Source organism: Variovorax sp. OK605 (assembly GCF_900115445.1).
Lineage (GTDB): Bacteria > Pseudomonadota > Gammaproteobacteria > Burkholderiales > Burkholderiaceae_C > Variovorax.
In genome coordinates this window covers 1-114,606 of record NZ_FOWL01000005.1, presented here as the reverse complement: position 1 = coordinate 114,606, position 114,606 = coordinate 1, and the positions used below count along the sequence as shown (strand labels likewise).

At 70.0% G+C, this 114,606-nt stretch carries 95 protein-coding genes (1 of these 95 only partly in view); 52 read left to right on the top strand and 43 right to left on the bottom strand.

What is annotated here, in order from left to right; translation table 11 throughout:
* From BM013_RS14800 to BM013_RS14750, 11 genes are all read left to right on the top strand, one after another.
* Positions 1–801, top strand: partial view of a LysR family transcriptional regulator gene (locus BM013_RS14800; RefSeq protein ID WP_093128285.1) — the 3' portion only. The gene continues 93 nt to the left of window position 1, outside the view; the window shows 801 of its 894 coding nt (coding positions 94–894); its start codon lies beyond the left edge, outside the window; the stop codon is at positions 799–801.
* Positions 802–900: 99 nt separating this feature from the next.
* Positions 901–1,881: a Bug family tripartite tricarboxylate transporter substrate binding protein gene (locus BM013_RS14795; protein WP_093128284.1), complete on the top strand. Its 981-nt coding sequence runs from the start codon at positions 901–903 to the stop codon at positions 1,879–1,881.
* A gap of 2 nt (positions 1,882–1,883) precedes the next feature.
* Entirely contained in the window at positions 1,884–2,855 is a 972-nt protein-coding gene (locus BM013_RS14790; RefSeq protein ID WP_371280113.1) for a M14 family metallopeptidase, read from the top strand.
* A gap of 164 nt (positions 2,856–3,019) precedes the next feature.
* Positions 3,020–3,562, top strand: a complete 543-nt coding sequence (locus tag BM013_RS14785; RefSeq protein WP_177206435.1) for a DUF1439 domain-containing protein — start codon at positions 3,020–3,022, stop codon at positions 3,560–3,562.
* Between the two features lie 53 nt (positions 3,563–3,615).
* Positions 3,616–4,575: a glycerophosphodiester phosphodiesterase gene (locus BM013_RS14780; protein ID WP_371269117.1), complete on the top strand. Its 960-nt coding sequence runs from the start codon at positions 3,616–3,618 to the stop codon at positions 4,573–4,575.
* The gene (locus BM013_RS14775; RefSeq protein WP_093128278.1) at positions 4,572–4,850 is read left to right on the top strand and encodes a hypothetical protein; all 279 of its coding nucleotides are present in this window, start codon (positions 4,572–4,574) and stop codon (positions 4,848–4,850) included. Before BM013_RS14780 ends, BM013_RS14775 begins: the two co-directional genes overlap by 4 nt.
* A gap of 24 nt (positions 4,851–4,874) precedes the next feature.
* Complete coding sequence (locus BM013_RS14770; RefSeq protein WP_093128276.1) at positions 4,875–5,288, top strand: hypothetical protein; 414 nt, start codon at positions 4,875–4,877, stop codon at positions 5,286–5,288.
* Positions 5,289–5,425: 137 nt separating this feature from the next.
* A complete protein-coding gene (locus BM013_RS14765) occupies positions 5,426–6,889 on the top strand; it encodes a TolC family protein (RefSeq protein ID WP_177225475.1) in 1,464 nt (487 codons plus the stop codon).
* Between the two features lies 1 nt (position 6,890).
* Positions 6,891–8,321 (top strand): multicopper oxidase family protein, encoded by a 1,431-nt coding sequence (locus BM013_RS14760; protein WP_093128275.1) that lies wholly within the window; start codon positions 6,891–6,893, stop codon positions 8,319–8,321.
* 13 nt (positions 8,322–8,334) lie between these two features.
* Entirely contained in the window at positions 8,335–8,790 is a 456-nt protein-coding gene (locus BM013_RS14755; RefSeq protein ID WP_093128273.1) for a DUF411 domain-containing protein, read from the top strand.
* 33 nt (positions 8,791–8,823) lie between these two features.
* Positions 8,824–9,114, top strand: a complete 291-nt coding sequence (locus tag BM013_RS14750; RefSeq protein ID WP_093128271.1) for a copper-binding protein — start codon at positions 8,824–8,826, stop codon at positions 9,112–9,114.
* Here BM013_RS14750 and BM013_RS14745 read toward each other — a convergent pair.
* A complete protein-coding gene (locus BM013_RS14745; RefSeq protein ID WP_093128270.1) occupies positions 9,107–10,411 on the bottom strand; it encodes an NAD(P)/FAD-dependent oxidoreductase in 1,305 nt (434 codons plus the stop codon). The genes BM013_RS14750 and BM013_RS14745 overlap by 8 nt on opposite strands.
* 40 nt (positions 10,412–10,451) lie before the next feature.
* Between BM013_RS14745 and BM013_RS14740 the strand changes: the two genes are divergently transcribed.
* The 5 genes from BM013_RS14740 to BM013_RS14720 are packed head-to-tail and all read left to right on the top strand — an operon-like array spanning position 10,452 to position 15,609.
* A complete protein-coding gene (locus tag BM013_RS14740) occupies positions 10,452–11,492 on the top strand; it encodes a P1 family peptidase (RefSeq protein WP_093128268.1) in 1,041 nt (346 codons plus the stop codon).
* 11 nt (positions 11,493–11,503) lie between these two features.
* Positions 11,504–12,895, top strand: a complete 1,392-nt coding sequence (locus tag BM013_RS14735; protein ID WP_093128266.1) for a TAXI family TRAP transporter solute-binding subunit — start codon at positions 11,504–11,506, stop codon at positions 12,893–12,895.
* Positions 12,885–14,681 (top strand): aminodeoxychorismate synthase component I, encoded by a 1,797-nt coding sequence (gene pabB, locus BM013_RS14730; protein WP_093128264.1) that lies wholly within the window; start codon positions 12,885–12,887, stop codon positions 14,679–14,681. The genes BM013_RS14735 and pabB overlap by 11 nt, the downstream gene beginning before the upstream one ends.
* 51 nt (positions 14,682–14,732) lie before the next feature.
* The gene (locus BM013_RS14725) at positions 14,733–15,230 is read left to right on the top strand and encodes a MerR family transcriptional regulator (RefSeq protein ID WP_093128262.1); all 498 of its coding nucleotides are present in this window, start codon (positions 14,733–14,735) and stop codon (positions 15,228–15,230) included.
* Positions 15,148–15,609 carry a carboxymuconolactone decarboxylase family protein gene (locus BM013_RS14720; protein ID WP_093128260.1) on the top strand — a complete coding sequence of 154 codons (462 nt, stop codon included), beginning with the start codon at positions 15,148–15,150 and terminating at the stop codon, positions 15,607–15,609. The genes BM013_RS14725 and BM013_RS14720 overlap by 83 nt, the downstream gene beginning before the upstream one ends.
* 4 nt (positions 15,610–15,613) lie before the next feature.
* Here BM013_RS14720 and ettA read toward each other — a convergent pair whose 3' ends face one another.
* Positions 15,614–17,275: an energy-dependent translational throttle protein EttA gene (gene ettA / locus BM013_RS14715; RefSeq protein ID WP_093128258.1), complete on the bottom strand. Its 1,662-nt coding sequence runs from the start codon at positions 17,273–17,275 to the stop codon at positions 15,614–15,616.
* Between the two features lie 298 nt (positions 17,276–17,573).
* Here ettA and BM013_RS14710 point away from each other — a divergent pair, with 298 nt between their 5' ends.
* Both BM013_RS14710 and BM013_RS14705 read left to right on the top strand, forming a co-directional pair.
* Entirely contained in the window at positions 17,574–19,403 is a 1,830-nt protein-coding gene (locus BM013_RS14710) for a DEAD/DEAH box helicase (protein WP_093128256.1), read from the top strand.
* 178 nt (positions 19,404–19,581) lie between these two features.
* The gene (locus BM013_RS14705; protein ID WP_093128254.1) at positions 19,582–20,622 is read left to right on the top strand and encodes an endonuclease/exonuclease/phosphatase family protein; all 1,041 of its coding nucleotides are present in this window, start codon (positions 19,582–19,584) and stop codon (positions 20,620–20,622) included.
* Between the two features lie 168 nt (positions 20,623–20,790).
* On the opposite strand, the gene BM013_RS14700 is transcribed toward BM013_RS14705, so the two are convergent.
* From BM013_RS14700 to BM013_RS14680, 5 genes are all read right to left on the bottom strand, one after another.
* On the bottom strand, positions 20,791–21,864 hold the full coding sequence (locus BM013_RS14700) for an ABC transporter ATP-binding protein (protein WP_093128252.1): 1,074 nt from the start codon (positions 21,862–21,864) through the stop codon (positions 20,791–20,793).
* 19 nt (positions 21,865–21,883) lie between these two features.
* Entirely contained in the window at positions 21,884–22,735 is an 852-nt protein-coding gene (locus BM013_RS14695) for a carbohydrate ABC transporter permease (protein WP_093128250.1), read from the bottom strand.
* Positions 22,736–22,817: 82 nt separating this feature from the next.
* The gene (locus BM013_RS14690; protein WP_093128248.1) at positions 22,818–23,705 is read right to left on the bottom strand and encodes a carbohydrate ABC transporter permease; all 888 of its coding nucleotides are present in this window, start codon (positions 23,703–23,705) and stop codon (positions 22,818–22,820) included.
* 37 nt (positions 23,706–23,742) lie between these two features.
* Positions 23,743–25,125 (bottom strand): ABC transporter substrate-binding protein, encoded by a 1,383-nt coding sequence (locus tag BM013_RS14685; protein ID WP_093128246.1) that lies wholly within the window; start codon positions 25,123–25,125, stop codon positions 23,743–23,745.
* 115 nt (positions 25,126–25,240) lie between these two features.
* Positions 25,241–25,984, bottom strand: a complete 744-nt coding sequence (locus BM013_RS14680) for a FadR/GntR family transcriptional regulator (protein ID WP_093128244.1) — start codon at positions 25,982–25,984, stop codon at positions 25,241–25,243.
* 150 nt (positions 25,985–26,134) lie between these two features.
* On the opposite strand from BM013_RS14680, the gene BM013_RS14675 reads away from it, so the two are divergent.
* The 5 genes from BM013_RS14675 to BM013_RS14655 all read left to right on the top strand — a co-directional run bounded on the left by BM013_RS14675 (position 26,135) and on the right by BM013_RS14655 (position 30,720).
* The gene (locus tag BM013_RS14675) at positions 26,135–27,871 is read left to right on the top strand and encodes an IlvD/Edd family dehydratase (RefSeq protein WP_093128243.1); all 1,737 of its coding nucleotides are present in this window, start codon (positions 26,135–26,137) and stop codon (positions 27,869–27,871) included.
* Between the two features lies 1 nt (position 27,872).
* Entirely contained in the window at positions 27,873–28,790 is a 918-nt protein-coding gene (locus BM013_RS14670) for a 2-dehydro-3-deoxygalactonokinase (RefSeq protein WP_093128241.1), read from the top strand.
* A gap of 29 nt (positions 28,791–28,819) precedes the next feature.
* Positions 28,820–29,461, top strand: coding sequence for a 2-dehydro-3-deoxy-6-phosphogalactonate aldolase (locus tag BM013_RS14665; RefSeq protein WP_093128240.1), 642 nt, complete (start codon positions 28,820–28,822; stop codon positions 29,459–29,461).
* Between the two features lie 28 nt (positions 29,462–29,489).
* A complete protein-coding gene (locus tag BM013_RS14660; RefSeq protein WP_093128238.1) occupies positions 29,490–30,227 on the top strand; it encodes an aldolase in 738 nt (245 codons plus the stop codon).
* Positions 30,228–30,405: 178 nt separating this feature from the next.
* A complete protein-coding gene (locus BM013_RS14655; protein WP_093128236.1) occupies positions 30,406–30,720 on the top strand; it encodes a hypothetical protein in 315 nt (104 codons plus the stop codon).
* An 89-nt stretch (positions 30,721–30,809) separates the two neighbouring features.
* Here the strand turns inward: BM013_RS14655 and BM013_RS14650 are convergent, their stop codons facing one another.
* The 4 genes from BM013_RS14650 to BM013_RS14635 form a co-directional block, all read right to left on the bottom strand.
* On the bottom strand, positions 30,810–31,523 hold the full coding sequence (locus tag BM013_RS14650; RefSeq protein ID WP_093128234.1) for an SDR family oxidoreductase: 714 nt from the start codon (positions 31,521–31,523) through the stop codon (positions 30,810–30,812).
* A 40-nt stretch (positions 31,524–31,563) separates the two neighbouring features.
* On the bottom strand, positions 31,564–32,991 hold the full coding sequence (locus tag BM013_RS14645; protein WP_093128232.1) for an MATE family efflux transporter: 1,428 nt from the start codon (positions 32,989–32,991) through the stop codon (positions 31,564–31,566).
* Between the two features lie 30 nt (positions 32,992–33,021).
* Positions 33,022–34,335 (bottom strand): MFS transporter, encoded by a 1,314-nt coding sequence (locus tag BM013_RS14640; protein WP_093128230.1) that lies wholly within the window; start codon positions 34,333–34,335, stop codon positions 33,022–33,024.
* Between the two features lie 123 nt (positions 34,336–34,458).
* Positions 34,459–34,914: a MarR family winged helix-turn-helix transcriptional regulator gene (locus BM013_RS14635; protein ID WP_093128228.1), complete on the bottom strand. Its 456-nt coding sequence runs from the start codon at positions 34,912–34,914 to the stop codon at positions 34,459–34,461.
* Positions 34,915–35,001: 87 nt separating this feature from the next.
* On the opposite strand from BM013_RS14635, the gene BM013_RS14630 reads away from it, so the two are divergent.
* The 7 genes from BM013_RS14630 (at position 35,002) to BM013_RS14600 (ending at position 41,083) form a co-directional block, all read left to right on the top strand.
* Positions 35,002–35,556 (top strand): PaaI family thioesterase, encoded by a 555-nt coding sequence (locus tag BM013_RS14630; RefSeq protein WP_093128226.1) that lies wholly within the window; start codon positions 35,002–35,004, stop codon positions 35,554–35,556.
* A 230-nt stretch (positions 35,557–35,786) separates the two neighbouring features.
* The gene (locus BM013_RS14625) at positions 35,787–36,857 is read left to right on the top strand and encodes a Fe(3+) ABC transporter substrate-binding protein (RefSeq protein ID WP_093128225.1); all 1,071 of its coding nucleotides are present in this window, start codon (positions 35,787–35,789) and stop codon (positions 36,855–36,857) included.
* Positions 36,858–36,891: 34 nt separating this feature from the next.
* Positions 36,892–38,580, top strand: coding sequence for an ABC transporter permease (locus BM013_RS14620; RefSeq protein ID WP_093128224.1), 1,689 nt, complete (start codon positions 36,892–36,894; stop codon positions 38,578–38,580).
* Positions 38,577–39,260 (top strand): ABC transporter ATP-binding protein, encoded by a 684-nt coding sequence (locus BM013_RS14615; RefSeq protein WP_093128223.1) that lies wholly within the window; start codon positions 38,577–38,579, stop codon positions 39,258–39,260. The genes BM013_RS14620 and BM013_RS14615 overlap by 4 nt, the downstream gene beginning before the upstream one ends.
* A 125-nt stretch (positions 39,261–39,385) precedes the next feature.
* On the top strand, positions 39,386–40,075 hold the full coding sequence (locus BM013_RS14610; RefSeq protein WP_093128221.1) for a glutathione S-transferase family protein: 690 nt from the start codon (positions 39,386–39,388) through the stop codon (positions 40,073–40,075).
* Positions 40,076–40,137: 62 nt separating this feature from the next.
* Positions 40,138–40,551, top strand: a complete 414-nt coding sequence (gloA, locus tag BM013_RS14605) for a lactoylglutathione lyase (protein ID WP_093128219.1) — start codon at positions 40,138–40,140, stop codon at positions 40,549–40,551.
* A gap of 1 nt (position 40,552) precedes the next feature.
* Positions 40,553–41,083, top strand: coding sequence for a DUF1697 domain-containing protein (locus tag BM013_RS14600; RefSeq protein WP_093128218.1), 531 nt, complete (start codon positions 40,553–40,555; stop codon positions 41,081–41,083).
* 21 nt (positions 41,084–41,104) lie between these two features.
* On the opposite strand, the gene BM013_RS14595 is transcribed toward BM013_RS14600, so the two are convergent.
* The 4 genes from BM013_RS14595 to BM013_RS14580 form a co-directional block, all read right to left on the bottom strand.
* Complete coding sequence (locus BM013_RS14595; RefSeq protein WP_093128216.1) at positions 41,105–41,833, bottom strand: haloacid dehalogenase type II; 729 nt, start codon at positions 41,831–41,833, stop codon at positions 41,105–41,107.
* A gap of 2 nt (positions 41,834–41,835) precedes the next feature.
* The gene (gene eda, locus BM013_RS14590) at positions 41,836–42,471 is read right to left on the bottom strand and encodes a bifunctional 4-hydroxy-2-oxoglutarate aldolase/2-dehydro-3-deoxy-phosphogluconate aldolase (RefSeq protein WP_093128215.1); all 636 of its coding nucleotides are present in this window, start codon (positions 42,469–42,471) and stop codon (positions 41,836–41,838) included.
* Between the two features lie 43 nt (positions 42,472–42,514).
* A complete protein-coding gene (gene edd, locus BM013_RS14585; protein ID WP_093128214.1) occupies positions 42,515–44,353 on the bottom strand; it encodes a phosphogluconate dehydratase in 1,839 nt (612 codons plus the stop codon).
* Positions 44,354–44,552: 199 nt separating this feature from the next.
* The gene (locus tag BM013_RS14580) at positions 44,553–45,116 is read right to left on the bottom strand and encodes an OmpA family protein (protein WP_093128213.1); all 564 of its coding nucleotides are present in this window, start codon (positions 45,114–45,116) and stop codon (positions 44,553–44,555) included.
* Between the two features lie 135 nt (positions 45,117–45,251).
* Between BM013_RS14580 and BM013_RS14575 the strand changes: the two genes are divergently transcribed.
* Together BM013_RS14575 and BM013_RS14570 are read left to right on the top strand one after the other, a co-directional pair.
* Complete coding sequence (locus tag BM013_RS14575; protein WP_093128211.1) at positions 45,252–46,004, top strand: gamma-glutamylcyclotransferase; 753 nt, start codon at positions 45,252–45,254, stop codon at positions 46,002–46,004.
* The gene (locus tag BM013_RS14570) at positions 46,001–46,540 is read left to right on the top strand and encodes a superoxide dismutase family protein (RefSeq protein ID WP_093128210.1); all 540 of its coding nucleotides are present in this window, start codon (positions 46,001–46,003) and stop codon (positions 46,538–46,540) included. The genes BM013_RS14575 and BM013_RS14570 overlap by 4 nt, the downstream gene beginning before the upstream one ends.
* A 17-nt stretch (positions 46,541–46,557) precedes the next feature.
* Here BM013_RS14570 and BM013_RS14565 read toward each other — a convergent pair whose 3' ends face one another.
* Positions 46,558–47,145 carry a nucleotidyltransferase family protein gene (locus BM013_RS14565; protein ID WP_093128208.1) on the bottom strand — a complete coding sequence of 196 codons (588 nt, stop codon included), beginning with the start codon at positions 47,143–47,145 and terminating at the stop codon, positions 46,558–46,560.
* A gap of 29 nt (positions 47,146–47,174) precedes the next feature.
* Here BM013_RS14565 and pdxH point away from each other — a divergent pair, with 29 nt between their 5' ends.
* Positions 47,175–47,840 carry a pyridoxamine 5'-phosphate oxidase gene (pdxH, locus tag BM013_RS14560; protein WP_093128714.1) on the top strand — a complete coding sequence of 222 codons (666 nt, stop codon included), beginning with the start codon at positions 47,175–47,177 and terminating at the stop codon, positions 47,838–47,840.
* Between the two features lie 24 nt (positions 47,841–47,864).
* Here the strand turns inward: pdxH and BM013_RS14555 are convergent, their stop codons facing one another.
* The 3 genes from BM013_RS14555 to BM013_RS14545 form a co-directional block, all read right to left on the bottom strand.
* Positions 47,865–48,815, bottom strand: a complete 951-nt coding sequence (locus BM013_RS14555; protein ID WP_093128207.1) for an AEC family transporter — start codon at positions 48,813–48,815, stop codon at positions 47,865–47,867.
* Between the two features lie 164 nt (positions 48,816–48,979).
* Positions 48,980–51,103, bottom strand: a complete 2,124-nt coding sequence (locus tag BM013_RS14550) for a TonB-dependent receptor (protein WP_093128205.1) — start codon at positions 51,101–51,103, stop codon at positions 48,980–48,982.
* Between the two features lie 78 nt (positions 51,104–51,181).
* Positions 51,182–51,562: a hypothetical protein gene (locus BM013_RS14545; RefSeq protein ID WP_093128713.1), complete on the bottom strand. Its 381-nt coding sequence runs from the start codon at positions 51,560–51,562 to the stop codon at positions 51,182–51,184.
* A 151-nt stretch (positions 51,563–51,713) separates the two neighbouring features.
* Here BM013_RS14545 and BM013_RS14540 point away from each other — a divergent pair, with 151 nt between their 5' ends.
* From BM013_RS14540 to BM013_RS14525, 4 genes are read left to right on the top strand one after another with little or no spacing between them, the layout of a single operon-like run.
* Positions 51,714–52,436, top strand: coding sequence for a TetR/AcrR family transcriptional regulator (locus BM013_RS14540; protein WP_093128203.1), 723 nt, complete (start codon positions 51,714–51,716; stop codon positions 52,434–52,436).
* Between the two features lie 21 nt (positions 52,437–52,457).
* A complete protein-coding gene (locus BM013_RS14535; RefSeq protein WP_093128201.1) occupies positions 52,458–53,135 on the top strand; it encodes a protein-L-isoaspartate O-methyltransferase family protein in 678 nt (225 codons plus the stop codon).
* 16 nt (positions 53,136–53,151) lie between these two features.
* Complete coding sequence (locus BM013_RS14530) at positions 53,152–53,487, top strand: rhodanese-like domain-containing protein (RefSeq protein ID WP_093128200.1); 336 nt, start codon at positions 53,152–53,154, stop codon at positions 53,485–53,487.
* 21 nt (positions 53,488–53,508) lie between these two features.
* Positions 53,509–55,053, top strand: a complete 1,545-nt coding sequence (locus tag BM013_RS14525; RefSeq protein WP_093128198.1) for a TolC family outer membrane protein — start codon at positions 53,509–53,511, stop codon at positions 55,051–55,053.
* Between the two features lie 138 nt (positions 55,054–55,191).
* Here the strand turns inward: BM013_RS14525 and BM013_RS14520 are convergent, their stop codons facing one another.
* Together BM013_RS14520 and BM013_RS14515 are read right to left on the bottom strand one after the other, a co-directional pair.
* The gene (locus BM013_RS14520) at positions 55,192–56,574 is read right to left on the bottom strand and encodes a 3-deoxy-D-manno-octulosonic acid transferase (protein WP_093128196.1); all 1,383 of its coding nucleotides are present in this window, start codon (positions 56,572–56,574) and stop codon (positions 55,192–55,194) included.
* 21 nt (positions 56,575–56,595) lie between these two features.
* Positions 56,596–57,978: a phosphomannomutase/phosphoglucomutase gene (locus BM013_RS14515; protein ID WP_093128195.1), complete on the bottom strand. Its 1,383-nt coding sequence runs from the start codon at positions 57,976–57,978 to the stop codon at positions 56,596–56,598.
* A 112-nt stretch (positions 57,979–58,090) separates the two neighbouring features.
* On the opposite strand from BM013_RS14515, the gene BM013_RS14510 reads away from it, so the two are divergent.
* The 3 genes from BM013_RS14510 to BM013_RS14500 are packed head-to-tail and all read left to right on the top strand — an operon-like array spanning position 58,091 to position 61,261.
* Positions 58,091–59,713 carry a DNA-3-methyladenine glycosylase 2 family protein gene (locus BM013_RS14510; protein WP_093128193.1) on the top strand — a complete coding sequence of 541 codons (1,623 nt, stop codon included), beginning with the start codon at positions 58,091–58,093 and terminating at the stop codon, positions 59,711–59,713.
* Positions 59,714–59,719: 6 nt separating this feature from the next.
* Positions 59,720–60,217 (top strand): methylated-DNA--[protein]-cysteine S-methyltransferase, encoded by a 498-nt coding sequence (locus tag BM013_RS14505; protein WP_093128191.1) that lies wholly within the window; start codon positions 59,720–59,722, stop codon positions 60,215–60,217.
* Positions 60,218–60,256: 39 nt separating this feature from the next.
* Entirely contained in the window at positions 60,257–61,261 is a 1,005-nt protein-coding gene (locus BM013_RS14500; protein ID WP_371280096.1) for a DMT family transporter, read from the top strand.
* A gap of 31 nt (positions 61,262–61,292) precedes the next feature.
* Here the strand turns inward: BM013_RS14500 and BM013_RS14495 are convergent, their stop codons facing one another.
* Positions 61,293–61,955 (bottom strand): DUF1345 domain-containing protein, encoded by a 663-nt coding sequence (locus tag BM013_RS14495; protein ID WP_093128189.1) that lies wholly within the window; start codon positions 61,953–61,955, stop codon positions 61,293–61,295.
* 260 nt (positions 61,956–62,215) lie between these two features.
* Between BM013_RS14495 and BM013_RS14490 the strand changes: the two genes are divergently transcribed.
* Positions 62,216–63,052, top strand: a complete 837-nt coding sequence (locus BM013_RS14490) for a hypothetical protein (protein WP_093128187.1) — start codon at positions 62,216–62,218, stop codon at positions 63,050–63,052.
* A 103-nt stretch (positions 63,053–63,155) separates the two neighbouring features.
* Positions 63,156–64,784: a class I adenylate-forming enzyme family protein gene (locus BM013_RS14485; RefSeq protein WP_093128185.1), complete on the top strand. Its 1,629-nt coding sequence runs from the start codon at positions 63,156–63,158 to the stop codon at positions 64,782–64,784.
* Positions 64,785–64,813: 29 nt separating this feature from the next.
* Here the strand turns inward: BM013_RS14485 and BM013_RS14480 are convergent, their stop codons facing one another.
* Genes BM013_RS14480 through BM013_RS14470 form a run of 3 tightly spaced genes read right to left on the bottom strand, consistent with a single transcriptional unit; the run spans position 64,814 to position 68,359 of the window.
* Positions 64,814–66,355 carry an AMP-binding protein gene (locus BM013_RS14480; protein ID WP_093128183.1) on the bottom strand — a complete coding sequence of 514 codons (1,542 nt, stop codon included), beginning with the start codon at positions 66,353–66,355 and terminating at the stop codon, positions 64,814–64,816.
* 14 nt (positions 66,356–66,369) lie between these two features.
* Positions 66,370–67,530, bottom strand: coding sequence for a DUF5938 domain-containing protein (locus BM013_RS14475; protein WP_093128182.1), 1,161 nt, complete (start codon positions 67,528–67,530; stop codon positions 66,370–66,372).
* A gap of 25 nt (positions 67,531–67,555) precedes the next feature.
* Positions 67,556–68,359 (bottom strand): SDR family NAD(P)-dependent oxidoreductase, encoded by an 804-nt coding sequence (locus BM013_RS14470; protein ID WP_093128180.1) that lies wholly within the window; start codon positions 68,357–68,359, stop codon positions 67,556–67,558.
* Positions 68,360–68,560: 201 nt separating this feature from the next.
* On the opposite strand from BM013_RS14470, the gene BM013_RS14465 reads away from it, so the two are divergent.
* Positions 68,561–69,277 carry a TetR/AcrR family transcriptional regulator gene (locus BM013_RS14465; protein ID WP_093128178.1) on the top strand — a complete coding sequence of 239 codons (717 nt, stop codon included), beginning with the start codon at positions 68,561–68,563 and terminating at the stop codon, positions 69,275–69,277.
* Positions 69,278–69,292: 15 nt separating this feature from the next.
* On the opposite strand, the gene BM013_RS14460 is transcribed toward BM013_RS14465, so the two are convergent.
* From BM013_RS14460 to BM013_RS14445, 4 genes are all read right to left on the bottom strand, one after another.
* The gene (locus BM013_RS14460) at positions 69,293–70,273 is read right to left on the bottom strand and encodes a LysR substrate-binding domain-containing protein (protein ID WP_093128176.1); all 981 of its coding nucleotides are present in this window, start codon (positions 70,271–70,273) and stop codon (positions 69,293–69,295) included.
* Between the two features lie 120 nt (positions 70,274–70,393).
* Positions 70,394–72,037 (bottom strand): tannase/feruloyl esterase family alpha/beta hydrolase, encoded by a 1,644-nt coding sequence (locus BM013_RS14455; RefSeq protein ID WP_256221507.1) that lies wholly within the window; start codon positions 72,035–72,037, stop codon positions 70,394–70,396.
* A gap of 90 nt (positions 72,038–72,127) precedes the next feature.
* Positions 72,128–73,567 carry an FAD-binding oxidoreductase gene (locus tag BM013_RS14450; protein WP_093128174.1) on the bottom strand — a complete coding sequence of 480 codons (1,440 nt, stop codon included), beginning with the start codon at positions 73,565–73,567 and terminating at the stop codon, positions 72,128–72,130.
* A gap of 73 nt (positions 73,568–73,640) precedes the next feature.
* Positions 73,641–74,981 (bottom strand): MFS transporter, encoded by a 1,341-nt coding sequence (locus BM013_RS14445; protein WP_093128172.1) that lies wholly within the window; start codon positions 74,979–74,981, stop codon positions 73,641–73,643.
* Positions 74,982–75,246: 265 nt separating this feature from the next.
* On the opposite strand from BM013_RS14445, the gene BM013_RS14440 reads away from it, so the two are divergent.
* Together BM013_RS14440 and BM013_RS14435 are read left to right on the top strand one after the other, a co-directional pair.
* Positions 75,247–76,086 carry a phosphate/phosphite/phosphonate ABC transporter substrate-binding protein gene (locus tag BM013_RS14440; protein ID WP_093128170.1) on the top strand — a complete coding sequence of 280 codons (840 nt, stop codon included), beginning with the start codon at positions 75,247–75,249 and terminating at the stop codon, positions 76,084–76,086.
* A gap of 93 nt (positions 76,087–76,179) precedes the next feature.
* On the top strand, positions 76,180–76,884 hold the full coding sequence (locus BM013_RS14435; RefSeq protein ID WP_093128168.1) for a glutathione S-transferase N-terminal domain-containing protein: 705 nt from the start codon (positions 76,180–76,182) through the stop codon (positions 76,882–76,884).
* 55 nt (positions 76,885–76,939) lie between these two features.
* Here the strand turns inward: BM013_RS14435 and BM013_RS14430 are convergent, their stop codons facing one another.
* A complete protein-coding gene (locus tag BM013_RS14430) occupies positions 76,940–78,226 on the bottom strand; it encodes a glutamate carboxypeptidase (protein ID WP_256219836.1) in 1,287 nt (428 codons plus the stop codon).
* A 163-nt stretch (positions 78,227–78,389) separates the two neighbouring features.
* On the opposite strand from BM013_RS14430, the gene BM013_RS14425 reads away from it, so the two are divergent.
* Positions 78,390–79,028 carry a TetR/AcrR family transcriptional regulator C-terminal domain-containing protein gene (locus tag BM013_RS14425; protein ID WP_093128166.1) on the top strand — a complete coding sequence of 213 codons (639 nt, stop codon included), beginning with the start codon at positions 78,390–78,392 and terminating at the stop codon, positions 79,026–79,028.
* Between the two features lie 22 nt (positions 79,029–79,050).
* Here BM013_RS14425 and BM013_RS14420 read toward each other — a convergent pair whose 3' ends face one another.
* Positions 79,051–79,812: a siderophore-interacting protein gene (locus tag BM013_RS14420; protein ID WP_093128164.1), complete on the bottom strand. Its 762-nt coding sequence runs from the start codon at positions 79,810–79,812 to the stop codon at positions 79,051–79,053.
* A 282-nt stretch (positions 79,813–80,094) separates the two neighbouring features.
* Here BM013_RS14420 and BM013_RS14415 point away from each other — a divergent pair, with 282 nt between their 5' ends.
* Positions 80,095–80,712, top strand: coding sequence for an RNA polymerase sigma factor (locus BM013_RS14415; RefSeq protein WP_093128162.1), 618 nt, complete (start codon positions 80,095–80,097; stop codon positions 80,710–80,712).
* Positions 80,709–81,830: a FecR family protein gene (locus BM013_RS14410; RefSeq protein ID WP_256221506.1), complete on the top strand. Its 1,122-nt coding sequence runs from the start codon at positions 80,709–80,711 to the stop codon at positions 81,828–81,830. Before BM013_RS14415 ends, BM013_RS14410 begins: the two co-directional genes overlap by 4 nt.
* Positions 81,831–81,872: 42 nt before the next feature.
* On the opposite strand, the gene BM013_RS14405 is transcribed toward BM013_RS14410, so the two are convergent.
* The 8 genes from BM013_RS14405 to BM013_RS14370 form a co-directional block, all read right to left on the bottom strand.
* Positions 81,873–82,079 carry a hypothetical protein gene (locus BM013_RS14405; RefSeq protein ID WP_093212726.1) on the bottom strand — a complete coding sequence of 69 codons (207 nt, stop codon included), beginning with the start codon at positions 82,077–82,079 and terminating at the stop codon, positions 81,873–81,875.
* Positions 82,080–82,180: 101 nt separating this feature from the next.
* Complete coding sequence (locus tag BM013_RS14400; RefSeq protein WP_256219838.1) at positions 82,181–82,420, bottom strand: hypothetical protein; 240 nt, start codon at positions 82,418–82,420, stop codon at positions 82,181–82,183.
* 120 nt (positions 82,421–82,540) lie between these two features.
* On the bottom strand, positions 82,541–83,857 hold the full coding sequence (locus BM013_RS14395) for a PepSY-associated TM helix domain-containing protein (RefSeq protein WP_093128158.1): 1,317 nt from the start codon (positions 83,855–83,857) through the stop codon (positions 82,541–82,543).
* Positions 83,848–85,332: an efflux transporter outer membrane subunit gene (locus tag BM013_RS14390; RefSeq protein WP_256221505.1), complete on the bottom strand. Its 1,485-nt coding sequence runs from the start codon at positions 85,330–85,332 to the stop codon at positions 83,848–83,850. The genes BM013_RS14395 and BM013_RS14390 overlap by 10 nt, the downstream gene beginning before the upstream one ends.
* Positions 85,329–87,335 (bottom strand): ABC transporter permease, encoded by a 2,007-nt coding sequence (locus tag BM013_RS14385; protein WP_093128157.1) that lies wholly within the window; start codon positions 87,333–87,335, stop codon positions 85,329–85,331. The genes BM013_RS14390 and BM013_RS14385 overlap by 4 nt, the downstream gene beginning before the upstream one ends.
* A complete protein-coding gene (locus tag BM013_RS14380) occupies positions 87,332–88,492 on the bottom strand; it encodes an efflux RND transporter periplasmic adaptor subunit (protein ID WP_371280228.1) in 1,161 nt (386 codons plus the stop codon). Before BM013_RS14380 ends, BM013_RS14385 begins: the two co-directional genes overlap by 4 nt.
* A 21-nt stretch (positions 88,493–88,513) precedes the next feature.
* Complete coding sequence (locus BM013_RS14375) at positions 88,514–89,137, bottom strand: Fur family transcriptional regulator (RefSeq protein ID WP_093128153.1); 624 nt, start codon at positions 89,135–89,137, stop codon at positions 88,514–88,516.
* Positions 89,134–90,825, bottom strand: a complete 1,692-nt coding sequence (locus tag BM013_RS14370; RefSeq protein WP_093128151.1) for a cyclic peptide export ABC transporter — start codon at positions 90,823–90,825, stop codon at positions 89,134–89,136. Before BM013_RS14370 ends, BM013_RS14375 begins: the two co-directional genes overlap by 4 nt.
* Before the next feature lie 264 nt (positions 90,826–91,089).
* Here BM013_RS14370 and fhuF point away from each other — a divergent pair, with 264 nt between their 5' ends.
* From fhuF to BM013_RS14350, 4 genes are all read left to right on the top strand, one after another.
* Positions 91,090–91,932 carry a siderophore-iron reductase FhuF gene (gene fhuF, locus BM013_RS14365; protein ID WP_256221501.1) on the top strand — a complete coding sequence of 281 codons (843 nt, stop codon included), beginning with the start codon at positions 91,090–91,092 and terminating at the stop codon, positions 91,930–91,932.
* Between the two features lie 52 nt (positions 91,933–91,984).
* A complete protein-coding gene (locus tag BM013_RS14360; protein ID WP_093128147.1) occupies positions 91,985–92,821 on the top strand; it encodes a N(5)-hydroxyornithine transformylase PvdF in 837 nt (278 codons plus the stop codon).
* Positions 92,822–92,912: 91 nt separating this feature from the next.
* Positions 92,913–94,214 carry a lysine N(6)-hydroxylase/L-ornithine N(5)-oxygenase family protein gene (locus BM013_RS14355; RefSeq protein WP_093128145.1) on the top strand — a complete coding sequence of 434 codons (1,302 nt, stop codon included), beginning with the start codon at positions 92,913–92,915 and terminating at the stop codon, positions 94,212–94,214.
* 166 nt (positions 94,215–94,380) lie between these two features.
* A complete protein-coding gene (locus BM013_RS14350; protein ID WP_093128143.1) occupies positions 94,381–96,759 on the top strand; it encodes a TonB-dependent siderophore receptor in 2,379 nt (792 codons plus the stop codon).
* A gap of 104 nt (positions 96,760–96,863) precedes the next feature.
* Here BM013_RS14350 and BM013_RS14345 read toward each other — a convergent pair whose 3' ends face one another.
* The 4 genes from BM013_RS14345 to BM013_RS14330 form a co-directional block, all read right to left on the bottom strand.
* A complete protein-coding gene (locus tag BM013_RS14345) occupies positions 96,864–104,255 on the bottom strand; it encodes a non-ribosomal peptide synthetase (RefSeq protein ID WP_177225474.1) in 7,392 nt (2,463 codons plus the stop codon).
* Between the two features lie 23 nt (positions 104,256–104,278).
* Positions 104,279–107,548 carry a non-ribosomal peptide synthetase gene (locus BM013_RS14340; RefSeq protein WP_093128140.1) on the bottom strand — a complete coding sequence of 1,090 codons (3,270 nt, stop codon included), beginning with the start codon at positions 107,546–107,548 and terminating at the stop codon, positions 104,279–104,281.
* Positions 107,549–107,551: 3 nt separating this feature from the next.
* Positions 107,552–113,392 (bottom strand): non-ribosomal peptide synthetase, encoded by a 5,841-nt coding sequence (locus BM013_RS14335; protein WP_093128138.1) that lies wholly within the window; start codon positions 113,390–113,392, stop codon positions 107,552–107,554.
* The coding region (locus tag BM013_RS14330; protein ID WP_143098276.1) for a non-ribosomal peptide synthetase at positions 113,392–114,606 on the bottom strand (1,215 nt) is incomplete at its 5' end. The genes BM013_RS14335 and BM013_RS14330, both read right to left, overlap by 1 nt.

The following is a 114,606-nucleotide window of genomic DNA, read 5'->3' as shown; positions in this document are numbered from 1 at the left end:
TTCGGCCGCCGCATCCGCGCGCTGGAGTCGTGGGCCGGCACGCCGCTCATCGAGCGCGGCAGCTCGCCGGTGGCACTCACGCCCGCCGGCGAGAGCTTCCTGGAAAGCGCCGGCCAGATGGTGCGCGGCGTGGAGAGTTCGCGCGAGGAAATGCAAAGCGTGGCCGGGCGCGAGGCGCGCACGGTGACGCTGGTGACGGGCCGCACGCTGGCGCGCACCGTGATGGCCGACTGGCTGGTGCGGCTGCAACCGGTGCTGCGCGGCGGCGAGGTGCGCGTGCTGACCGGCGCGCTGGCCGAAACGGTGCGCATGCTGGAGCACAACGAGGTCGACTTTTCGCTGATCTTTCATCACTCGGCGCTGACCTTCCGGCTCGACGGGCGGCAGTTCGCGCACGTCACGGTGGCCTCCGACAAGCTGGTGCCCGTGTCGCGCGCCGACGCGCAGGGCCGCGCGGCGCACAGCTTCGACGCGCCCGGCGAGGTGCCCTTTCTCTCGTACGTGCGCACGCTGGCCATGGGGCGGCTGGTCGAAGACCTGCTCGCCAACAACCCGAACGCGCCACGGCTGAAACGCCGCATCGAGTGCGACTCGGCCGACGCGCTCTATGAGTACGTGCTGCGCGGCCTGGGCGTGGCATGGCTGCCGTGGTCGATGGTGCAGGCCGACTGCAAGGCCGGCCGGCTGGTGCCCACGGGCGGGCGGCGCATGGAGGTGCGCTTCGAGGTGCGGCTGTACCGGCCCAAGCGCCGGCTCGGCACGCTGGCCGAAGACGTGTGGCGCGCCATGGCGGCCCGCTAGCCCGGGCCCAATCGGCACCAACTGGTGCCAGTACGGCACCACGAAGCGGGGAACGGCTTCGCAGAATTCGCGGGTTCACTTCAAAACCCCGAGGCCACGATGCGTTTCCCCCGTGCTTTTTCTTCCTGCCTTGCGCTGGCCCTGTGCGGCCTTGCCGCATCGGCCGCCGCCCCCGCCTTCGCCGACGGCTACCCCAGCAAGCCGATCACCCTGGTAGTCGGCTACCCGCCGGGCGGCTCGACCGACCTGACCGGGCGCGCGCTGGGCGTGGAGCTGTCGCACCGCCTCGGCGTGCCGGTGATCGTCGACAACATCGGCGGAGCCGGCGGCGCCATCGGCGCGCAGAAGGTGGCCAATGCGGCGCCCGACGGCTACACGCTGCTGGTTGGCGCCAACAACGAGATCGCCATCAGCAAGCTGGTGAACGCCAGCGTGCGCTACGAGCAGAAAGACTTCACGCCGATCGGCCTGATCGCCTCGCAGCCGCTGGTGCTGGTGGCGGTGCCCGCGGCGGGCGTGAAGAACGCGGGCGAATTCCTCGCGCTGCTGAAGAAGAACCCCGGCAAGTACAGCTACGGCAGCTCGGGCGTGGGCACTTCGCTGCACCTGGCCGGCGAAATGCTCAAGCAGCAGGGCGGCGTGTTCATGACGCACGTGCCCTACCGCGGCGTGGCGCCGCTCACCAACGACCTGCTGGGCGGCAACATCGACTTCGGCGTGTTCGTGCTGTCCAGTGCGCTGCCCTACATCCGCAGCGGCAAGATGGTGGCGCTGGGCACCACCGAGGCCAAGCGCTCGGCCATCACGCCCGACCTGCCCGCGCTCGGCGAAACCCCGGCGCTGCAGCGCATGGACATCGGCGTGTGGTTCGCGCTGATGGGGCCAGCGAAGCTGCCCGCGCCGGTGCTGGCACGGCTGAAGAAGGCACTCGAAGAAACGCTGCAATCGCCCGACTTCCGCAAGAAGATGGAAGCCACCAGCTCGGTCGTCCCACTGGCGCCGTTGGACATCGAGCGGTTCCTCGTCACCGAAACCGCCAAATACCGGAACATCGTGCAATTCGCCAACATCAAGGAATGAGCTTGTCCGCGTCCGATTTCGAACTCCCCCCGCCCGACATCTCGGCCTGGCGCGCCGGCAACACCGGCACCGAGGGCGTCTGGCATTTCGCCTCCGGGCAACCGGGGCGCCACGTGATGATCAGCGCGCTGGTGCACGGCAACGAGGTCTGCGGCGCCTGGGCGCTCAAGGGCCTGCTGGAGGCCGGCGTGCGCCCGCGGCGCGGCAGCCTCACGCTGGCGCTGTGCAACCTCGAGGCCTTCGACAGCTTCGACCCCGCCGACCACGACGCCTCGCGCTTCGTGGACGAAGACCTCAACCGCCAATGGTCCACCGACCGCCTGGAAGCCGGCGGCACGCGCGAACGCCGCCGCGCCGCTGCGCTGCGGCCGCACGTGGCGCAGGCCGACTGGCTGCTCGACCTGCATTCGATGCACGAGCCCTCCGCGCCGCTGACGCTCACCGGCATGCAGCCGCGCAACCTGGCGCTGGCGCGGCAGCTGCGCAGCCCCGAGCACATCGTGATCGACGCGGGCCACAAGGACGGCGTGCGCATGCGCGACTTCGGCCGCTTCGGCGCGCCCGACGCCGACCCGGCCACCGACGCGCTGGCGCTGCTGGTCGAATGCGGCTTCCACGGCGACACGGCCAGCCGAGCCGTGGCGCAGGACCAGTGCGCGCGCTTCCTGCGCGCGGCCGGCACGCTCGACGACGCGGCCATTGCCGACCAGCTGCCCGGTTGGCTGCAGCCCGATGCGCCGCGCCAATGGGCGCTCGACGTCACCGGCCCGGTGGTCGCGCGCAGCGAGGACTTCCGCTTCGCCAAGGCATTCACCGGCCTGGAGGTGATCGCGCAGGCCGGCACCGTGATCGGCTGGAACGACGGCGAACCCGTGGCCACGCCGTACGACGACTGCGTGCTGGTGATGCCCTCGACGCGCCAGGCCAAGCCGGGCGTGACGGTGGTGCGCTACGCGCGCCGCAGGCCGCTCTGAGCTACGCGCGCCGCCGGCCAGTCTGAGCTATGCGCGCCGCCGGCCGCTCAGAGCCCTGAGGCCGCGGCGTTTTTCCAACGCGCGGCAGGGAAACGCCCCGGCTGTGGCAAGCTCTGGGCGGTATGCACATCCGCCCTAGCTCCCCCTACTTTCCCCGCCGTCGGATGCTGCGCGCGCTGCTGGGCGCCGCGGCTCTGCAAGCCCCCTTCGCGGCGCTGGCCGGCTTCAATTTCTTCACCAGCGAATACACCGCCACGCGCGACGAGCTGCAGGCGCAGATCGCCAAGCGCTTTCCGGTGGCCGAGCGCTACGCCGAGATCTTCATGGTCGGCCTGCGCGACCCGCAGCTCGGCCTGAACGCCGCCACCAACCGCGCCGCCATCACGGCCACGCTGACCATCGCGAGCCCGCTGCTGGCGGCCTCGCCGGTGCAGGGCCTGGTGTCGGTCAGCAGCGCGCTGAAGTACGACGCCGCCACGCGCGCGCTGCGGCTGGACCAGCCCAAGGCCGAACGGCTCGAGCTGCAGGGCGTGGAGGGCCGCGACGCCGAACGCCTGCAGCGCGTGGGCGCGGTGGTGGCGCAGGAACTGCTGCAAGGCCAGGTGCTGCGCAGCTTCACGGCCGACGAGCTCACGGTCGGGCGCAAGACCTACGAGATCGGCGACATCACGGTGCAGGACAACGGGATCAAGGTCCAACTCAAATGAAAAGCGCGCTTCCCCGATTCGCTTCTTTGGCTCCTTTCGCTGTCGCCCTGCTCATGGCCGGTTGCGCCTCCATCGCGCCCGCCGCCAGGCAGCACTTCGACCTGGAAGCCCACCGCGGCGGGCGCGGGCTGGCGCCCGAGAACACGCTGGCGGCGTTCGACAACGCCATCGACCTGGGCGTGAACACGCTCGAACTCGACATCGGGCTCACGGCCGACGGCGTGGTGGTGGTCTCGCACGACACCTCGCTCAACCCCGACCACACGCGCGACGCGAACGGCCAATGGCTTGCGCCGAAGAGCGGCGCGGCGATCCGCTCGCTCACGCTGGCGCAGCTGCAGACCTACGACGTGGGCCGCCTGAACCCGTCGAGCGCCTACGGCAAGCAGTTCGCGCTGCAGCAGCCGCGCGACGGCCAGCGCATTCCCACGCTGGCCGCGCTGTTCGCGCGCGTGCAGGCGCGCGGCGCCGAGGCCGCCACGGTGCGCTTCAACATCGAGACCAAGATCGACCCGGCCAAACCCGCTGAAACAGCGGCGCCCGAGCCGATGGTGCGCGCGCTGCTCGCGGAAATCGACAAGGCGAACATGGCCGCCCGCGTGACCATCCAGAGCTTCGACTGGCGCACGCTGGCGCTGGTCGGCCAGCTCGCGCCGCAGATGCCGCGCGCCTACCTCACGACGCCGCGCACCCTGAAGGACAGCCGGTGGACGGCCGGGCTCGAGGCGGGCAGCTTCGCGTCGGTGCCGCAGATGGTGAGGGCCGCGTCGGCCAACGCGCCGGGCCCGGTGACCTGGTCGCCGGCCCATGCCGACCTGACGCCCGCCGTCATCAAGGAAGCGCAGAAGCTCGGCATGAAGGTGCTGCCCTGGACCGTGAACGAGCGCGCCGACATGCTGCGGCTGATGGACGCGGGCGCGGACGGGATCATCACGGACTACCCCGACGTGCTGCGCGACCTGATGCGCGAGCGCGAGCTGTCGCTGCCGCCACCCGGGAAGAACACGCCATGAGCGCAGCGCAGCAACTCGATGCCATCGCCGCGCGCCTCGCGGCGCTGCGCGCGGACGGCGGCGGCGCCGTTGCCACGCTGTCGAACGAAGCCCGCGCCAGCACCGAACTGCTGGGCGCGCTGCCGCCGCGCTACGGCGAGGTGCTTCTGGGCCTGCTCGACCGGCTGGAGTCGAGCGCGCTGTTCAGCGAGGAGAGCTGCTCGTTCAGCCAGAAGGACCTGCTCGACAACCTGCAGGTGTGGGTGGACAAGGCCCGCGCGCAGCGGGTGTCTTAGCACCCGCGTTTATCATCCGGCCCCATGCGCACCCTGCTGCTCGCCCTCATGATCGCCCTGCTGCCCATCCGCGGCTGGCTCGGCGATGCGATGGCGGTCGAGATGGTGCGGCATTCGATGCCCGCAGCCGCCGCCACTGCGGTCTCGATGGCCGGCGCGGCCACCGAAGCCCATTGCCACGATGCGATGGGCGAGATGGGTGCCGGCGACACCGCGGCCATGAACATGTCCGGCCATGACGGCAACCACGATGCCGGCGGCGCCGACCATCAAGGCTGCGGCACCTGCACCGCCTGCCAGGTCTGCCACACGGTGGCGCTCGGCGGCATGCCCCTTGTCGACACCGTGCACGGCGCGCCCCAGGCGCCGCCCGCTGCACGCACGGCCCGCTTCGCCAGCGCAGAGCCCGCCCAGGGCCTGAAGCCACCCATTTCCTGATCTCCCTGCCCGTAGTCCGTCCGCGGTGAGCCCGTTCCGGCTCGCGGCGCTGATCGTATTGCTCATGGAGATCGAGCGTGAACCCCTTTGTTGGCTGGCCATTGGCCGGCATCCGTCGCTATGAAAAACATAGCGACATGCGCACGCCTGACGTGCGCAACAGCCCTTTTTCATTCACAAGACCGGCCGCCGCGCTCGCCGCGGCGGCGGTGCTGGCCGGTTGCGCCAGCCTCTCGCCGGACGGCGGCAGCGCCGACGTGCAGGCGCTGGTCGGCGCCAACCCGCTGCTGGCGGGCGCCACGGCGCAGCGCGCGCTCGACGCGGCCTCGCAGCAGCGCGTCGACGAGCTGCTGGCCCGGCCGCTGGACGCCGAGGCGGCCGTGCGCATCGCGCTGCTCAACAGCCCGCGCGTGCAGGACGCCTTCGCCACGCTGCAACTGAGCGACGCCGACCGCGTGCAGGCCGCGAGCCTGCCGAACCCGGTGTTCGCCTTCGGCCGGCTCACCGAAGGCAGCGAGCGCGAGATCGACCGGCTGATCAGCTTCAACGTGGTGGGCCTGCTCACGCTGCCATGGCAGGCGCGCTGGGCCGGCCAGCGCCACGAGTCGGCCAAGCTGCAGGCCGCGCAAGGCGTGCTGGTGCTGGCCGCCGACACGCGCCGCGCCTGGGTGCGCGCCGTGGCCGCGCAGCAGAGCGCGGTGTACCTGCGCGACGCGAAGGAAGCGGCCGAAGCCGGCGCCGAGCTCGCGCACCGCATGGCCCAGGCCGGCAACTGGAGCGCGCTGCAGCGCACGCGCGAACAGCTGCTGCTGGCCGACGCCGCCGCGCAGCTTGCGCGCGCCGAGCAGGCCGCCGTGGCCTCGCGCGAACAGCTCACGCGGCTGCTGGGCCTGAGCGGCGAGCGCGCCGCCGGCTACACCCTGCCCGACCGCCTGCCGCCGCTGCCCAAGGCCGCGCCCGAGCTCGGCGACGTGCAGGCGCTGGCGCTGCGCGACCGGCTCGACGTGCGTTCCGCGCAGGCGCAGAACACCGCCGTGGCCGGCTCGCTCGGCCTCACGCACGCCACCAGCGTCATCAACGCGATGGAGCTGGGCGTGGCGCGCAACACCACCTTCGACAACGGCGCCGACCGCTCGCGCCGCACGCAGCGCGGCTTCGAGCTCGCGCTGCCGATTCCCATCTTCGACTGGGGCCAGGCGCGCAACGGCCGCGCCGAGGCGCTGTACCTGCAGTCGGCCGCGCGCGTGCGCGACGTGGGCGTGCTGGCCGCGAGCGAGGCGCACGAAGCCTGGCAGGGCTGGAACACCGCCTACGGCATTGCCCGGCGCTACCGTGACGAGGTGCTTCCGCTGCGCAAGAAGGTCAACGAGGAGATGGTGCTGCGCTACAACGGCATGCTCGCGAGCGTGTGGGAGCTGCTGGGCGAGGCGCGCGCCAGCATGCTCGCGGTGAACGCGGGCATCGAGGCGCAGCGCGATTTCTGGCTGGCCGACACCGACCTGCAACTGGTGCTCACGGGCAGCTCGCCCGGCGGCATGACGGCGCTGCAGACCGCGGCCGCGGCCGCTGCCGGCGACGCCCCCGCGGCGGGAGGCCATTGACATGAACCGCCGCAACTTCTTCGCGGGCGCAGCCACGGCCGTGGCCGCCACCACGGTGAGCCGCGTGTCGATGGCCGCGCTGCCCGAGCCCGTCTCGCAAGGCTCGGCCGCGACGGCCCCGCCGCTCGCACCGCCCAACGGCCGCCCCTACAACCCCGTGGTCACGCTCAACGGCTGGACGCTGCCCTGGCGCATGAACGCCGGCGTCAAGGAATTCCACCTTGTCGCCGAACCGGTGGTGCGCGAGATGGCGCCCGGCTTCAAGGTCAACATGTGGGGCTACAACGGCCAGTCGCCCGGCCCGACCATCGAGGTGGTCGAGGGCGACCGCGTGCGCATCTTCGTCACCAACCGGCTGCCCGAGCACACCACCGTGCACTGGCACGGCCAGCGCCTGCCCAACGGCATGGACGGCGTGGGCGGCATCACGCAGCCGCACATTCCGCCGGGCAAGACCTTCGTCTACGAGTTCAGCGCGCGGCGGCCCGGCACCTTCATGTACCACCCGCATGCCGACGAGATGGTGCAGATGGCCATGGGGATGATGGGCTTCTGGGTGACGCACCCGAAGGCGAGCCACCCGCTGATCGAGCCGGTGCAGCGCGACTTCTGCTTCCTGCTCGGCAGCTTCGACGTGGAGCCCGGCAGCGCCACGCCCAAGGTCAACACCATGACCGACTTCAACATCTGGAGCTTCAACAGCCGCGTGTTCCCGGCCATCGACACGCTCAACGTGCGCAAGGGCGACCGCGTGCGCATCCGCGTGGGCAACCTCACGATGACCAACCACCCCATTCACATCCACGGCCACGAGTTCGAGGTGACCGGCACCGACGGCGGCCCCGTGCCGCGCACCGCGCGCTGGCCCGAGGTGTCGGTGGACGTGGCGGTGGGCCAGATGCGGCAGATGGAGTTCATTGCCGACGAGGAAGGCGACTGGTCGCTGCACTGCCACAAGGCGCACCACACCATGGGCCCGATGGGCCACGAGGTGCCCACCATGATCGGCGTCGACCACAAGGGCGTGGCCGAGAAGATCAGGAAGCTCGTGCCCGACTACATGGTGATGGGCGACAAGGGCATGGCCGACATGGGCGGGATGGAGATGCCCATTCCCGACAACACGCTGCCCATGATGACCGGCACCGGCCCCTTCGGCTCGGCCGAGATGGGCGGCATGTTCACGCTGCTGAAGGTGCGGCGCGACCAGAAGCCCGGCGACTACCGCGACCCGGGCTGGTTCAAGCACCCGCCTGGCACGGTGGCGCGCGAGGTGCCGAACGCCAGCGCGGCGAATGTGCCGCCGGCCACGCGCAACGCGCCCGTGCCATCGGCGAACGACACCCGCGACATCCGCGACACCCGCAACCACCCTGGCACCACCGACGCCACCGTGCGCAAGCCCTCCGGGCACGGCGCCCACAACCACTGAGGAGAACCTCGACATGCAAAGAAGAACCCTGCTGGCGCTGGCCGCCGGCCTGCCCCTCGCCCCATTCACCACCGCGGCGATGGCCGCCGCGCCGATGGTCGAGATCTGGAAAGACCCGAACTGCGGCTGCTGCCAGGACTGGGTGAAGCACCTCGACAAGAACGGCTTCGCCACGCGCGTGCACGACGAGGGCAACGGCGCCGCGCGCACCCGGCTCGGCATGCCGGCCAAGCTGGGCTCGTGCCACACCGGCCTCGTCGGCGGCTATGCCATCGAGGGCCACGTGCCCGCGCGCGAGCTGCAGCGCCTGCTCAAGGAAAAGCCCAAGGCCGTGGGCCTCGCCGTGCCGGGCATGCCGGTCGGCTCACCCGGCATGGACGGCCCGGCCTACGGCGACCAGCGCGACCCGTACGACGTGCTGCTCGTGCTGACCGACGGCAGCACCCGCGTCTACCAGAGCTATCGCTGAATCAACCCGCAACCCGACCCAAGGAAATCACCCATGAAAAAGCTCGCCATCGCCCTCTCCACCGCCCTGCTCTCGGCCGCCGCGTTCGCGCAGGCCGCCTTGCCATCCGTCGAAGGAGAGGTCCGCAAGGTCGACACCGACGCCAAGAAGATCACGCTGAAGCACGGCGACATTCCCAACCTCGACATGAGCGGCATGACGATGGTCTTTCGCGTGAAGGACCCGGCGCTGCTCACGCAGGTGAAGCCGGGGGACAAGGTGCAGTTCACGGCGGACAAGGTCGATGGGGCGTTGACGGTGCTGTCGATCGCTCCCGTCAACTGAAGCGCCGCGGGTCGAACGGCGTCGTCGCTATTTCGGGCGTCGCACCGGCCAGCAACTGCGCGGCCACGCGCCCCGTGCGCGCCGAACCGCACAGGCCCACATGGCCATGCCCGAAAGCCAGCACGATGTCCGCGCTGGCGGCGGCCGGGCCGATGCAGGGCAAGCCATCGGGCATGCTCGGGCGGTGGCCCAGCCAATGCTTGACCGAAGGCGAAGGCACGCCAGGCGCCACTGTCGCAAGCCCCGGAAACATCGATTGCAGATGCCGGTGCAGGATCTCCGCGCGGCGCCAGTCGGGTGCCGCCTCGAGCCCGCCGATCTCGACCTGCCCGGCCGCGCGCAGGCCGCCGTCCATCCAGTGCGCGATGAGCTTGCCGTCGGCCACCATGGTCGGCGTGCGCGGGCCGGCGGTGGCGTCTTCGACGACCACGTGGTAGCCGCGCTCCGACTCCAGCGGCACCGGCGAACCGGCGGCCGCCGCCAGCAGGCCTGAACGCGCGCCGGCGCAGACGGCCGCGGCGTCGCAGGCGATCTCTGCGGCTTCGGTGCGCACGGCGCGCAGCCGGCCGCCTTCGATGCGAAAACCGGTCGCGCGGGCTGCGATGCGCTCGGCGCCGGCATCGCGCGCGTGCCGCGCCAGCGCGGCGACATAGGCGCCAGGGTTGCGGCAATGTCCGGCCTCGGGCACGAAGATGCCGAGCGTGTAGCGCGCGTGAAGGTCGGGCTCGCGGCGGCGCAGCTCGTCGTCGTTCCACTCCTCCCACCGGATGCCGACGCGCCCGCGCACGCGCCAGCCCAGCGCGTCGCCTTCGAACTCCTCGCGCGAGCGGTAGGCATGCAGCAGCCCGCGCTGCTCGATGAGCTGCGGCACGCCGGCCTCGGCCGCCAGCTGGGCATGCAACGCGGGCGCATCGGCCAGCAGCGCGCGCAGCGCATCGGCCGTGCGCTGCACGCGTGCCTCGGTCCAGCCGGAGGCCAGGTAGCGCAGCAGCCACGGCGTGGCGCGCGGCAGGTAGCGCCAGCGCAAGGCCAGCGGACCGAGCGGGTCGGCCAGCCAGCCGGGCACCTTGCGCCACGCGCCGGGCAACGCGGGCGGCACCACGGAATGCGACGACAACCAGCCCGCATTGCCGTAGCTCGTGGCCTGCGGGCCGCCCGGCTCGCCGGGCTCCACCACCGTCACGCGCAGGCCCGCGCGCAGCGCCTCGACGGCGGTGGCGCTGCCCACGGCACCCGCGCCGATGACGACCACGTGGCGGCGCGTGTCGCCGGCCGAGAAACTTCTTGCAACTGTCATGCCGCAGATCGTAGAGGGTGCGGTCCCATAATCGGCCGCCATGTCCGCCCCCTCTCATTCATCCCACCTTTCCCCTGGCGCCGGTTCCGGCTCCATCACCGACGTCGCCGGCATCGAGGTCGGCCACTTCTGCGACACCCGCCGCCCCACCGGCTGCACCGTGATCATGGCCCGCGACGGCGCCGTGGGCGGCGTGGACGTGCGCGGCGCGGCGCCCGGCACGCGCGAGACCGACCTGCTCGCGCCCGGCAACCTCGTGCAGCAGGTGCATGCCGTGATGCTCGCGGGCGGCAGCGCCTGGGGCCTGGCGGCGGCCGAAGGCGCGATGCGCTGGATGGAAGAGCGCGACATCGGCATGGACGTGCGCTTCGGCACCCTGCCCATCGTGCCGGCCGCCGTGCTGTTCGACCTGCCGATGGGCGACGCGCGCATCCGCCCCGACGCCGCCGCCGGCTATGCCGCCTGCGAGGCCGCGAGCACCGCGGCGCCCGCCGAAGGCAATGTGGGCGCGGGCGCCGGCGCGCTGGTGGGCAAGCTGTTCGGCGTGCACCGCGCGATGAAGGGCGGCATCGGCACCGCATCGGTCACGGTCGGCGGCGTGACGGTCGGCGCACTCATTGCCGTGAACTCGCTGGGCGACGTGATCGACCACAACACCGGCCAGCCCGTGGCCGGCGCGCGCACCGAAGACGGCAAGGCCCTGCTCGACACGCGCCGCGCGCTGCTGCGCGGCGAGCTGCCCAAGCCGCTGCTGGCGGGCACCAACACCACCATCGGCGTGATCGCCACCGACGCGGTGCTGACCAAGGTGCAGGCCAACCGGCTCGCCACCGTGGCGCACGACGGCCTGGCGCGCGCCATCAACCCGGTGCACACCATGAGCGACGGCGACACGCTGTTCGCGCTGGCCACCGGCCGCGTGCCGCTCGAAGGCAACGCGCCCGGCATGACGGTGCTCAGCACCATGGCGGCCGAGGCGGTGGCCATTGCCACGCTGCGCGCGGTGCATGCGGCGCGCACGGTGACGGTGGGCGAGCTGCACATTCCCTGCGTGGGCGACCTCGAAGCGCCGCGAGGCTGAAAGCACACACCATGGCCATGCCCAAGACGCTCAAGCTGATCCTGCTGTCGATCCGGGACCTGATTGCCTCGGCCGGGCCGATCGTGTTCATCGTCATCGGCCTGCTGATCGCGGCCTACTGGTACCTGCAGCCGCAGCCGCCCAAGCACGTGACGCTGGCCACCGGCCCCACGGGCAGCGCCTACGCGCAGTTCGGCAAGCGCTATGCGGAGGCGCTCAAGCACACCGGCATCGAGGTCGAGCTGAAGGCCACCTCCGGCTCGACCGAGAACCTGCAGCTGCTGCGCAGCGGCGGCGCCGACGTGGGCTTCGTGCGCGGCGGCAGCGCCGACCCCAAGGCCGACGAAGAGGCCGGCCTCAACTCGCTGGGCAGCCTGTTCTACGAGCCGATCTGGCTGTTCTACCGCGCCGATACCGCGCAGAAGATCGACCGCAAGACCGGCACGCTGGGCTCGCTCACGCAGCTGCGCGGCCTGCGCGTGAACGTCGACCTGCAGGGCAGCGGACTGCCCGAGATCATGGATCGGCTGTTCAAGGCCAACAAGCTCGGGCCCGACGACCTGCTGCTGTCGAACCTCGAGCAGGGCGCGGCGGTGGGGGCGCTGGAGGCCGGGCTGCTCGACGTGATCGTGCTGTCGTCGGCGCCGCAGTCGCCGCAGGTGCAGCGCCTGCTGCGCTCGGACGACATCAAGCTGATGGACTTCGGCCAGGCCGATGCCTACTCGCGGCGCTTTCCGTTCCTGTCGGCCGTGACGCTGCCGCGCGGCGTGGTCGACCTGTCGAAAGACCTGCCGCCGCACGACGTGACGCTGCTCGCGGCCACCACCTCGCTGCTGTCGCGCGACGAGACCCACCCTGCCTTGCGCCAGCTGTTCGCGGAAACGGCGCAGTCGGTGCACAGCGGCGCGGGCTGGTTCAACCGGGCGCGCGACTTTCCGAACACGCGCACCAGCGAGCTGCCCGTGAGCCCCGAGGGCGACCGCGCCATCAACGGCACACCGCCGGTGTGGAAGCGCTACATGCCGTTCTGGGCCAGCAACCTCATCGAGCGCATGTGGCTGGTGCTGGGCGGCCTGCTGGTGTTGATGCTGCCGCTGAGCCGCGTGGTGCCGCCGCTGTACCAGTTCCGCGTGCGCCGCCGCGTGTTCCGCTGGTATGCGCGGCTGCGCGACATCGAGACGAAGGTGGACGCCCGCACCGAGGTGAAGGAGAGCGAGCAGAAGGCCCTGCTCGACGACCTCGACCAGCTCGACCGCACGGTCAACAAGGTGGCGGTGCCGCTGTCGTACGCGGACGAGCTGTACGCGCTGCGCAACAACATCTATGCCGTGCGCAAGCGGGTGCTGGCGCGCAACGCGCCGGCGGGCAGCGAGCCGGCGAACGCAGCCAACGATGCGGCGTAACGGTGCGACGCCTGCCTTGCGTGCGCTGATCGATTTCGCCGAACCGCGAGCAAGGGATGCTGGCGTTGCGCAGCGGCTGAGGCTGGCTTTCGGTGCGCCTGCGCGCGTGCTGGTGGCACACACGGCGGCCGAGGTGAAGCCGGTGCTGGAGGCCGTGGAAGCGGCGTCGCGCGAAGGCCGCTGGTGCGTCGGCTACCTGCGCTACGAGGCCGCCGCGGCGTTCGACCCGGCGTTCACGGTGCACGCGAGCAACGACGGACCCCTGGCCTGGTTCGGCGTGCACGACGAGGCGCTGCCATGGCCGCCAATGCCGGCCGCTGCATCGCAGCCCCCTGCGCCCGACTGGCAAGCCACGCTCTCGCGCGCCGACTTCGGCCGGCACGTGCAAGCCATTCACCGCGCGATCGCGAACGGCGAGCTCTACCAGCTCAACTACACCGCCGCGTTGCATGCGCGCTTCCAGGGCGATGCGCAGGCCCTGTTCCTGGCACTGCAGCAGGCGCAACCCGACGGCTACACCGCCTTCATCGACACCGGCGGCGAGCAGGTGCTGTCGGTGTCGCCCGAGCTGTTCTTCGACTGGCAGGGCGAGCGCATCCTGACGCGGCCGATGAAGGGCACGGCGCCGCGCGGCGCGACACCGGCCGAAGACGAGGCGCAGGCGCAGCGGCTGCGCACGGTGCCGAAGGAGCGCGCGGAGAACGTCATGATCGTGGACCTGATCCGCAACGACCTCTCGCGCATCGCCCAGCCCTTCTCGGTGCGCGTGCCGCGCCTGTTCCACACCGAGGCGCTGCCGACCGTGTGGCAGATGACCTCGGATGTCGAGGCGCGCTTGCGCGACGGCACCACGCTGGCCGACGTGTTCGCGGCGCTGTTCCCGTGCGGCTCGATCACCGGCGCGCCGAAGGTCGGCGCGATGCGCATGATCCGCGAGCTGGAGCCCGAGGCGCGCGGCGTGTACTGCGGCGCGGTGGGCGTGGTGCGGCCCGGCGGGCATGCGACCTTCAACGTGCCGATTCGCACGGTGACGCTGCGCGGCGGCGAAGCGCGCTGCGGCATCGGCAGCGGCATCACGGCCGATGCGCAGGCCGATGCCGAGTGGGACGAATGGCGGCACAAGCGGGCCTTTCTGGGCCAAGCAACGCGGCCCGCGGAACCCGCGTTCGACCTGCTCGAAACGCTGGCGCTGGTGGACGGTGAATTGCGCGATGCACCTGCGCACCTCGCGCGCATGGCGAGCGCGGCGGCGCATTTCGGCCACATGTGGAACGAAGCGCCTGTCGTTGCGTGCCTCGACCGCTTGAAGGAACAGCACGCCACCGGCATGTGGCGCGTTCGCCTGCTGCTCGACATGCACGGCGAGCCCCGTGCCGAAGCCTTCACGATGGAAGCGCCGCCCACGCGCGTGAAGCTCCAATTGGCATCTCACGCATTCGATGAAGCCCACAGCGACTTCACCCGCTTCAAGACCACGCGACGCGCCCACTACGACGCCTTCGCGCCCACCGAGCCGGGCGTGTTCGACACGCTGCTGTGGAACCCCCGCGGCGAGCTCACCGAATGCACGCGCGGCAACATCGCGCTGCGGCTCGACGGCCGTTGGGTCACGCCGCCGTTGCGCTGCGGCCTGCTCGGCGGCATCGGCCGCGCCATGCGCCTGCACAGCGGCGAACTTGCAGAAGCCGTCGTGCGGGTGGACGATCTGCCCAGCGTGCAGGCCCTGGCCTTCGTGAACAGCCTGCGCGGCTGGATCGATGCCGACCTGCACCTGCCTTCCAAATAGTTCGACAAAGCGCTTGACTTGGAGCGCGCTCTAATTTCGAGAATCAACGCCATGGAAACCAGCCTGACCATCGCGGAAGTCGCCGAGCGCACGGGCCTCACGGCCTACACGCTGCGCTACTACGAGCGCATCGGGCTGATCGCCGCGGTGCCGCGTGCACCGGGCGGTCAGCGCCGCTATGCGGGCGCCGACATGGAATGGCTGGCTTTCCTGTTGCGCCTGCGCGAGACCGGCATGCCCATCCAGGGCATGCAGGCCTTCGCCAGGCTTCGAAGCCAGGGGGACGCCAGCGTCGGCGAACGGCGCGAGATGCTCGAACAGCATCTCGCCGATGTTCAGGCCCGGGTGGCGGCGCTGCAGCAATCGATGCAGGCGCTGTCGCTCAAGATCGATCACTACCGCAAGGTCGAGAAGACGAAACGGCGTCCTCCTTTGTCGGGCACAGCCCCGGAAGGAAAGACAAGCGATGACGAACACACAGAACCCCGGCCACACGGCCAACGAGCGCTACGCGCGCGGACTGGCCAAGCTGCAGGAAATCGACGGTGAAGGCGGCGTCAAGGTCGTCGAGAGCCTGGCCGACATCGCGCCCGACTTCGCGCGCCTGCTGATCGAGTTTCCGTTCGGCGACGTCTACTCGCGCCCGGGCCTGGACCTGCGCTCGCGCGAGATCGCGGTGGTGGCCGCGCTGACGGCCATGGGCAATGCGGCGCCGCAGCTGAAGGTGCACATCCAGGGCGCGCTGAACATCGGCGTGACGCGCACCGAGGTGATCGAGATCGTCATGCAGATGGCGGTGTACGCGGGCTTCCCGGCGGCGCTCAACGGCATTGCCGCGGCGCGCGAGGTGTTCGCGGCGGACGATGAAAAAAGCGCGCGGCCCCTTGCGGAACCGCGCGCCCTTGCCGAAGCCGCCGAAGCGGCTTGAAGCCTTACTTCAGGGCCTTGTAGCGCATGCGCTTGGGCTTGGCGCCTTCTTCGCCCAGGCGCTTCTTCTTGTCGGCTTCGTACTCCTGGTAGTTGCCGTCGAAGAAGGTCCACTGGCTGTCGCCTTCGGCGGCCAGGATGTGCGTGGCGATACGGTCGAGGAACCAGCGGTCATGGCTGATCACCATGACCGTGCCGGCGAACTCGAGCAGCGCGTCTTCCAGTGCGCGCAAGGTTTCCACGTCCAGGTCGTTCGACGGTTCATCGAGCATCAGCACGTTGCCGCCGGCGATCAGGGTCTTGGCCAGGTGCAGACGGCCGCGCTCGCCGCCCGACAGCGTGCCGACCTTCTTCTGCTGGTCAGCACCGTTGAAGTTGAAGCGGCCCGCGTACGCACGGCTGGCCATCTGGAACTTGCCGACGTTGATGATGTCCAGTCCGTTCGAGATGTCTTCCCACACGGTCTTCTGGTTGGCGAGCTCGTCGCGGTGCTGGTCGACGAAAGCCGCCTTGACGGTCGAGCCGATGACCACGCTGCCGGCGTCCGGCTGTTCCTTGCCCGCGAGCAGCTTGAACAGCGTCGACTTGCCGGCGCCGTTCGGGCCGATGATGCCGACGATCGCGCCCGGCGGCACCGTGAAGCTCAGGTTGTCGATCAGCATGCGGTCGCCGAAGGACTTGCTCACGCCGTGGAACTCGAACACCTGCTGGCCCAGCCGCTCGGCCACGGGAATGAAGATTTCCTGCGTTTCGTTGCGCTTCTGGTATTCCATGTCGCTCAGCTCTTCGAAGCGGGCCAGGCGCGACTTGCTCTTCGCCTGACGGGCCTTCGGGTTCTGGCGCGACCACTCGAGTTCCTTCTTCAGGGCCTTGGCATGGGCTTCTTCGCTCTTCTGCTCCTGCGCCAGGCGTTCGCCCTTCTGCTCGAGCCAGGTGCTGTAGTTGCCCTTCCATGGAATGCCGCGACCGCGGTCCATTTCCAGGATCCACTCGGCGGCGTTGTCCAGGAAGTAGCGATCGTGGGTGATGGCCACCACGGTGCCCGTGAAGCGCTGCAGGAACACTTCGAGCCATTCGACCGATTCGGCGTCCAAGTGGTTGGTCGGCTCGTCGAGCAGCAGCATGTCGGGCTTGGACAGCAGCAAGCGGCACAGGGCCACGCGCCGCTTCTCGCCGCCCGACAGCAGGCCGATCTTCGCGTCCCATGGCGGCAGGCGCAGCGCATCGGCGGCGATTTCGAGCTGGTGCTCGGAATCGGTGCCGGCGGTGGCGATGACGGCTTCGAGCTGGGCCTGCTCGGCGGCCAGCGCGTCGAAGTCGGCGTCTTCGGCGCCATAGGCGATGTACACCTCTTCAAGACGCGCCTTGGCGGCAAACACCGCGCCCATGGACTCTTCGACCGATTCGCGCACCGTGTGCTCGTTGTTAAGCTTGGGCTCCTGCTCGAGGTAGCCGATGGTCATGCCCGGCATGGGCAGCGCCTCGCCCTCGAACTCCTTGTCCACGCCGGCCATGATCTTCAGCAGGGTGGACTTGCCCGAGCCGTTGAGGCCGAGCACGCCAATCTTGGCGCCGGGGAAAAACGAAAGCGAAATGTCCTTCAAGAGCTGCCGCTTGGGCGGCACGGTCTTGCTGACACGGTTCATCGAATAGACGTATTGAGCCATGTGTGGAAAGTTACCTTGGGTACGGAGATCGGGGAAAAGCGCGGTCGCCAGAAAGAGGCTTTCGGGCGCGGCAAACCACCGATTATCGACTCATGCGACAATAGCGACCGTTGCCGGGTCCAGTTGCCCGCAGCACCGGCTCTCTGCCGGGGACGAAGAAAGGTCCGATTCACCCTGTTGCAAGGGCGGACTTTCCGGCTCCCACCCCTGACCTTCATCTGCCTTGACTGGCTCGGCGTCGCCAAAGACGCCTGGCGGGCCGATGCCACTGCGCCGTGTATGGCGCTTATTGTTTCCAATGAATTTTGATGAACTGAAGCTGGCTCCCGCCATCTTGAAGGCTGTGCACGAGCACGGCTACGACTCCCCCACCCCCATCCAGGCGCAAGCCATCCCCGCGGTGCTCGAAGGTCATGACCTGCTGGGCGGCGCACAGACCGGCACCGGCAAGACGGCCGCCTTCACGCTGCCGATGCTGCACAAGCTCACCATGAGCCGCAGCGCCACCAACAAGTTCGGCGGCGTCGGCATCCGCGCCCTCGTGCTGACCCCCACGCGCGAACTCGCCGCGCAGGTCGAGGAATCGGTCCGCACCTACGGCAAGTACCTGCAGCTCGACTCGACCGTGATCTTCGGCGGCGTCGGCATGAACCCGCAGATCAGCAAGCTCAAGAAGGGTGTCGACATCCTCGTGGCCACCCCCGGCCGCCTGCTCGACCTGCAACAGCAAGGCATGCTGGACCTGAGCCAGGTGCAGATGCTGATCCTGGACGAAGCCGACCGCATGCTGGACATGGGCTTCATCCACGACGTGAAGAAGATCCTGGCCCTGGTGCCCAAGGAAAAGCAGAGCCTGCTGTTCTCGGCCACCTTCAGCGACGAAATCCGCGACCTCGCCGCCACGCTGCTGAAGAACCCGCAAAGCATCCAGGTCACGCCGCGCAACACCACCGTGCAGCGCATCACCCAGGTGATCCACCCCGTGGGCCGCGGCAAGAAGAAGGCGCTGCTCGCGCACATCATCAACGAGAACAAGTGGAGCCAGGTGCTCGTGTTCACGCGCACCAAGTTCGGCGCCAACAGCGTGGCCGAGTTCCTCACCAAGAACGGCATCGAAGCCATGGCGTTGCATGGCAACAAGAGCCAGAGCGCCCGCACGCAGGCGCTGGCCGGCTTCAAGAGCGGCGACATCCGCGCCCTGGTGGCCACCGACATCGCCGCGCGCGGCATCGACATCGACGAGCTGCCGCACGTCGTGAACTACGAGATCCCGAACGTCAGCGAAGACTACGTCCACCGCATCGGCCGCACCGGCCGTGCCGGTTCGAGCGGCGAGGCCGTGAGCTTCGTGTGCCTGGACGAAGAAGGCTTCATGCAGGAAATCGAACGCTTCACCAAGCAGACGATTCCCGTGCAGATCGTCGAGGGCTTCGGTCCTGAAGACGGCGAACGCGCCGAGCCCATCGCCATGGGTCGCCAGACGATCTGGGGCGGCGCCGGCCGTCCGCCGAGCCGCGACGTGATGCAGGCGGCCGCCAAGGCCGCCCGCACCGAGATGCTGTCGCGCATCCGCGAGAACAAGGCCGGCCAGGGTGGCGGCAACGGCGGTGGTGGCGGCGGCGGCGGTGGCGGTCAACGCCGCGGCGGCGGCCAGGGCCAGGGCGGCGGTCAAGGCCGCAGCGCCAACGGTGGCGGCCAGGGCCAGGGTCAAGGCCCGCGCGGTCCGGGCGCCCGCGCCCCGCAAGGCCGCGGTCCGCAAGGTCCGGCACGCACGCCGCACCATGCACCGCACCAGCAACAGGCCCACCAGCCGCACGATGAGCGCCAACCGCGCCATCACGGCAACAGCCACAGCCCGACGCAGGCCAACCAGGTCGCACACCTGCGCGCCGAAGCGGTCGCGGGCGGCGCAGCAGGCCAGCCGGATCCGTTGCGCACGAGCGTCGACCACATGGGTGGCGGACGCGGTCGCGGCCGCCCGGGCGGCGGCGGCGGTGGTGGCGGCTACGGCGGCAACCGTTCGGGCGGCGGTGGCCGTTCGGGTGGCGGCGGCGGCTACGGCGGCGGTGGTGGCGGTGGCCGCTCGGGCGGCGGTGGTGGTGGTGGTGGCCGTTCGTTCGGTCGCTGACATCCACGGCAGGCTCACACCTGCTTGAAAGACAAAAGGGCACCTCGGTGCCCTTTTTCGTTGGCGGCTGTTGCTGCTGCCCTTGCCAGGCCGCCGCCAACCCTGCGGCACGCCTCGAGGAATCGCAAACGAAAGATCGCCACTCCCGCCCGGCGCGGCAAGACACAATTGTCAAGCCATGCAATACATCCCACCCAACTACGCGACCCTCTTCGTAGCCACCTGCAATCTCCTGAACCTCGCGAACCCCAACCGCGTGTACTACGAGAACCAGGACGCCTACACCGAGCGCGAGTACGAGCGAAAGATCGACTGGACCGGCGAGCGCTTCCACGCGCTCAACGCCGACGTGCTGGCGGTGCAGGAGGTGTGGGACGAGGCGGCGCTCAAGGACGCCATTGCGCGCAGCGGGCTGCGCTACGACTTCGTCTCGGTGCCGGGCGCCGAGAACAAGCCGCTGCCCGGCAGCCCGCCGGGCACGCCGGACAGGCCCGGCGCGCAAGGCACGCCACGCGTGGGCATCGCCACGCGGCTGAAGGTGGACGACGTGCGCTCCTTCGCTGAATTTCCGCCGGCCTTCGGCGTCGACGTGCCCGGGCTGGGCTCGCACACGCGCTTCGAACGGCCGCCGATGCTGGTCACCGTGCGCATGAAGCACGGCCAGCCGGTGCACGTGCTCACGGCGCACCTGAAGTCCAAGCGGCCGAAGTTCCTGCAGGACGCGCAGGGCAACCACCTGGAAGACCGCGACGACCGCAAGGTGGGCGTGATGGCGTCGCTGCGTTCGCTGCTCATGCGCGGCGCCGAGGCCGCCGCCCTGCGCTGCATCGTGATCGACCTGCTGCAGGGCACCAACGTGCCGCTGGTGGTGATGGGCGACTTCAACGACAACCCGCACAGCGTGACCACGCAGCTCGTGGCGGCCACCTCCGAGGTGGCCTACGACAAGGCCGCGCGCGACGTGGCGCTGTTCAACGCCTACGAGATGCAGGGCGAGTCGGCGCTCAAGAAGGACGTGGCTTACTCGCACATCCACCAGGGCTTTCCGGATGTGCTCGACCAGATCCTGGTGAGCGAGGAATTCGTCGCCGGCAGCCGCCACAGCCTGGGCGACGTGCGGCGCGTCGACTACTTCAACGACCACCTGCACGAAGGGCGCGACCGCTCGCGCTCCGACCACGGCTTCGTGCGCGCGCTGCTGCGGCTGCGCACGGACTGAGGCTCTGCATTTCTTCCTCCCCTTCCGGGGGGAGGATCGGGGTGGGGGCACGCGGCCGTCGATGAGACGCAGCGACATTGCAAGCGCCGTCAGCCCCCATCCCAACTTCCCCCGTGAGGGGAAGGCGCAAGACAAGAGCCGCGCGCCGTGCCCTGTGCCCGGCCCGCTTCAGCGGCCCATGCGCTTGCCGGTCTGCCGGTCGAACAGGTGCACGCTCTCGGCCTCGATGGCCAGCCGCACGGTCTCGTCGGGCCGCGCATCGACGCGGCCGTGCACCGCCAGCACCAGCTTGGCTTCGCCCACCTGCACCAGCAGTTCGGTCTCCGCGCCCGTGGGCTCGACCACGATCACCTTGGCATCCACGCCGTTCGAGCCGCCGCCGAGCGTCATGTCGCCCGGGCGAATGCCGTAGTGCACCGGCTGGCCGTCGGGCGCCGAAGTGGCCACCGGCACGGGCCAGCGCGCACCCTGCGATTCGACCCAGCACTCGCCGCCCGAGCGCCGCACGGTGCCTTCGATCACGTTCATCGACGGCGAGCCGATGAACTGCGCCACGAACAGGTTGTCGGGGCGGTCGTACAGGTCCAGCGGCGTGCCGATCTGCTCGACGATGCCGTCGTGCATCACGACGATGCGGTCGGCCATGGTCATGGCCTCGATCTGGTCGTGCGTCACGTACACGGTGGTGGTCTTCAGGCGCTGGTGCAGCGCCTTGATCTCGGCGCGCATGGCCACGCGCAGCTTGGCGTCGAGGTTGGACAGCGGCTCGTCGAACAGGAACACCTTCGGGTCGCGCACGATGGCGCGGCCCATGGCCACGCGCTGGCGCTGGCCGCCCGAGAGTTCGCGCGGGTAGCGGCCCAGCAGCGGGTCGAGGTTCAGGATCTTCGCGGCGCGCGACACGCGCTCGTCGGTCACCGACTTCTCGGCGTTGCGCAGGCGCAGGCTGAAGCCCATGTTCTCGCCCACCGTCATGTGCGGGTAGAGCGCGTAGCTCTGGAACACCATGGCGATGTCGCGGTCCTTCGACTCGAGGTCGTTGACCACGCGGCCGTCGATGACGATCTCGCCACCGCTGATGTCCTCAAGGCCGGCCAGCATGCGCAGCAGCGTCGACTTGCCGCAGCCCGACGGGCCGACCAGCACGACGAATTCGCCGTCGGTGATGTCGAAGCCCAGGCCCTTGATGATCTGGACCTTGCCGAAGGATTTCTGGATATTGCGAAAGGAGACGGAAGCCATTTTTTAATCCTGTTTTCGCTCAGCTCTTCACGGCACCGGCCGTGAGGCCGCCGACCATGTAGCGTTTGAAGGCGTAGTAGATCGCCGCCGGAGGCAACGCGTAGATCAGGCCGGTGGCCATCAGCAGCTCCCATGGCGAATCGTCGGCCGACAGGAAGTTGCCGAGCGCCACCGCCAGCGTCACGCTCCTGTCGTTCGACAGCAGCAGGAACGCATAGAGGTACTCGTTCCACGCCAGCAGCAGCGAGTAGGTGCCCACGGCCACCAGCGAAGGCACCATCAGCGGCAGGTACACGAGGCGAAACAGCTGCAACGGCGAGGCGCCGTCCATGCGCGCGGCTTCGTCGAGCTCGTAGGGCAGCTTGTCGGAGGCCTGCTTCAGCACCCAGATGCAGTACGGCGAGGCGATGGTCACCATCGCCAATATCAGCGCCCACTGGCTGTTGAGCAGCCCGTAGTTGCCCATCGTCTTGTACATGGGCACGGCCAGGAAGGCGGCCGGAATGAAGTACGTGAACAGCGCCAGGTTCATCACCGTGCGCCCGCCGCGCACGCGCAGCCGGCTGATGGCGAACGCCGCGGTGGTGGCCACGAACAGCGTCAGCACACCGACCGACAGCGCAATGACCAGCGAGTTGCCCAGCTGCACCCAGAAGTGGCTCAGGTAGAAATGCTTCTGGTAGAAGACCGTCGCGAAGTTGTTCAGCGTCGGGTGCGTGGGCCACAGGTGGCCGCTGGTGGCGGAGTCCTTGCTCGAGAACGCGAACAGCGCCATGTGATAGACCGGAATCAGCGTCCACAGCAGCACCGGGATGCCGATGAGCAGCAGCTTGGCCTCGGTCAGCACGGCCTTGGGGGTCCAGCGCGTCATATCGCCCTCCGACGAGCCGCCTCCAGGGAGGCGAGCGCCCCCTGGGGAGGCAGTGAATACACGAAGTGATGAACGTGGGGGCTCATTTCGACAGCCTCTTCATCATGAAGTACACGAGCGGCAGCACGAGCGGCATGGCCACCACGATGGACGCCATCGACAGGTCGACCTGGTCGAGGCGCAGGTAGCGAATGCCCAGCGTGGCGAGCACGTGCGTCAGGTCGGCGGGTCCGCCGCCGGTGAGCAGGTACACGCTGTTGAAGTCGCCCAGCGTCCAGATCATCGACAGAATGAGCGAGGTGACGTACAGCGTCTTCAGTGCCGGCCAGCTCACGAAGCGGAACTTCTGCCACGAGGTGGCGCCGTCGACCGAGGCGGCCTCGTACTGCTCGCCCGGAATGGCCAGCCGCCCCGCCACCAGGATCAGCGTCCAGAACGGCAGCGACTTCCACACGTGCACCAGCATCGCGAAGCCCAGCGCGAGCGTCGGGTCGTTGAGCCAATTGGGACCATCGGCGCCGGTCAGGCGGAAGATGGTGGTGTTGATCACGCCCCACTCCGGGTTCAGCATGAAGCGGAACGACAGGATGGTCGGGATCGAAGGCATCGCCCACGGTAGGATGAAGATCGCCGAGATGATCTTGATCCACCAGCGCGAGGTCACGAAGAAGCCCGAGAGCACGAGGGCCACGAGCATCTTGATGTTGATCGCCACGACCAGGAACACGGCCGTGTTGATCACGGAGCGGAAGAAGATCGGGTCTTCGACCAGCTTCACGTAGCTTTGCGGATGGCGGGCGAGCCAGAGCCCGTAGCCCACCGGGTACAGGACGAACACCACGAACACCAGCAGGTAGGGCACGACCATCACCGCGCCCCAGAACTGCCAGCGCGCGTGGCGCGCACCCAGGTTGGCGACAGGTGCCGCGGTGGTCGCGGCGGCGTCGGAGACGGTCACGGTCGAGCTCATGGCGTCGGCTGCTGTGCGTTCGTGGGGCTCGCCGCGCTTACTGCGCCGCCACCGTCTTAATGCGCGCGATCATCTCGTCCACGGCCTTGTCCACCGGCACCTTGTCGGTCACGACGCGGCTCATGGCCTTGGCCCAGACGTTCTCGTTGTTGATCACGGTGAAGCGGTAGTTCTTGGTGAACTCGAAGGTCACGGTGCCGGCGGCGTACTGGTTGAACACCGACTTGCGGTGCGAGTCGGCCTGCCAGAACGGGCTGGCCTGTCCGGCCTTGGTGACCGGGAACCAGCGGCCCAGCGAACCCTCGACGTACGGCGTGAGGTTTTCCTCCTGCAGCAGGAAGGACACGAACTCCTTGGCGCGCGCCTTGTTCTTGCCGTCCTTGAACACCACGCCGGTCTTCACCGCGGTGCGGTAGACCATCTTGCCGCCGTCGGGCTTGCTCGGGAAACCGGCCGTGCGGATGCGCTCGGTGTAGTTCTTGCGCGCTTCTTCACGCTGCTCGGCGGTGAGCGTTGCGTTGTTCGAGTCGTCGAGCCACTTGGCCGGCAGCGAGATGGTCGCGTTGTGCGTCATCACGGTCGTCTTGTTGTGGAAGGCGACGTTGTTGTCCGGGTCCTTCCAGCTGGTGGACGAAGGCGGCGTGCAGCCCGTGAGGTAGGGCTTGGTGTAGTCGGTCATGGCGGCGATCAGGCCGGTGCGCACCTTCGGGTCGTCGACCAGCAGCTTGCCGTTGTCGTCGACCAGCTTGACGTTGTACGCGTCCATGAACGTCAGGAACGAATAGAAGGCGTCGCTCGAGTCCACGCCCATGGGCATGCCGATGCCGAAGGTGCGCTTGCCGCTCTTCTGGCGGCTCGCGGGTTGTACCTTCTCGCACCAGAAGGGCCAGTACTCCTTCCACGTGGTGGGGATGTCCGACTCCTTGAAGCCGGCCTCGGCGAGCATGTCGATCCAGTACTCGATGTGCATCGTCTGCTGCTTGATCGGGAAGGCGTAGTAGGCCTTCTTCTTCGTCTGGTCGTTGTAGAGGAAGGTGGTCTCGATCGTGTTGGTCGCGAAGCGGTCCTTCATGGGCGTGAGCACGCTGCCGATGTCCTCGAGCTTGCCGTCGAAGGCCCACTTGCCGGTGACCTGGAAGTCGTACACGTCGGCGTAGGCCACGTCGGGCGGGCTGCCCGAGTCGAGCGCGGACACGGTCTTCGGAATCATGTCCTGCACCGGGTACTGCGACAGCTCGACCTTCACGTCCTTGTGCTTTTCCTCGAACTTCTTGATGGCGGCGAACAGCGCGTCGTCCTCCGCCTTGTAGAAGCCCTTGACCCACCAGACGGTGAGCTTTTCCTGCGCGAAGGCGTTGCCTGACGCGATCAGGCCCAGCGCGACCAGGGTCGGCGCAATGAGCGATTTGGCGAGTTTCATGGTTTTGTCTCCTTCTCTTCTTGGGTGGAATTTGCTCGGGGCGCGAGCGTAGGGTGAAAGAACCGGATGCGAACTGCGGACAAACGCGTAGACGGCCTGGGCGACGCCGCCGCGCCTAGCTGGCCTTGAGCCTTGGCGGCGGCCTGCTCAGGCGTGGCAGGCGGCGCCTGGAACCGAGCACGTCCTCGATGTCCTGGCGCGCGCCGTCGATGAGCCGGATGATCGCGAGCTCGGCCTTCGACGGGTCATGCGCGATCACCGCGTCGAGCACCGCGCGGTGCAGCGGCAGCGAGAGCGCGGGGCCGTCGGGCTTGGTGGTGGAAATCTCGAAGCTGGTGCGCAGCAGCGCGTTGAGCACCTTGCTCATCTGCGAAATCATGCGGTTGCCCGCCGCGCTCAACAGGCCGTTGTGAAAGCGCAGGTCGAAGGTGACGTAGTCGCCGCCGTTCTCCACGGCTTCCTTCATGCCGGCGAAGGCACTTTCGATTTCGTCGATGTCCTTCTGGGTGGCGCGCTCCGCCGCGAGCCGCACCGCCGCAGGCTCGACCACGCGGCGCAGGTCCTGCAGGTCGCGCAGGAACTCGGGCGTGAGGCCGGCGCGTGCTTGCCAGGTGATGACGTCGGGGTCGAACCAGTTCCACTTGTCCTTGGGCAGCACGCGCGTGCCGACCTTCGGCCCGGTGACGATCAGGCCCTTGGCCACCAGGGACTTGATGGCCTCGCGCACCACCGTGCGGCTCACGCCGAGTTCCTCGCCGAGGATGGGCTCCGCGGGGATCGACGCACCGATCGCATAGCGCCCCGCCACCACGGCTTCACCGAGCAGCTCGAGCGTGCGACCGTGGATGTTCTTGATCATGTGAGATGTGATTTCTGGTATCGCGACGCTCGAAAACACTAAGGCTCCGGCGTGTTGATCGCGCTTATCATATGATGATTGAAATCGATTTTCCGGCAGGACAAACCCTGAGGTTTGGGCCCTTAAAAGCAACAATTCGGAGACATACCCATGAGCATTCCTCCCAAGAAAAAACCCGGTGAACTGCGCAGCCAGCAATGGTTCGGACGCCACGACCGAGACGGCTTCATCTACCGCAGCTGGATGAAAGGCAAGGGCGTGCCGCACGACCAGTTCGACGGTCGCCCGGTCATCGGCATCTGCAACACCTTCAGCGAACTGACGCCCTGCAACTCGCACTTCCGCACGCTCGCGGAGCAGGTGAAGATCGGCGTGTACGAAGCGGGCGGCTTCCCGCTCGAGTTCCCGGTGATGTCGCTCGGCGAGACGCTGCTGCGGCCCACCGCCATGCTTTACCGCAACCTCGCGAGCATGGACGTCGAGGAGAGCATTCGCGGCAACCCGCTGGACGGCGTGGTGCTGCTCATGGGCTGCGACAAGACCACCCCCGCACTGATGATGGGCGCGGCCAGCGTCGACCTGCCGACCATCGGCGTGTCGGGCGGCCCGATGCTCTCGGGCAAGTGGCGCGGACAGGAGCTGGGCTCGGGCACCGGCGTGTGGCAGATGAGCGAGCAGGTGCGCGCCGGCACGCTCAAGCTGCAGGACTTCTTCGAGGCCGAGAGCTGCATGCACCGCAGCCACGGCCACTGCATGACGATGGGCACCGCGAGCACCATGGCCAGCATGGTCGAGTCGCTGGGCATCGGCCTGCCGGGCAATGCGGCCTACCCCGCCGTCGACGGCCGCCGCAACGTGCTGGCGCGCCAGGCGGGCCGGCGCATCGTCGGCATGGTGCACGAGGACATGAACATGTCGAAGATCCTCACGCGCCAGGCCATCGAGAACGCGATCAAGGTCAATGCGGCCATCGGCGGCTCGACCAACTTCGTGATCCACCTGCTGGCCATCGCGGGCCGCATGGGCGTGGACCTCACGCTCGACGACTTCGACCGCCTGGCCGCCGAGCTGCCCTGCCTGGTCAACCTGCAACCCTCGGGCCAGTACCTGATGGAAGACTTCTGCTACGCGGGCGGCCTGCCGGTGGTGATCAAGGAGATCGCCGAGCACCTGCACAAGGACATCCTCACGGTCACCGGCCAGAGCGTCTGGGAGAACGTGAAGGACGCCGAGAACTACGGCCCGCAGGTCATCCGCACGCTGGCCGAGCCCTTCAAGGAGAAGGCCGGCATCTGCGTGCTGCGCGGCAACCTCGCGCCCAACGGCGCCATCATCAAGCCCAGCGCGGCCACGCCCGAGCTGCTGGTGCACAAGGGCCGCGCGGTGGTGTTCGAGAGCGCCGAAGACCTGCACAAGCGCATCGACGACGAGAACCTCGACATCGACGAGCACTGCATCATGGTGCTGAAGAACTGCGGCCCCAAGGGCTACCCCGGCATGGCCGAGGCCGGCAACATGCCGCTGCCGCCGAAGGTGCTGCGCAAGGGCATCACGGACATGGTGCGCATCAGCGACGCGCGCATGAGCGGCACCGCCTACGGCACCGTGGTGCTGCACACCGCGCCCGAGGCCGCGGCCGGTGGCCCGCTGGCCCTGGTGCAGGACGGCGACATCGTCGAGCTCGACGTGCCCAACCGCAAGCTGCACCTGCATGTGAGCGACGAGGAACTGGCCAAGCGCCGCGAGAAGTGGGTCGCGCCGCCGGCCCCGCTCGACTCGGGTTACTGGAAGCTGTACGTCGACACGGTGCTGCAGGCCGACCAGGGGGCCGACCTGGCCTTCCTGCGCGGCCGCCGCGGGGCATTCGTGCCGCGCGACAATCACTGAGATGACGACAAGACTGGTAGCCATCGACTGGGGCACGAGTTCACTGCGCGGCGCGCTGCTGGACGCTGACGGCAAGGTGCTGGAAGAGCGCAGCGATGCGCGCGGCATCCTCACGGTGCCCGAAGGCGGCTTTCCCGCCGTCTTCGACACGCTGTTCGGCGACTGGATGCGCCTGCAGGGCGCACGCTGCCTGATCTCCGGCATGGCCGGCAGCAAGCAGGGCTGGGTCGAGGCGCCGTACTGCGCCTGCCCCGCGGGCCGCGTGGAAGTGGGCCGCAGGATCATCGACATCGACGCCATTCCCGGCGCGCGCATCGCGATCGTGCCGGGCCTGAGCGACGAGCACGACGGCGTGCCCGACGTGATGCGCGGCGAAGAGGTGCAGATCTTCGGCGCCATGTCGATCACCGGCATGGACGACGGCGTCTTCGTGCTGCCCGGCACGCACAACAAGTGGGTCACGGTGAAGAAGGGCCGCGTCGCGGGCTTTCGCACCTACATGACGGGCGAGTTCTATGCGCTGCTGAGCCAGCACTCGATCCTGGCGCGCACGCTGGACGCGGCCGCGCCGCTGGACGAAGCCGCCTTCCTCGAAGGCGTGACACGCTCCGAGAACGGCCACGGCCTGCTGCACAACGCCTTCGGCACGCGCACGCTGGCGCTGTTCGAGCGCATGCCGAAGGAAGAGCTCGCGAGCTATCTCTCGGGCCTACTCATCGGCGACGAGCTGCGCATGCAGTCGCTGCAGGCCGTCGGCGAGGTGGTGCTGATCGGCTCGTCCGCCCTCACCCAGCGCTACACGCTCGCCCTGCGCGCCACCGGCGTCGCCACGCGCACGCTGGGTGCCGAAGCCACCTGGGCCGGACTGCACGCGCTGTCGGGCTTTCTCGACACCGACAGACGCGCAAGCCCAACCTAAATCCCGCACCAGCCCCGCATCAGCCCCGCATGACCACACCCCTCGAAAAATTCAGCGCAGCGATGCGCGAGCTGCCCCTGGTGGCCATCCTGCGCGGCCTCGCGCCCGCCGAAGCCGCCGACGTGGGCGACGCCATCGTCGAGCCCGGCTTCCGCCTGCTCGAAGTGCCGCTCAACTCGCCACAGCCGCTGGAGAGCATCGCGCTGATGCGCCAGCGCTTTCCGCAGGCGCTGATCGGCGCGGGCACGGTGCTCGGCGCGCAGCAGGTGCGCGACGTGCATGCCGCCGGCGGCGAACTCATCGTCTCGCCCAACTACAACGCCGAAGTGGTCGCCGAAGCCGCGCGGCTCGGCCTGGTCTGCCTGCCGGGCGTCATGACGCCCACCGAGGCCTTCGGCGCGCTCGCGTCGGGCGCCACCGGGCTCAAGCTGTTCCCCGCCGAGCTGGCCTCGCCCGCCGTGGTGAAGGCGCTGCTGGCGGTGCTGCCGGCCGGCACGCCGGTGATGCCCGTGGGCGGCATCACGCCGATGAACATGGCCGAATGGCGGGCGGCGGGTGCCGAGGGCTTCGGCATCGGCTCCGCCCTCTACAAGCCCGGCAAGACGGCCGGCGCGGTGCGCGAAGACGCGAAGAAATTCATCTCGGCCTGGACCGGCACGACGCTGGACTGAGCCCGCAAGAACAACGGAGAACCCCACGATGTCCGCCGATTCCGAATACGCCAGCCCCGCCGTGCGCAAGCTGCGCGAAGACCTTGCGCTCGCACTGCGCGCGGCCGCCCACCACGGGCTGTCCGAAGGTGTGTGCAACCATTTCAGCGTGATGCTGCCGGGCGCGCAGGACCGTTACCTCATCAACCCGCGCGGGCTGCACTGGAGCGAGATCGGCCCCGACGACATCGTGCTGATCGACGTGCACGGCGAGGTGCTGGCCGGGCGCCACCGCGTCGAGCCGACCGCGCTGTTCATCCACGGCGCGGTACACCGGCTCACCGGCCATGCGGTCGTGCTGCACTGCCACATGCCCTACGCCACGGCGCTCACGCTCACGGTCGACCGTGCGCTCGACCCGACCGCGAGCCAGAACGCGATGCGCTACATGAACCGCATTGCCATCGACGCCGAATACAACGGCCTGGCGCTGGACGACGCCGAAGGCGAGCGCATTGCCCGCGCCATGACCGGCAAGGACGTGGCCTTTCTCGCGAACCACGGCGTGATCGTGGCGGGCGGCACCATCGCGCATGCCTACGACGACCTCTACTACCTGGAGCGCGCGTGCCTGCACCAGGTGATCGCGCAGTCGACCGGGCGCCCGCTGGTGCCGGTCGACGCCAAGCTGGCCGCGCACGTGGCGGCGCAGATCCAGGGCGAGCGCGAGCAGTCCGACCTGTTCTTCGAAGCCCTGCGCCGCATGCTGCCGCCGCCACGCGGCTGAGGCAACGGCCTACAACCAATGGCGCGCCCCGCCAGGCGCGCCGCGGGCGCTGGAGCCTTTAGGATCCGGGCATGCCCGCGCACGGGCTTACAGCTCTTCATCCGATTTCGCTCCAGCCTTACAAAGGCTTCACACAAGGGCGCGAGGATGAGGCTTCCAACCAATACCGGGGGATCAAGTGAAAAAGCTTACTTTTGCATTCGGCGCCGCGGCCCTGCTTTCGCTGGCCGCACTGAGCGCACCAGCCCAGGCCCAGACGGGCGGCTCGTTCATCCAGGCACAGGTGTACGTGGTACCGCCTCCGCCGCCGCGCCGCTACTACGCGCCGCCGCCGCCGCCGCGCTACTACGGTCCGCCGCGCCACTATCACGGCGACCGCTACTACCGCGACCGCCGCTGGGATGACGGCCGCCGCCATGGCCGCCGCGACAACGACGGCGACGGCGTGCCCAACCGCTACGACCGCCGCCCGAACAATCCGTACCGCTATTGATCTTCATCGATCACTATTGATCGAGACGACAACGACCCGGGCCACGCGCCCGGGTTCTTGTTTCAGGCTGTCGCGAGCCCGGCCGCGGCTCAGGCCGCCTCGGGCGACCCCGCATAAGGCGGCGTCGCGCTCGACAGTCCCTGCTTGAGCTGCCGCGAGACCTCGTCGGCCAGCACCTCGACCTTGCCCGCTTCCACGCCTTCGAGCGCCTGGCGGGCCACGCTGTCGGGCGATACCTTGTCGCCGGGCAGGTGCGCGGCCATGTCGGTGTCCATCAGGGCCATGTGCAGGCTCGTGACCTGCGTGCCCTGCCCCGCCAGTTCGTTGCGCAGGCCGTTGCTCAGCGACCAGGCGGCCGACTTGGTCGCGCTGTAGGTCGCCACGCCCGGGAAGGTGGTCCAGCTCAGGGCCGACAGCGCATTCACGACCGCCCCGCCGCCGTTGGCCTTCAGCACGGGCGCGAAGGCCTGCGTGAGCGCCCAGGGGCCGAAGAAATTGGTTTCGAATTCGGCGCGCGCGGCGGCCACCGCGTCGGGCGAGCCGAGAAAGCTCGACCCGCGCGAGATGCCGGCGTTGTTGATCAGCAGCGTGACGTCGCCGCAGTCGCGCACCGCCGCCTCGATCTGCGCGGGCTGCGTCACGTCGAGCGCCACCGGCGTCACGCCGGGCAGCGTGATGCTCTTCGGGTCGCGCGCCGCGCCGTAGACCTTGCGCGCGCCGGCGGCCAGCGCCGCCTTGGCAAAGGCAAGGCCGAGGCCGCGGTTGGCACCGGTGATGAAGACGACCGAATCCTTGATTTTCATGACGCGCCTTTCGTTGAGAGAGTCTGTTGAAAACTGAGCTTCAGGCCTGCGCCACGCGGCGCAGCAATCCGCTGGTGGTGCGCGGCCAGCCCACGCGGCCGAACCAGGCGCCGCCCGCGATGGCCGACGCGCTCACCACGCCGTACACCACCAGCGCCACGCCCTGCGCCGCGAACACGCCGGAGAGGCCGCCGCCCCAGCGCAGCGCCAGCCAGCCGCCGGTGCCCGCCACCACCAGGCGCGCGATGTTGCCCAGCACCGGCCACATCAGCCGGCCCGCGCCCTGCGACGCGAAATACAGCACCAGCCCGACACCGAAGAAACCGTACAGCGGCCCCACCACGCGCAGGTAGTGTGCGCCGGTCTCGAGCATTGCAGGGTCGTTGCCGAACAGCATCAGCCACGGCCGCGGGAACAGCGCCGCGGCCACGCCGATGGTCTCGGTCAGCGCAAAGGCCAGCGCCGCGCCGGCCCAGGTGGCGCGCAGCGCGCGCTCGCGCTGGCCCGCGCCCATGCAGGTGCCGACCATCGCGACCAGCGGTGCGCCCAGGCCGAACACCAGCGGCACCAGCAGGTACTCGAGCCGCGAGGCCGTGCCGTAGCCGGCCAGCGCGCCGGAGCCGAAGTGGCCCGTCAGCGCGGTGGCGATGCCGATCGCCAGGTTGGTGGCCACCGTCGACACCGCGCCCACGAGCCCGATGCGCAGGATGTCGCGGAACATCGGCCAGCGCAGCTGCAGCGCGCCGAGCGTGAACTTCAGCAGGCTGCGTGGCGAGCGCAGGTACGCGATGAGCGCGATCGAGCCCAGCAGGTAGTACAGCAGCAGCGCCATCGCACCGCCGGCAATGCCCATGCCCGGCAGCGGACCGACGCCGAAGATCAGCAACGGCGACGCGGGAATGAGGAACACCACGCCCACCACCGTCACGTTGGCCGGCACCGACATGTTGCCCGTGCCGCGGATGATGGCCGACAGCGAATTGAACAGCCACACCAGCGTTGCGCCCGCGAACACCCAGTTCGAGTACGTGAGCGCCGCGTCGAGCGCCAGCCCGGTGCCGCCCATGATCCCGTAGAGCCAGCGCCCGCCGAGCAGCAGCGCCAGCGTGAAGCACAGGCCGAAGCCCAGCGCGATGACGATGGCGTGCCACACCAGCGCGTCGGCGTCGGCGCGGCGGCGCGCACCGAGCGCGCGCGCGATCGACGAGGCAATGCCGCCGCCCATGGCGCCGCTCGACGTCATCTGCATCAGCATGACGATGGGGAACACCAGCGCCATGCCGGCGAGCGCGTCGGTGCCGAGCTTGCCGACGAAGTAGGTCTCGATGAGGCCGACGGAGGCCTGCGCCACCATCACCAGCACGTTGGGCGCGGCCAGGCGCAGCAGCGTGGGCACGATGGGCGCCTCGAGCAGGCGGCGCGTGCGCGGGTCGAGCGAGTCGAGGTTGGCGCTGTTGGAAGTGGTCATGGCGGGTGTCCCGGTGGGTTCAGGGTGCGATCAGGCACGGGCCGCGGCGGGCGTGACCGGCGTGCCGGCCTTCGCCGCCGGGCGGCGGATCATCATCACGATCACCGCCGCCACCAAGCAGGCCGCGCCTGCGGCGTACAGCGCCGGGGTGTAGGTCAGCAGCAGCGTGCGCGCAAAGCCCGCGCCATAGGCGGCCGTGGCGGCGCCCAGCTGGTGCGCGGCAAAGACCCAGCCGAACACCAGGCCGACCTTGGCGGGGCCGAAGGCGGCGCCCGCGAGCTTGACCGTCGGCGGCACGGTGGCGATCCAGTCGAGGCCGTAGAACATCGCGAAGATGCCCAGCCCGTAGATGGTGAACTCCGAATGCGGCAGCCAGAACAGCGACAGGCCGCGCAGGCCGTAGTACCAGAACAGCAGCTTGCGGTTGTCGTAGCGGTCCGACAGCCAGCCCGACAGGATGGTGCCGACGAAGTCGAAGGCGCCCATCATCGCGAGCACCGAGGCGGCGGGCACTGCGCTCATGCCGTAGTCGCCGCACAGCGAGATGAAGTGCGTCTGCACCAGGCCGTTGGTGCTCAGGCCGCAGATGAAGAAGGTGCCCGCCAGGATCCAGAAGGTGCGGTTGGTCGAGACTTCCTTGAGCACGCGAAACGGCGTGGCGAAGTTCATCAGGGGCGCCGCGGCAGCCGGCGCGGCCGGCTGCGTGCCGGGCTTTTCACCGTAGGGCAGCAGGCCGATGTCCGACGGCCGGTTGCGCATCAGGCACAGCGCGAGCACGCCGATGAGGATGCTGCCGATCACGATCGGCACGATGGCCGAGCGCCAGCCCCAGTGCTCGATCATCCAGGCCGCGAACGGCAGGAAGGCCAGCTGCCCCGTGGCCGAGCTGGCCGTGAGCATGCCGATGACCAGGCCGCGCCGCGTCACGAACCAGCGGTTGGCCACCACCGCGCCGAGCACCAGCGCCGTCATGCCGGTGCCCAGGCCCAGCATCAGGCTCCACAGCACGAACAGTTGCCACAGCTGCGAGGCCATGGTGACCAGCGCCATGCCCAGGCCGACGAGCGTGAGGCCGGTGCAGATCACGGCGCGCAGGCCGTAGCGCTCCATGAGCACCGCGGCGAACGGGCCCATGAGGCCGAACAGCGCGAAGCGCAGCGCGAGCGCGGAGGAGATCTGCTCCGTGCTCCAGCCGAATTCCTGGCCGAGCGGCTTGAGCATGGCGCCCGGCAGGCCCAGCGCGGCCGACATGGTCAGCATGGTCAGGAAGGTGATGGCGGCGACGATCCATCCGTAGTGAATGCCGCGGCGCTGCAGCCATGCGGAGACTTGGGTGGCGAACATGGGACCTCTGCTGTTGGAATTGAATGGGAGGAGGAGAAGGAAACGAAAGCGAAAGCGAAAGCAAGACCCGCGCGCAACGTGGCGCGTGGTGAAAAACGTGGTGTGCCGTGGTGGGTGTGAGGGTCAGTCTTCGGCGTCGGGCTCTTCGTCGCCGCCCAGCAGCGCCATCGCCTCGTCGACCAGCAGGTGCAGCGCGAGCACACGCTCCACGCCCAGCAATGCATTGATGTTCTGCTGCGCCGTCTTCCAGTGCGTCTGCGCTTCCTTGCGCTTTGCCTCGCCCGCCTCGGTGAGCGCGACCAGCCGGCTGCGCGCGTCGGCGCCGGCGCCGAGCGAGATCCAGCCGGCGGCAATCAGCGGCTGCAGGTTGCGGCTCAGGGTCGACGCGGTCATCTTGAGCTCGCCCGCCAGGTCGACGGGGCGCGACGGGCCCAGGCGCGCCAGGTTCGAGAGCAGCGAGTACTGAGTGGTCTTCAGCCCGCTCTTCGACACCTCGGCATCGTAGAACTGCGAGAGGCGGCGCGAGAGCTGGCGCACCTTGAAGCTGGTGCAGCCGCGCGGTTTGGTGAGCGTGTCCATGGGGTATTATTGTAGCTGCAACTATTGCATATGCAACCTACAGCCCATTCGGCACCTCGCACACCCTCGGACAGGAGACCCACCGGCATGACGCAGACCCCCAGCCAGAACCAGCTCGAAGCCTGGATCGCCGCAGAAAAGAAGATCACCGACCGCCTCGACGCCGGCCCCGGCCCGGGCGTGGCCCGTCCCGAGCAGGTGGCGGGCAAGACCGGCCTCGAAGTGATGCAGGCCATGCTGAACGGCGAGATCCCCTACGCCGCCATCGCCAAGACGCTGGACTTCACGATCATCGAAGTGAGCCAGGGCGTGGCCATCTTCCAGGGCACGCCGCTGGCGCAGCACCTGAACCCGCTGGGCACCATCCATGGCGGCTGGGTCGCGACCATGCTCGACTCCGCGCTGGGCTGCTCGGTGCACACCATGATGCCGCCCGGGCGCGCCTACACGACCGCCGAGCTCAGCGTGAACTACGTGAAGGGCCTCACGCCCAAGGTGCAGCGCGTGCGCGCCGAAGGCAAGGTGATCCACTGCGGCCGCCAGCTGGCCACGGCCGAGGCGCGCCTGGTCGGTGCCGACGGCACGCTGTACGCGCACGCCACGACCACCTGCCTGGTGTTCGAAACGCGTCCGGCGGGCTGAGCCCGCCCCGGGCGGCTCATGGCGCCCTTTCTTTTGCGTCGCCGCATGACGCCCTTCCTTTTGCGCCGCCGCACGGCGCCCTGCCTTCGCGCCAAGTAGGCCTTCGGGCTGTAAGTCCAAAGGCGCGGCCCCTCCGGGCCTCCAGTGATAATTATTCGCAACACGGCCATTACGACAACAACAGGCGCCGGCGCTTTTAGAACACCTCACTGCCTTCCCGGAGGATCACCATGACCGAACGCTCACGCGTCCAAGGCCGCGCCGCGCGCGCATTGCTCGGCGCCAGCGCCACCTGGCTGGCCATCGCCGCCCTGCCCACGCAAGTCGCGCAGGCAGCGACCGATGAACTCACGCTCTACACCACGCGCGAGCCCGCGCTGATCCAGCCGCTCATCTCCGCCTTCAGCGCGCAGAGCAACATCAAGGTCAACACCGTGTTCGTGAAGGACGGGCTGCTGGAGCGCGTCAAGGCCGAAGGCGCGCGCTCGCCGGCCGACGTGCTGATGACGGTGGACATCGGCAACCTCATGGACCTGGTCGACGGCGGCGTGACGCAGCCCGTGAAATCGGCCGCGCTCGAATCGGCCATTCCGGCCAACCTGCGCGGCGCCGACGGCCAGTGGTTCTCGCTGTCGATGCGCGCACGCGTGCTGTACGCCGACAAGAGCCTGCCGCTCACCAACTTCCGCTACGAAGACCTGGCCAACCCCAAGTACAAGGGCAAGGTCTGCATCCGCGCGGGCCAGCATCCTTACAACACCGCGCTGGTCGCGGCGCTCATCGCGCACGACGGCGAGGCCAAGGCCGAGCAGTGGCTGCGCGGCGTGAAGGCCAACCTGGCGCGCAAGGCCACCGGCGGCGACCGCGACGTGGCGCGCGACATCCTGGGCGGCATCTGCGACGTGGGCCTGGCCAACTCGTACTACGTCGGCCAGATGAAGAGCGCCAAGGAAGGCACCGACGCGCGCAAGTGGGGCGACGCCATCAAGGTGGTGCGCCCGACCTTCGCCAACACGAAGAGCGGCGGCACGCACGTGAACATCAGCGGCGCCTCGGTGGCCAGGAACGCGCCGCAGCGCGCCAACGCCGTCAAGCTGCTCGAGTTCCTGGTGTCGGAGCCGGCGCAGTCGCTCTACGCGCAAGCCAACTACGAATACCCGGTGCGCAGGGGCGTGGCGCTCGACCCGATCATCGGCCAGACCATCGGCGAGCTGAAGGTCGATCCGCTGCCGCTGACCGAGATCGCCAAGTACCGCAAGCAGGCCAGCGCCCTCGTCGACAAGGTCGGCTTCGACCAGTGACATCGAACGGCCGGGCACCCCAGCCGGCGACTGAATGACCCCCTTGAGGCGCCCACCGCCGGGCCTGCGCGCAGCAGGCCCGGCCTGGCGCTGCGCGTCGTTGCTGATCGCGCTCGGCGTGCTAGCGCCGGTGCTCACGCTGGCGTGGCTGGCCTTCGGCTCGGGCGTGGGCCATTGGGGGCCGCTGTTCGCGCACGTGCTGCCGCAGGCGGCGCTCAACACGGCGCTGCTGCTTTCAGGTGTGGGCGCGCTGGTGCTGGTGATCGGCACCGGCTGCGCGTGGCTCGTCACCGCGCACGACTTCCCCGGGCGCGGCGTGCTGCACTGGGCGCTGCTGCTGCCGCTGGCCATGCCGACCTACATCGTCGCCTTCGCCTACCTCGACCTGCTGCATCCCATCGGCCCGGTGCAGGGTGCCATCCGCTGGGTGCTGGGCTTCGACAGCCCGCGCCAGTTCCGCCTGCCCGACCTGCGCTCGATGCCCGGCGCGATCTTCGTGCTGGGCTTCGTGCTGTACCCCTACGTCTACCTGACGGCACGCGCCATGTTCATGACGCAGCCCGCGCACCTGATGGAAGCCGCGCGCATGCTCGGCGAGAGCCGGCGCGGCGCGTTCTTCCGCGTGGCGCTGCCGCTCGCGCGGCCCGCGCTGGCCGTGGGCCTGAGCCTGGCGCTGCTGGAGACGCTCAACGACATCGGCGCCTCCGAATTCCTCGGCGTGAACACGCTCACCGTGGCGGTCTACACGACGTGGATCACGCGCTCCGACCTGGCGGGCGCCGCGCAGATCGCCTGCGCGATGCTGTTCGTGGTGGTGGCGCTGGTCTGGCTCGAGCGCAACGGCCGGCAGCACCAGCGCTTCGGCTCGGCGCAGCGCATGCGCGCCGTGCAGCCGCGCCGGCTTCGCGGCGGCGCGGCCTGGGCGGCGACCGCCACGGCCTCTCTGCCGGTGCTGATCGGCTTCGTCGCGCCCGCGCTCTACCTGGTCTGGGAAAGCGCCAAGCGGCTGCGCCAGGGCGGCGGCATTTCACAAGGGCTGGTCGCCAGCCTCGGCAACACGCTCGCACTGGCCGCGGGCGTGACCGTGGCCGCCGTGGCCGCCGGCCTGGTGGTGGCCTGGGCCGCGCGCAGCCAGGGCTCGCGCCCGAACCGCGCGCGCTGGCAGGCACGGGCCGCCACGCTGGGCTACGCGGTGCCGGGCACGGTGCTGGCCATCGGCCTGCTCACGCCGGCGCTGGCGTTCGATTCGGCCCTGGCCACCGCGTTCGGCTGGCAGGGCCTGCCGCTGATGGGCGCGGGCGTGGTGCTGGTCGTGGCCTGCGCCATCCGCTTCCTGGCGATGCCGGTGGGCGGCATCGAGGCCGGCCTCGCGCGCATTCCACCCGCCATCGAGCAGGCCTCGCGCCTGCTCGGCGAAACCACCGCCGGCACGCTGCGCCGCGTGCACCTGCCGCTGCTGCGCCCTGCCCTGGCCGCCGGTGCGCTGCTGGTGTTCGTCGACGCCATGAAGGAGCTGCCGGCCACGCTGCTGCTGCGGCCCGCCAATTTCGACACCCTCGCCACCTGGCTCTACGCCGAGGCCGCGCGCGGCACCTACGAGGAAGGCGCGATCGCCGCGCTGGCCATCGTGCTGGCCGGCCTGCTGCCGGTGGTGCTGCTGGCGCGCAACCAGCTGGGCACGCCCGCCGCCGCATCCGTTCCCGGGCCCGACAAGACACCATGAGTTCCCCCCTGCAACTCGACGCCGTCCGGCTCGCCTACGACACCCCGCGCGGCCTGCACACGGTCGTCGACGGCTTCTCGCTCGCGCTGAACGCGGGCGACATCGCCTGCCTGTTCGGCCCCTCGGGCTGCGGCAAGACCACGGTGCTGCGCGCCATCGCGGGCTTCGAGCCGGTGCGCGCCGGCACCGTGCGGCTGGGCGGCGTGCTGCTCTCGTCCGCGCAGACGCACCTGCCGCCCGAGCAGCGGCGCGTGGGCATGATGTTCCAGGAGTACGCGCTGTTCCCGCACCTGTCGGCCGCCAAGAACGTGGCGTTCGGGCTGCGTCGCCTCGGCCGTGCCACGCAGCAGGCGCGCGTCGCCGAAATGCTCGCGCTGGTGGGCCTGGCCGACGCGGGCGAACGCTATCCGCATGAGCTTTCCGGCGGCCAGCAGCAGCGCATTGCACTGGCCCGCGCGCTTGCGCCCTCGCCCGCGTTGCTGCTGCTGGACGAGCCCTTCTCCAACCTCGACGGCGGCACGCGCGAACGACTGACGGCCGAGGTGCGCGGCATCCTCAAGCAGGCTGGGCAGACGGCCGTCCTCGTCACCCACAACGAGGCCGAAGCGCACGCCATGGCCGACTGCATCGGCGTGATGCACGGCGGGCGAATCACGCACTGGCAAGCCACCTCGGCCTAGCACAGGCGGCCCGTTCGTCGAATGGGCTTTGCGGGAAAAGGTTGTTCGGGATCGCAAGAATCGCGGCGTTCCCAGCCACGCACCCACACACCCACACACACTCCCCACCGAGAACGGAAAGCCCCATGACGCAAGCTCTCACCCTCGTCAGCCACCTGCTGTGCCCGTACGTGCAGCGCGCCGCCATCGCGCTGCATGAAAAAGGCGTGCCTTTCGAGCGCGTGGTCATCGACCTCGCGAACAAGCCCCAGTGGTTCCTCGACATCTCGCCGCTCGGCAAGGTGCCGCTGCTGAAGGTGCACAAGCCCGACGGCAGCGAGGCCGTGCTGTTCGAAAGCAACGTGATCTGCGAGTACCTCGAAGAGACGCAGCCCGGTGCGCGCCTGCACCCCGAAGACCCGCTCGCCCGCGCCGGACACCGCGCATGGATGGAGTTCGGCTCGGCCGTCCTCGCCGACCTGTGGGGCTACGAGACCACGCAGGACGCGGCGGTGTTCGCGCAGAAGCGCCTTGCGCTGGTGGCGAAGTTCGAACGCGTGGAGGCCGCGCTGGCCAGTTCGGGCGAAGGCCCTTACTTCGCGGGCCCGAACTTCAGCCTCGTCGACGCGGTGTTCGCGCCCGTGTTCCGCTACTTCGAAGTGTTCGACGGCCTCAGCGACTCGCACATCTTCGACGCCCTGCCCAGGGTCGATGCCTGGCGCAAGGCGCTGGCGGCCCGCCCCAGCGTGCGCGACGCCGTGGTGCCCGAGTACCCGCAGCACCTGATGGAGTTCCTCGAGCGCCACCAGGCCCACCTGCTGACCCTGGCGGCTTGATCGCCGCGCCGGGAGGCCGACAATAGCGGCCTTCCTCTGCAACAACTACACGGCCCCACGAGATGCGATTCCTTCACACCATGCTGCGCGTCGGCAACCTCCAGCGCTCCATCGATTTCTATACCCAGGTGCTCGGCATGAACCTGCTGCGCACGTCGGAGAACCCCGAGTACAAGTACAGCCTCGCCTTTCTCGGCTTCGACAAGGGCAACCCCGAGCAGGCCGAGATCGAACTCACCTACAACTGGGGCACCGAGAGCTACGAGCTCGGCACCGCCTACGGCCACATCGCGCTCGGCGTGCCCGATGCGTATGCGGCCTGCGACAAGATCAAGGCCGCGGGCGGCAACGTGACGCGCGAGGCCGGTCCGGTCAAGGGCGGCACCACGGTGATCGCCTTCGTGACCGACCCCGACGGGTACAAGATCGAACTGATCCAGCGCAACGAAGACGCCGCCGGCGGCGGCCTGCGCTGACATGACCCGCCGCGTCGCCCTGCTGCGCGGCGTGAACGTCAATGGCATCGCGATCAAGAGCGCCGACCTGAAGGCGCTGTTCACCGGGCTCGGCTTCGGCGCGGTGCGCACCGTGCTGGCCAGCGGCAACGTGCTGTTCGACGCCGACGAGCGTGATGCCGCCGCGCTGCGCACGCGCATCGAGCAGGCGCTGCGCGAGCGCTTCGGCTACGACGCGTGGATCGTGCTGCTCACGCAGAAGCAGGTGGCCGGCATGGCCGAGGCCTACCCCTTCGAGCGCATCGACGACGAGCGCCATCCGTACATCGTGTTCGGCTCCGACGCCGCGATGCTCGACGAGATCATGGAGAAGGCCGGCACCGTCGATGCCGGCACCGAACAGCTGCAGCGCGGCAAGGGCGTGCTGTACTGGCAATGCCCGCGCGGCGAGAGCCTGGACACACCGGTGGCCAAGCTGCTGGCCAAGACGCGCTACAGGTCGAGCACCACCACGCGCAACCTGCGCACGGTGGAAAAGCTGCTCACGGGCTGAGCAACGGGAGCAACGCGCCGGTCAGCAACCGAGCAGGTCGGCCAGCGCGTCGATGTCGCGCGCGTGCAGGTTGTTGTCCGGCAGCGGCGAGACGTCCTTCGGCTGGGCGCGGCCGAATTCATGCGGGCGTTCGATGTACGCGGTCTTCAGGCCGCACACGCGCGCGGCCGCCAGGTCGTCGTGATGGGCAGCCGCCAGCATCACCTGCCCGGGCGTCGCGTCGAACACGCCCGCCACGCCGAGGTAGGTGCGCGGGTCGGGCTTGTAGGCCTTGAAGACCTCGGCCGACAGCACGCAGTCCCAGGGCAGGCCGGCGCGCTTGGCCATTTCGGTGAGCAGGCCGATGTTGCCGTTCGACAGCGTGCAGATGGTGAACTTCTTCTTGAGCCGCGTGAGCCCGGCCACCGAATCGGGCCAGGCCGGCAGGCGGTGCCAGGCGCGGCTCAGGTCGCGCTTGGCTGCGCTGTCGAGCCGGTCGGACAGGCCGAAGTCGCGCAGCACCTGCTCGAGCATGCTCAGGTGCAGCTCGTCGAGCAGCGTGAAGCCGCCCTCGCCCGCGGCAATGCGCTCCATCACGCTCTTCATGGCGGGCTGGTAGCCCGCGCGCCAGGCCAGCGCGAAGGCGGCGCCGTCCACGCCCGGCAAGGCACTTTGCGACTCGGCCGCAATGCCGCTGTGCCAGTCGACCACCGTGCCGAAAACGTCGAACGCGATGACCTTGAGGTCGCTCGCGTCAAAATCCGCGCGCATGGTCAGCGCGGCAGCTGGCTCGCGGCGCGTGCCAGTTGCTCGATGCGGGTCCAGTCGCCGTCGCGGATCGCGTCGCTCGGCACGATCCACGAGCCGCCCACGCAGGCCACGTTCGACAGCGCGAGAAACTCGGCCGCGTTGCCCGCGTGGATGCCGCCCGTCGGGCAGAAGGTGACATCGCCGAACGGGCCTTGCCAGGCCTTCAGCATCGGCAGGCCGCCGGCCTGCAGCGCGGGGAAGAACTTCAGCTGGGTGTAGCCGTCTTCCTGCGCCGTCATGATCTCGCTGCCGGTCGCCACGCCGGGCAGCAGCGGCAGGCCGAGGTCGTGGCAGGCCTTGCCGACCGAGCGCGTGTAGCCCGGGCTCACGCCGAACCTGGCACCGGCCAGTGCCGACGCCTGCGCGTCGGCCGCGCTGCGGATGGTGCCCGCGCCGGCCACGGCCTCGGGCACTTCCTTGGCGATGGCCTCGATGCACTGCAACGCTTGCGGCGTGCGCAGCGTGACTTCGAGCATGCGGATGCCGCCGGCCACCAGCGCACGTGCGAGGGGAATGGCGTCTTTCACGTCGTTCAGCACGATGACCGGAATGACCGGCGCGTCGCGCATCACGTCGAGGGGGGTGAGTTTGTCTGTCATTTCATATCTCCATCAATTACGCGCAGCCTGGGGGCGCGCTCAATCACAGCCATGAGCAGGCGCCTTCTTCTGCGGTCAATGCATTGCGGCGCATGCCGGCGAACAGTTCTCGGCCAAGGCCGTGTCCGTCGGCGATGCGCTGGGCCTCGGACAGCGTCGCGGTTTCGCGCGCATCCCATTCGTCCTGGGGCAACAACACGGCGAGCGTACCCGCTACGGCGTCGAGGCGGATCAGGTCGCCGTCGCGCACCTTGGCGAGTGGGCCGCCCGCGGCCGCTTCGGGCGAGACGTGGATCGCCGCGGGAATCTTGCCCGACGCGCCGCTCATGCGGCCGTCGGTGACCAGCGCCACGCGGAACCCCTTGCCCTGCAGCACCGACAGCGGCGGCGTGAGCTTGTGCAGCTCGGGCATGCCGTTGGCCTGCGGGCCTTGCCAGCGCACCACGCAGACCACGTCGCGCTCGAGTTCGCCGGCGGTGAAGGCCTTCTGCAGCGCGGCCTGCGAGTCGAACACGCGCGCGGGCGCTTCGATCACGTGGCGGTCGTCGGGCACCGAGGACACCTTGATCACGCTGCGCCCGAGGTTGCCGCTCAGCAGCTTGAGGCCGCCGGTGGCGCTGAACGGACGCTCGACGGTGCGCGTGATGGCTTCGTTCTTCAGCGGCGCGGCCGGGGTCCATTGCAGGCGCTGCTCGCTCGCGTCGCCCGCCAGCGCGGGAACATTGGCAAATTCGCGGATGCCGCCCGAGCGCACGGTCAGCACGTCGGCGTGCATGAGGCCGGCCTCGACCAGCTCGCCGATCACGAGGCCGGGGCCGCCCGCGGCCTGGAACTCGTTCACGTCGGCGCTGCCGTTGGGGTACACGCGGGTCAGCAGCGGAACGATGTCGGAGAGCCTCGAGAAGTCGTCCCAGTCGATCACGATGCCTGCCGCACGGGCCACGGCAACCCAGTGGATCAGGTGGTTGGTGGAGCCGCCCGTGGCCAGCAGCGCGACCATGGCGTTGACGATGCAGCGCTCGTCGACCATCTCGCCGATCGGCGGGCAACTGAAGGCCACGTCGCCGGCCTTGCCGAGCACCGTGCGCACGGCTTCGCGCGTGAGCGTTTCGCGCATCGCGTCGCCGGGCTGGATGAAGGCCGTGCCGGGCACGTGCAGGCCCATGGCCTCGAGCAGCATCTGGTTGCTGTTGGCCGTGCCGTAGAAGGTGCAGGTGCCCACCGAGTGGTAGGCGGCCATCTCGGCATCGAGCAGGCCTTGGCGGCCCACGAGGCCTTGCGCGGCCTGTTCGCGCACCTTCGACTTGGCGCCGTTCGACAGCCCCGAGGGCATCGGGCCGGCGGGCACGAACACGGTCGGCAGGTGGCCGAAGTGCAGCGCGCCGATCAGCAAGCCGGGCACGATCTTGTCGCACACGCCGAGCATCAGCGCGCTGTCGAACATGTCGTGCGTGAGCGCGATGGCGGTGCCCATGGCGATCACGTCGCGGCTGAACAGGCTGAGCTCCATGCCGGGCGTGCCCTGCGTGACGCCGTCGCACATGGCCGGCACGCCGCCGGCCACCTGCGCGGTGGCGCCGAGGCGGCGGGCCTCGTGCTTGATGATGTCCGGGTAGCCCTGGTACGGCGCGTGGGCCGAGAGCATGTCGTTGTAGGCGGTGACGATGCCGATGTTGGGTGCGCGCTCGGTCACCACGCGGAACTTGTCGCTGGCCGGAATGCCCGCCACGGCGTGCGCCACATTGGCACAGCCCATGCGGTCGGAGCCGCGGTCGCGGTTGCGGATCTCGGTGAGGCGGCTGAGGTAGGCGCTGCGCAGCCCCTGGCTGCGCTCGCGGATGCGATCGGTGACGTCGCGTACGGTGGGGTGTGTGCTGCTCATGGGGGTCGTGGGCTCGTGCTGCATGTCGCCAGGGCGACTGTGGGCCTGGAGGCCCATGGTACCAAGCCCTCTGCGAAAGGCCGATGAAATCCGGCCGCCCGGCGATACGAATCTGGCCCCTCCGGGCGCGGGTGGGCGGCAGGCGCAAAAAAGCCCGGCTTCACCGGGCTCTTGTTGCGTGGACCGGAGGGCCCGGCGCTCAGTCGACCAGCTTGACCTCGACCCGGCGAGCCTCGGCGTTGTTGCCCGAACCGGCCGTGACTTCAGGCTTCTGCAGGTCGACCTTCGCGGCCGGCACACCCAGGCCCACGAGCACGTCGCGGATCATCTCGGCGCGCTTCTTGGCGAGTTGCTCGTTCACGGCGGGGTCGCCCGTGGTGTCGTGGTAGCCCGAGACCACCGCCTTGCGCCCGCTCTCCACGCCCTTGATGACCGCGGCCAGCGCCTCGGCGGCGCCCGGCGCCAGGTCGGCGCTGCCGGTCGCGAAGTAGAAGTTCACCACGCCATTCACCACGCGAATGCTCGCCCCGTCGGGGATGGTGACCGTCACCGTCTCGGTCACTTCGGCCAATTTGGGCTCCGCACCGGGGGCCGGGGCCGAAATCACCACCGCCGGCTTGGCGGCCGCGGCCTGTGCGGCGGCAGCAGCAGGGTTGTGGCCCTTGTGCCATAGCACGATGCCCACCACGAAGAAGATCACCAGGGCGATCAGCGCCATGACGAATCCGAGGATGAAATTCTGCTGGCTGTCGTCGTCGCTCATCGGGGGTCTTGCTCCGTAGGAAAGAGGGCGGTAAATAATGGTGCGGTGAACCATGATCAGGAAATTGTAGGCGCCGCCCCCGGCACTTCCGTGTCGGACCCCGCGCCGGATCCCGGTCCGCCGGGACTCGACCCCATGCCCACGCCGCTGCGCGATCCGCAACCGATGCTCGAGCGCGCGATCGCCGACTGGGGCGGGCATGAGGACCTCTGGCTCTTCGGCTACGGCTCGCTCATCTGGCGGCCCGAGTTCGACTTCATCGAGCGGCGCCAGGCCTGGGTGCGCGGCTGGCACCGGGCGCTGAAGATGTGGAGCCGCGTGAACCGCGGCAGCGTGCAGGTGCCCGGCCTGGTGTTCGGGCTGCTCTCCGGCGGCAGTTGCCGCGGCATGGTGTTTCGCGTGCCCAAGGCCGACGGCCTGGCCACGCTGCGCCGGCTCTGGCTGCGCGAGATGCCGACCGGCGTGTACGACCCCAAGTGGCTGCGCTGCGGCACGGCCGAAGGCCCGGTGCGCGCGCTGGCCTTCACGCTCTCGCGGCGCAGCCCCAACTTCACCGGCGAACTCACCGACGAGCGCTACCGCCACATCTTCGCCAACGCGGTGGGCCGCTACGGCACCTCGCTCGACTACGCGCGCCAGACGCTGCTCGAGCTGCAGCGCCATTCGATCCACGACGCCGCGCTGGCCCGCCTGGTGGCGCTGAGCGCGGTGCAGGAACAGCAGCGCCAGCAGCAATCCGGGGCCGCCGCCGATTGCGACGCGCCGCGGCCTCCGGTATATGTTCCGGGGTCTGCAGGCAGTTCTGCCGAATCCTCTTCGCAACCCTCCTCTTCATCTTCTTCGCAACCATCGTCCCGGCTCCCGGGACCGTCCAAGGAAAACACATGACCCAACGCCGCCTCGCCGCCACCGGTGCCGCCCTCCTCGCCGCCACCCTCCTCGCCGCCTGCGGCAGCATGGGCGGCAAGCCGAGCACCACCGTCGAGCTGGTGCCGACCGGCGCCATCACGCCCAACCCGACGCGCGGCACGGTGAAGTTCGCCGCCCTCGATCACGGCCTGCGCGTGTCGGGCGAGGTGCGCGGCCTGGTGCCGGGCAGCGAGCACGGTTTCCACATCCACGAGAAGGGCGACTGCGGCAACAACGGCGACGCCTCGGGCGGCCACTTCAACCCCACGGGCGGCACGCACGGCAAGTTCGCCGCGGCGGGCAGCCATGCCGGCGAACTGCCGAGCCTGGTGGCCGACGCCAACGGCGTGGCGCGGTTCAGCGTGGACGACCACTCGATCTCGCTGACAGACGGCGCCGTCAACAACGTGGCGGGCCGCGCGCTGGTGCTGCACCGCGACCGCGACGACTTCACGACGCAGCCCTCGGGCAACTCGGGCCCGCGCATCGCCTGCGCCGTGATCACCAAGCCCTGAGCGGGCACGACAACCAGCTAGGCCGCCGCGCGCGCCAGCCAGAGCGCTTCGGCGCGCGCCAGCGCCTCGGGCGTGTCGATGTCGGTCACCACGCCGGCGTCGTCCACCGCCAGGTCCGCTACTGAATCGATAGCGCGCATCGCACGCAGGACGGGCGATGCACCCAGATTCCCCTCCAAGGTCGCGAGTTGGGCGCCGCACCCCGCGGCAAAGCCCACCGGGTGCCCGCGCTCGCCCTGGAACTGCGGCTGCACCGCATTGACCCGGCCGCCGAGCGCCGCGGCCACCGCGCGCAGCGTGGCGGGCTGCACCAGCGGCAGGTCGCCCGGCAGGATCAGCCAGCCCGCGGCGCCGGATGTGGCGCGCACGGCCGCGGCAATCGAGTCGCCCATGCCCGGGTGACCCGCGTCTTCCAAGTGCCACGGCAGGCCGCTGGCGCGCACCGCGTCGAGCGTGCGCTCGAGCACCGGCCTGCCCGCGAGCAGTGCCTGCAGCTTCGAGCCCGTGCCGCCGGCCGCGATGAAGCGCTCGCCGCGGCCCGAGGCCAGCACGATCACCACCGGCGTCCGCGAGAGGGCCGGCCTGGAGTTCACCTGCGTCGTCATGGGCCGAGTATGTGCGCAACAATCCGGCCATGACTTCCCCTCTCTCCAATGACGCACTGGCCGCGCTGCGCAAGAGCTACGAGCGCGCCGAGCTCGGCGAGGCCCACAGCGCGGGCGATCCGCTGAAGCAGTTCGAACGCTGGCTCACCGAAGCCATCGGCGCGCAGGTGCCCGAGCCCAACGCCATGACGCTGTGCACCGTGGGCAGCGACCTGCGGCCGTCCAGCCGCATCGTGCTCATCAAGGGCTGCGACGCGCGCGGCATCGTCTGGTACACCAACTACGAGAGCCGCAAGGGCCGCGAGCTGTCGGGCAACCCGTACGCGTCGCTGCAGTTCCACTGGGTCGAGCTGGAGCGCGTGGTGCGCATCGAGGGCCGCGTCGAGAAGGCCGGCGCCGACGAGAGCGACGCCTACTTCGCGAGCCGCCCGCTCGACTCGCGCATCGGCGCCTGGGCCAGCCCGCAGAGCGAAGTCATCAGCGGGCGCGACGTGCTCGTGAAGAACGCCGCCGTGTTCGCCGCGAAGCACCTGCTGTCGCCGCCGCGCCCGCCGCACTGGGGTGGCTACCGCCTGGTGCCCGACCGCTGGGAGTTCTGGCAGGGCCGCAAGAGCCGGCTGCACGACCGGCTGCGCTACCGGCTCGAAGGCGCAGGCGAAGGCGGCAGTTGGGTGCGCGAACGCCTCGCGCCCTGAACGCAACGGCAAGGGCCGGGCCGTTCAAGGCAGCCAGCGCACGCACACCATCACCAGCGTGAGCGTGCCCAGCGCGAGCACGGTCGATACCGCGACGCTGGCCGTCACCAGGTCTTCGGCCGTGCGGTAGCGCTGCGAAAAGAGGAACACGTTGGCGCCGATGGGCAGCGCCGCGGCCACCACCATCACCGTGAGCGGAATGCCGCGCACGCCCAGCAGCCAGCCGATGGCGGCCACCAGCAGCGGATGCAGCAGGTTCTTCACCAGCGCCTGCGCCAGCGCGCCGCGCCAGTGCCGCCCGATGGGCGTGAGCGCCAGCGTGATGCCCACCATCACCAGCGCCACCGGACCGAAGGCCTGGCCGAGCAACTGGATGGGCTTGTCGATGACCTCGGGCATGGTCCACCCGGTCTGCGCGAACAGCAGGCCCGCGATGATCGGCAGCGGCACCGGGTGAATGATCGCGTTGCGCAGCGCGCGCAGCACGGTGCGCCCCATCGAGCGCGCCGGCGCGCCGCTGCCGGCCGCATGCTCGCGCGCCACCGCGAGCTCCAGCACCACCGTGGCACTGGTCAGCAGCACCAGCGAGTGCAGCGAGATGAGCGTGAGCAGCACCACCATGCCCGCGTCGCCGTAGGCCAGGTCGACCAGCACGATGCCGATCATCACGGTGTTGCTGTAGGTGTTGGCCAGCGCGATGACGGCCGCCGTGCGGTTGAAGCCGCGCAGCGCCATGGTGGCCGCGAACAGCAGGCCCGAGGCAATGAAGTACGCCGCCACCGGCTTCAGGCTCAGTTCCTGGACGTGCACCGTGCTCATGGCGCGGAACAGCAGCGCGGGCGCGAGCAGCAGGAAAATGAGGTTCGACAGGTCCTTCACCGCGTTGCCGCCGATCCAGCGGCGCCGTCCGGCGAGGTAGCCGGCGGCGATGAGGAGGACGACGGGAAGAAGCGAGGAGATGACGAAGGAATTCACTCGGCGAGGATAGCCGAGGGGTGCGTTCCGTCTTGCGCCTTCCCCTCCCGGGGGAAGGCGGGGATGGGGGCAAGCGGCACGCGCGAAACCGCGGCTTCATCACGGGCCGCTTGCCCCCGCCCCTGCCCTCCCCCGGCGGGGGAGGGAGGAACAAACTCACGCGATCAGAACGTCACCCGCACCCCGACCTTCAGCGTGCGCCCCGGCAGCGGCGCATTCGGGTACACCGTCGTCGTGAGGATCGACGTCGGGCTGTAGGCCAGCTTGTTCGTGATGTTGTCCAGGCGCGCATACCAGGTGAGGTTGGCGCGCTGCACCTTCATGCGGTAGCTGATGGCCGCGTTCCACAACGTGTACGCATCGGTCTCGCGCGCGCCCACGCTCGGAATGCGGTGCTGCGCCGCGTTGTAGTCGAAGCCGAAGCGCGCCGTCCACGGGCCGCTGCCATAGGCCAGCGTCGCGCCCAGGCGCAGCGGCGCGATGCGCGGCAGCGGCTCGCCGGAGTCGAGGTTCTTGGCGCGCACGATGTCGCCGCGCCACTCCAGGTCGAGCGTGTCCGCGTTGGCCATGCGTGCGAAGCCGTCGGCGCCCAGCAGGCGCAGGTTGCCGTTGGCCTCGATGCCGGTGAAGCGCGCGCGCACGCCGCTGTACACGTACTCGGCCAGCGTGCCGGTGGCGCCGGGCTCGGCCACGTTGCCTTCTTCGTCGAGGTTGCGGCCCGACGCCGTGAGGCCGATGTAGTTCTGGAAGCGCGTCACGTAGGCGTTGACGCGGGCCGTGTTCGGACCCGACTTCCACTGCGCGCCCAGGTCGATGCCGGTCGACTTTTCCTTCTTCAGGTTCGGGTCGCCCACCTCCCACGCGGCCGTGGCCACGTGCGGGCCGTTGGCCAGCAGTTCGTAGTCCTTCGGTGCGCGCTCGGTGTAGGCCAGGTTCGAGGTCAGCTGCCATTGCGGCGCGAGGTTGACCAGCGCACCGACGGCCGCGCTGTGCGGGTTGAAGGTGCGCTCGCCGATGGCGAAGCGCGTCACGCTCGGGTCGTCCGGATAGCCCAGCGAGCGGATGCGCACGCGCTCCGTGCGCGCGCCGAAGCTCAGGCGGCCCCACGAGGTGCCCAGCTCTTCATGCAGGAACAGCGCGGTGGAGCGCGTGCGGCTGTGCGGCGCAAAGGCTTCCTCGCCGTCGGCGGCGAAGCGGTTGGTCTCGCTGCTGAAGCCGACCAGGCCTTCGAAGTTGCCGATCTTCTGGTGGCGCGCCTCGATGCGCAGGTCGTTGCTCATGTTCGAGAAGGTGGTGCCGGGCGTGCCGCCCTCGAACTCGGTGTGGCGGTAGTCGGTGTGGCTCAGCTTGGCGTGGATGCTGCTGATGAAGCCGCCCGGACGCCACTCGCCTTCCAGCGCGTAGCGGTCCGACTTCATGCCGATGGTCACGTCGTCCTCGGCCACGGTGCCGTAGGTGCTGCGGTAGGTGCTGACCGAGGCGCCGAGGTAGCCCTGGTCGAAGAACACCGTGCCGCCGATGGCGCCCCCATGCGCCTCGTTGGCCGAGTTGCAGATCTTGCGTGCCGACCACGGCGAGCCGGGCTTGCTGCATTCGAGCGTGATCGGCACCGACACGTCCTTCGAGTCGCGGTTGAAGGCGTCCACGTGCACGGCGATGCGGTCGTTGCCGCCTTCGAGCACCACGCCGCCGTTCTTTTCCTTGTTGCCGGTGGCATAGCCCAGGTCGGCGCGGCCGCCGAAGCCGTTGATGGGCTCGGTCGGGATGCGGTTGTCGATCACGTTGACCACGCCGCCCACGGCGCTGCCGCCGTACTGCAGCGCCGACGGGCCGCGCAGCACCTCGACGCGCTCGGTGACCAGCGCGTCGACCGGCACCGCGTGGTCGTAGCTCAGCGCCGAGGCGTCGGGCGCGCCGCCGCCGTTCTGCAGGATGCGGATGCGGTCGCCGTCCTGGCCGCGGATGATCGGGCGGCTGGCGTTGGGGCCGAAGTAGCTGCTGCTCACGCCGGGCAGGTTGTTGAGCGTTTCGCCGAGGGTGGACTCGGAGTGCAGCAGCAACTTGTCGCCCGACAGCGTGGTGGTGGGCGCGATGAGATCGGAGGCGCCGAGCGGGTTGCCGGTGACGGTGACTTCGCGCAGGCTGGCGGCGTCAGCGGGTTGGGCTTGGGGCTGAACCTGGGCCTGGGACGGAGCCTGGGCCGCGTCCTGGGCCTGGGCCAGGGTCGCGAAGGAGGCGAGCGAAAGAATGGCAGCGCCCACGGCGTTGCGACGGAAATTGGGAGTCATGAAAGGACATTCGTTGAATCAAGGGACGACCGGCCGCCCCCGCGCAAGGCGGGTGCAGCAACCGGCACTCGGGGGGATTCAGCGAATGGAAGGCGGGCCGCGCGCGTCGAACAGCGCGACCCATCGGGCGACGGCTTCGCCCTCGAGAAAAGCGAAGGTGGCCGCCGGCAGCAGCATCGGCAGCACCACCAGCGGCACGCCCGGTGCGCTGGCGCCATGCGCCAACTGGTCGTACAGCCGGCATTCGGCGTCGCTGTGCTCGCCGAACAGGCTGGCCAAGTGGTGGCCGGCATGCTTGTGGGGCACCTGCAACGCATGCTCCGCGGCGGCCGGCAGGCCGGGCACGTGCAGCGAGCGGTGCATCAGCCCCAGCGTGCCGGCGAACCACACCGCGACCATCAGCGCGATGACGAGCGCGCGGGTCGAACGGGTCCGGGATTGACGCAGGGAAAGTTGCACGGGGCTCAAGAGCGCAGGGTCAAGGCGTCGGCGACGGTGAAGACGGCGAGGCGCTGCTGCGGCGGGTTGGAAAAAGGCAAGCCCGATATTGTCGCGGCTTGACGTGGCGAATGCCGGTCACTACATTACTAACCCGCGAGTCATTAACACCATGCCAACGCCCCGTTCCTTCGTCGACAAGATCTGCCCGGTCCGCTCCAAGCGCGAGCGCCGGAAAGAGGCGCGTCCCGGCGAACTGCTGGCCGCCGCGCTCGACCTGTTCGTGGAAAAAGGCTTTGCGGCCACCCGTTCCGAGGAAGTGGCGGTGCGTGCCGGCGTGTCCAAGGGCACGCTGTTCCTCTATTTTCCGAGCAAGGAAGAGCTGTTCAAGGCAGTGGTCATGGAAAGCCTCGGCGGCCGTTTCACCGAGTGGAACGCCGAATTCGAGGCCTTCGAGGGCACCACCGCCGACATGCTGCGCTACTGCATGAACGTGTGGTGGGAACGCGTCGGCATGACCCAGGCCTCGGGCCTGACCAAGCTCATGATGAGCGAGGGCGCCAATTTCCCCGAGCTGGCCGAGTTCTACCGCCGCGAGGTGGTCCGCCCCGGCCACGACCTGCTGCGGCGCATCTTCCAGCGCGGCATCGACAGCGGCGAGTTCGCGCCGATGGACGTCGAGCACGCCATCTATGCGGTGGTGGCGCCCATGGTCTTCCTCATGCTCTGGAAGCATTCGGCCATGGTCTGCGTCGACGGCGTGTCGGCCCTGGAGCCCGAAAAGTACCTCGCGACCCAGGCCGATGTGGTCATCAACGGGCTCACGGCGCGTCCCGGAAGGCCGACTGCGCCGCCGGTGTCACCGGCGCCACCTAAAATTGAAGGTTTGTCCTGAGCCCACTAGGAAAGCCACGCCATGAACCCCACCCCCACCCTCGAGCGCTTGCGCTTCAACATGATCGAACAGCAGATCCGTCCCTGGGATGTGCTGGAGACGGACATCCTCGAACTGCTGGCCCAGATCCATCGCGAGGACTACGTGCCCGACGCGCACCGCACCCTGTCGTTCTTCGACATGGAACTGCCGCTGTTGGACGGCTCCGTGCCCGGCGAATTCATGCTGTCGCCCAAGGTCGAGGCCCGCACGCTGCAGGACCTGCACATCCAGAAGCATGAATCGGTGCTCGAGATCGGCACCGGCTCCGGCTTCATGGCCGCCCTGCTCGGCGCCCGCGCCGCCCAGGTGCTGTCGCTCGAGATCAACCCCGTGCTGGCCGCCCGCGCCGCCGCAACGCTGCGCCAGAACGGCGTGACCAACGTCGAAGTGCGCCACGCCGACGGTGCCGTGCCCCTGGCCAGCGGCCCGAGCTTCGACGTGATCGTGCTCAGCGGTTCGGTCGCTCGCATTCCGCAGAACCTGCTGGGTTCGCTCAAGGTCGGCGGCCGCCTGGCAGCCATCGTGGGCGAAGAGCCGATGATGCGCGCCCACTTCGTCACCCGCACCAGCGAAAGCAAGTGGGACACGATCCAGCCCTGGGACATCGTGGCGCCGCGCCTGCTGAACTTCCCCGAGCCTTCGCGCTTCTCGTTCTGAGCCGGCGGTCCACCGAATGATCGACCAAGTCCGCCCCGCCGACCTTGCCGCCTGGTTCGCCCAGAACGCCGACGCCACGCCCGTGCTGCTCGACGTGCGCGAACCCTGGGAGCTGCAGACCGCGAGCGTCGTGCCCCAGGGCTTCACCCTGGTCGCGATTCCGATGAACGAGATCCCCGGGCGGCTGGCCGAGCTGAATGACGGCCACCGCATCGCATGCCTGTGCCACCACGGCGCGCGCAGCCAGCGCGTGGCCGCCTTCCTGAACCAGAACGGCTTTGCGGAGCTGGCCAATGTGGCCGGCGGCATCGACGCCTGGTCTTCGCACGACCCCACGGTCCCGCGCTACTGATTCTTTCTTCAAGGACGTTCAATGCCTTCCAGGCCCCGGCTTTCGCCTCTTTCCGCAGCGCTCGCAAGCCTCTTCGCAGCACTGCTCGCACTGCCGGCCCAGGGCCAGACACTGAACGAACTCTATGACTCCGCGCGCGGCTTCGACGCCACCTACCAGGGCGCGCGGGCCCAGTACGACGCCAGCGTGGCACGCGCCGCGCAGGCCAAGGCGGGCATCCTGCCGGCCGTCGGCCTCACGGCCGGCGTGACCCGCAGCGACATCGAGATCGACACCCTCACGGGCACCGGCCGCGGCAGCACCACGCCGCGCGACTTCAACACGCAGAACGTGGGCATCAACGCCACGCAGCCGCTGTACCGCCCCGCCAACTGGGCCACCTACGAGCAGGGCAAGCGCCAGGCCGACATCGCGCAGGCGGTGTTCACGGTGGCCGAGCAGGACCTGATCGTGCGCGTGAGCCAGGCGTACTTCGACGTGCTGGCGAGCCAGGACAGCCTGGCGCTGGTGCGCGCGCAGAAAGTGGCCGTGGCCGAGCAGCTGGCCTCGGCCAAGCGCAATTTCGAGGTCGGCACCTCGACCATCACCGACTCGCGCGAGGCGCAGGCCCGCTACGACCTGGTGATCGCGCAGGAAATCGCGGCCGAGAATGACCTGCAGGTCAAGAAGGTGGTGCTCGACCAGCTGGTCGGCCGCCCCGGCAGCGTGCCGGTGCCGCTGGCGGTGCCGGTGGTGCTGCCCACGGCCCTGCCCGCGGACATCAATGCCTGGGTGGCCCAGGCCGACACCGTGCACCCTGCCATCCAGCAGGCGCGCCTGGGCGTCGACGTGGCCGGACTCGAGGTGGAAAAAGCCAAGGCCGGCCACAAGCCCACGCTGGACGCCAACCTGGGCTACAACGTGACGCGCAACCCGACCGGCACCACCACCAGCACGGTGGGCACGCGGGTCAACGCCACCACGGTGGGCGTCGTCTTCAACATGCCGCTGTTCGCAGGCTTCGCCACCGAGAACCGCATCAAGGAAACGCTGGCGCTCGAAGACCAGTCGCGCAGCGTGCTCGAAGGCACGCGCCGCAACGTGGCGCAGGCCACGCGCGCGGCCTACCTCGGGCTGGTGTCGGGCGCGGGCCAGGTAAAGGCGCTGGAAGCGGCCGAATCCTCGAGCCAGAGCGCGCTGGACGCCAACCGCCTGGGCTACCAGGTGGGCGTGCGCATCAACATCGACGTGCTGAACTCGCAGAGCCAGCTGTTCCAGACCAAGCGCGACCTCGCGCAGGCGCGCTACAACGTGCTGCTGGGCAACCTGAAGCTGCGCCAGGCCAACGGCACGCTGACGACCGATGACATGAACGCGATCAACGCGACGCTGGCAAGCAACGGCAGCGTGCCGGCCGTACCGTCGGCCACCGCGCCGGACCGCGGCACCCCGGCACCCCTGGTGCCGGTCGCTCCGCCGAGCATTCCGGTGATTCCGCCGGTGCCGGTGCAGCCGTTCAATCCGCCGGCGCCGACGATGCCGATGGCACCGGTGCCGCCGGTCATCCTGAATCCGCCGGTGCGCTAAGGGGGGGGTTTCTCCCTCCCCTGCCGGGGAGGGCCGGGGTGGGGGCACGACGGCCGTGGCCCCATCACCGCGCTCGTTGGGCGCTGCCCCATCCCTGCCTTCCCCCAGAGGGGGAAGGAGCAAGACTCGAATACGGGCTCAGTCGAGCGTGGGTTCCGCGCGCGGCGGCTCGCTGTCCAGCGGCGCGTTTTCCGTCGCCACCGGCTCCGCGGCCTGCGCGATCGCCAGCACCGCCGACGCCGTGCGTTCGGCCGCGCCGCGGTTCGACGACGAGAACGCCAGCGCGGCCTGCGCCATGGCGGCGCGGCGCTCGGGGTTCTCCACCAGCTTCAGCGCGGCCGTGACGGCCTGCTCCATGCCCTCGACGCGCAACGACGCACCCGCCGCCAGCGACAGCTGCGCGGCCTCGGCGAAATTGAAGGTCGACGGGCCCATCACCACCGGGCAGCCGCAGGCCGCCGGCTCGATCAGGTTCTGCCCGCCCAGCGGCTCGAAGCTGCCGCCGAGCAGCGCCACGTCGGCCAGGCCGTAGTACAGCGCCATCTCGCCCAGCGAATCGCCCAGCCAGATCTCGGCTTCGGCCGGCTGCCCCGCCGCGCTGCGGCGCGCCACGGCAAAGCCTTCGGCCTCGATCAGCGCGGCCACTTCGTCGAAGCGCTGCGGATGGCGCGGCACGATCATCCATTGCACGTCGTGCACGCGCTTGGCAATCGAGCGGATCGCGCCCTGCTCGGGCGGCACGGGTGAGGTGGCGCCGAAGCGCTTGAGCACCTCGAGCAGCAGCCGCTCTTCGCCGTCGCGCGAGCTGGCGAGCACCACCATCGGCTTGGGCAGGCGCTCGCGCAGCGAGGTGGCCGTGGTGAGCTGGCGCGCGTCGGGCGTGGCGTCGAATTTCAGGTTGCCGTACACGCCGGCCACCTTGGCGCCCAGCGACACCAGCCGGTGCGCGTCGGCCTCGGTCTGCGCCCACACGGCGGTCAGCGCCGAATACGCGGGGCGCGCGAGCCAGGCCAGGCGCTCCGCGGCGGCCAGCGATTTCTCGTTGAGCCGCGCATTGGCCAGCACCAGCGGAATGCGGCGCTCGGCGCAGGCGGCGGCCATCACGGGCCAGACCTCGGTTTCCATCAGCACGCCGATGCGCGGCTCGAACTTGTCGAGAAAGCGCGCCACGGCGCCCGGCGTGTCCCACGGCTGCCACACCTGCGTGTCGCCGGGTTCGAGCAGCTTGGCGCCCTCCTCGCGGCCGGTGGCGGTGCCGTGCGTGAGCAAGATCGGCACGCCCGGGTACTGGCGGCGCAGCTCGGCGATCAGGATGGCGGCCGCGCGCGTCTCGCCGAGCGAGACCGCGTGCACCCAGCACTGGGCCTGGCCGGTGATGGCGGCGTCGTAGTGGCCGAAGCGCTCCTCCACGGCCACGCCATAGCCCGGCTCGGCCTCCGCGCGGCGGCGCAGCTTGCGGCGCACGAGCGGTTGCACAGCGGTGGTGAAGACGCCGTAGAGGCGAAGCAGCAGGGAACGCACAGGCTCAGTTCAACGTGGGGGTCAGTGGGCAGCTTCGGCCAGCTTGGCGTCGGGCTTGACGGTGCGCAGCAGGGCGAGCATCTCGGTCTCGATGCGCTTGAGCGCGGCATCGGTCTGGCCTTCGAAGCGCAGCACCAGCACGGGCGTGGTGTTCGACGCGCGGATCAGGCCGAAGCCGTCGGGCCAGTCCACGCGCAGGCCGTCGATGGTCGAGACCACCGCGGGCGCCGCGAAGCTGGCGCCCTTCACCAGCGTGTCGACCACCGCGTGCGGCTCGCCTTCGGCGCAGGCCACGTTCAGTTCGGGCGTCGAGAAGCTGGTGGGCAGCGCGTTGAGCACGTCGCTCGCGTTCGGGCTCTTGCTCAGGATCTCGAGCAGGCGGCAACCCGCGTAGGTGCCGTCGTCGAAGCCGAACCAGCGCTCCTTGAAGAAGATGTGGCCGCTCATCTCGCCGCCCAGCGGCGAATCGATTTCCTTCATCTTCGCCTTGATCAGCGAATGGCCGGTCTTGTAGATCATCGGCTTGCCGCCCGCGGCCTCGATGGCCGGCGCCAGGCGCTGCGAGCACTTCACGTCGTAGACGATGGTGCCGCCCGGCACGCGCGAGAGCACGTCCCGCGCGAAGAGCTGCATCTGGCGGTCGGGGAAGATGTTCTGGCCGTCCTTGGTGACGATGCCCAGGCGGTCGCCGTCGCCGTCGAAGGCCAGGCCCAGCTCGGCGTCGCCGCCGGCCAGCGCGGCCATCAGGTCCTTGAGGTTCTCGGGCTTGCTCGGGTCGGGATGGTGGTTGGGGAAGTTGCCGTCGACCTCGCTGTACAGCTCGGTCACTTCGCAGCCGATGGCGCGGAAGATGGCCGGGGCCGAGGCGCCGGCGATGCCGTTGCCCGAATCGACCACGATCTTCAGCGGGCGCGCCAGCTTGATGTCGCCGGCAATGCGCTTCACGTAGGCGTCGGTCACGTCGACCTTGCGCACGCTGCCGCCGGGGCCGAGCTGGGCGGTGCCGGCTTCCATGGTCTTGCGCAGGCCCTGGATCTCGTCGCCGTAGATCGCGCGGCCGGCCAGCACCATCTTGAAGCCGTTGTAGTCCTTGGGGTTGTGGCTGCCGGTGACCTGGATGCCGCTGGTGCACAGCGTGTGCGCCGCGAAATACAGCATGGGCGTGGTGACCGCGCCCACGTCGATCACCTCGATGCCGGTGGCCACCAGGCCCTTGATCAGCGCCTCGGCCAGCGTGGGGCCCGACAGCCGGCCGTCGCGGCCCACGGCCACCGACTTCTCGCCGGCCGCGCGCGCGGCGCTGCCGAAAGCCCGGCCCAGCGCCTGCGCCACATCGGCATCGAGTGTGGAGGGCACGATGCCGCGGATGTCATAGGCCTTGAAGATCGACGCGCTGAGCTGCATGGAAAGGCGTTTCCCTGTTGGTTTTTCGAACGAGGCATTGTAGGCAACGCTCCGGCAAGGCACATGTCCGAAAACGGCCAGTTGAAACGACTCGAAACCTTATCATTTCCCCATGCCTACCAGCCACAGCCCCACCGAAGCACTCGAGAGCGACGCCTGCTACCTGGCGATGAAGACGCACGACGCGCGCTTCGACGGGTCGTTCTTCACCGCCGTGACCTCCACCGGCATCTATTGCCGCCCGGTCTGCCGGGTCAAGCTGCCGCGGCGCGAGAACTGCCGGTTCTTCCGCCATGCGGCACAGGCCGAGGCCGCGGGCTTTCGCCCCTGCCTGCGCTGCCGGCCCGAACTGGCCCCGCGCGCCACGGGCGCGGCCAACTGGTCGACCGAAGACGCCTCGCGCATCCTCGCGCTGCAGGCCGCGCGGCTGATCGACGAGCCCGACGCCTGGTCGGAAGATGGCCCCGGCGCGGCCCAGATCGCGGCGCGCCTGGGCGTGAGCGACCGCCACCTGCGGCGCATCTTCGAGGTGCAGTTCGGCGTTTCTCCGCTGCAGTACCTGCAGACGCGCCGCCTGCTGGCCGCCAAGCAGCTCATCGCCGACACCCGCCTGCCGATGACGCAGGTGGCGCTGGCCAGCGGCTTTGCGAGCGTGCGCCGCTTCAATGCCGCCTTCCTGGAGCACTACGGCCTGAATCCCAGCGCGTTGCGCCGTGTCGGCGGTGCCACGGCCGAAGGCGGCGAAGGCAAGGCCATCGAGGTGCGGCTGGGCTTTCGCCCGCCCTACGACGCCAACGCCATGCTCGGCTTCTTCGCGCGCCGGGCGCTGCGCGGCGTCGAGGTGGCCTCGACCGCGGACGGCAAGGTGCCCGTGAAGGGCAGCACGCCCACCTATGTGAAGCTGGCCCGCACCCTGCGCGTGCAGCAAGGCGGCCAGGCGCATGCCGGCTGGCTGCAGCTGCGCTTCGACCTCGAACGCGAGCAGGTGCTGCTGTCGGTCAGCGACTCGCTGGCCGCGGTGCTGCCGATCGTCATCAGCCGCGCCCGCGCGCTGTTCGACCTCGACGCCGAGCCCATGGCCATCAACGCCACACTGCACGCGGCCTTTCCGCACGGCGACGGGCTGCGCGTGCCGGGCGCGGTCGACGGCTTCGAGCTCGCGGTGCGCGCGGTGCTGGGCCAGCAGATCACGGTGGCCGCGGCGCGCACGCTGGGCTCGCGGCTGGTCGAGGCCTTCGGCGAGCCGCTGGCCACGCCCATCGACGGGCTCGACCGCCTGTTCCCCACGCCCGCGGCCATTGCCGCGGCCAGCGGCGACGCGCTGGGCCAGCTCGGCATCGTGCGGCAGCGCCAGACCGCGCTGCACGCCATCGCCCGCGAGGTGGCGGCCGGCAAGCTGGCGCTGCATGCGGGCGCCGACGTGCCCGCCACCATCGCCGCGCTGCAGGAGCTGCCCGGCATCGGCGCCTGGACCGCGCAGTACATCGCGATGCGCGCCCTGCGCTGGCCCGACGCCTTTCCGGCGGGCGACGTCGCGCTGCTGAAGGCACTGGGCGTGACCACCGCGCGCGCGGCCAGCGAAGCCTCGCAGGCCTGGCGGCCATGGCGCAGCTACGCGGTGCTGCGGGCCTGGCATGCGCCCAAGGACACGGCCACGGCCAAGGACACGGCCACGGCCACGGATACAGCCGCCACCGGATCTCCCCTCATCACCACGGCAGGCCTCACCGCCTGAAATGTCATGAAGTTCAAGAGCAAAGTCATCTACACCTCGCACATCGACACGCCGCTGGGCGGCATCACGATGGCGGCCACCGACCAGGGGCTGGCCGGCGTCTGGTTCGACCAGCAGCGCCACTGGCCCGACACCGCGGGCTGGATCGCGAAGGACGACCACCCCGCGCTCATGGAAGCGGCCGCGCAGCTGCGCGACTACTTCGCCGGCAAGCGCGACAGCTTCGACATGACGCTCGACCTGTCGCACGGCACGGCGTTCCAGCAGAGCGTGTGGCAGCAGCTGCTGGCCATTCCGGCCGGCGCCACCACCAGCTACGGCGCGCTCAGCGTGAACGTGGGCAACCCGGCCGCGGTGCGCGCGGTGGGCGCGGCCGTGGGGCGCAACCCGATCAGCGTGATCGTGCCCTGCCACCGCGTGCTGGGTGCCGACGGCTCGCTGACCGGTTACGCTGGCGGGCTCGAACGCAAGACCGCCCTGCTCGAACTCGAAAAGGCGCTCTGAGCATCCGCAAGAAGAGCCGAACGCAAGACGCAAAGACGCATGACCACAACGAACAACAACATCGCCGCCAAGCCCACCGCATCCATGGCGCCCACTGCATCCGCCACACCCGCCACAGCGGCCAAGGCCGCCGCACCCGTCGCGCCCTCCGCCTGGCTCATCGACCTGGTGCTGCTGGGTGCGCTGTGGGGCGCGTCTTTCCTCTTCATGCGCATCGGCGCGGCCGAGTTCGGCGCGCTGCCCGCGGCCGCCGTGCGGGTGGCGATTGCCGCGCTGTTCCTGCTGCCCATCGCGCTGCTGCGCGGCCAGGGGCCTTCGCTGGCCAAGCACTGGAAGGCCAGCTTCTCGGTCGGCGTCTTCAATTCGGGCATGCCGTTCGCGCTCTTCTGCTTTGCGCTGCTGACCATCAACACCGGCCTGGCCGCCGTGCTCAACGCCACCACGCCGATGTTCGGCGCGCTGGTGGCCTGGGCCTGGTTCCGCGAGCGCCCGGCCGGCTCGCGCATCTTGGGCCTGGTGATCGGCTTTGCCGGCGTCGCCATGCTCGCCAGCCGCAGCGCCGGCCTGCATGCGGGCGCCAGCGGCCATGCGGCGCTGTGGGCCGTGCTGGCCTGCCTGGGCGCCTGCCTGTGCTACGGCATCTCGGCCAGCGCCGCGCGCGCGCACCTGGGCGGCGTGCCCGCGCTGACCACGGCCACCGGCAGCCAGATCGGCGCCACGCTGTTCCTCGCCATTCCGGCCATCTGGCTGTGGCCCGCGCAGATGCCCAGCATGCGCGCGTGGCTCGCGCTGCTGGCGCTGGGCGTGGCCTGCACGGGCGTGGCCTACATCCTGTTCTTCCGCCTGATCGAGCGCGCCGGCCCGGCGCGCGCGCTCACCGTGACCTTCCTGGTGCCGGTGTTCGCGCTGTTCTACGGCGCGGTGTTCCTCGGCGAGAGCATCACGCAGTGGATGCTGATCTGCGCAGCGGTCATCGTGTGCGGCGTGGCGCTGTCCACCGGCATCGTCAAGTTCAACCTGCCGCGCAGCAAGGCCTCGGCATAAGCGCTTGCACAGCCGTGCGTGGCGGGGCGGCCTAGATGGCGCCCGCCACCACGTTGATGGAAAGCGCGAGCACCAGCATGTTGAACGCGAAGGCCATCACGCTGTGCAGCAGCGTGATGCGCCGCATCTCCTTCGACGTGGCCTGCACGTCGGAGACCTGCGAGGTCATGCCGATCACGTACGAGTAGTAGAGAAAGTCGAAGTAGTCGGGCGCGTCGTTCTTGCCCGGAAAGTCGAGCCCGCCGTCGGGCGCGCCGTCGCGCTGGTCGATGTAGTAGCGGTGCGCGTAGTGGAACGCGTAGATCGAATGCATCATGAGCCACGACCCCGCGAGCGCCACCAGCCCCAGCACCACGTGCGCCGCGCGCTCCCAGCCGCTGAGCAGCTTCACCTGCTGCAGCAGCATGGCGATGGCCACCACGCTGGCGCCTACCACCACCAGCATCGACACCAGGATCACCACGTTGGGCTGGTCCAGCGACTGCGCCCGCGCACGCGTCTGCGCGGCGTCGAAGGTCTCGGCCAGCCACCACGTGAGCACCTGGTACACCAGCACGCCGGCGCACCACCCGGCCAGGGCGCGCGCCATGCCGCTCAGCGGCACCGGCATGAGCGCCGCGGCGGTCGCGACGCCGGCAACGGCACCGTAGAAAAGACGCTGCGGCCCGGTGGTCGTGGAGAGGTGTCTGCGCATGCGGCACTGTAGCGCGCACCGTTGCCACCCGATAGCGCATTCGACCGTCGAAAAAGTCCTACACGCACAACGGCAATCCGCGCATTCGGCGAGCCCGCGCGCGCCCCTATCGTGGTGCCCGCTCGAGAGAGTTTTGAGTTTTGCCCGGAGGCACGAACGCCACGCCAGTGCGCACTGGCGGCGTCCATTCTTCGATCACGTGCCCGCGGCAGTCACCGTCATCCGTCATCTTTCACCCCAGGTCACCAAGGACTTCATTCATGCTGCTACGCAACCGCCCCTTCGACTGGACCGCACGTTTCGGCGCCGTCGGCGCACTGTTCGGCACCGGGTTTCTGCTTGCCGCCACGCCGGCCCTCGCCGACCCCTCGCCCGCGCTCGACCGCTTCAGCTTCTCCGTCGGGGCGTTCAACGCCGACCCCAAGTTCAACGCCTCGGTCAGCACGCCCTACGGCTCGCTGCAGTCGGGCGACATCAAACCGGGCCGCGTGACGATGCCGCGCGTCACCGCCGACGTGCTGCTCGGCGACAGCCAGGGCATCTCGTTCGACTACTACCAGTACAAGCGCGACTACTCGGGCGGCGTGGCCAACAACACCTCGTTCGGCAGCTTCGGCACGCTGAACACCTTCGGCAATGCCACCGTCAACACCAAGCTCGACTTCGCCAAGCTCTCGTACAAGTGGTGGATCGGCTCGGGCAACACCGTGCTCGGCCTGGGCGCCGGTGCGGCCTACTACCGCGCCACGCTCGGCGTGACGGCGCTTGCCTCGGTGAACGGCCAGGTCGGCACGCTCAGCGAAAGCGCCAGCGACAACGCGATCGCGCCGCTGCTCGAAATCGGCGTGCGCCACGCCATCACGCCCGACCTGCGCCTGTTCGCCGACGCCTCCGGCGTGTGGAAGAGCAGTGGCCGCTTCCACGGCAACATCTACAACGCCTCGGCCGGCGTGGAGTGGTTCCCGGTGAAGAACGTGGGCCTGGTGCTGGCGTACGGCGTGACCAACATCGACCTGACGCGCTCGGCGGACTTCGGCGACGCGCGGCTGAAGGTGCGCCTGCAAGGGCCTTCGGCGTTCCTCAAGGCGCGCTTCTGAGCCTTGCCGCGCGCAGACGTTGCGTGTAGCCAGTCTTCGCAAGACGTTGCGTGGCGGCCAGCCTTAGGCTGCGCCCCACCAACGAAGAACGGAGACACCCAGCATGCCTGCAGCCGCCCACGGCCCCGCGCCGTCGCAGTCCGATTCCACCGTCTCCCTCGCTTCGCGAATCTCGCGCATCGCGCTGGGCGACGTGCTCCACCGCAGCGCGCGCCGCTTCGGCGAGCGCACCGCGCTGCTCGAGGGCGAGCACCGCATGTCTTATCGCGAGCTCGACGCCGCCTCGAACCGCTTCGCGCACCACCTGCTGGGCCTCGGCCTGCACGACGGCGCGCGCGTGGGCATGCTGTGCAACAACTCCATCCAGATGGTGGTGGCGATGCTGGGCATCCAGAAGGCGGGCCTGGTGTGGGTGCCGATCAACACCGCGCTGGCGGTCGATGCCATCGGCTACATCCTGGCGCACGCCGAGGTGCGCCACCTGGTGATCGACACCGCGCTGCATGCGCGGCCGGAACTGCGCGCGCTGATTGAGGACAAGGGCATTGCGCCGCTGCTGTGCGTGCTCGACGGCGACACCCCGCCCGGCGGCCTGCCGACCGTGGCGCAGGCCATCTCGCAAGGCCCGGCCACGCTGCCCGACGTGCCCATCGACAGCACCCAGCTCGCGCTCATCATGTACACCAGCGGCACCACCGGCCGCCAGAAGGGCGTGATGCATTCGCATGCCTCGGTGCACTCGGTGCTGCTGAGCAACATGGTCGAATGGGGCAGCAGTCCCGAGCGCGCCGACGTGTGGAGCAGCGTGCTGCCGCTGTTCCATTGCGGCCAGCACACGGTGCTCATGTCGGCGCTCGCGGTGGGCGGCGCGGTGGTCGTCCTGCGCGGCTTCGACCCCGCGGCGGTGCTCGGCGCCATCGAGCGCCACGGGATCAGCGTGATGGTCGGCCTGCCGATGATGTACGGCGCGCTGCTGGTGCACCCGCAGCGCACGGCGCGCGACCTGTCGAGCCTGCGGCTGTGCGTGTATGCGATGGCGCCGATGTCGCGCACGCTGCTGATGCGCCTGCTCGACGAGTTCTGTCCCAGCTTCGCGCTGGTCTCGGGCCAGACCGAGATGTACCCCGGCGCCACCATCTTCGAGGCGCACGAGCAGCGCAGGCGCTTCGGCTCGTACTGGGGCGTGGGCACGCTGGTGAACGAGGTCGCGGTGATGGGCGACGACGGCGACCTGCTCGGCCCCGAGCAGGTCGGCGAGATCGTGTTTCGCGGCCCCAACGTGATGCTCGGCTACTACAAGGACCCGGAGGCCACCGCGCAGGCGCAGCGCTTCGGCTGGCACCACTCGGGCGACCTGGGCAAGCTCGACGGCGACGGGCAGCTCATCTTCCTGGACCGCCTGAAGGACATGGTGAAGTCGGGCGGCGAGAACGTGGCGTCGATCAAGGTCGAAGAGGTGCTGCTGCGCCACCCCGCCGTGCTCAACGCGGCCGTGGTCGGCCTGCCGCACGCGCACTGGGGCGAGGCCATCACGGCCTTCGTGACGCGGCGGCCCGACGCGCCGGCCGACTTCACCGAGGCCGCGCTCACCGCGCATTGCAAGGAGCACCTCGGCGGCTTCGAGGTGCCGAAGAACATCGTCTTCCTGCCCGCGCTGCCCATGACCTCGACCGGCAAGATCCAGAAGTTCGAGCTGCGCAAGGCGCACCAGGACCTGTACCGGTCGGCCTGAATCAGGCGGCCCGGTTCGGCCGGCCGGACTCAGCCGGCCTGATCCGCCAGCAGCGCCGAGCGCACGTCCTTCTTCAGCACCTTGCCCACCTTGGAGCGCGGCAGGTCGAGCCACACCTCGACCTGCTTGGGCGCCTTCACGCTGCCGATGCGCGCCTTCACGAAGGTCTTGATGTCCTCCACGTCGACCTGCCGGCCGGCGTGCAGCTGCAGCACCGCCACCACGCGCTCGCCCCACTTCTCGTCGGGCAGGCCGACCACGGCGCTGTCCTGCACGTCGGGGTGCTGCATCAGCGCCTGCTCCACTTCGGCGGAGTAGACGTTGAAGCCGCCCGAGATGATCATGTCCTTGGCGCGGTCCACGATGTAGAGGAAGCCGTCGGCGTCGAGCCGCCCGATGTCGCCCGTGTGGTGCCAGCCGAAGCGCGAGGCTTCCTCGGTGGCGCGCGGGTCCTTGTAGTAGCCCAGCATCACGAGCGAGCCGCGCACCACGATCTCGCCGCTCTCGCCGGTGGGCAGCAGCTCGCCCTCGGCGTTCATCACGCCCACCTGCACCAGCGCGCCGGGCCGCCCGGCCGACGACAGGCGATGCACGGCCACGCTGCCGTCGGCGTTGAAGTGCTCGCGCGGCGACATCATCGAGATCATCATCGGCGCCTCGGTCTGGCCGAAGAGCTGCGCCATGACGGGGCCGATCTTCTGCAGCGCCTCTTCCAGCCGCGCGGCCGACATGGGCGCCGCGCCGTACCAGAAGCACTGCAGCGAGTCGAGCCGGGTGGCGGCCAGCTGCGGGTGCTGCAGCAGCATGTAGATCAGCGTGGGCGGCAGGAAGGTGTGGGTGATGCGGTGTTCCTCGATCAGCCCGAGGAACTCGCCCAGGTCGGGCTTGGGCATGATCACCACCTGCCCGCCGAGCGCCATCACCGGCAGGCACAGCACGCCGGCCGCATGCGTGAGCGGCGCGAGCGCCAGGTACGCGGGGCGGCCTTCGAAGGGATAGCCCATCAGGGTCAGCGCCGACATCGCCTCGAGGTTGCCGCCCGAGAGCATCACGCCCTTGGGTTGGCCGGTGGTGCCGCCGGTGCCGGCGATCATGGCCACGTCGTCGACCGGCGTCACGTCGAGGGGCGCGTCGCTCTCGCTGGCCAGCCACTGCGCCAGAGAAGGCGCGAACGGCACCTCGCGGTCGAGGCACACGAGCGTCTTCAGCTTGGGCAGGTCCGCGCGCATCTGCTCGACCAGCGGCGCGTAGTTGCTGTGGAAGATGAGGCAGCTGCAGTCGAACGCGTCGAGCACGTAGCGGTTTTCCGCAGCCTCGTTGCGCGGGTTGACCGGGCACCACACCGCCGCGGCGCGCGACAGGCCGAACACGCAGCCGAAGGCGATGGGGTCGTTGCCCGAGAGCACCGCCACCTTGCTGCCCGGCGCGATGCCGCGGCGCTGCAGCGCGCGCGCGACGCGGCAGCTCAGGCGCTGCACGTCGCTGTACGACAGCTGCACCGCCCCCATGCGCAGGCAGGGCGCACCCGGCCCCAGCGAAGCGCCCTTGTCCAGGTAATCGATCAAGCGCATGGCAGCCTCCGCGCTCAGCGATGCACCGTGAGCACCGGCTCCATCACGAGGCCGAAGCTGCGCAGCACGCCCAGCAGCTCGCGGTGGCCGAAAGCCTGGCAGCCCGAGGCCAGCCCCACCTGCCTGGGCGGCTGCTGCAGCAGCGAGTGGGCCGCGTAGGCCTGCAGCAAGCCGGTCTGCTTGTAGTTGCAGTTCCCGAAGATCACGCAGTGCGCGCGGCCCAGCGGACCGGAGGCATGCACCGAATCCACCGACTTGTTGAGGCGCGGGTTCTCACGCGGCGGCATGGTGTTCATCACGCCCGATGCGGTCTTGGCCAGCGCGGCGTAGCGGTCCTCCTCGTTCATGCCCTCGGTGGCCTGCAGCGCGGCGGCCACGATCTGCGGCACGCCCTGCATCAGCGCCTTGTTGAAGACACCGCCGAGCACCTTCACCGTGGCCACGCGCGGATCGCGCTTGAACCACACAGGATGCGAGGTGCCGCCCCAGGGCAGCGCCAGCGCCGCCTCGTGCTGGCCGGGAATCGACAGGTGGTACAGGCCCGCGTCGGGTTGCCATTCCACGTACTCGTTCTGCTCCAGGCAGTAGGCCTTCGACGTGGCCGCGTTGACCAGGATGGTCTGGGTCGAGGCGATGGTCGGGCTGCCGCCCCAGAACACGGCGATGTCCAGCGTGTCCAGCCCGGGCGTCTCCAGGCACAGCTGCGCCGCGATCTCACCGGTGGTGTACATGTGCGCCAGGCCCGGCGAGAGCAGCAGGCCCGCGGCGGCGAACCTGTCGCTCCACGACTGCTCGAGCGTGATGAGCCAGTCCTGCTCGCCCGTGGTGTCGGTGTAGTGGCACCCGGCGGCCAGGCAGGCCTCGACCACCTCGGGACCGAACCTGGAGAAGGGCCCGACCGTGTTGAGCACCACCGATGCGCCGGTGAAGAGCTCGGTGAGCGCCCCCACCGTGTGCGCCACCTCCACCACCTCGTAGTTGGCGGTCTCGATGCCGGGCACGTGGGACTTCATGGCCGCTTCCAGCTTCTGCGCGCTGCGGCCCGCGGCAATGAAGGGAATGTTGTACTCGCGCAGGTACTCGCAGACGAGGCGGCCGGTGTAGCCGGAAGCGCCGTAGACGACGACCGGCTTCTTCTTGCTGGCGCTGGCGCTGGTGCTCTTGCTGGTGCTCATGCTGTGTCTCCTTGATGTTGTGTGCTCACATGCCCATGCCGCCGTCCACCGCCAGGCCCGCGCCGGTGATGAACCGGGCCGCGTCGCTGCAGAGGAAGACCACCACGTCGGCCATGTCGCCGACCTCGCCCAGGCGCCCGAGCGGCGTCTGGCCGACCACGTCGCCCACCGCCGCTTCGACGCTGGGCGCCAGGCCCGCGGCCACGATGTCGTTGGCCAGCTTCATGCCCATGTCGGTGGGCACCAGCCCCGGGTAGATGCAGTTCACGCGCACGCCGTAGCCCAGCTTGCCGGACTCCATGGCCGCCACGCGCGTGGCGCGGTCGACCGCCGACTTGGTGGCGGAATAGCCCGCGATGGCCGGGAACGCGATGGTGGCCGCGACCGACGCGATGTTCACCACCGCCCCGCCGCCGGCCGCGCTGCCGCCGGGGCGCATGGCGCGGAACGCGTGCTTCATGCCGAGCAGCGTGCCGGCCACGTTCACGTCGAGCATGCGGCGCAGGTCGTCGGCGTCGACGTCGATCACCAGCGACGTGATCTCGATGCCTGCGTTGTTCACAAGGATGTCGAAGCCGCCGAGCTCCTTGACCGTGGTCTCTGTGGCGCAGGCCCAGTCGGCGTCCTTCGTGACGTCCAGCGGCACGAAGCCCACCTTCGCACCCGACGCCGACAACCTCGAAGCGGTTTCGCGCCCGAGGTCGGCGAGCACGTCGCCGATCATCACGGAAGCGCCGGCCGCCGCCAGCGCCTCGGCGATGCTCGCGCCGATGCCGCGCGCACCACCCGTCACGAGCGCCTTGCGCCCTTTCAAGTCGAACTTGGCCATCACTTGTCTCCTGTGGATATGGTTGTGAGATGGAAAGGCCATGCTAGAAATGGCCTTGACGTGTGTCAAGTTTTTCTTTGACACACGTCAAGACTTTCTAGAATGCATCGGTGGCACGCCGGATGCGGGTTCTCCCGCTTGCGTGCTATGGTTTCGAATCACGAAGAACACAACGGCCGGCACGCAGCGGCCCGGCTTTCAATGACGACACATCAACGGGTCAAAAAACACGCGCAACGGGTGCCCAAGGCACGCGTCGACAAGTTCTCGGAGCGGCGCGCCGAACTCGGCGAGGCCGCGCTCACCACGCTGGCCGCGCTCGGCTACGCGCGCACCAGCCTTCGCGAGATCGCGCAGAACTCCGAGTTCTCGCACGGCGTGCTGCACTACTACTTCAGCGACAAGGTCGACCTGATCATCTGCAGCGTGAAGCAGTACAAGGCGCGCTGCGTCACGCGCTACGACCACGCGGTGGAAAGCGCCACCACGTACGACGAGCTCATGGAAGGCTTCCTGCAGAGCCTGGGCGACACGCTGCGCGACGAAGGCCACGTGCACCGACTCTGGTACGACCTGCGTTCGCAGGCGCTGTTCGAGGAGGCTTTTCGCGCCGATGTCGTGCAGATCGACAAGAGCCTGGAAAGCATGATCTGGCGCATCATGAGCCGCTTCGCCGAGCTCTCGGGCCGGCCGTCGGGCATGCCGCCATCGGCCACCTACGCGCTGTTCGACGGCCTCTTCCAGCAGGGGCTGCTCAAGCACCTCTCGGGCGACACCCAGGCCGTGCCCGCCATGCAGGCCGATGTGCGCCACGCGATCTCGCACCTGTTCGCCGCGCCTGCGGTATCCGACGTTGCTGCCAACTCGGCGATCTCGGCCCTCCCCGCCAAGGCCCCGGCCCGCAAGCGGGCCGCCTGACGCGAAGGGCCGCGGCTAAGCCCTCGGCCCCTTCGCTTGCCTGGCCTTCTGCGCGGGTGCGACGGCACGCGCGCCCTCCCACTGCCCGCTCTCGCACAGGTCGCGGATCACCTCGCCGATCAGCGTGCACACCGCGCGCTTCGCGTTGGTGGTCGGCAGGTGCACCGACACGCACAGCCCCAGCGTGCGGAACATCGACGGCGAGTCGATGCGGTGCGCGGCCAGGCGGCCTTCCTGCACTTCGCGCTGCGCGAGGCCCAGCGGCATGATGGTCGGGCCGAGCCCCGCTTCCACCGCCGCCTTGAGCGTATAGACCGAGTTGATTTCCGCCGCCACCTGCGCCGCGGAATGCCCCGCGCCTTCGAGCACGGCGTCGACCAGCCAGCGCGTGCAGTGGCCGTGCGCGTTGGCGGGCCACACCAGCGGCCGCGCGGTGGCCTGCGCGATGCTCACGTCGCCGGGCGGCAGCGCATGCGGGCTCTGCGGCGACTCGAGGAACACGAAGTCTTCTTCCACCAGCGGCGTGAACACGATGTCGTCGGCCGGCATGGTGGGCGAGAACACCGCCACGTCGACACGGCCGCGCAGCAGCTGGTCGGCCATGTTGCCGGTGAGCTCCTCGTTCAGGTGCAGCACCACGTCGGGGTAGCGCCGCGCCGCAGCGCGCATCAGCGGCAGCGCGATCATGGGCGACACGCTCTGCGGCAGCGCCGCCACCACCGAGCCCACCACCGAATCGGCCGCCACCAGCACCGCGGCCTTGGCATCGCTCACCTGCTTGGTGATGCCCTGCGCATATTCGTAGAACACCTTGCCGGCCTCGGTCATGGCCACGCCGGTGCGGCTGCGCAGCAGCAGTTGGGCGCCGAGCTCGGCCTCGAGCTCGGTCATCTGCTTGCTCAAGGCCGACTGTGCAATGAAGAGTTGCTGCGCCGCGCGCGACAGGCTGCCGCAATCCACGATGGCAACGAAATACTTGAACTGGCGCAGTTCCATCGGCAGGTCTCCGGCCGCGCGCCCGCAGAGAGAAAAGGGGTGTGGCGGCGGCCGGCAATTCTAGGCCGCGCCCTCGCGGGCCGCGGGTCGGACAACGCCCCGCAAGACGTCTGAAGAGCGTCAGTTCACGCAGTCGAAACTGGCCGCGTCGTTCACGTCGCCCGCGCCCTTGTAGCGCGGATAGGCGGGGTACTTGCACATCGGCCTGGAAAGCGCGACGGCACCGCTCGCGGCATCGACCTTGCGCTGCACCAGCTTCTGCGCCGAGGCCGGCACGCCCTGCTCTACCCACGTCGACATCGCCTTCAGCAGGTCGACCTTGTCCGCACCCGGGCCGCCGTAGCAATGGCCCACGCCGGGCGCCAGGAACAGCTCCACCGTGTCGTCGGCCTTCTGCCGGCCCAGGGTGCTCACGACCTGGTCGTAGTAGCGCGACGTGTCGCGCGCGCTCACCGAGGTGTCGTTGGTGCCGTTCCACATGATCAGCTTGGCGCCGCGCGCGTGCAGCCCGCTCAGGTCCGGGTCGGCCGCGCTGAACAGAGCGCCGATGACGCCCATGCGCGCGAGCCACTGGTCGGGGTTCCAGGTGAGCGTGTCGAAGCCGGGGTCCTGCGTGATGAACGAGCGCACGAAGCCGTCGGAGAACATGCCCTGGACCGAGTTGCCGCCCAGCGCCGCCTGCGGCCAGATGTACGAGCCCCAGCCTTCGGCGGTGTTCTCGAGCCCGAAGTTGTAGCCCGGATGCGACCACGCGTTGTCCGACGTGGCCACCGCCGAGGTGATGGTGTTCACCGTGCCGATCTGCGCGTCCGACAGGCAGCTGTCGCCCGTGTCGCCGCCACCCGCGCAACGCAGCGGCGTGGGGTCGTAGTTGCAGGCCGCGGGCCTGGCGACGATGCCGTCGGCCACGCCGTCGAGCGCGTCGCACTGCGCGAGCACCGCGTCGGCCAGCAGGGTCTGCTTGGCCGGGTCGAGCGTGTTCGCCGGCGTGCGCACCCGCTTGGCGATGCGGTTGAACTGCATGAACAGGCCCATGATGTTGCCCGCCGGTGCGCGCGCCACGATGCCGTCGAAGTCGCCGGGGAAGCGCTGCGCCTGCATCAGCGCGTCGTGCCCGCCCATCGAGCAGCCTTCGAAATAGCTGCGCGCGGGTGCGTTGCCGAAGAAGGCCGAGATCACCTCCTTGCCCGGCGGCAACGCGCGGTGTTCCGATTGCTGCGTGAAGTCGAGCAGCTTGGCCGGGTCGGCCGCGAAGGCCGCCGCGAAATAGCCCGCGTCGGCGGGCCCGCCGTGGTCGTAGCCGCCGTTGGTGCCGATGGTGGCGTAGCGCTCGCTGAAGATCGACGGGCTGAACTGCGGATCGCTCGCCTTGGGCAACTGCCCGTCGAAGCCTCCGCCGCCGATGAAGGCGAGCTTGCCGTTCCAGCCCGAGGTGGGCAGGCGCGCCTCGAAGCGCAGGCCCGAGCCCTTGAAGCTCGCGGTGACCACGCAGTACGCGGGCTGCGCCGCCACGGCGGCCACCACCTTGGCGTCGTCGACGGTGACCGTGCCCGCGCCGAAGGCCCGGCCCTTGAGCGTGGGACATTTATCGGCGAGCGACATCGCCGGCGGTGCCTCGGCCGGAGGGCTCGCGGGCGGCGGCGCGGAGGGCAGGAGAGGAAGCACGCCGCCGCCACTCCCGCCACCGCATCCGGCGGCCATCGTGGCAACGGCCGCTGCAACCAGCACGCGGCGCGCCATGCAGCGCACGGGGGGGTTCTTCATGTTCTTGTCTCCTGTCGGTGTTGTTGTCATGTCGAATGCGGAATGCGGAATGCGGAATGCGGAATGCGGAATGCGGAGTGCGGAGTGCGCTCAGGCGCCGGCCGGGCCGACGACCTTTCCGGGGTTGAAGATGTTGTGCGGGTCCAGTGCCTGCTTCACGGCGCGCATCAGCGCCACCGTGGGCTCGCCGTGCTCCTCGACCAGGTACTTCATCTTGTGCAGGCCCACGCCGTGCTCGCCGGTCGAGGTGCCGCCGTGGCGCAGCGCGCGCTGCACCAGGCGGTGGCTGAAGGCCTCGGCGGCTTCGTTCTCGGCCGCGCTGCCGGGGTCCACGAGCACCAGGCAATGGAAGTTGCCGTCGCCGACGTGGCCGAACAGCGGCGACAGCAGGCCGTGCGCCGCGATGTCGGCCTGCGTCTCGTCGATGCATTGCGCCAGTGCCGACAAGGGCACGCAGGCGTCGGTGGTCAGGCTGCGGCTGCCCGCCTTCAGCTGCAGGCACGCGAAGTAGGCGTGATGGCGCGGCGTCCACAGGCGCGAGCGCTCCTCGGGCCGGTGGGCCCACTGGAACGCGCCGCCGCCGTGGTTGCCCGCAATCTCGCGCACGATGTCGGCCTGCTCGTCGATCTGCGCCTTGCTCGCGCCGAACTCCAGGAACAGCGTCGGGTTCTCGCTCAGCGTGGTGCGGCTGTGCGCGTTCACGGCGCGGACGGTCAGCGCGTCGAGCATCTCGGCACGCGCGAGCGGCACGCCCATCTGGATCGACTCGATCACGCAGTCGACCGCCGCGCGCACCGTGGGGAAGTGCACCACCGCCGCCGCATAGCCCTCGGGGTGCGGATGCAGGCGCACGGTGGCCTCGGTGATGAGGCCCAGGGTGCCTTCGGAGCCGCAGTACAGCTGCGTGAGGTTGTAGCCCGCCGAGCTCTTGCGCGCCTGCGAGGCGGTGCGCGCCACGTCGCCGTTGGCCGTGACCACGGTGAGGCTCACGAGGTTGTCGCGCATGGTGCCGTAGCGCACCGTGTTGGTACCCGACGCGGCCGTGGCCACCATGCCGCCGATGGACGCATCGGCGCCCGGATCGACCGAGAAGAAGAAGCCGGTCTCCAGCAGCGCCGCATTCAGCTGCCCGCGCGTCACGCCGGCCTCCACCGTGGCCGTGAGGTCGCCGGGGCGAATGGCCAGTACCTTGTTCATCTGCGAGAAGTCGATGCAGACGCCGCCTTCGACGGCCAGCAGGTGCCCTTCGACCGACGAGCCCACGCCGAAGCCGATGACCGGCACGCGCTCGCGGGCACAGGCGCGCACCACGAAGGCGACCTCGTCGGTGCTGCGCACGAACACCACCGCGTCGGGCGGCTGCGGCAGGTAGGCCGACTCGTCGGTGCCGTGCTGCAGCAGCACGGCCTGGCTGGTGGAGAAACGCTCGGCGAACCTGCGCTGCAGCAGCGCGACCAGCTCGGGCGACGGGGAACGCCGGTCCACGGCGGGCGCGTTCGAACGCGCAGGGGTACTCACAACCGCATCCATGGGGTTCTTTCAAAAAGCGGGGGAAAGCACCGCGGGCGAACGCCACGGCGCGGGGAACGATCCGGCTAGCGCATCAGGGCTTCGGCGCAGCCTGCTCGGGCTTGACGAACAGCACCAGCACGGCGCCGACCACCAGCAGCCCGGCGAGCATGTGCAGGCCGGCGTCGGTGCTTTGCGTCGCGTCCTTGATCAGGCCGATGAGGAACGGCGCGCTGAAGCCCGAGAGGTTGCCGAAGGAGTTGATGAGCGCAATGCCCGCGGCAGCCGCCGCGCCGCCGAGGAAGGCCGTCGGCATGCCCCAGAAGATCGGCAGCGTCGACATGATGCCCATGGTGGCCAGCGTGAGGCCGGCCATGGCCAGCGTCGCGTTGCCGTGGAAGGCCACGCTCAGCACCAGCCCGAGCGCGCCGGCGACGGCCGCCAGCGCGCTGTGCCAGCGGTACTCGAGCCGGCGGTCTGCGCTGCGGGCCATGAGGTACATCGCGACCACGCCGAAGCTCCACGGTATGGCACTGAGCAGGCCGATGTCGAGCGCGCCCTTCACGCCGATCGCCTTGATGATGCTGGGCAGCCAGAACGAGATGCCGTACAGCCCCGAGGTGTAGGCGAAGTACACCAGCGCCAGCAGCCACACGCGGGCGTTGCTCATCACGCTGAGGATGCGCGGCTCGGCCTTGCCCGCGCCGTCGGCGGCGATGTCGCGTGCGATGAGCTCGCGCTCGGCCGTGCCGAGCCACTGCGCGTCCTTCACGCGGTCGTCGAGGTAGCGCCACACCACCAGGCCCAGCGCCACGGTCGGCAGGCCCTGCAGCAGGAACAGCCACTGCCAGCCGGCCCAGCCGTTGACGCCGCCCATGCCCTGGAGGATCCAGCCCGAGATCGGCCCGCCCAGGATGCCCGCGAACGGGATCGCCGCGAGGAACAGCGAGGTGGCCTTGCCGCGGCGCGCGGCCGGGTACCAGTAGGTGAGGTACAGGATGATGCCGGGGAAGAAGCCCGCCTCGGCCGCGCCCAGCAGGAAACGGATCACGTAGAACGACATCGGCGAGCTCACGAACATGGTGGCCGCCGACAGCACGCCCCAGGTGATCATGATCCGCGCGATCCAGCGGCGCGCGCCCACGCGGTGCAGCACCACGTTGCTCGGCACCTCGAAGAGAAAGTAGCCGATGAAGAAGATGCCCGCGCCCAACCCGTAGACCGCCTCGCTGAACTGCAGGTCGCCCTGCATCTGCAGCTTGGCGAAGCCGACGTTCACGCGGTCGAGGTAGGCCACGATGTAGCACAGAAACAGCAGCGGGATCAGCCGCCAGCCGACCTTGCGGTAGACAGCGTCGGAGACTGCGCTGGAGGTGCTGTCGATCCCGCCCTTGTACGGCTGCGTGCCCGCGGCGGTGGTCGTGGTGATGCTCATGGGTGCGTCGCTTTCTTTCGTTCTGCGTTCGGTTGCAGCCGATGGTCGCGTCCGCACCGCGGCGCACCGCAGCGGGTTTCTACGCAAGATTCATATGGATTGAAGATCGGCGTATCTCCGATCGAGATGCGCGCCACCGCCGCATTCCGGCGCGCGGAAGTGTTGTTTCATCGGTGCTAACCCTGCGTCCGGGCCCGTTCCTCCTGCATATGATGAATGTAAGAATTTCGTTACAACAACATCGACTGCAAGAGGAAAGTTCTCCATGACACGCCGCACCCTTCATCCTTCGCTTCGTGCCACCACCCGCGGTGTGGCGGGGTTGCTCATGGCGGGTTGTGCGTCGGCGCATGCCCTGGTGATCGGCGTCAGCGAAGGCGTGAGCTACGACGTGCCCGACGCGCAGATCACCGCGCGTTTCGAACCCATCGCCGAGCTGCTGGCCAAGGCGCTCAAGCAGCCGGTGACCATCAAGGTGCTGAACACCTACAACGGCGCGCGCAGCGCGCTGCAGCAGCAACAGGTCGACTTCGCCTTCGTCCACCCCTCGCACGTGGCGCTGGGCGCCATCAAGGGCGGCCAGTACCGCGCCTTTGCATGGACCACCGGCTACACCGACTACAAGGTGTCGTTCCTGTGCAAGGAGCAGCAACCCATCTCCGACTGGAAGAGCGTGGCCGGCAAGCAGCTGGTGATGCCCGACGCCGACTCGATCACCGCGGTGATCACGCGCGCGATGCTGCGCGAGCAGGGCCTGCAGGACGCGGGCGCCGTCAAGGTCACCAACACGCGCTTCCAGGAGGCCGTGCCCTTCTACGTGCAGAACGGCTTCGCGGCCTACGGCGCCACGGCCGCCGCGAGCGTGGTCAAGACCTGGAAGGACGGCGGCGGCAAGGTGTGCGCCGAATCGCGCGCGGTGCCTGTCAAGCAGTGGCTCGCGTCGCGCAAGCTCGACGCGGCCACCGTGAACACGGCGCGCGATGCGCTGCTGAGCCTGGCGCAGACCGACGCCGGCAAGCGCGCGCTGGCAACCTCGACCTATGTCGGCTTCGTCGCGCCGTCGGCCGACATCGAGTCTTCGCTCATGCGCTGGCTGGGCATCTGAGCGGTCATCCGAGGGCAATTCCGCACGCGCACCCCGTTGCGCGATCGCGGGCAGAATCCGGCGCTTGCAGCACCTTCCCCAGGAAACAAGCCCATGACCGATCTCTCGAACTTCCCCATCACCAAGAAATGGCCCGCGCAGCACCCCGAGCGGCTGCAGCTGTATTCGCTGCCCACGCCCAACGGCGTGAAGGTGTCGATCATGCTGGAGGAAACCGGCCTGCCCTACGAGGTGCACCTCGTGAGCTTCGAGACGCAGGACCAGATGTCGCCGGAGTTCCTGTCGCTCAACCCGAACAACAAGATCCCCGCCATCCTCGACCCCGACGGACCCGACGGCAAGCCGCTGCCGCTGTTCGAGTCGGGCGCCATCCTCGTGTACCTGGCCTCCAAGACCGGCAAGTTCATGCCGAAGGACACCGCCGGGCGCTACGAGGCCCTGCAGTGGGTCATGTTCCAGATGGGCGGCATCGGCCCGATGTTCGGCCAGCTCGGCTTCTTCAACAAGTTCGCCGGCAAGGACTACGAGGACAAGCGCCCGCGCGACCGCTACGTGGCCGAATCGAAGCGCCTGCTCGGCGTGCTCGACAAGCACCTGGCCGGGCGCAAGTGGATCCTGGGCAATGACTACAGCATTGCCGACATCGCCACCTTCCCGTGGATCCGCAACCTGGTCGGCTTCTACGAAGCGGGCGACCTGGTGGGCTTCAAGGACTTCAAGAACGTGGCGCGCGTGCTCGAGGCCTTCGTGGCGCGGCCCGCGGTGGCCCGGGGCCTGAACATTCCGAAGCGGGGCTGAACCCCGCGCCTGTGCCGGGCATCCGCCACCAGCACAGGCCAGTTGGATCAGCGGATCAGTTGTTGGCCGACAGGTCCATCAGCATGCGCGAGAGCAGGTAGAGCCGCGGCACCACGCTCTCGACCTCCGCATACTCTTCCGGCGTGTGGATGCCGCCGCCCACGATGCCGAAACCGTCGAGCACCGGAATGCCGACGCCCGCCACCAGGCTCGCGTCGGCCGCGCCGCCGCTGCTCTCGATGGTGAGCTTCTTGCCGATCTCCGCGTAGATGCCCTCGGCCATCTTCACCAGCTTCTCGGACGCAGGCAGGCGCGGCATCGGCGGCAGGCCGCGGCTCAGGCGCACGCGCACCTCGGTCTCGGGAATGAGCTTGTTCTGCGCGATGCGCACCATGTCCTTCTCGACGCGGTCGAACTCCTCGGGCGTGGCCACGCGCACGTCGGCCTTGGCGCTCGCGGTGGCGGGAATCACGTTGGTCGGGCCGTTGGCCGTGAGCACGGTGAAGTTGACGGTGGTCTTCTTCGCGGCGTCCGCCGTCTTCGACAGCTGCAGCACCTGGTGCGCGACTTCCATCGCGGCATTGCGGCCGGCCTCGGGCGCCACGCCCGCATGCGCGGCCACGCCCTTCACCTCGAGCAGCGCGGTGGCCGAGCCCTTGCGCTCGACCACCAGGCCGTCGGCCGGGCGACCGGGTTCGAGGTTGAGCGCCACGTCGTGCTGCTTGGCAATGCGCTCGATCAGCGCGCTGGTGCCCACCGAGCCGACCTCCTCGTTGGTGTCGAGCAGGAAGGTGATCTGCCCATAGTCCTTGAAGCCGATCTGCTGCAGGATCTTCAGCGCATACAAGCCGGCCACCACGCCGCCCTTGTCGTCCATCACGCCCGGGCCGTAGGCGCGGCCGTCCTTGATGTAGAACGGCTTGGCGGCGGCCGTGCCTTCCTTGAACACGGTGTCCATGTGCGCGAGGATCAGGATCTTCTTCTTGCCCTGGCCGGTCAGCGTGGCGACCACGTTGGTGCCCGGGTGCGGCTCGGCCGGAAAGGTCTCGATGCGCGCACCGAGCTTGCGCAGCTCTTCCACCGCCATCTCGCGGACCTTGTCCAGCCCCTCGGTGCTGGCCGAGCCGGAGTCGATGTTGACCATGCGCTCCAGCATCTTCAGCGCCTCGTCCTTGCTTTGCGTGGCCGCGTCGAGCGCGCCCTGGTGCGGCTTCTGCGCCATCGCCTGGCCGGCGAGCAGCGCGCATGCGAGCACGGCGCCGTGGCAGGCCGTGCGCGCCCAGCGGCGCGAGCGGGTCGGCAGGGAGAAAGTCGAGGCGATGGGGCGCGTGCGAGTCGTCATGGAGTCCGTTCTGTCTTGGGATGGGAGATTTTGCGAAGGGCCTGCAAGGGCGGCGGGCAGGCTATCACCCGCTTTGCGAACGGGTCAAGCCGCTGACTACACTAACAACGTTAGCCTTACCCCGCGCAAAAGAAACAAGAGAACCACGAGGACCCGACCCACGATGCGAATCCAGCGCGACCAGATCATTGCCACGGCCCTGGTGCTGCTCGACGAGAACGGCCTCGACGGCCTCACGATGCGCGCGCTGGCACTGGCGCTGCAGGTGCAGGCGCCTTCGCTGTACTGGCACTTCCCCAACAAGAAGGCGCTGATCGACGGCATGGCCGACGCGCTGGTCGAAGGCGTGGCGCGAACGCCGGCCGCCAATGTGCCGTGGCAGGAAGCGATCCGCACGGTCGGGCAGGAGCTGCGCCAGGGCCTGCTGGCGCACCGCGACGGCGCGCGCGTGTATGCCGGCACCTACGTGACCTCGGACAACACGCTGCGCATGGGCGAGGCCATGGTGGCACCGTTGCTGCGCGCCGGCGCCAGCCCCAAGCTCGCGGGCTGGGGGTCGTTCAGCATGATGTATTACGTGCTGGGCTTCGTGATGGAAGAGCAGGCGTTGTGGCCCGCGGACGGCGTCGATGCCATCGAGAACAAGGCGGAGTTTCTCGCGCTGTCGCAGCAACGGTTCCCCTCGGTCTTCGCGTGCGCCGACGCGCTGTTCGACACCGACCTGGAGGAGCGCTTCGCGCTGGGCCTCGACGTGTTCATCGCGGGGCTGGCCCACAGGATCAAGGCTTCGAAACGCGCGTAGCGTCCCCTGGCGCCCAGTCGGTTCAGTCGAGTCCGCGCTTTCCCGCCGCCCAGTAGGCCTTGGCCTGGATGCGCCGCGACTCGACGCCCTGCGCCTTGAGCGCGCGGCCCATCTGGCGGATCGACGAGGCCTTGCCCGTCAGCACGTAGTGCGCGCCGCCGCTCATCGCCGAGTGGAGTTCCGCGAGGTGCGAGTCGTCGGTGCGGCGCTCCATCAGCGCCAGCGGCCGGATGCCCAGCGCGTCCAGCACCTGGCGCGATTCGGCGATTGCGCCGACCTCGAAGACGGCCTGCACCCTCTGCACTGCCTGCACTGCCTGCACTTCGGCATCTCTTCCGCACAGCGACGCCGCAAGGCCGAACGAAGTCTCGTCGCCGAACAGAACCGTCGCCGCCGGCAGCGGCCGGAGTTCGAGCGAGCGGCGCGGGCCGAAGACCTGGCAGCGCTCGCCCGGCCGCGCGCGGCGCACCCACTCGCTGCCCGGCCCTTCGCCGTGCGCGAACGCCATGATGCGCGTCACGCCACGCGCGCCGTCCCAGCGCAGCGGCGTGTAGGTGCGCGTCTCCAGCGTGCCGCCGGTCTTGATCTGCACCTTCTGGCCCGGCGACCAGCGATGGCTTTCGAAAGCCACGCATTCGAGATCGATGAGCCTGAAGCGCGGCGACACGCTGGTGGCCGCGATGACGTTCACGGGATGCAGGAACAGGCGGCCGAGCGTGCGCTCGACCAGCCCCGGCCGGGCGGCGCCCGTGGCCGCTTCGGAACCGATGTTGGAAGAAGACATGAAGAACTCCCCGAGGTGATGACGCGAAAAGACACAAAAATCTAACGACGTTAGATAGCGTGGACATCATAGGCTAACGATGTTAGTTTTGGTCATTCGGACCGCCAAACGCGAGACTGTTTGCAAGACGCTTCGCGCGCGTTGTCCTTTCACAATTCGGTGATACACTCCAATAAGAATAGTTCTTATTCAAGTCCCTCGCCCGCTTTTTCAAGCCCGCATGCATGCACGCGGGCCGAAGGCGCCGGGGCTCATCGTCGATGCTTGCGAGAAGGCGGCCGGATGCGCGACCTCGTTCAGGAACTGGTAGCTCACTACGCGGACTTGCGCCGGCAGCTGACCCGCGACCTGAGGGATCCGCACTACGCGGCCGACATCGCACAGTCCAGCTTCGAGCGCGTCTACGAGTCGGCGCTGAAGGCCCGCGGCGGCGCGCAGGGCGATGCCGCACCAAACGCGCAAGACGCGCAAGACACCATCGAATCGCCGCGCGCCCTGCTCTTTCGCGTGGCGCGCAACCTGTGCATCGACGACGCGCGCCGCCGCAAGGTCGCGCAGGAGTGGGCCAGCTCGCATGCGGAGGTCGGCATGCACCAGACGGCGCAGTCCAGCGAATACATCGTGGCCCAGCAGCGCGTGCTCGCGCGGGTGGTCGACACCATGGAAAAGCTCCCGCCGCGCCGCCGCGAAGTGTTCCTGCTCTTTCGCGCCTACGGCCACACGCGCGCCGAGATCGCGCAGCGGCTCGACATCACCGAGATGGCCGTGGCCAAGCACCTGCTGCGCGCCACCATCGACTGCTCGCGCGTGTTCGCCGAGCTGCGCGCCGAGCTGATCGAGCCGCAGGTGATGCTGAACCGCCCCGGCTTCGACGCGGCGCTGGCCGAAGATTTCTCGTGAGCGGCGGCATGGCCATGGGCGCGCCGCGCGAACGGCTGGTCGAGCGCGCGCTGGCACTCATCCTCGAAGGCGAGATGGCGCCCGGCGATGCCGCGGGCCAGGCCCGCACCGCACTCAACCAGTGGCGCATCAAGTCGGACGAGCATGCGGCCGCCGTGCAGGAAGCGCGGCAACGCTGGAACGCCCTCGGCGGCATGGCGCACGACCTGCGCGCGCACTTCGACGAGCCCGAAGGCCCGCTGATGGCCAACGCGGCCAACGCGGCCGCTGCGGCGGCCGCAACCGCTTCGTCCACCCACCGGCAGCAGCGCCGCAAGATGCTGTTCTCGGTGGCGGGCCTGCTCGGCGCCGGCCTGGTGGCGGGCCGCGGCGTGCAGTGGTACTGGCAGCAGCCGGTGTTCCGCTCGGCCTACCGCACGCGCACCGCGCAGATGCTGAAGGTGACGCTGGCGGATGGACGCAGTGGCCGAAACGGGGCCATCGGGGCCATCGGGGCCATCGGTGCAACCGGGGCGATGGGCAGCCAGCTCGACCTCGCACCGCAAAGCGCCATCGAGGTCACGCTCTACCGCCAGCGCCGCTTCGTCGACATGGCCCATGGCGAGGTGCGCTTCGAAGTCTCTCCCGACAGCGACCGCCCGTTCGAGGTCCACACGCGCAGCGCCACCATCGAGGTGGTCGGCACGGCCTTCACCGTGCGCGACCGCGGCGGCCCCGTGACCGTGGGCGTGGAGCACGGCCATGTGCGGGTGCGCGTGACACCGCCCCGCGGGCTCGCCGGCGCGGAGACCCGGGTGATCGACCTGTACAAGAGCGACCAGCTCGAGATCGTCGACGGCCAGCCCGGTCGCGTGCAGCAGGCCGACACCGCGGCCTTGTCCGCGTGGCGCGACGGCTGGCTGGTGTTCGAGAACACGCCGCTGGGCGACGCCCTGGCCGCGGTCAACAGCTACCGTGCGCGGCCCATCGTCAGCAACAGTGCGCGCATCGACGCGATGCGGCTGTCGGGCCGCTTTCGCACCGGCGACTCCGAAGGCCTGCTGGCCGCGCTGCCGACCATCCTGCCGCTCACGACCGTGGTGCACCCGGACGGCAGCGTGGCGTTGCAGGTGCGCTGACGCAGCAGCCTGCCAGCGCCCGGGGTGCGCGGGGCGCGCGCCTCAGGCGTTGCCGGACCCGCCGCGCGCATTGCCCACGGGGTGCCCCGACTGCACCAGCCCCCACTCGGTGAGCGCGATGTCGAGCGCACGCACATGCAGCGGGTCCTTGCCCAGCCATTGCGTGAGCCGTTCGGCGTTGTCCGGCGTCAAGGCCGCATGCATTCCGGCGAAGAGCGACCAGGCGGTGCGCACATGGGCATCGGTCACGGCACCGGCCCCCGATGCGCCGCCCGCCGCCGGGGCCGTGGACGCAAGGGCATCCTCCGCCGCCCGCACGCACGTCGCGCCCCTCATGCGCCTCATGCGCCTCATTCGAGCCCCCCGGTGGGCGGATGGAGATTCCTGCGGCGGTTGACGGCCAGCGCGGCGCCCGCCAGCGCCCAGAGGCGCAGGGCACGGTCGAAGGCCTGCAGATGCGCAGGCTCTTCACGCACCCAGTGCGTCAACTTCAATGCCACCGTGCGGCACGGGTTCTCTCTGAGTTCCATGTAGAGACGCCATGCGGTCTCCTCGGCGGAGGGCGCCTCCGGACGGTTCTGCGGGGCCACGGCTACTCCAGGCGCTGTGTGGGTGTGGATTCGGGAGGATGCCCGTGCAGCGGCGCCAGGCGCCAGCGGGTGCGCCTGCAAGGCGCTTCATCCAAAGAGACGATCCACCGGCCCGAATGTTCAACCGGAAGTGCCAGCCCCGGCCACAGGCGGCAGCAGGGCCGGCCCGGCGGCAGCGGCTGCGGCCTGCGGTTGCCGGCTCCTGGCGCCGGCGCGGCGCTTGCGCAGCCAGATCACCACGCCCGTCACGCTGAGCATCGCCACCACCAGGCCCATCGCCGAGATCAGAATGCGCCCCGGCAGCCCGAGGATGCGGCCCGAGTGCACCAGGAACTGCGCCTGCACGAAGATGTCGGCCGCCGTGCCCTTCCACGGCTCGCTGCTGCCGACGAAGCGGCCGTCGCGGCCGTCGATGTACAGCACGCGGTGCCCCACGCCGCCCGCGCCATGCTCGTCTTCGGGCGCAAAGAACTGCGCGCCGTAGATGCCGAACAGCTGCGCGTAGAAGAGCGAACCCACGGGCTCTTCCCACCCCCGGCGCCGAGCCTCCTGCGCGGCCTTGGCAAGCACGTCGGCGTAGCCGAGCAGCGGCACCACGGGCTTGGCCTCGTCGGCGGGCTCGCGCTGCTCGAACGGCGTGGGCGTGACGTTCGACACCATCGACATGACCGGAAAGAACACCTCGCGGTACAGGTTCAGCGAGAACGCGGTGAAGGCGATGACGAACAGCAGCGCCCAGGTCCACAGGCTGCCCGCGCGGTGCAGGTCGAAGTTCAGCTTGTAGCTGCCGGCGCCGCGGCGCACCTTCCATGCGGGCTTCCAGCGCTGCCACCAACGCTTGCCTGCCGGACCATCGGGTGTAACGGGAGCAGCGGCCTTGCGGGGGCGGCGCAGCGGCAATGTCAGGTAGAAGCCGGTGAAGCAGTCGAGCGTCCAGACCAGTGCGATGGTGCCCAGCAGCCAGACGCCCCAGCGGTCGATGCCCCACATCTTCGGCAGGTGCAGGGTGTAGTGCAGCACGTAGAGGAAGGAGACGAAGTTCTCCTTGCCGATGGGCCAGACCGCGCCCCAATCGCGCCGGCCGAGCTCTTCGCCCGACGCCGGATCGACGAAGACCTGGTTGAAGCCGGGCTTGAAGCGCTGGCCCGTCGCGGGGTCGACGCGCGGCTCGACGCCGAACGACAGCGAATGCCCCGCCTCGGCGGCCATCGGCAGCGAAGTGACGACCACCTGCGGATGGCGCGCCTCGAGCTGCCGCGCGAGTTCCAGCGGCGGCAGCGCCGGGCCGGTGGTGCGTGCATCCGTCAGGTGCGGGTTGAGCCATTCGTCGAGCTCGTGGTCCCACGAGATCACGGCGTCCGTCAGGCCCGAGACGAACAGGAACCCTGCAATCGACAGGCCGGCCCAGCGGTGCAGGGCCACGAACATCAGGCGCATTCGAAAGATCCTTCGACGGTCGGGGCGGTAGTGGGGGCGGTGGCAGTGGCGGTGGCTGCGGCGGTGGCCGTCGGACATGGCCGAGCCTGCCAGCCGCCGCCCATCGCACGATACAGCGAGACCCGCGCCTGCAGGCGTGCCATGCGCAGCTGCACCGACAGGTCCTGCGCAACGTAGAGGGTGCGCTGCGCGTCCAGCAAGGTCAGCAGCGTTTCGGCGCCCGCGCGGTAGCGCGACTCCGACAGGCCGGCTGCACGTCGTGCCTCGGCCAGCTCGACAGCCTGCGCCGCGGCCTGCGCGTCGGTGGCCGATACGGCGTTGAGCGCGGTTTCGGCATCGGCGAACGCAGCGGCGATGGCGCCCCGGTAGGCCGCCAGCAATTCTTCGCGCCGCGCCTGCGCCAGTTGCCGCCCGCCGGCCAGGCGGCCGCCATCGAAGATCGGCGCAGCCAGTCCCGCGGCCAGGCTGTAGACCGGGTTGTCGAACAGCCTGCCGAAGCGGCCCTGCCCCGTCCCCACGGAGGCGCTCAACGAGACGGTAGGCAGCAACGCGGCGCGCGCGGCCAGCACATTGGCATCGGCGGCGGACAGCTGCGCCTCGGCGCGTGCGATGTCCGGCCGGCGCACCAACAGGGCCGACGGTGCGCCCGCGCCGATGGACGGCACCTGCAGCGCATCGAGGGCCAGGCCCTGCCCCGCGGCCACCGGCGACGTCGCGCCCAGCAGCACGGCCAGCGCGGCTTCGGCGTCGCGCGCCTGCTGCTGCAGCGCCGCCACGCTGCGAACCTGTGCAGCCACCAGCCCGCGCTGCTGCGCCAGGTCGAGCGGCGACACCGCGCCGGCACGGCTGCGGGATTCGACCAGCGCGAGCACGCGGCGCGCATTGTCGAGATTGCGCTGCGCGATGCCGGCGCGCTCGCGCAGTGCCTGGCCCAGCAGCCAGGCCGAGGCGACGCTGGCCGTCACGCTGAGCCGCACGGCGTCGCGCTCGAAGGCGCTCGCGCGCAGGTCGTGCAGCGCCTGGTCGCGCCATGCGGCGTCGCGGCCCCACAGGTCGAGTTCGTAGCGGGCGCTGAAGCCGGCGGCATGGGTGCTGCCGTCGACCGCCGCACGGCCGCCCAGCCGGCCCTCGCGGGCGGCGTCGAGTGTGGCCGTGACCTGCGGCCGCAGCGCCGCACCGGCGATGCGGGCCAGTGCATCGGCCTGCGCCACGCGCGCGGCGGCGGCGGCCAGGTCGTTGCTCTGCACTTGCGCGCGCGCAATCAACGCGTCGAGCTCGGTGCTGCCGAAGCCGCGCCACCAATCCGCATCGACAGTGCCCGCCGCGGCTGACGCGGGCGGCGCGGCTTGCCATGCGGACGGCAGCGCCACCGCACGGTCGGCGCCGTCGCCCTGCAGCGCGCAACCGCCCAGCAATGCCATGCCAGACAACAGCCAGGCGGCGCGCAAGGCGAACGACATGCGCGGCATCGTCATTCCCCCGCCAGCGCCACGACCGGGTCGAGCCGCGCCGCGTTGCGCGCCGGCATGAAGCCGAAGATCACGCCCGTCAGCACGGCGCAGCCGAATGCACCGACGCTCGCGGGCACCGAGAACTGCACGGACACGCCCGCCAGCAACAGCGCCACCACGATGCCCAGCCCGGCGGCAACGCCGACGGTGCCGCCCACCGAGGTCACGAGCACCGCCTCGGTCATGAACTGGCGCAGGATGTCGCGCTGGCGCGCGCCGGTGGCCATGCGGATGCCGATCTCGCGCGTGCGCTCGCGCACCGTCATCAGCATCACGTTCATCACGCCGATGCCGCCCACCACCAGCGACACGACCGCAATCAGCCCCAGCATCATCGTCATGGCACGGGCGGTCTCGGTCTGCACGCGCAGGGCCTCGACGCGGTTCCATATCAGCACGTTGCGTCCGGCCTGCAGCCGCTCGAGCTGCGCCTCGATGGCGGTGGCCGTTTCCTGCGCCTTGTCGATGTCGCGCACCTGCACCGCGATCCACGTCGGGTTGGGATGGCCGTAGACCCGGGTGGCGGCCGAAGACAGCGGCACCACCACCCGGTCGTCCTGGTCCTCGCCGTCGGTGGCGCCCTTGGACGCCAGCACGCCGACCACCTGGAAGGGCACCTTGTCCACCAGGATGTCCTGGCCGACCGGGTCCTGCCCGTCGGCGAACAGGCGCTTGCGCACCGTCTCGCCGATCACGGCGACCTTGGCGACGCGCCGCTCGTCCTCGGCGTCGAACATCACGCCCTGGCTCACGCCCCAGCCCAGCACACGCGAGAACTCGACCGTGGCGCCCCCGCCCTCCGTGAGATGGTCGACGTTGCCGCGGCGCACCACCACCTTGTCCTCGATGTAGGGCGCGACGCCCTCGACGTTCGCCAGCGTGCGGATGGCCAGCGCGTCGTCCAGCGTGAGCGGCGCGCTCGGGTTGCGCAGGCTGGCGATCTGCGCGGCAACGAACATGGTGCGCGTGCCGAAGGTCTCGAACTGCGCCATCACCTTCTGCTGAGAGCCGCCGCCGACCGCGAGCATCACGATGACCGAGGCCACGCCGATCACGATGCCCAGCAGCGTGAGGCCGGTGCGAAACCTGTTGCTCCACATCACGCGCCAGGCCGCCCGCGTGGCCTCGCGGATGTCGGCCAGCAGCGAGGCGCCGCCGGGCGAGGCCGGGTGCCCGAAGGGCGTCGCCGGCGCAGCGGCGGGCGCGGGCGCGGGCGTGGCCATGGCCTCACCCTCCGCGCGGCCCGCGTCCGCCACGATGCGCCCGTCGCGGATCTCGATCACGCGGCGCGCCTGCGCGGCCACCGTCCGGTCGTGCGTGATGAGGATGATGGTGTGGCCCGCGTCCGCCAGCTCGTGCAGCAGCGTCATCACTTCGGCGCCGCTCTTGCTGTCGAGCGCACCGGTGGGCTCGTCGGCCAGGATGATGCGCCCGCCGTTCATCAGCGCGCGGGCAATGGCCACGCGCTGCTGCTGCCCGCCCGACAGCTGGTGCGGCCGATGGTCGAGCCGCGCGCCCATGTCCAGCCGCTCGAGCAGTGCGGTCGCGCGCGCGCGCCGTTCGGCTTCGGGCATGCCGGCATAGAGCGCGGGGATCTCGGTGTTCTCGCGCGCCGATTCGCTGGGCACGAGGTGGTAGCCCTGGAACACGAAGCCGAAGGCCTCGCGGCGCAGCCAGGCGAGCGCGTCGGCGTCGAAGCTGGCCACGTCCTGCCCGTCGAACAGGTAGCGGCCGGCGCTCGGCCGGTCGAGGCAGCCCAGGATGTGCATCAGCGTGGACTTGCCCGAACCCGAAGCGCCGACGATGGCCACGAATTCGCCGGCATGGATCCGCAGCGAGATGCCGTGCAGCACCGTGGTCGCGGGAGCGCCCGCCGAGGCGTTGTTGCCGCCGTACGACTTGCGGATGTCCTGCAGCTCGATCAGGGGCCGGGGCGTTTCGCCGGAAGCGCTCGCCGCCGGCGTCATGGCTTCGCCGCCCTGGCGGTGACGATGCGTTCCCCCGGCTGCACGCCCTCCAGCACCTGGGCGGAAAGCCGGTTGCGCACGCCGACGCGCAGTTGCCGCGCCTCGACCTTGCCGTCGGGGCGCAGCACGCGCGCGGTGAAGCGGTCGCTGCTGCCGGCCACGGGCACGAGCGCGGCCAGCGGCACGGAAAGCGCGTCCTTCTCGGCGTATTCGACGAAGGCGACCTTGGCCGTCATCTGCGGCATGAGCTCGCCGTCGGCGTTGTCGACGTCGAACAGCGCCGTGTAGACCACCACCTTGCTCGCCGCGCTCGAGGGCTTGGCGCCGCTGTCGCCGCCCGACTTGTTCTCGGGCACCGGTGGCGCGGGCAGCAGCTGCCGCACGCGGCCCTGCCAGCGGCGCTGGCTTTCGCCGAGCGTGGTGAAGTAGACCGGCATGCCGGTCCTGATGCGCCGCACGTCGGCCTCCGACACCTCGGACCACACCGTCATCGACGACAGGTCGGCGATGCGCAGCACGTTGGGCGTCTGGTAAGTGGCGTTGAGGGTCTGGCCTTCGCGCGCCTCCACCGACACGACGGTGCCGGCCATGGGCGCGTAGATGCGGGTGTAGCCCAGGCGGGCCTCGTCGGCCTTCAGCGTCGCCTGGGTCTGTGCGACCTGCGCCTCGAACTGGCGCACGCGCGCGCCGGCCGATGCCAGCGTGGCCTGCGCGGCCTGCACGTCCTCGTCGCGCGTGGCGCCGTCGGCCGCCATCTGGCGCTGCCTCGCGTGCTGCTGCCGCGCCAGCAGGTGCTGGGCCTGCTGGTCGTCGCGCTGCGCGCGCAGCCCCGCGAGCGAGGCACGGCCCGCGTCGACGGTGGCCTGCTGCACGCTGGGGTCGATCTCCACCAGCAGTTGCCCGCGCTTGACGACGTCGCCCGGCTGCACGTGCAACCGAAGGATCTGCCCCGAGACCTGCGCGCCCACGTCCACGTAGTGCCGCGGCTGCAGCACGCCGAGCGCCGTGACGCTGGATTCGATGGTGCCGCGCACGACCGCCACGGACTCGACATCCGCCGCATCGCCGCGCCCCCACAACAGCCCCGCGCCGGCCGCCGCGCACAGGAAGACCAGCAGCCCCGCCACCGCACGGCGGCGCCAGGCGCCTTGACGCACATCGCTCACGCCGCCCTCCCGCTACGCCGCCAGGCGCTGTGCGCGCGCACGCGGACGGGCCAGGAAACCCGCGAGCGGCAGCATCCCGGCGTGGCCGTTCGATCCGCTCTCGCTCGATGGCTCACCCGAAGGCTCTCCCGATAGCCCGCCCGACGGCATGCCGGCGCCGGCTTGCCGGCACGCCGCGCAGGCGCCGTGGATCTGCACGTCGAAGGTGCCCGTGGGCGGCAGGCCCTGGTTCAGCGCCACGCGGGTCAGCGCCTCGTGGAGTTCGCGGTCGTGCACCTCGGTGGAGGCGCCGCAGCCGCTGCAGCGCATGCGCACGGTCGCTGCGTCCGCCTGCGCATCGGGCGCGGCGTAGCGGAACACCGCCAGCGCGCCGCCCCGGCTGCGCACCCATTCGCGCTCGATGAGGCCGGAGTGCTCGAACTCCTTGAGGACGCGGTAGACCGTGGTCAGGCTGGCCGAGGTGCCGCGCAGCAGCATGCGGCGGAACACCTCTTCGCCGCGCTGCCACTCGGTGCCCGCGTCCGCCAGCGTCTGCAGCACGCAGAGCCGGACCACCGACGGCCGGATGCGCGCGCCCCGCAGCTGCGTCATGAACGCCGGGCGTTGCACGTCGTTGGGTTCCAGGCCGTCGTTCATGCAGCAAGGCTCTCGAGGTGGGCACGCGGCCGGTCGTCCGCGATGCGGCCGGCGCGCATGGTGATCACGCGGTCGGCCAGGTGAAAGTAGCGGTCGTCGTGCGAGATCACGACCAGCAGGTGGCCCTTGGCGCGAAGCTCGGGCAGCAGCTCGGTATAGAACAGGTGGCGGAAGGTCGGGTCCTGGTCGGCCGCCCATTCGTCGAACACCAGCACCGGGCGCCCTTCCAGGTAGGCGTGCACCAGCGCCAGCCGCTTGCGCTGGCCGGTCGACAGGTCGGTGGTGGTGAAGGCGCCATCTTTCAGGCTCACCTTGTGGGCGATCTCCAGGCGCTCCAGGTAGGGCAACGCACGCTGCGGCAGCACCTGCATGCTGGCCTCGCCGTGCGCCTCGCCCTCGCCGGCGGCCAGGTCCTCGAACAGGTAGAAGTCGGAGAACACCGTGGTGAAGAGCTGGCGGTAGTCGTCGCGAAGCTCGGGGCCGATCGCGGTGCCGTCGATGGCCACCTCGCCCTCGTGCGGCGCGTACAGGCCGAGCAGCAGCTTGATCAGCGTGGTCTTGCCCGAGCCGTTGTCTCCCACCACGAACACCATTTCGCCGCGGCGCAGCCGCAGGTCGATCGGCCCCAGCGCGAAGGCCTCGCCGCCCTCGGGCGCATCGAAGACGTAGCGCACGCCGCGCAGCGCGATCTCGCCCTCGAGCTTCAGCGGATCGCCGGCGCGCCCCACGTGCAGGTGAGGCTCCGGCGTGGCGAAGCGCGCCGACAGATCGGCAATGCGCCGGAACGCGACACGGGCGCGCCCCACGGCGGGCAATGCGCCGGCGATCTGGTCCATCGGTCCCTTGAGGTACAGCAGCACCAGCACGAAGCCGCTGAGCACCGCGGGCTCGGTGGGCCGGAACGCGGCCCAGCCCAGGATCAGCGCGATCAGCAGGAAGAACAGGCCCGAGCCGAACGCCGCGGCCACGACGAAGGTGTTGATCGCCCGCCCGTTGACGGTGCGGATGTTGTCCACGATGCGTTCGATCTGCCCGCCGAACATGCGCTGGCGGCGCACGCGGTGCATGCGCAGTTCCTTGGCGCCCTCGCTGATCGCGCGGTAGGCCTTGTGCAGCTGGTCTTCGTGTTCGCGCGCCTTCCAGAACCCGTTCACGCCACGGATCTGCGCCACGGTCTGCACCGAGGCGCCGACCACCAGCGCCACCATCAGCACGCCGAACAGCGGCAGCGACAGGTAGGCCAGGTAAGCCAGGCAGCCGAGCGCGGTGACGCAGGCGATCAGCGTTGCCGAGAGCGCGAACGCCACGTCGCTGATCATGTCCACGTCCTGCGACAGCACCGGCATGAGCCGGTGGGTGCGGTAGCGCTCCAGCGCATCGATGGGCGCCGAGAGGATCTTCTGCGCCAGGCTCTTGCGCACCTGCGCGACCACCCGCTGGCCGACGAAGTTGGTCGAGACGTCCGACACCATGCGCCCGAACAGCGCCGCGGCGCACAGGCCGATGAAAGTCAGCAGCAGGCCGCCCGAGAGGCCGCCCTGCCCGTTGAGCACCCGGTTGATGGTGCCCAGCAACGCGACCGTGGCCGCGCCCGCGCCGATGCCCATGACCGCCGACAGCAGGATCCACGGCAGGAACGGCTTGAGCAGGCGTGTGAACTCGCCGTCGGAGGCGGGGGCAGTGGTCATGCAAGAACTCTTTCCGCCCGCAGGCGACTGGGGTCCGGCGGCAGGGACGACCCCTGCCGCCGGACGCGAAACGGATGGCGGCGGCCCTGCCGCGCAAACGCCGGGCTGCCGGCGGCGCCGGACCGCCTGTACCCCTCTAGACGGGTGGCCCGCACAAATGTTCACGCCGCGGTTCGCGCCGTGCGCCATGAACACCCGCGCGGCCCATCCGTCCTAGCTTCATGCACCCTGCAAAACGCCGCACCGCCGGCGACCGACCGCCCCATGGCCGCCCCATGGCCGCACCGTGAACGCGCCATGATCGCGCTGCTGGAACCCCTGTTCCAGGGCGATCTGGCGCCGCACGGCGAGGCGCTGCAATGCGCGGCGCAGCCGCCCGCGGGCGCGCTGCGCGTGGCCGACCTGGTGCGCTCCCCCGACCTGCTGGACCGCGTGCTGCGCCAGCATGCGGCGCACCTCGGCGTGGAGGGAGAAGACCTGCGCGCGGTGGCCTCGGCCTGGAGCCTGGACTACCTCGGCATGCTGCTGCCGCCGGCCGCGGCCGCGGCCAGCGTGCTGCAGCACGTGTTCCCGATGGCCGCCGACCAGGTCTGGGTGCGGCTCGACGCGCATGCCCACCCCTTGAGCTTTCACATCCGCGAGCTGGGCCGGCCGCAGCGCGGCGCGAGCACCGCGGAACGCTATGCGGTGCTGCTGCGCGGGCACCTGGAGCCGCTCTTCCAGGCGCTGCGCCAGCGGACGGGCATTGCCGCCAAGATCCTGTGGGGCAACGCGGCGCGCAACCTGGAGCCGGTGCTGGACCAGGCCCTGGCGCTGACGGGCGGGTCGCCGCCCATCGCGCTCGATCGCCAGCAACTGCTGCACAACCCCGATTGGGTGACCAGCAGCCCTTCGTCCGATGCCGCCGATGCAACCAATGCAATCAATGCAATCAATGCAGCTGAAATGGCCTGGACCAACCCCCTGCCCGGCCCGCAGCGCGAGATCCGCGTGCGCTTCGAGGGCCACGACCACGCCGTGAAGCTGCACCGCCAGTGCTGCCTCTTTCACCTCCTGCCCGGCGAGGGCTACTGCGGCGTCTGCCCGCTGTCGCCGGCGCACCGCTGAATTCGGCCGCGCCTCTTCTGTCTCCTTTCACCCATCAACCGAGCGCACATCCATGTCCAAGGCAAAACTCGTCTACATCATGTCCCTGAGGAATGCGGCGGCCGACAAGGCCGGCCAGCACATCGACTACAAGGGCGGGCAGCGCTACATGAAGTCCCCGCTGGAGTCGCTGGCGCAAGCCCTGGACAGCACGCCGCTGGGCGACGCCTACGCGCTCGAGGCGGTGCTGTTCGACGACGACGAAGGCTCGCCGCGCGACCGCAAGGCGTTGCAGGACTACGGCTTCGGCTTCGAGCCGTCGCGCCAGTGGATCTTTCCCGGCGAGCTCCAGGCGCAGGGACGCCGCGTCAACGACATGTTCCACAACGTGCCCTCGACCTACCGGCGGCTGCCGCTGGACGCCACCACCGAACGCGCCGCCGGCAAGAAGGACTTCGAGCAGCGCCTGCTCGAGCGCCTCCATGCGCTGGAAGCCGACGTTGTCGTGCTCGACGGGCTGCTGGTGATCCTCGACCAGCTGGCGCGGCCGGAAAGCCCGTTCTTCCGCCGGATCGTGAACATCCATCCGGGCATCACGCGGCTGGAGTCGCCCTTCGAGCGCCGCGGCGCCTGGGCCACGCTCGACGCGCTGCACGGCGCCCGGGGCCAGCGGGTGGTCGACTGGCGCACGCGCGAGACGGTGCCGGTCGAGCCGGTGCTGAAGACCGGCGCGTCCTTCCACTACGTGGACACCGGCATCGACTCCGGCGAAGTCATCTGCGACGTGCTGGGCACCGACATCGATCCCGCGGACACCATCCTCGAGCTGCGCTGGAACAACTTCAATCGCAGCCTGTTCCCGGCGCTCCACCAGGGCCTGGCCCTGATGGCCGAGACCGTGGACGCGTGAACATCCGGCGCCGCCGACCGTCTTCTTACACACGGCCCAGGGCCGGCCGCCGCGCACGGCGCGCCGCCCTCCACCACAGGAGTTGATTTCCATGCCACACGTCCATGATCTGGTCGGGATCGGGTTCGGCCCGTCCAACATCGCCCTGGCCATCGCCCTCGAGGAGAAGCGCCACGCGGGCCGGCCGCTCGACGCGCTGTTCATCGAGAAGCAGCTGAGCTTCGCCTGGCATCCGCACATGCTGCTGGACCACGCGCACATGCAGATCTCCTTCCTGAAGGACCTGGCGACGCTGCGCAACCCGACCAGCCGCTTCACTTTCGTCAACTACCTGCACGAAAAAGGCCGGCTGACCGACTTCGCCAACCTGAAGAGCTTCTTTCCCAGCCGCCACGAATTCAACGACTACCTCTCGTGGGCGGCCGAGCAGTTCGAGGACGCCTGCGCCTACGGCGAGGAGGTGTTCGAGGTGCTGCCCGAGGACCAGGCCGGCGAGGTGGCGCTGCTGCGCGTGCGCTCGCGCAATCACGCGGGCAAGCTGGTGGAGCGCCTGACGCGCAACCTCGTGGTCAGCATCGGCGGCACGGCCAACATTCCCGATGGCTTTCGCACACTCCGCAACGACCCGCGCGTGTTCCATTCGAGCAGCTACCTGCAGGACATCGCGCAGCATCCGGAGGCCCGGCGCATTGCCGTGGTGGGCGCAGGGCAGAGCGCGGCCGAGATCTTCATGGACCTGCAGGGCCGCCCGGGCGCGCCGCAGGTCGACCTGGTCACGCGCGCCCGCTCGATCCGCCCGGCGGACGACAGCCCCTTCGTGAACGAGATCTTCAACGCCGAGTTCACCGACTACACCTTCAGCCGCTCCGAGGACGAGCGCGCCGCGCTGCTCGACGAGTTCTGGCACACCAACTACGCGGTGGCCGACCTGGAGCTGATCCAGCAGATCTACAAGGCCTTCTACCAACAGCGCGTGACCGGCGGCAACCGCCTGCGCTTCCTGCGCCAGCACGACATCCGCAACGTCGTGGCCGACGCCCAGGGGGTGCATCTCACGCTGTGGGACCAGAACGCCCAGCGCGAGCACGCCGTGCGCTACGACGCCGTGGTGCTCGCCACCGGCTATGCGCGCGAGCAGCACAAGGCCCTGCTGGCGCCGCTGTCGGGCTACCTGGGCGACTACACGGTCGACCGCCAGTACCGCCTGCAGGCCACGCCCGACTTCCATCCGGCCATCTACCTGCAGGGCGCCTGCGAGGATTCGCACGGCCTGAGCGACACCCTGCTGTCGGTCACCTCGGTCAGGACCGGCGAAATCGGCAGCGCCCTGCTGGCCACGCCGGCCGGCGCCGCGCTGCACCTGCGGCGGGAGGCCGAGGCCATCCAGACCTGAAATTTCGCGGCGCGAGCGCGCTGACGAAAAAAATGTGACGGGAAGGTGTCTCTGTTTGATGAGTTCGAACGTCTTACTCATAGATGCGCCATGGACCGGAAGTTGGGCCGGCGTCCGCACCTGAATGTGAATGCGTCGTAATTCAAAAAACTGGAGTTGCCTTTTTATGCGTCCCCTGCCTCGTCAACATCTGCTGAACGCCGCGCTTGCCGCGGCGTTCGGTTCCGTTCTCACCGTCTGGGCCCCCGTGGTTTCGGCACAGGCTTCCGGCCAGGCCGTGGCGAAGGTGTTCGACGTGAAGGTGCCCTCGCAGGCCCTCGGCGCGGCGCTCAACGAGTTCTCGCGCCAGACCGGCGTGCAGGTGTTCGCCGCCGGCGAGGTGGTCGCCGGCACCAGTTCGCGCGCCGTCGAAGGCAAGCTGACGGTCGACCAGGCCCTGCGCCAGATGCTCACGGGCACCGCGCTGGAAGCCACGCGCACCGCCAACGGCGGCTTCGCGATCCGCCGCACCGCGGACATCCCCGCCTCCCAGAGCACCCTGCCCGCCGTGCAGGTGGTGGCCAGCGCCGAGGAATCGCCCACCGGCCCGGTGACCGGCTATGTCGCCCGCCGCAGCATCACGGCCACCAAGACCGACACGCCGGTGCTCGAAGTGCCGCAGTCGATCTCCATCATCGGCCGCGACGAAATGGAAGCCCGCGGCGCCCAGGACATCATGGACGCGATCCGCTACACGCCCGGCGTCACGACCAGCATGTACGGCCCCGACAACCGCGGCTGGGAAGACATCCTGCTGCGCGGCTTCGGCACCTACAACAGCAGCTACCGCGACGGCCTCGCGCAGACGCCGTTCAGCGTCAACTACTACATCTCCGAGCCCTACTCGCTCGAGCGCGTCGAAGTGCTGCGCGGCCCGTCGTCGATGGTGTTCGGCCGCGGCGACGCCGGCGGCATCATCAACCGCGTGAGCAAGCAGCCCACCGGCGAGCCGATCCGCGAGATCGAGGTGCAGTACGGCAGCTTCCAGCGCAAGCAGCTGGCCTTCGATCTCGGCGACCGCATCGGCAACACCGACCTGAGCTACCGGCTGGTGGGCGTCTCGCTCGACAGCAACGACCAGGACCGCTACTCCGACGGCCAGAAGCTCAACCGCACGCGCGCGTACCTCGCGCCGTCGGTGCGCTGGCAACCCAACGCCGACACCTCGCTCACGGTGTTCGGTGAATTCCTCAAGAACCGCTCGGGCGAAGACCCCTACTACATCAACGCCAACGGCCGCTTCACCAACGTGAAGATGGGCGACCCGAGCTTCAGCGGCATCAAGCAGGAACAGGCTTCGCTGGGCTACCGCTTCGAGACCAAGCTCGCCCAGGACTGGACGCTGCGCCAGAGCTTGCGATACACCACCATCGCGCTCGACCGGCGCGTGGTCTGGGCCGATTCGGCCGCCGAGGACGAGCGCACCATCTACCGCATCGCGCGCACGTGGAACGACCCGCTCAAGCAAAGCGTGTTCGACACCAACGTGCAGGGCAAGGTGCGCGCGGGCATCACGGAACACACGCTGCTGTTCGGCGTCGACTGGAACGAGCTGAAGGGCAAGTCACGCCAATTCCGCGGTGCCGCGCCCGACCTGGACCTGTACCTCCCGGTCTACAACCAGCTGGTGACGCCGCCCACCGATCCGCTGCAGAACTACCGGCAGACGACGCGCCAGATCGGCATCTACGCGCAGGACCAGATCAAGATCGCCGACAAGTGGATCGTCACGCTGGGCGGCCGCCAGGACCGCGTGACCTCGATCACCGACGACATCCTGAACACGACCTACACCAAGAACCGCGACGACGCCTTCAGCGGACGCGCCGGCCTGACCTACCTGGCGGGCAACGGCTGGGCGCCCTACCTGAGCTACAGCGAATCCTTCCTGCCCAACAGCGGCGTGGACGGCAACAACGAACCCTTCAAGCCCAGCCGCGGCAAGCAGGTGGAAGTCGGCCTCAAGTACCAGCCCGAAGGCACCCGCACCTCGTTCACCGCCGCGGTGTTCGACCTGCGCAAGACCAACGTGGTGACGTACGACCCCGTGACCTTCGAAGGCCGCCAGATCGGCAAGCAGCGCTCGCGCGGCCTCGAGCTCGAGGCCAAGGGCGAACTCGCGCCGGGCCTGAACATCGCCGCCTCGTACACCTGGCTGGACATGAAGGTGCTCAACAGCGCCGACCCGGACGAACTCGGCAAGATCCCGCCGCTGGTGCCCAAGCAGTCCGCCTCGGTCTGGCTGGACTACACGCTGGGCAACGGCCTGGGCTTCGGCGGCGGCGTGCGCTACATCGGCAAGCGCCAGAACGACGAGCACAACACCTCCTACGAACGCGGCGTGACCGTGGCCGATGCGGCCGTGCACTACGAGACCGGCCCGTGGCGCCTCGCACTCAACGTCACCAACCTCTTCAACAAGAAGTACTTCTCGACCTGCTATCACGGCGAGTGCTACCGCGGCAACGAACGCGCGGTGACCATGACGGCACGCTACAAGTTCTGATGCCGCGCGGCGCCACGCGCGCCGCCTCCTCATCGCTGTCACACGACCATCGGCCCCCGCCGCCTTGCGCGCCGGGGGCCGAATCTTTGAATGCGCCCGCAGCGTCAGGCCGACTCTGCAGCTTTCTCTTGCGCTTGCCGCACCTCGGCAAGCGCCTCGCGCACCGCCTCGAACAGCCCGGCGTCGCGCACGATCCCCTGGTGGTTCGTGTCGATGTCCGTGCCCACGCGCGCGCGGCCGCGCAGTTCGTGCAGCAGCTGCACGCGGTCCTGCGCGGTGCGCCCCCTGCTCCACCAGACGTGCGCTTCGGCCTGCAGCAACGGCAGCGCGGGCATTGCCGCGGTGGCCGCATTGAAGCGGCGCGACATCGCGATGCGCTCGCCGACGTCCACCTCTCCCATGTCGATGCCGAGCGTGCCCAGGATCTCGGCCACGGCGCGGTCGACCACCGCGTCGGACGCATTGCGGATCGACTCGAAGCGGTCGAGCAGCGCGTCGACCTGCGCCTTGCCCGCGCTCTCGTAGGCCAGGTCGGCAACGAACTGCCGCAGCTCGTCGTACCAGTCGCCCGCGTCGAAACTGTCGTCCATCACGAAGCTGTCCACCAGGCCCACGAAACTCACGGCCACACCCTGGCGCTCGAGCACGTGCGCCACGTGCACGGCCATGACCGTGCCCAGCGACCACCCGAGCAACGCGACCGCGCCCACGGGATGCGCGGCACGGATGCGCTCGGCATAGCGCTCGGCCATCTGCCCGACCGACTCGGGCAAGGGCAGCCCGCTGTAGCTCACGCCGTAGACCGCGCGGCTGCCCTCGAGATGGCGCGCCAGCGGCTGGTAGTCGAACGCGTTGCGCAGGCCGGGCGCAATGCAGAACAGGGGCACGGCGCCGGGCGGCTGCGTGGCCTCGTTCAGGCGCTCGACCGCCTCGCGCGCACGCCCGGTGTCGCTCGAAGCCGTGAGCCGCGCCAGCGTCGGCTTCTGGAGCAGGTCCTGCAGGGAGAACTTCATCCGCGGATCCTGCGTCCGCTGGATGCGCGCGAGCAGCTTGAGCGCCACCAGCGAATCGCCGCCGAGCTCGAAGAAGTTGTCGTGGCGGCCGACCCGCGGCACGTCCAGCACCTCGGCCCAGATTGCCGCCAGCGCCTCCTCGAGCGCGCCGCGCGGCGCCTCGCAGGCCTTGTCGACCGCAAAGGCCGGCGCGGGCAGCGCCTTGCGCTCCACCTTGCCGTTCGGGTTCAGCGGCAGCGCGTCGAGCACCACCAGCGCCGAAGGCACCATGTGCTCGGGCAGCGTGTCGCCCAGCCGCGCGCGCAGCGCACGCAGCGCCGGCGGCGCAAGCGACTGGCCCGGTTGCAGCGAGACATAGCCCACCAGCCGCGCACCCGCCGGGCCTTCGTCGGCCACCACCACGGCCTCGCGCACCTCGGGCTGCGCCAGCAGCAGCGCCTCGATCTCGCCCAGCTCGATGCGGAACCCGCGGATCTTCACCTGGTGGTCGATGCGCCCGATGAACTCGAGCTGGCCCTCGTGGTTCCAGCGCACGAGGTCGCCGGTGCGGTAGAGCCGCCCGCCCCGGTCGTCGAACGGGTCCGCGACGAAGCGCTCGGCGCTCAGCCCGGCGCGCCCCAGGTAGCCGCGCGCCAGCCCGTTGCCGCCGAGGTACAGCTCGCCGACCGCGCCCAGCGGCACCCGCTCCATGTCGGGGCCGAGCACGACCGCATGGCGCTCGCCCACCACACGCCCGATCGGCGCGCAGTTCCACGCGCCCCGCTCCTCGGCATCGGCGCTCCACACGCAGGGCGTGACCACGCATTCGGTCGGCCCGTAGGCATTGAACAGGCGCTGCGGCGCGAAGGCCTCGGCGGCGGCACGGAAATCGGGGTTCGCCCAGGCTTCGCCGCCCGCGATGCACATCTTCACGCCGGGCAGCCCGCCGGACGGGGCCCCTGTCGCCCCCGCCAGTTCGGCCAGTTCGGCCAACGCCGCCTGCGCCAGGTGGCGCATGTAGGCCGGCGCGAAATACAGCACGTTGACCTCGGTGCGCCGCGCCAGCGCGAGCAAGTCGCCGGGCGACTGCTTGCCGGGCGGCGGCAGCACGATCGACGCACCCACGCCCAGCGGCAGCAGCCACTGCTCGCCGGCCGCATCGAAGTTGATCGACGCGAACTGCAGCAGCCGGTCGGTGCGCGCCAGGCCGTACACCCCGGCAACGGACCGCATGTGCATCGCGAGCGGCCCGTGCGCCACGGCCACGCCCTTGGAACGCCCCGTGGACCCCGAGGTGTAGATCACGTAGGCCACGTTCTGCGCGTGCAGGCGCACGGCCAGGCCATGCCCGGGTTCGGCGCGGGTGTCGATGCGGTCGACCACGAGCGACACGATGCCCGGCCCCTGCGGCGCGCGCGCCTGGACCGCGCTGTGCGTCAGCACGACGGCGACGGCGCTGTCCTGCACCATGTGGGCCAGCCTGTCGGCCGGGTAGTCGGGGTCGAGCGGCACATAGGCACCGCCCGCCTTCAGGATGGCCAGCAGGCCGATGAACATGTCGGCGCCGCGAGGCATCGCAATGCCCACCCTCACCTCCGGCCCGATGCCGCGCCGCACCAGCACATGCGCCAGCCGGTTCGCCTGTACGTCGAGTTCGCGGTAGCTCAGCACGCGCTCGCCGTCGATGAGTGCCACCGCGTCCGGGTGCTGCGCCGCCTGCTGTTCGAACTGCCGATGCGCCAGCGCCGGGTCGTGCATGCCCTGGTCCTGCCTTTGCGAGGGCTGGGCAGGCTGGACGGTCTGCGTGCCCGGCATGTCCTGCGCATCGAACAGCTCGATGTCCCCCACGCGCAGCTGCGGCGCATCGGCCAGCGCCTGCAGCAGCAGCTGGTAGTGCGCCGCCATGCGCTGCATGGTGGCCGGCTCGAACAGCTCGCGGGCGTAGGTCAGCGTCACGTGGACGCCGCCGCGCTCGTCTTCCAGCAGTTCGAGCGTGAGTTCGAACTGCACCGTGCGCTCGGCCAGCGCCTGGTCGTGCAGCGTGAGGCCGGGCAGTTCGGCCAGTGCCTGCATGCGGCTGCGCTGGTGGTTCACCATCACCTGGAACAGCGGCGTGCGGCTGGCGTCGCGCTCGGGCTGCAGCGCGTCCACCAGTTGCTCGAAAGGCAGGTCCTGGTGCATCTGGGCGCCCAGCGCCGTCTCGCGCGTCTGCAGGAACACCTCCTGCAAGGTCTTGCGGGCGTCGATGCGGCCGCGCAGCACCTGCGTGTTCACGAAGAAGCCCACCATGCCTTCGGTGCCCGGGCGGTGGCGGTTGGCCACCGGCAGGCCGACGCGGATGTCGGGCTGGCCCGTGTGGCGGTGCAGCAGCACATGGAAGCAGGCCAGCAGCGCCATGAAGAGCGTGCCGCCCTGGGCCTGCGCCTGGCGTTGCAGGCGCTGCACCAGCGCGGCCGGCAAGGTGAGGCCGTGGTGCGCGGCCGCGTAGTGCGCGCGCGCCGGCCGGGGATGGTCGGCGGGCAGCCGCAGCACCGGCTGCTCGCCGCCGAGTTCCTGCTGCCAGTAGGCCAGCTGCCGCGCGCTCTCGCCGGCCTGGAGCCAGTCGCGCTGCCACACGGCGTAGTCGGCGTACTGCACCGGCAGCGGCGGCAGCGGGTTCGCCCGCCCCTGCACGCCGGCGCGGTAGAGCGCCACGAACTCATCCACGATCACCTGCACCGACCAGCCGTCGGAGACGATGTGGTGCATCACCACCACCAGCACGTGCGAGCGCGGCTCGAGCCGGATCAGCTCGACGCGCAGCAGCGGCCCGCGCCCGAGATCGAACGGCGTCTTGTGGGCCAGCCGCACCAGCGCGCGCGTCTCGTCCTCGCGCGCAATGGAGCCCAGCGCGCTCAGGTCGGCCAGCGGCACCTCGAAGCCGGGCGACGGCAGCACCACCTGGTCGGCCAGGCCGTCCTCGCGCGCACGGAACACCGTGCGCAGCGACTCGTGGCGCTGCACCAGGCTGCGGAAGCTCTCGCGCAGCACCTCGACGGACAGCACGCCCTCGAGCCTCAGGCCACCGGCCACGTGATAGACGGTGCTGGACGGGTCCAGCTGCCACAGGAACCACTGGCGCGCCTGGGCGTGCGACAGCGGCAGCGCGCCCGCGCGCAGGTGCGGCGCGAGCCGGGCGATCGGAGCAATCGCAGCCGAGGGCGCCAGCGCCTCGGGCGAAGAAAGTGCATCGCCCGAAGCGCTGCCGTCGCCTTCCACCACCTCGCTCACGGCCGCCAGTGCCGCCACCGTCTGCCGCTCGAGCAGCTGCCGCGGCGTGACCCGGCGGCCCGCCGTGCGCAGCCGCGCGACGATCTGCAGGCTCAGGATCGAATCGCCGCCCAGCTCGAAGAAGTTGTCGTGGCGGCCCACGCGCGCCACGCCGAGCACCTGTGCCCACACGTGCGCCATCAACACCTCCGCCTCGCCCTGCGGCGGCGCATAGGCACTGTCGCCGGTGAACTCCGGCGAGGGCAAGGCCTTGCGGTCCAGCTTGCCGTTGGGGTTCAGCGGCAGCGCCTGCAGCACCACCAGCGCCGCGGGCACCATGTGCTCGGGCAAGGCCGCTGCGAGCCGCGCGCGCAGCGTGGCCGGCTCCATCGCGCAACCGGCCTGCAGCGAGACATAGCCGACGAGCCGCGCGCCCGCCGGCCCCTCGCCGGCCACGACCACCGCCTCGCGCACTTCGGGTTGCACCAGCAGCTGCGCCTCGACCTCGCCCAGCTCGATGCGAAAGCCCCGCACCTTCACCTGGTGATCGATGCGCCCGAGGTACTCCAGCTGCCCGTCGCCGTTCCAGCGAACCAGGTCGCCGGTGCGGTAGAGGCGTGCGCCTTCGCCGCCGAACGGATCGGCCACGAATTTCTCGGCGCTCAGCGCCGGGCGTCCCAGGTAGCCGCGCGCCAGCAGGTCGCCGCCGATGCAGAGCTCGCCCGCCGCGCCCTGCCGCACCAGCGACAGGTCGGGGCCCACCACGCGCAGCGCGCGGCCGGCCAATGCGCGGCCGATGGGCATCTGGCGCGGCAGCGGCGCCTGTGCATGCAGGCTGGCCGTGCAGTCGAGCGTCGAGGCCGTGACGACCGCTTCGGTCGGGCCGTACGCGTTGATCACCGCCACATGCCCGAGCCCTGCCCGGCGCCAGGCATGCAGCCCCTCGCCCGACATCGCCTCGCCGCCCACGTGCACCTGGCGCAGCGCACCGAAGGGCCGCGGGCCGTGGCGCGCGAAGTCCTGCGCAAGCAACAGCCAGTACGGCGTGGTGAGGTCGGCGACGGTGATGCGCCGCGCCAGCAGCTCGCGGTAGAAGGTCTCGCTGTCCCACAGCGCCGTGCCGCGCAGCACGATGGCCGCGCCGGCGGCCAGGGGCGGAAAGACCTGCTCGATGAAGCTGTCGAAGTTCGGCGTGGAGAACTGCAGCACCCGGTCGGCCGGCGTCAATGCGCCGTAGCGAACGGTCTCCTGCACGTGCGCGGCCAGCGCCGCGTGCCCGATGCCCACGCCCTTCGGACGGCCGGTGGAACCCGAGGTGTAGATCAGGTAGGCCAGGCTGTCGCCGTGCAGCTCGCGCCGCGGGTCGTGCACCGGTTCGCCGGCAAGGTCCAGCGTGTCGAGCTGCAGCACCGCGAGCGACGCCCCGGCGGCAAAGCGACCCGCCAGCGACGACTGCGTGAGCACCAGCGCAACGCCGCTGTCGCCGATCATGTAGGCCAGCCGCTCGGCGGGATAGTCGGGGTCGAGCGGCACGTAGGCGCCGCCCGCCTTCAGGATCGCGAGGATGCCCACGATCATGGCCGGCGAGCGCTCCACCGAAATGCCCACGCGCGACTCCACCGCGACGCCCAGCGCCACGAGCCGGTGCGCCAGGCGGTTGGCCTCGGCGTTGAGTTGCGCGTAGCTGCGCGTCTCGTCGCCGAAGACCAGCGCCGCGGCGTCCGGCTGCGCCTGCGCGCGGCGCTCGAACAGCCGGTGCACCGGCGCGTCGCCCGCATGCCGCAGCGTGTTGACGCCCTGGCTGCGAAGCGCGGCGCGCTCGGCCTCGTCGAACAGGTCGATGTCGGCAAACAGCCGGTCCGGGTCGGCCGTGAGGGCCTCCAGCAAGCGCACGTAGCAGGCGGCCAGGCGCCGTGCCGTGGCCTGCGAGAACAGGTCGGTGTTGTATTCGAGCTGGGCACTGGCGCCCTTCGCGTCGATCTGGAAGTCCAGCGAGAGATCGAACTTCGCGCCGATGTGCTCGGCCTCCAGCAGCTGCGCGTGCGCATCGCCGAACCTGAGCTCGACGGCGGCATCCACCATCTGCACGCCGAACATCACCTGGAACAGCGGCGGCCGCGCGGCATCGCGCTGCACCTTGCGGCTGGCCAGAAGCACCTCGAACGGCAGGTCCGCATGCTGCAGCGCGGACAGCGCGTCGGCGCGCACCTGCCGGCAGATCTGCCGCAGGCTCAGCTGCGGGCCGAGCCGCGCCCTGAACACCTGCGTGGTGATGAAGAAGCCCAGCAGGTCGCGCACCTCGTCGCGATGGCGTCCCGCGTTGGGCGTGCCGATCGCGAAGTCGTTCTGCCCGCTGTACCAGCCCAGCAGCATCTGCCAGGTGGCCAGCAGGATCATGAAGGGCGTGCACTTCTCGGCGCGGCAGAACTTCTGCAGCGCGATGCTCAGCAGCGTGTCGAGCGCGAAGCCCAGCGTGGCGCCGTTGAAGGTCTGGCGCGGCCCGCGCACGCCGTCCACGGGCAGGTCCAGCGGCGGCACCTCGTCGCCCAGGTGCCGGTTCCAGTGCGCGAGCTGGCGCGCCAGCTCGTCGCCCTGCACGCGTTCGCGCTGCCATACCGCGTAGTCGGCGTATTGCACCGGCAGCGCGGGCAGATGCACGTCGGCGCCGGTGCGCGAGGCGCGCTCGTAGGCCTCGGCAAGGTCCTTTGCCAGGATCGGGTTCGACCAGGCGTCCGACACGATGTGGTGCAGGCACACGGCCAGCACATGCTCGGCGGGCCCCAGCGTGACCAGCCGCGCCACCAGCGCGGGCGCCACGCCCAGGTCGAACACGTGCAGCGCGGTGCGCCGAAGAATCTCGTCGACGCCCGCCTGCCGCGCGTCGTCCGCCAGCGCGCGGAGGTCGATGCGCTCCAGCGAAAAATCGACCCGCGGCTGCACCACCTGCACCGGCACGCCGTCGCGCTCGAAGAAGCGCGTGCGCAGGATGGCGTGGCGCCCGATCACCGCGCGGAACGCACGCTCCAGCGCGGCCGCATCCACCGCGCCGCGCAGCCGGAACATGCGCGGCAGGTTGTAGGCCGTCAGGCCCGGCTCCAGGCTCTGCAGGAACCAGAGCTGCTCCTGCGCGCAGGAAAGGGGCGCCTCCTCGCCCTCGGGAACCCGGCGCACGATCCGGTCTTCTTCGTCGTCCTCGTCGTCGAGCCAGGCCGGGTCTGCGGGGACGCGTTGCGCTGCGTGGGTGCTGCTGTTCATCGATGTTCCGTGCGGCGGACGCGTCATGCGTCCTGGGTGGCCCGCGAGGGCATTGGAGAAGTCATGGCCGGCTGGCTGGCCTGGCGGTGCGCCTGCGCGAGCGCTTCCATGCGCGGCACGTCGTTCGCTTCGTCGGCGCGCAAGGCCGCGGCCAGCTCGGCCGCGCTGGCGTGGTCGAACACCAGGCCCGGCGCCACCTCGGTCTGCAGCAGCTTGCGCAGCCGCGCAACCAGCTTGATCACCAGCAGCGAGTGGCCGCCGAGTTCGAAGAAGTCCTCCTCCACGCCGATGGCGTCGCGCTGCAGCAGGCGGGCCATGGCTTCGGCCAGCACGAACTCCAGTGCGTCGCGCGGCGCGGTGGCCCGCGGCGGCTGCGCGTCTTGCATGGCCAGCGCCGACAGCGAAAGCCGGTCGATCTTGCCGTTGGGCAGGCGCGCAAACGCCTCCACGAAGGTGTAGCCCGAGGGCAGCATGTGCGCGGGCAGCAACGTTGCAAGCTGCGCCGCGAGCGCGGCGCGCGCGGCGTCCAGGGCGAGCTCCGGGCCGGGCACGACAAAGGCCGACAAGGTCGCGCCGGCGGCGGCACCGGCCGGGGCACCGGCGGCGGGCAGTGCCAGTACCACGGCCTGCCGCACACCGGCTTGCGCCAGCAGCGTGGCCTCCACCTCCGCCGGCTCCACACGGAAGCCGCGGATCTTGACCTGGTGGTCCGCGCGCCCGGCCAGGCGAATGCCCCCTTCGGGCAGCACGTGCGCCAGGTCGCCGGTGCGATAGAGCCGCTCGCCCGGCCGGAACGGGTCTTCCACGAAGGCGCCCTCCACGTCGCGGTTCAGGTAGCCGCGGCACAACTGGGCGCCGCCCACGTACACCGCGCCCAGCCCGCCGCTGGGCACCAGCTGCAACGCCTCGTCGAGCACATGCACGCGGTTGTTGGCCAGCACGCGCGACAGCGGCAGCACCGGCACCGCGGCATCGGCCGACGACACGCGGTGCACCATCACGCCCACCGTGGTCTCGGTCGGCCCGTAGTGGTTGTAGACCGCGCATTCAGGCGCCAGCCGCGCCAGCCGTTCGACCAGCGCGCGCGGCGTGGCCTCGCCGCCCAGCACCAGCGTGCGCGGCAGCACCGGCGCGTCGTCCTCGAGCAGCGCCTCGAGGTGGGACGGCACCATCTTGAGCGCGTCGATGCGGCGCTCGCGCATGAAGCCGGCAAAGGCGCGCGCGTCCTTCACGTCGGCGTCGCCGGCCACCACCAGGCATGCGCCGTTGAAGAAGGCGCCGAACAGCGCGGTGTTGCCCAGGTCGGCCACCACCGAGCTGGTCAGCCCCCAGCGGCGGCAACGCGCGAGGTCCATGGCCGCCGATGCCGACGCCACGTAGTTGAGCAGGTTCGACTGTGCGATCACCACGCCCTTGGGCGTGCCGGTGGAACCCGAGGTGTAGAGCACGTAGGCCAGGTCGTCCATCGACGCCGCATGGCCGGGCGGGCTGTCGGGGAAGTCGCCGAGCTCGATGTCGGCCGGCACGGCCCGCGGCCATGCCGCTTCGTCACCGGGTTGCGGCGCCGCCGCCTGCAGCACCAGCGAAGGCGCGGCGTCGGCCAGCACGGCGCGCCGGCGCGCCGCGGGCCACTCGGGGTCCAGCGGCAGGTAGCTCGCGCCCACCCGCCAGGCGGCCAGCATCGCGACCAGCAGGTCGGCCGACCTCGGCAGCTCGAGCGCCACCCGGCCGCCGGCCGCGACGCCGCGCGCCTTCAGCCAGTGCGCCATGCGGTTGATGCGCGCATCGAACTCGCGGTAGCTCATGCGCAGCTCGCCCGCTTCGAGCGCGGGTGCGTCCGGCGTGGTTTCGGACCAGCGGGCGACGTGCGCCGCCAGCGTGCAGTCGCCGAAATCGACGGCCGTGCCCTGGGCCGCCAGCAGCATCGCGCGCTCTTCGGCCCCCACCACGGGCAGGCCGGACACCGGTTCGTCGGGCCGTGCCGCCGCGCCGTCGAGCAGCGTGGCCAACTGCAGCAGCAGGCGCTCGGCCGCGCGCGGCGTGTAGCGCGATGCGTCGGCGTGCAGGGCCAGCGTGAACGTGTCGCCGCTGCGGTTCACCTGCAGCGCCACCTCGAAGCAAGGCATCGGGCCCGGCGCCTCTTCCACGCGCCATGCCGTGCCCGTGCCCGTTCCCATGCCTGCTTGCATGTGCGCGTGTTCACTGACCGCGAAGCCCACGGCGAGGTGCGCCACGGTCTCCGGCGCGTCGACGGCCCAGTACTCCTGCGCTTCGGCATGCGCGCCCAGTGTCTCGCCCAGGCGCACGGCCCAGTCCGCGAACGGGGTGTGCGGCGCCAGCTCGATCCGCACCGGCAGCACCTTCTCGAACACGCCGACGGCCCCTTGCATGACCTCGTAGTCGCGGCGGCAGTCGTGCTGCCAGCCGCCGGCGAACGGCCGGTAACCGTTCAGCCGCGCAACGAGCGACCACCACGCGGCCTGCAACAGTGTCTCCACCGGGATGTTCGCGGCGGTGGCGGCGTTGCGCAGCCGGGTGGCGAGCTCACTGTCGATGCGCTGCGTGCGCGAAAAGCGCGCAGGTAGAAGTGCAGGTGCCTGCGACGCGGAAGCGCCCTCGCCCCGCAGGTCCAGGCGCGGCGCCGACAGCGCTGCCGCATCGCCGACGTGGCCGCGCCAGTACGCGCGGCCTTGCGGCGCTTCGTCGCCGCCGTCCAGGTCCTGGCGCCATTCCACGAATTGCGCGTACTGAAAAGTCTCTTCTTCGTCGGGCGCCTGGCCGCCGGCATGGGCAGCGGCGATCTGTGCGAACAGGGTGTGCAGGCTGCCCGCATCCGCCGCGAACGCGCTGGCCGCCAGCGCGAGCCTGTGGCGCGTCTCGCCCAGCCGAACGAGCCCGGCGCGCACCGGCACGCCATCGGCCACGTCCAGCGGCTCGTTGGCGAACGCGGCGAACCAATCGGCGAACACGGCCGCGCTGTCGGCGCTGTCGCGCAGGTCCAGCGCCTGCCAGCGCAGCGGCGGCATCGCGTCGCGCGTGCGCTGCCGCAGGCCGCGGAAACCGGGGACCTGCAGCACCGCGCAACGCAAGGCGCCGTGCGCCTGCAACACGGCCTGCACGGCGGCCTTCAGGCGCGGCGCGTCGAGCGCACCTTCGATGTCGGCGAGCAGCACGAGCAGCGCGAGCGTCGCGCCGGCCGCCGCCGTTTCCGCCGGCAGCATGGCCGCGACGGCCCGCTGCTCGGGGCTCAGGGCGAAGGTGGCGCCGATGGTGTCTTCGAGAATGGCAGCCATCGGTCAGCCTCCCGCCGCCAGCGCGAGCGCCGCTTGCGCCGAGGGGTTCGGCACGCCCGGTACCCGATCGGGCGGCGACTCCAGCGCGGCGCGATCGCACATCGCGCCCATCGCCACCACGATCTTGCGCGGCCCCTCGTACGGGTCGCGCGCATGGGCGGCCAGCATGTTGTCGAGCATCACGACGTCGCCCTGGCGCCAGTCGAAACGCACGGCGCATTCTTCGTAGGCACGGCCCACGACGGCCATGGTCTCGTCGGCAATCGGCGAGCCGTCGCCGTAGGTCACGTGCCGCGGCATGCGGTCCAGCCCGGCCATGGCCACCAGGTCCTCGCGCACGTCGGGCTCGAGGCAGCTCACGTGGTGCAACTGCACCTGGTTGAAGAACACGCGGTCGCCGGTGACGGGGTGCGTGATCACCGCCGGGCAGCGGGTGCGGGTCTGCAGCGTGTCTTCGTCCAGCCAGCGCCAGCCGATGTCGGCAGCCGCGAGGCGGGCCTCGACCTCGGCCCTGCTGTCGGTCTTGAAGAAGGTCTGCCAGCTCACGTCGAAATTGGGCGTGAACGTGCGCACGTAGAGCAGCCCCTTGCGCTCGAACCCGGCCACCACGTCGCCCGGCAGGCGGCGCAGCATCTCGCGGCAGTCGACGATGGGCGTGGCGCCGCCCACGGGCGACGGCAGCTCGCAGAAGAACCACTGCTTGCGCGGCCAGCGGTCCAGGTGCGAGCTCTCGTTGTGGTACAGGATCATCTGGCGCTCGGGGTACGGCGTGGAGCGGTAGGTCTTCTTGCCGCCCTCCTTCTTCGGCAGGTCGCCGTAGCTGCCGTAGAGCTCGGGTTCGATCACTTCCGCGAAGGCCTCGAACTCCTGCGGCGTGCGCAGGCCGAAGTTGCGCAGCAGGATGCCGCCATGGGTGCGCAGGCTGGCCTCGATGAACTCGCGCTGCCCGCGCGCCCAGGCCACCGCATCGATGTCGCCGCCCGTGGCTTCGATCACGAGCGGGAAATCGCGTTGCGGCGACAGGAACGAAGTGCGCACCGGCAGGCGCGGCGCCGGCGCGCCGGTGCGGTCCTTGTCCACGAGTTTCTTGAGCTTCTGCAGCTTGCCCAGCGCGGGAGACGGAGATGACATGGTCGGGGTTTCCAGAGGAAGGGGAATGACAAGGTTCTCCAGCATTCCGGTTGGCGATGTGGCTACCTGTTGCAGGAGATCGCGCCACGCGGCGGCGGCCTGTTCGATCGACTCGCGCCGGTACAGGCTGGTGGCGTAGACCCAGTTGGCCGTGAAGCCCGTGCCTGCCGCGGTGCTTTCGCTCACGAACACGGCCAGGTCGAACTTCGATGCGACCACGGGTTGTTCCACGGCCTCGATGACGATGCCGGGAATCTCGAGCCGGCTCGCCGGCATGTTCTGCATGACGAACAGCACCTGCACGAGCGGGTTGTGCTGCTGGCTGCGGGGCACGCCCGCGAGCTCGACGATCTGCTCGAAGGGCACGTCCTGGTGCTCGAAGGCCGACAAGGTGCTCTCCTTGACCTGCGCCAGCCACTGCCCGAACGTGAGCCGCGGCGCCAGGCGCGAGCGCAGCGGCACGACGCCGACGAAGAAGCCGATGAGCTTTTCCAGGTCGGGATGGCCGCGCCCGGCCACGTCGGTGCCGACCACCACGTCGTTCGATCCGGCCTGCCGGTGCAGCATCAGCAGGAACACCGAGAGCAGCAGCGTGTAGAGCGAGGTGCCGTGCCGGCGGGCCAGCACGCCCAGCGCCTGCGCCAGTTCCTTGTCGACCTCGATGGCGACGGCGTCGCCGGCCGTCGATGCCGTGCGGGGGCGTGCGTGGTCGGGCCTGAAGGTGGACAGCGCGGGGGCACCGTCGAGGTAGCCGCGCCAGAAGGCCGACTCGGGGGCGAAGCGCTGCGCGAGCTTGCGGTGGTGCCAGTCGGCGTAGTCGGCGTACTGCACGCGAAGCGGCGGCAGCGAGGCATGCCGGCGCTCGCGCAGCGCGGCGTAGATCGCCATGAAGTCCTGCACGAAGATCGACTCCGACCAGCCGTCGAACGCGATGTGGTGCACGCACAGCAGCAACAGGTGCGTCTCGGGCGCGGTGCGCAACACCGTGGCGGCCAGCAGCGGCCCCGCGGCGAGGTCGAACACCGTGCGCGCATGGGCGTCCTGCGCGGCCTGCACCCCGGCTTCCTGTTGCGCCGGCGCAAGGCCCGTGAGGTCGTGCAACGGCACGGCGAGCGGGCCGGGCAACTGGACGCACGCCACGGGCTCGCCCTCGTCGTCCTGCGGGTAGGTGGTGCGCAGCACCTCGTGCCGCGCGACGATGGCGTCGAGCGTGGCGCGCAGCACATCCGCGTCCAGCGCGCCCCGAAGCCGCAGCGCCGCCGTGATGTTGTAGGCGGCCCCCTTGCCGGACAGGCGGTCGACCAGCCACAGCCGCTGCTGCGCGGGCGAGAGCTTCATCTGCGCGGCGCGCGCCACCGGCTCCAGCACCGGCACCGGCACGGCAACTGCCTCGCTGCCTGCGTGATGGACGCCATGCGCGTCCTGGAGGTGGCTTGCCAGCGCATGCAGCACGGGATGCTCGAAGACCCGGCGCAACGGCAGTTCGATGTTGCGCGCCGCACGCACGCGCGAGGCGATCTGGGTGGCCAGCAGCGAGTGGCCGCCGATCTCGAAGAAGTTGTCGTTGCGCCCGACGCGCGGCACGCCCAGCACCTGCGCCCAGATTGCCGCCAGCGCCTCCTCGAGCTCGCCCTGCGGCGCCTCGTAGGCGAGGTCGTTCGTGAATTCCGGCGGCGGCAGCGCCTTGCGGTCCACCTTGCCGTTGGGGTTCAGCGGCAGCGCGCCGAGCACCACGATCACCGACGGCACCATGTAGTCGGGCAAGGCGCCCCCCAGCCGCTCGCGCAGCACGGGCGCCTCGATCGCCTGCGCGCCGTGCAGCGACACATACCCCACCAGGCGCGCACCCGCCGGGCCTGCGCCGGCGACCACCACGGCCTCGCGCACTTCCGGCTGCGCCAGCAACTGCGTTTCGATCTCGCCCAGCTCGATGCGGAAGCCGCGGATCTTCACCTGGTGGTCGATGCGCCCCAGGTACTCGAGCCGGCCCTGGCCGCTCCAGCGCACGAGATCGCCCGTGCGGTAGAGCCGCCCACCCGCCGTGTCGAACGGGTCCGCCACGAAGCGTTCCGCGCTCAGCGCGGCGCGGCCGAAGTAGCCGCGCGCCAGCCCGATGCCGCCCAGGTAGAGCTCGCCCGCCACGCCGGCCGGCGCCAGGTTGAGCGCTTCGTCGAGCACGCGGACCTGCGTGTCGGCAATGGCGCTGCCGATGGCCGGCACGCCGTGCATGCCGTTCACGCTGTTCACGCGGTCCGCCGTCGACCAGATGGTCGTCTCGGTCGGGCCGTACATGTTCCAGAGCTCGATGCCGAGTTCGCACAGGCTGTGCGCCAGGTCGGCCTGCAGCGCCTCGCCGCCGCACAGGCCCTTCAGGCGCGCGGGCCGGCCGTGCAGCCGCAGGTCCGCCTCGAGCAGCCGCCAGCCCGAAGGCGTCGACTGCAGCACCGTGGCGCCGCTGTCGCGCAGCATGCGGCCGAGCGCTTCGCCATCGCGGGCCACGTGCTTCGCCGCGAGCACCAGCCGCGCGCCGCACACCAGCGGCAGATACAGCTCGAGCGCCGCGATGTCGAAGGACAGCGAAGTCACCGCCACCAGCACGTCGTCGGCCGACAGGCCCGGCGCCTCGCGCATGCTCGACAGGAAGTGGCTCAGTGCGGCATGCCGCACCATCACGCCCTTGGGCTTGCCGGTCGAGCCCGAGGTGTAGATCACGTAGGCGAGGTTGTGCCCGTTCGACGGCACCTGCGGGTCGCTGGCCGACGGGTCTGCCGGTGCATCGGCCGGCTCGTCCGCCGTGGGCAAGGTATCGAGCGCAAGCACCCGCAGCCCCTCGGCCGCGGCCGAGAGCTGCGCCACCAGTTCATGCTGGTGGCTCTGCGCGAGCAGCAGGCGGATGCCGCTGCTGGCCACCATGTAGGCCAGGCGGTCGGGCGGGTACTCCGGGTCCAGCGGCACATACGCGCCGCCGGCCTTCAGGATCGCGAGCAGCCCGACCACCATGTCGATCGAGCGCTCGGCGGCAATGCCCACCATGCTTTCCGGCTTCACACCCAGCGCTATGAGCCGGTGCGCCAGGCGGTTCGCCCGCGCATCGAGTTGGGCGTAGCTCAGGGCCTCGTCGCCGAACACCAGCGCCACCGCCTCGGGCGTCTGCCGGGCCTGGCGCTCGAACAACCGGTGCACGGGGGTTTCGGCGTCGTGGCGTCGCGCATTCACGCCCCAGCCGTGCATTTGCGCCTGCTCGGCTTCGCCCAGCAACGCCACGCCGCCCACCGTCTGCTCGGGATGGTCGGCCAGGGCGTTCAGCACCGCGAGGTAATGCCCCGCCATGCGCGCCATGGTCTGGGGTTCGAACAGCTCCGACGCGTAGCGCAGGCTGGCCTGCACGCGGCCCTCGGCGTCCTCGGTGGTTTCCAGCGTGAGTTCGAACTGCGCCGCCTGCACACCCAGGTCGCACTCGGTCAGCGAGAGGCCGGGCATGCCTTGCAGCGCACCGGCGTCGCCGCGCTGGTGGTTGAACAGCACCTGGAACAGCGGGTTCGCGCCCAGCACGCGGTCGGGCTGCAGCGCTTCCACCAACTGTTCGAAAGGCAGGTCCTGATGGGCTTGCGCACCAAGCGCGGCATCCTTAGCGCGGGCCAACACTTGCGACAAGCTCTCGCGCGCATCGAGCACGCTGCGCAGCACCTGCGTGTTGACGAAGAAACCGATCACGCCTTCGGTCTCGGCCCGGTGCCGGTTGGCGATGGGCACGCCCACGCGAACATCCGGTTGGCCCGTGTAGCGGCTCAGCAGCACCTGGAAACCCGCGAGCAGCGTCATGAACAGCGTGGCGCCCTGCGCCTGCGCGCGACGCAGCAGGCCTCCGGCCAAGGCAGGCGGCAGTTCGAAGGCGTGGCGCGCCAGGCTGTAGCGGCCATCGGTGCGCCGGGCATGGTCCGCCGGCAGTTGCAGCACCGGTTGCTCGGTGCCGACGTGCTTTGTCCAGTAGGCCAGTTGCCGCTCGCGCTCGCCCGCCTCCAGCCAGTTGCGCTGCCACGCGGCGTAGTCGGCGTACTGGACCGGCAGCGGCTGCAGCACCGGCACACCGCCCTGCACACGCGCGGCGTACTGCGCCACGAACTCGTTCACGAGGATCTGCATCGACGCGCCGTCGGACACGATGTGGTGCATCACCACGACGAGCATGTGTTCCTCGTCCGCAAGGCGGATCAGGCCCACGCGCAGCAGCGGCCCCTCGGCGAGGTCGAAGGGCGTGCGGCTCAGGCGGCCGGCCTCCGCCTTGCTGCGCGCCTCGCGTTCGTCCTGCGACGTCACGCCGCCGAGATCGAGCACCGTGAAGCCGGGCTCCACACCCTCGCGGATCACCGCTTCGGCGGCGCCGCCGTCCGCGGGGCGAAAGACGGTGCGCAAGGACTCGTGGCGCTGCACCAGCGCGCTGAAGCTTGCGCGCACGGCGTTCACGTCGAGCCGGCCCGCCAGCATCAGGGCGCCGCCGATGTGGTACGCCGTGCTCTGCGGGTCCAGCTGCCAGAGGAACCATTGGCGCACCTGCGCATACGAGAGCATGCCGCGCGCCGAGGGCTGCGCCGCGACGATCGGAAGGCGCGCGAAGTCGATCTTCTGCTGCTGCAGCAAGGCCAGGAAAGCCTTCTGCTTCTCGGTGGACAGGCGAGCGAATCGCTGCGCCAGTTCGTGTTTCTTGTGTTCCATCAGTCTTCCAGTGCTTCCAGCAGGCTGGCCATCTGGTCCAGGTCGCCGGCTTCCTCGGCGAGCTCGGTCGAACGCATCTGCGTCACGGCCTCGCCGATCGCGACCAGCGACATGCGCTGGAAATAGATCGCGAGCGGCAGCCGCACGCCCAGCTCGGCCTGCGTGCGCGTCTGCGCCTGCAACACGGCCAGCGAGTGGCCGCCGAGTTCGAAGAAGTTGTCGTTGCGGCCCACACGCTGCACGCCCAGCACCTCCGCCCAGATCGCGGCCAGCTTCTCTTCCGTCTCTCCCTGCGGCGCTTCGTATGCGTTGCCCGCCGAGAACTCCGGCGCCGGCAGCGCCTTGCGGTCCACCTTGCCGTTCGTGTTCAGCGGCAGGGCATCGAGCACCACCAGCACGGTCGGCACCATGTAGTCGGGCAGTGCTTCGCCGAGGCGTTCGCGCAGTGCGTTTGTGTCGATGTCGTTCCCTGACACGTAGCCCACGAGCCGCGTGCCCGTCGGGCCCTCGTTGGCGATCACCACCGCCTCTCGCACTTCTGGTTGTGCCAGCAGTTGTGCTTCGATTTCTCCGAGCTCGATGCGGAAGCCCCGCACCTTCACCTGGTGGTCGATGCGCCCCAGGTACTCCAGCTGCCCTTCGTTGTTCCACTTCACCAGGTCGCCCGTGCGATAGAGCCGCTCACCGCCGTCGCCCGCGATGAAGCGCTCGGCCGTCAGGCCCTGCCGGTTCAGGTAACCGCGCGCCAGCCCGGCGCCCGAGACATACAGCTCGCCCGCCACGCCCAGCGGCGCGGGGTTCAGCTGGCCGTCGAGCACCTGCAGGCCCAGGTCGGGAATCGCAATGCCCACGGGGCTGCGCGACCGGCCCAGGTCCGCCGCGGTGATGCGCCGGTAGGTCACATGCACCGTGGTCTCAGTGATGCCGTACATGTTGATCAACTGTGGGCTGTCGTCGCCGTGGTGTTCGATCCAACCGCGCAGGCGCTGCGGGTCGAGCGCTTCGCCGCCGAAGATCACCGTGCGCAATGCCAAGTCACCTTCGTTGGTCTGCGGAAGGCTGGCCAGTTGGCCGAAGGCCGAGGGCGTCTGGTTGAGCACCGTGACGCGCTCGTTGCGCAGCAGCTGCAGGAAGTCCTCCGGCGAGCGGCTGACCCAGAACGGCACGACCACCAGCTTGCCGCCGGTGCACAGCGCGCCGAAGATCTCCCACAC

Bases quoted from the DNA above. Each gene is read 5' to 3' on its own strand.
- BM013_RS14795 (WP_093128284.1), top strand. From the start codon at position 901: ATGCGTTTCCCCCGTGCTTTTTCTTCCTGCCTTGCGCTGGCCCTGTGC.
- BM013_RS14785 (WP_177206435.1), top strand. From the start codon at position 3,020: ATGCTGCGCGCGCTGCTGGGCGCCGCGGCTCTGCAAGCCCCCTTCGCG.
- BM013_RS14780 (WP_371269117.1), top strand. From the start codon at position 3,616: ATGGCCGGTTGCGCCTCCATCGCGCCCGCCGCCAGGCAGCACTTCGAC.
- BM013_RS14775 (WP_093128278.1), top strand. From the start codon at position 4,572: ATGAGCGCAGCGCAGCAACTCGATGCCATCGCCGCGCGCCTCGCGGCG.
- BM013_RS14770 (WP_093128276.1), top strand. From the start codon at position 4,875: ATGCGCACCCTGCTGCTCGCCCTCATGATCGCCCTGCTGCCCATCCGC.
- BM013_RS14765 (WP_177225475.1), top strand. From the start codon at position 5,426: ATGCGCACGCCTGACGTGCGCAACAGCCCTTTTTCATTCACAAGACCG.
- BM013_RS14760 (WP_093128275.1), top strand. From the start codon at position 6,891: ATGAACCGCCGCAACTTCTTCGCGGGCGCAGCCACGGCCGTGGCCGCC.
- BM013_RS14755 (WP_093128273.1), top strand. From the start codon at position 8,335: ATGCAAAGAAGAACCCTGCTGGCGCTGGCCGCCGGCCTGCCCCTCGCC.
- BM013_RS14750 (WP_093128271.1), top strand. From the start codon at position 8,824: ATGAAAAAGCTCGCCATCGCCCTCTCCACCGCCCTGCTCTCGGCCGCC.
- BM013_RS14745 (WP_093128270.1), bottom strand. From the start codon at position 10,411: ATGACAGTTGCAAGAAGTTTCTCGGCCGGCGACACGCGCCGCCACGTG.
- BM013_RS14740 (WP_093128268.1), top strand. From the start codon at position 10,452: ATGTCCGCCCCCTCTCATTCATCCCACCTTTCCCCTGGCGCCGGTTCC.
- BM013_RS14735 (WP_093128266.1), top strand. From the start codon at position 11,504: ATGGCCATGCCCAAGACGCTCAAGCTGATCCTGCTGTCGATCCGGGAC.
- pabB (WP_093128264.1), top strand. From the start codon at position 12,885: ATGCGGCGTAACGGTGCGACGCCTGCCTTGCGTGCGCTGATCGATTTC.
- BM013_RS14725 (WP_093128262.1), top strand. From the start codon at position 14,733: ATGGAAACCAGCCTGACCATCGCGGAAGTCGCCGAGCGCACGGGCCTC.
- BM013_RS14720 (WP_093128260.1), top strand. From the start codon at position 15,148: ATGACGAACACACAGAACCCCGGCCACACGGCCAACGAGCGCTACGCG.
- ettA (WP_093128258.1), bottom strand. From the start codon at position 17,275: ATGGCTCAATACGTCTATTCGATGAACCGTGTCAGCAAGACCGTGCCG.
- BM013_RS14710 (WP_093128256.1), top strand. From the start codon at position 17,574: ATGAATTTTGATGAACTGAAGCTGGCTCCCGCCATCTTGAAGGCTGTG.
- BM013_RS14705 (WP_093128254.1), top strand. From the start codon at position 19,582: ATGCAATACATCCCACCCAACTACGCGACCCTCTTCGTAGCCACCTGC.
- BM013_RS14700 (WP_093128252.1), bottom strand. From the start codon at position 21,864: ATGGCTTCCGTCTCCTTTCGCAATATCCAGAAATCCTTCGGCAAGGTC.
- BM013_RS14695 (WP_093128250.1), bottom strand. From the start codon at position 22,735: ATGACGCGCTGGACCCCCAAGGCCGTGCTGACCGAGGCCAAGCTGCTG.
- BM013_RS14690 (WP_093128248.1), bottom strand. From the start codon at position 23,705: ATGAGCTCGACCGTGACCGTCTCCGACGCCGCCGCGACCACCGCGGCA.
- BM013_RS14685 (WP_093128246.1), bottom strand. From the start codon at position 25,125: ATGAAACTCGCCAAATCGCTCATTGCGCCGACCCTGGTCGCGCTGGGC.
- BM013_RS14680 (WP_093128244.1), bottom strand. From the start codon at position 25,984: ATGATCAAGAACATCCACGGTCGCACGCTCGAGCTGCTCGGTGAAGCC.
- BM013_RS14675 (WP_093128243.1), top strand. From the start codon at position 26,135: ATGAGCATTCCTCCCAAGAAAAAACCCGGTGAACTGCGCAGCCAGCAA.
- BM013_RS14670 (WP_093128241.1), top strand. From the start codon at position 27,873: ATGACGACAAGACTGGTAGCCATCGACTGGGGCACGAGTTCACTGCGC.
- BM013_RS14665 (WP_093128240.1), top strand. From the start codon at position 28,820: ATGACCACACCCCTCGAAAAATTCAGCGCAGCGATGCGCGAGCTGCCC.
- BM013_RS14660 (WP_093128238.1), top strand. From the start codon at position 29,490: ATGTCCGCCGATTCCGAATACGCCAGCCCCGCCGTGCGCAAGCTGCGC.
- BM013_RS14650 (WP_093128234.1), bottom strand. From the start codon at position 31,523: ATGAAAATCAAGGATTCGGTCGTCTTCATCACCGGTGCCAACCGCGGC.
- BM013_RS14645 (WP_093128232.1), bottom strand. From the start codon at position 32,991: ATGACCACTTCCAACAGCGCCAACCTCGACTCGCTCGACCCGCGCACG.
- BM013_RS14640 (WP_093128230.1), bottom strand. From the start codon at position 34,335: ATGTTCGCCACCCAAGTCTCCGCATGGCTGCAGCGCCGCGGCATTCAC.
- BM013_RS14635 (WP_093128228.1), bottom strand. From the start codon at position 34,914: ATGGACACGCTCACCAAACCGCGCGGCTGCACCAGCTTCAAGGTGCGC.
- BM013_RS14630 (WP_093128226.1), top strand. From the start codon at position 35,002: ATGACGCAGACCCCCAGCCAGAACCAGCTCGAAGCCTGGATCGCCGCA.
- BM013_RS14625 (WP_093128225.1), top strand. From the start codon at position 35,787: ATGACCGAACGCTCACGCGTCCAAGGCCGCGCCGCGCGCGCATTGCTC.
- BM013_RS14620 (WP_093128224.1), top strand. From the start codon at position 36,892: ATGACCCCCTTGAGGCGCCCACCGCCGGGCCTGCGCGCAGCAGGCCCG.
- BM013_RS14615 (WP_093128223.1), top strand. From the start codon at position 38,577: ATGAGTTCCCCCCTGCAACTCGACGCCGTCCGGCTCGCCTACGACACC.
- BM013_RS14610 (WP_093128221.1), top strand. From the start codon at position 39,386: ATGACGCAAGCTCTCACCCTCGTCAGCCACCTGCTGTGCCCGTACGTG.
- gloA (WP_093128219.1), top strand. From the start codon at position 40,138: ATGCGATTCCTTCACACCATGCTGCGCGTCGGCAACCTCCAGCGCTCC.
- BM013_RS14600 (WP_093128218.1), top strand. From the start codon at position 40,553: ATGACCCGCCGCGTCGCCCTGCTGCGCGGCGTGAACGTCAATGGCATC.
- BM013_RS14595 (WP_093128216.1), bottom strand. From the start codon at position 41,833: ATGCGCGCGGATTTTGACGCGAGCGACCTCAAGGTCATCGCGTTCGAC.
- eda (WP_093128215.1), bottom strand. From the start codon at position 42,471: ATGACAGACAAACTCACCCCCCTCGACGTGATGCGCGACGCGCCGGTC.
- edd (WP_093128214.1), bottom strand. From the start codon at position 44,353: ATGAGCAGCACACACCCCACCGTACGCGACGTCACCGATCGCATCCGC.
- BM013_RS14580 (WP_093128213.1), bottom strand. From the start codon at position 45,116: ATGAGCGACGACGACAGCCAGCAGAATTTCATCCTCGGATTCGTCATG.
- BM013_RS14575 (WP_093128211.1), top strand. From the start codon at position 45,252: ATGCCCACGCCGCTGCGCGATCCGCAACCGATGCTCGAGCGCGCGATC.
- BM013_RS14570 (WP_093128210.1), top strand. From the start codon at position 46,001: ATGACCCAACGCCGCCTCGCCGCCACCGGTGCCGCCCTCCTCGCCGCC.
- BM013_RS14565 (WP_093128208.1), bottom strand. From the start codon at position 47,145: ATGACGACGCAGGTGAACTCCAGGCCGGCCCTCTCGCGGACGCCGGTG.
- pdxH (WP_093128714.1), top strand. From the start codon at position 47,175: ATGACTTCCCCTCTCTCCAATGACGCACTGGCCGCGCTGCGCAAGAGC.
- BM013_RS14550 (WP_093128205.1), bottom strand. From the start codon at position 51,103: ATGACTCCCAATTTCCGTCGCAACGCCGTGGGCGCTGCCATTCTTTCG.
- BM013_RS14540 (WP_093128203.1), top strand. From the start codon at position 51,714: ATGCCAACGCCCCGTTCCTTCGTCGACAAGATCTGCCCGGTCCGCTCC.
- BM013_RS14535 (WP_093128201.1), top strand. From the start codon at position 52,458: ATGAACCCCACCCCCACCCTCGAGCGCTTGCGCTTCAACATGATCGAA.
- BM013_RS14530 (WP_093128200.1), top strand. From the start codon at position 53,152: ATGATCGACCAAGTCCGCCCCGCCGACCTTGCCGCCTGGTTCGCCCAG.
- BM013_RS14525 (WP_093128198.1), top strand. From the start codon at position 53,509: ATGCCTTCCAGGCCCCGGCTTTCGCCTCTTTCCGCAGCGCTCGCAAGC.
- BM013_RS14515 (WP_093128195.1), bottom strand. From the start codon at position 57,978: ATGCAGCTCAGCGCGTCGATCTTCAAGGCCTATGACATCCGCGGCATC.
- BM013_RS14510 (WP_093128193.1), top strand. From the start codon at position 58,091: ATGCCTACCAGCCACAGCCCCACCGAAGCACTCGAGAGCGACGCCTGC.
- BM013_RS14505 (WP_093128191.1), top strand. From the start codon at position 59,720: ATGAAGTTCAAGAGCAAAGTCATCTACACCTCGCACATCGACACGCCG.
- BM013_RS14500 (WP_371280096.1), top strand. From the start codon at position 60,257: ATGACCACAACGAACAACAACATCGCCGCCAAGCCCACCGCATCCATG.
- BM013_RS14495 (WP_093128189.1), bottom strand. From the start codon at position 61,955: ATGCGCAGACACCTCTCCACGACCACCGGGCCGCAGCGTCTTTTCTAC.
- BM013_RS14490 (WP_093128187.1), top strand. From the start codon at position 62,216: ATGCTGCTACGCAACCGCCCCTTCGACTGGACCGCACGTTTCGGCGCC.
- BM013_RS14485 (WP_093128185.1), top strand. From the start codon at position 63,156: ATGCCTGCAGCCGCCCACGGCCCCGCGCCGTCGCAGTCCGATTCCACC.
- BM013_RS14480 (WP_093128183.1), bottom strand. From the start codon at position 66,355: ATGCGCTTGATCGATTACCTGGACAAGGGCGCTTCGCTGGGGCCGGGT.
- BM013_RS14475 (WP_093128182.1), bottom strand. From the start codon at position 67,530: ATGAGCACCAGCAAGAGCACCAGCGCCAGCGCCAGCAAGAAGAAGCCG.
- BM013_RS14470 (WP_093128180.1), bottom strand. From the start codon at position 68,359: ATGGCCAAGTTCGACTTGAAAGGGCGCAAGGCGCTCGTGACGGGTGGT.
- BM013_RS14465 (WP_093128178.1), top strand. From the start codon at position 68,561: ATGACGACACATCAACGGGTCAAAAAACACGCGCAACGGGTGCCCAAG.
- BM013_RS14460 (WP_093128176.1), bottom strand. From the start codon at position 70,273: ATGGAACTGCGCCAGTTCAAGTATTTCGTTGCCATCGTGGATTGCGGC.
- BM013_RS14455 (WP_256221507.1), bottom strand. From the start codon at position 72,037: ATGAAGAACCCCCCCGTGCGCTGCATGGCGCGCCGCGTGCTGGTTGCA.
- BM013_RS14450 (WP_093128174.1), bottom strand. From the start codon at position 73,567: ATGGATGCGGTTGTGAGTACCCCTGCGCGTTCGAACGCGCCCGCCGTG.
- BM013_RS14445 (WP_093128172.1), bottom strand. From the start codon at position 74,981: ATGAGCATCACCACGACCACCGCCGCGGGCACGCAGCCGTACAAGGGC.
- BM013_RS14440 (WP_093128170.1), top strand. From the start codon at position 75,247: ATGACACGCCGCACCCTTCATCCTTCGCTTCGTGCCACCACCCGCGGT.
- BM013_RS14435 (WP_093128168.1), top strand. From the start codon at position 76,180: ATGACCGATCTCTCGAACTTCCCCATCACCAAGAAATGGCCCGCGCAG.
- BM013_RS14430 (WP_256219836.1), bottom strand. From the start codon at position 78,226: ATGACGACTCGCACGCGCCCCATCGCCTCGACTTTCTCCCTGCCGACC.
- BM013_RS14425 (WP_093128166.1), top strand. From the start codon at position 78,390: ATGCGAATCCAGCGCGACCAGATCATTGCCACGGCCCTGGTGCTGCTC.
- BM013_RS14420 (WP_093128164.1), bottom strand. From the start codon at position 79,812: ATGTCTTCTTCCAACATCGGTTCCGAAGCGGCCACGGGCGCCGCCCGG.
- BM013_RS14415 (WP_093128162.1), top strand. From the start codon at position 80,095: ATGCGCGACCTCGTTCAGGAACTGGTAGCTCACTACGCGGACTTGCGC.
- BM013_RS14395 (WP_093128158.1), bottom strand. From the start codon at position 83,857: ATGCGCCTGATGTTCGTGGCCCTGCACCGCTGGGCCGGCCTGTCGATT.
- BM013_RS14390 (WP_256221505.1), bottom strand. From the start codon at position 85,332: ATGACGATGCCGCGCATGTCGTTCGCCTTGCGCGCCGCCTGGCTGTTG.
- BM013_RS14385 (WP_093128157.1), bottom strand. From the start codon at position 87,335: ATGACGCCGGCGGCGAGCGCTTCCGGCGAAACGCCCCGGCCCCTGATC.
- BM013_RS14375 (WP_093128153.1), bottom strand. From the start codon at position 89,137: ATGAACGACGGCCTGGAACCCAACGACGTGCAACGCCCGGCGTTCATG.
- BM013_RS14370 (WP_093128151.1), bottom strand. From the start codon at position 90,825: ATGACCACTGCCCCCGCCTCCGACGGCGAGTTCACACGCCTGCTCAAG.
- fhuF (WP_256221501.1), top strand. From the start codon at position 91,090: ATGGCCGCCCCATGGCCGCACCGTGAACGCGCCATGATCGCGCTGCTG.
- BM013_RS14360 (WP_093128147.1), top strand. From the start codon at position 91,985: ATGTCCAAGGCAAAACTCGTCTACATCATGTCCCTGAGGAATGCGGCG.
- BM013_RS14355 (WP_093128145.1), top strand. From the start codon at position 92,913: ATGCCACACGTCCATGATCTGGTCGGGATCGGGTTCGGCCCGTCCAAC.
- BM013_RS14350 (WP_093128143.1), top strand. From the start codon at position 94,381: ATGCGTCCCCTGCCTCGTCAACATCTGCTGAACGCCGCGCTTGCCGCG.
- BM013_RS14345 (WP_177225474.1), bottom strand. From the start codon at position 104,255: ATGAACAGCAGCACCCACGCAGCGCAACGCGTCCCCGCAGACCCGGCC.
- BM013_RS14340 (WP_093128140.1), bottom strand. From the start codon at position 107,548: ATGGCTGCCATTCTCGAAGACACCATCGGCGCCACCTTCGCCCTGAGC.
- BM013_RS14335 (WP_093128138.1), bottom strand. From the start codon at position 113,392: ATGGAACACAAGAAACACGAACTGGCGCAGCGATTCGCTCGCCTGTCC.